This is a genomic window from Legionella cherrii (assembly GCF_900635815.1).
Classification (GTDB): domain Bacteria; phylum Pseudomonadota; class Gammaproteobacteria; order Legionellales; family Legionellaceae; genus Legionella; species Legionella cherrii.
Map to the genome: position 1 here is coordinate 3,580,001 of NZ_LR134173.1, position 115,343 is coordinate 3,695,343.

The following is a 115,343-nucleotide window of genomic DNA, read 5'->3' on the forward strand; positions in this document are numbered from 1 at the left end:
TAAGCTATACCAATCAAGGCAAAACTGCACAAGCGGTTCGCCATATTAGTAGAAATGGTAACCGTGATTACTATACCCCTAAAGGCGAAAGTTTTAAGAAAGCCTTTTCACGGTATCCGATTAAGTTCAGTCATATAAGCTCAACTTTTACTTCTTCAAGATATCATCCCATATTGCATTATAAAAGAGCACATAAAGGTATTGATCTCGCAGCACCTATCGGAACACCAATTCAATCTGTTGGTGATGGAGTCATTACTAATATTGGTAGACACAATGGCTACGGGAATATGATTGAAGTCAAACATGATAAAACCTTCAGTACGTTATATGGACACATGCTTCGATTTGCCAAAGGCTTGTCCAAAGGCAGCCGAATTAAACGCGGTCAGGTAATTGGCTATGTAGGTCAAACAGGTCTGGCTACAGGTCCTCATTGCCATTATGAGCTTCATGTTCATAACCAACCAAGAAATCCAACAACGACCTACCTGCCCACAGCATCTCCTGTTCCTGCGCGCGAAATGGCCCAATTTAAAGCGAAGGTACGTAATGTATTTGCACGTTTTAAATCACTTGAAAAAACAAATTACGCCAGTAAAGGTAAAAGCAAAGGCAAGAAAAAAACAAGAATTGGATAATCTTTAATGCAATTTTCTATTGAGGTAAATCAGTATAATCACCCAAATAGATAACGGCAAACGAGTACAGAGGCAATGATTCCAGCAAGATCTGCTAATAAGCCAGCAGGAATAGCATGTCGTGTTCGGCGAATTCCTATAGAACCAAAATAAACAGCAATCACATAAAATGTTGTTTCTGTACTCCCCATCATCGTGGCTGCAACTTTGGCGATAAACGAGTCTCCACCATGCTGATGAATCAATTCGGCCATCATTCCTGTTGAAGCACTTCCTGAGAAAGGTCGAATTAAAGCCAAGGGCAATACTTCAGGAGGCATACCAATCATGGCGAGAAGAGGAGCCAGCAGATTGGCCATTAAACCAAAAAATCCTGAAGCACGTAGCATCCCAATAGCTACTATCATCGCGATTAAATAAGGAACAATGCTCAAAATCGTATCAAATCCTTGTTTTGCGCCTACGATAAATGCATCAAAAACGTTAATTTTTTTTATTGCAGCGTATAAAGGAATACCCACAATAAAAATTAAAAGCATCCAATTAGACAACTGATTAGCGAATCCACTCATAGGCTGTCTTTCCTTCCAACACGAAACATGGGTAATTTCGCTAATTGCTTTACGGCAATAATGGCAACTAAAGTAGAAACGATAGTGGCGATTAAAGAACTGACGATGACACTACTTGGATTAGTGCTACCATTTGCCGCCAAATATGCAATTGCGGTAGCAGGAATTAATTGCACGCTTGAAGTATTAATTGCTAGAAAAGTACACATGGAGTTGGTTGCAATTTTTGTATGCTGGTTCAGTGTTTGCAGCTCTTTCATCGCTTGCAATCCAAATGGAGTTGCTGCATTGGCAAGTCCCAACATATTTGCAGCAATATTCATGGTGATCGCCCCCATTGCGGGATGTTCTGTAGGAATATCCGGAAACAGTCGTCTTAAAATCGGTTTGAGAAGTTTACCCAATAAAGTCACTAGTCCTGATTCGGTCGCTATGGACATAATTCCAAGCCATAAAGACATGATTCCTGCCAAACCAAGAGCAATTTCAAAACCAAGTTTGGCTGAGTCAGTTACAGCACGAGCAACCTCATCAATACGTCCTTCAATCACGCCAACTACTACAGAAATCAGTATCATCCCTAACCAGATTATATTGAGCATTCTTGCCTCCATACTCCGGAACAGGTTAAGATGTAGTCATTATTTGGCTTTAGATAGAAAAAATTGATGAAGTGCACACTTACTCCCTTAAAACATTTGATTTTTATAACCTGCTTCCTCATTTCTTTTTTAAGTTATGCTTTTGACTCAAATACTACTGAAAAACAAGCTAACTCCTCAATAGAAGAACTATACCATAGACTCAGCAGCATGCCGAATACTTCCATGCCCGATAGAATAGATTGGTTTAGCAGCCAATTTTTGGGTATCCCTTATTTACTTGGTTCTTTAGGAGAAGGCCCCAAAGCGCGCTATGATCAGTTTCCTAAATACCGTGTCGACTCATTCGATTGCGATACCTATGTCAACACGGTTCTGTCTTTAGCTTTGGCCAATTCACTAACCTCGTTTCAACAATGCATAAAAAACATGCGCTATAAAAATGGCCTCGTTTCTTATCTTCAACGAAATCATTTTCAAGGCTTGGATTGGAATCAAAACAATCAGCAAAGCGGACTACTTAAAGACATTACATTAACGATTAAAGATAAAAATAATCAACCAGTAGCCCAGATCGCTGAAGCAGTGATTAATAAACCTAATTGGTATGCCTTTAAAACGGTTGAAACAATTAGACTAGAGCATGCCGATAAAGGAAAAGAAGAAGCGCGATTAGATGAATTGAAAAAGAAAGGCGCTCAATTAGAAGTGACTTCAGAAAAGGTCCCTTACCTTCCTTTTACTGCGTTATTTCCCGAACATAATAAACCAGATATGTATTTATTTGCGCAAATTCCTCATGGTGCAATCATTGAAATTGTAAGACCAAACTGGGATCTAAGCCAAAAAATTGGCACTGCATTAAATATTTCACATTTAGGTTTTGCAATTAGACATGATGGACAATTGTATTTTCGGCAAGCTTCGTCAGAATATGGCAAAGTAGTTGAAGTACCATTGATTGACTACCTTGAAAAAGCGCTAAATAGTCCAACAATTAAAGGCATAAATGTTCAAATTGTTGTACCTACAAAACCCTTAACAGATTGTAAAATGCCTGTTTAAAACCAAACTTAGTTTAGGTAAACTGCAAGTAAATTGTAACCTGGGTGAAGCATACCGGTATCCGGGACAGCGGGATCTCTCATCGGAAAACCAAACTATGGCGAAGAGACCCCACGCTTTGGACGATGGCGGTTTTCGCCATACTTAAGGCAACACGAGACATTAGGATAATAAAAAATGAAATATGAATTAACACAACAGCCCTCGTTATCAACCAGCGAATGTCTTGTACTTGGCGTATTTTCTGATACGGATTTATCTGATTTTGCCCAGGCTTTAGATAAAGAAAACCACGGCCTAATTAGCAAGCTGATTCAGAAAACATCTGAAGCTGGTGATATACAATGGCATCATAACCTGCATGGAACCTTATTAATCATTCAATGCGGCGAGCAAGCTAAATTCAACCCTTCGCAACTAAAAAAGAGAACCACTGAGATTACTGTAGCATTAATCAAGCATCGTGTTCGGAGTGCAACAATATGCCTCCCGCAAATAAACCAATATTCCGCAAACTGGCAATTGGAACAAATGATTATTCAAATGGATAATCAGCGGTATCAATTACTGGATTTTAAAAAGAAAAAGGCAAAAGCCCATCAATTAGATTCTTTAACCTTTTATTTACCCAATGCCAGTGATGAGGGATTAAAATTAGGCCAAGCCATTGCTGCGGGTGTGGAATTAACCCGTAATCTTGCGAACATGCCAGCTAATATCTGTACCCCCACTTATTTAGGCGAACAAGCAATGCAGTTATGCAAAGAATTTGCACAAAATATGAGTTGCAAAGTGATGGGGCCAGAAGAAATGCGTCAAATGGGTATGGAAACTTTATTGGCAGTCGCTCAAGGTTCAGCCCAGCCACCAAGACTTATAGACATACATTACAAAGGTGCAGAAAATACTCCCCCAATCATTCTGGTAGGCAAAGGAATTACTTTCGATTCAGGTGGGTTATCCATCAAGCCTGCCAATGCTATGGATGAAATGAAATATGATATGTCAGGGGCTGCTAGTGTGTTTGGTGCTTTAAAAGCATGCGCGTTACTGAAACTCCCAATTCATGTAATCGGCTTGATTGCCAGTGCTGAAAATATGGTGAGTGGTACTTCCGTTAAATCAGGCGATATTGTCACCAGCATGTCAGGGCAAACTGTTGAAATTATCAATACTGATGCCGAAGGTCGTCTCGTATTGGCTGATGCACTAACTTACGCAGAGCGGTATCAACCCGAATTCGTCATCGATGTTGCAACCCTTACCGGCGGAATTATTGTTGCATTGGGAACGGTAGCATCCGGTTTTATGACCCAAGATGAAGAATTAGCACAGCTCATCGAAAAAGCCGCTAAAGACAGCAATGATCGTGTCTGGCGTATGCCCTTGGATGATGAGTATCAAGATGCGCTTGATAGTCCTTTAGCCGATATGATCAATGCAAATTTTGATCGTACTGCAAGTAGTGTTACAGCTGCATGTTTCCTGTCTCGCTTTACAGAAAAGTATCGTTGGGCCCATATAGACATTGCCGGTACAGCCTGGGTTTTCGGCAAAAATCGTAATGCTACGGGAAGACCTGTTCCTTTATTAACTCAAATAATACGCCATGCCATCAATTCGCGTTGATTTTTACTTATTAACGAGCGACCAGAACCATGTACGTTGGCTGGTTGCTTGTCGTCTTTTGGAAAAAGCTTATGCTAAAGGGCATAAAGTTTATGTCTTATGTAATAACAAGCAGGATGCTGAATTATTGGATGAGCTGTTATGGACTTTCAAAGAGGACAGTTTTATCCCACATAACCTACAAGGTGAAGGACCTGAACCACCACCCCCAATACAAATTGGTTATGAACGTGAACCTAGAGGTTTTAATGATATCTTATTGAATCTTTCGAGTCATGTTCCTGATTTTTACCCGAAATTTAAGCGCATTATGGAAATCGTGATTAACGCAGAAGCGGATAAAGAACAGAGTCGCACCCATTATAGGGACTATAGAGCCAAAGGTTGCGAATTACATACCCATCAGATTGAAGTGAAATAGTGAAGTAGTTTAGATTAGCACAACCTGGTTGCTTGCAACCAGGCTATAATCATAAAGACCATTAATCCCAAAGCACATCTTTATCTTTTTTTATCGCAGCTTGCAGCAAACTGATTAAGGGCACAGCTCGCTTTGCCAAGCTGATTTTGGGTTCATTTTCTTCATCTTCCTCAGCAATTTTGTTTTCTTTGCTAAGCCCAGACTGTAACTTTTCCAAAGCCTCAGGAAGATTTTCTGCTTTAATCGCTCCTGGAACCGTACCACTATGCCCCATTAAAGAAAGCAGACTTTTAGCTACATCTGCAAAATAAGTAATATCTTCGTAAGCATCTGTATGAAACGTCACTAACATAAAATCTCCTTATTGGCATGATCGAGGTCTTGCTGCATGGAACAAGACAACTATCCATAAACACGTAACAAATATTCTGCAACCGTACGTAATCCCATCGCTTCACCACCTTCAGGTTTACCTGGTTTACTACCCAAGTTCCAAGCCATAATATCAAAATGCATCCAGGGTATCGATTTGGAAACGAAACGTTGAAGAAATAATCCAGCAACAATAGCGCCAGCATAGGGATGATCGCTAGAGTTAGCCAAGTCAGCCACATTTGAACGAAGCAGCTCTTCGTATGCAGCAAATAAAGGTAATCTCCAGACAGGATCAGCTGCTTGATATGATGCCGCAGTCACTTCGGCAGCCAATTGATCCTTATTGGTAAATAAGGCCGCAATTTCGGTACCGACGGAAACCCTTGCAGCTCCTGTTAACGTAGCAAAATCAATCAGTAATTCAGGCTGCTCTTCGCATGCTTTGACTAAAGCATCAGCTAAAACTAAACGGCCTTCTGCATCTGTGTTATGAATCTCTACAGTTAAGCCGTTACGCATAGTTAAGACATCACCTGGTCTAAATGCATCGGGTCCTATCGCGTTTTCTACCGCAGGTACAAGCATTTGCAAGCGCACGGGTAAATTACGAGTCATAATCCATTGCGCAAGGCCGATTACATGGGCTGCCCCTCCCATATCCTTTTTCATTAAACGCATGCCCGAAGCAGATTTAATGTCCAAGCCCCCGCTGTCGAAACAAACTCCTTTTCCAACTAGTGTAATACGAGGGTTTTTCTCATCCCCCCAAGTTAAGGACAACAAGCGAGGTGCTGATTTAGAAGCACGCCCAACGGCATGGATTGCTGGAAAATTATCGTCGAGTAATTCATCGCCAACCCATTGTTTAAATTGCCCTTTATGTGTTTTTGCTAATTGTTCCACTACTTCAGCTAACTCTTTTGGGCCTAAATCATTAGTCGGTTTATTTATCAAATCCCTCACTAAAAATTGCGCTTGGGTTAAGGCCAACAGAGCATTCCAATCATCTGGGTGAACTACTAAAATACGAGGTTTTATCTCTTGTTTTTTATAGGTATCAAAACGATATTGTGCCAAAGCCCAATTCATTGTTGCTTCCTGAGTACATCTTCCTTGTACTTGATAAGTATTCGGTGGGAGTATTAGTGCTGCATTGGCTAAAGCCTGAACCTGATTTCCATCTCCTGTACCAATATACGCTTTATCGATTAATCCATCTGCATTCTGAATAAAACAAGAGTCGCCTAATTTTCCTTGAAATTGATGCAAAGCAAGACAATTTTGTTCTGCAGGTGTAAACAAGCTCATCCCTTCTGCCCATTGATCTTGTGACATCAAATAAAGAGGAATGGCTCTATCACTCTGAGTCTCATAAAATAATTTTGCTTGCATTTTTTTATTCCTTCACTTGGCCACGAAAATGAGCGGGTCTGAGTCCGGCTAATCCCAAAACTAAAACATATATTACCACAGCGACACCTACATGAGCGGCTAATATGGCTAAACGCATTACTGGAGAAAACCCGAGCCAATAACTGACTGTTCCACTCATTAAAATTAAATAGAGACTAATGGCTGCATTGGCTAAGAATAATTGCATACAGTATTTTAACCATCCAGGCGAAGGTTTGAACACTCCACGTTTAATCAGTATGAACAACAAAGTGCCACAATTGACATAACCTGCTAATGCCGAAGCTAAAGTCAAACCCGCATGAGCAAAGTACCAAACAAATACAGAACATAATAAAGTATTAACCACCATCGAAATTGCACCCACTTTAACTGGGGTACTGATATCTTGTCGTGCATAAAACCCTGAAGCCAAAACCTTTACCATCATAAAAGCTGGGACACCGGCTCCAAGAGTAATTAAACTTTTTTGTGTCTGAATCACATCATAAGCAGTAAATTTACCATAAGCAAAGCAACTTGAGATCAGCGGTAAAGCAAACAAACACAACCCCAGACCTGCAGGCACTCCTATAAGTAAAATAGAACGCAATCCCCAATCCAACGCACTTGAGAACTGGCTGATACTTTGTTCCGCATGCCTCCGAGATAAATGTGGGAGAATCACTGTTGCAATCGCTACGCCAAAAACACCTAATGGGAAATCAGTCAGGCGATCGGTGTAATACAACCAAGACACACTGCCAACTTTTAAAAAGGAGGCAAAAATACTGTCGACCATTAAATTAAGTTGAGCAATAGAAACACCAAATAAAGCGGGGATCATGAGCTTTAGAACTTTATTGACCCCCGCATCATTTCTCACTAATCTTGGCTTTACCAATAAATTGCGTTGATGCAAAAAAGGGATTTGAAAAAGCAATTGCGCAATACCTGCAATCAGCACTCCCCAAGCCAATCCTACAACGGGTCTTGGCAAATGGGGACATAGATAAACCGCAGCAAGAATCATACAGATGTTTAATAATACTGGCGTAAATGCAGGGATGGCAAAATATCCGTAGGTATTTAATACCGCTCCAGCCATGGCTGTTAGCGAAACCAACATCAAGAAAGGAAAAGTAATACGCAACATTTCTGTTGCCAATACTGCACGGCTGCTGTCATGGCTAAAGCCAGGGGCAAATAAAAAGATAATCACGGGTGCGGCAAATATTCCGATCAAAGTAACAACACTCAGAATTGAACCCAGATATCCGGCAATGCGCGCAATAAAAACCCGCACGTCATTCGGAGAACGTGTTTTTTGATATTCAGCAAGTACAGGAACGAAAGCTTGCGCAAAAGCTCCTTCTGCAAAAAGACGGCGCATAAAATTAGGGATACGAAACGCCACAAAAAAGGCATCCATCCCTGCTTGGGCACCAAAAAAATTGGCAAGAACCATATCACGTATAAAACCGACAATACGTGAAATGAAGGTCATGACTGAAACCAAGGTCGTTGAACGTAGCAAGCTCTGGCGTTTAGGTACCATAATTTCTGTTTCTGTTGCTGACATAATTTTTATGCATGAAATAAAATACCTTATGATATACCTAAATGAATTAAATTTCATAACCTAAATATAAGGTATAAGATTTTAAAATATAATTGCTAAAGAGACATTGGTTCCATATTGATCAATTGATTATGCATAAAATTAAGACATATCGCAATAGAGAGAATCAATTTCTACTTTAGAAACAAAGAAGTCTATTGACAAATTCTGACTCATTGTGCATGATCACCATCTTTTGTACCGTCTGAATGAGTGGAGATTTTTAAGTGGCAAATATTAAATCAGCGATCAAACGTGCTCGCCAAAACGTAAAATTACGTCAACACAACGCCAGTGCACGTTCTATGTTCCGCACTTACATTAAAAATGTGATTAAAGCTGTTGAATCAGGTGATAAAGAAGCCGCTCATGCTGCCTACACCAAAGCACAACCAGTTATTGATAAAGCGGCTGGTAAAGGTTTAATTCATAAGAATAAAGCTGCTCGTATTAAAAGTCGCTTAGTCGCTCGTGTTAAATCAATGGCTGCTTAATCCTTTAATTGGTTCGCATCGAACTGGCCATGCCAGTTCGACTTTCTTTTCGCTATTCTTCATAATCATCCTAAAAGATAATGGTATTCCATTTAAACTCGAATTAAGCCTACATTGAAGATATACCGATGCGATTGTTCCTTAATGCAAGACCACTTCTTCACCTGGATTTAGTTGATAAACCAGGGAAAATTCGTTAAGAAAAATGTAACCTTTCATTAACACACTGGTTGAGCGCTCGCATAAGAGTCAGTATCTGCGAAAATTCTTGCTCTTGCATTTAATATGTCGTCCATTAATGTTTCATGTAAATCAAATGATTGCAATACTTTCAGCAGATGCCTATTGGCTTTCAGGATGTTAATAATTTGTCCTGCCACGAGTTCATCTTTAGGATAAGGTAATAATCGTTCCAGGGCACCATCTAGTAGTCGATTTTTATTTTCAATTTCATTTTCTATTTTATCAATTGCATCCAATGAAGTCGTTTGCTGAAGAAGCACTTTAAATACCTCTTCCTGGTTTACAAGTAATGCTGCAATCGGTTTAAGCTCTTTTAATTTCGTAATGAAAAGTAATAACACTGTTTTTTGTTCTTCAGTTAAACCAACTAATGATTGTTGCACGCTTAATGATTCATTTGTTTCAGCAATACTTTTTGCGGCAAGCTCTGTATAATTCAACAAGATGATGAAGTTTTTGAGATTAGGTTGCGAAGCCAATTGCACCATCACTTTTGATATAATCTCTTGATCTGCTCCTGTTATGAGTTCAGATAAAAATTGATGAACATTTTTTCCCTCATTAATTAATTTTTGAACAACAATATCAAACTCTTCTTTTGTTTTTACCGTATAAAGTTCATTTTGAAGTGCATTCAATTTATTAAAAAAATCTCCAGATTTTGCTTCAGCTGCAACAAAATTTCCAATAATTCGGTTAACATCCTTCTTTTTATCTTGAAAAAGTCTACCCATTTCTATTTCCTCAATTGATTAGGCTGAGCTTAAATTCTAAATACCGTCTGTACCTCTGTTAGAGAGGCTATCTTAGTCTTTTTGGCGCTTTCATTTTCTTTTTGCAAGATATCAAGAAACGAAGCGTCAATAGACTTTGCAAATGCTGCACCTAACTTTGGTTTGCTAGGTTCTGTCTCACGAGCTGCCTCCAGCATTTTTTCTGTTTTTGCTCCGTTATCACCTTTATTTGCCACTCCTACTTCATGGGCTTCAGTTAAACTCATACTGTCGGTAATAACCTTTTCCGGAACAGCTAATCTTTTTTTTGCATCATCAAGGATAAATGCTTTTGCTTTTTCAACAGCAGCTTGAACACTATACGCCCACTTTGGAACATCTGGTAGCTCTTTTTTAAGCTTATCATCTCGACCTGGACTCACTTGGTAGCGACTTCCTTTAATTATACTCGAATCAGTTATCTCAGGAGTAAGTCCTCTGCTTCCACCTATCTTTCTAAACGCCACAAGCTCATTATATTCCTGATCAACTTTCTCTAATAAAACACCTAGTTTTTCCGTAGTTAGACCCTCTCTAACAATCCGCTCAATTTCCATTCTTGCTTTTTCATAATCTACTTTTAATTCAGACAGATTAATTCGACAAGGTTCTTGTTGATGCGCAAATAACTCCAGCTCAATCAGATCTTCTAGATCTAATTTTTGTGCAGGATCATTAAAGTATTCCTCCTCAAGTGAAGGTCCACTGCCCTCCTTTGCTATCCATTTTTTATAAAACTGTGCAAATTGCTCACAAAGCGCTTCAATTTCACCTTCCTCAAAAAATTCTTGGTAAATTTCGGTTGAGGCAAGACCAAACATGTGTTGATTAAACTCCATTGGTGTATAGAACTTATTATCTTTTAATCGATAATGATTATGATTTTGCCAAAATTCAGCTTTAAGATGATGCATTAATTTGCCGTGGAGCTCATCGCTGCCTCTGAGATATAAGTCGCATCCCCCCTCAACCTCTTCTCTTTGAACTTTTGATGCAGCATTAAATAATTTATCTCTAAATTCCTGAGGGAACTGGTCCAGTCCATCGGTAGTCCAAAAGTACCACGTTAAAGTAAATCCTTTAACCTGTACTGCAACTTTGACTTCAATTTTTTCACCCTCATCCCTAATTTCATAGACTATGCCCTTGGTCAATCTGAATTTAAAGCCTTCTTCATTAAAGTCCTTTTCTCTCTTTCTGTATTGGGCTTTATTACCCGACGCGACAAGGAGCTGAAGTTCCTTAGTTTGTTCTGTATCTGTATATGAAGTAACTTTAGGGACGGTATGTTTTTTCTTTAAAAAAACAAAAAAAGGGTTTGGCATAATGAACCACCATCAATTAAAAATACAAAAAAACTCCACATTGAGCCCGCATTTTAACTTGTGGCCAAAATACAAGCAATCGTTAATTGTATTTATAATGAATAGACAAACACTTATTTTTCCACTTAATAAACAGCAAGTTAGCTAGAGAACTTAAGTTTGTGTATGAATATAAGTTAAGGATTGCTACAACTCATAGTATTTCTCCTCCCATCATCCTGTAGACATCGATCTTCTTTATCTTGAAGCTCTGTTTTTTCTTCATCCATAGAAACGTAGGGTGCTATAAAAAAATGTTGACCTCTACCCCAGCTATTTTTTTTCAAAAAAAAACAAGAATCTAGTCTAGCGGAGCTTGCTCTTAGTTGCTGACCATCAGTTTGAGCAAGCCAGGTTACCTGCTTATGATTAAGAGAATACACTTGCGCTAACTCTTCAATAAAAATTAATTTCGCATCGCCAGTTAAAGAAAGAAGCATTTCAACTGCTGATTTAGAATCGGCTAACTTATTGATGACATTGCGCAGGCTTGTTTTCAGAGTTACATTATTAACATTTTGAAGTGTATTTATTAAAAGTACTAAAGGTGAAACAGTATAATCGCCTATAGTACTTGCAGGCGCATGATGTGTAAAAGCATCACCTAACTCTTTAGGGTCACTCTGTATAAAATCAATTAAAAAATCAGTAAATAGGGCTACTTGATGTTGATGGTCGATTGCAGCACGCATGGCACGTACGATCATCATAACTCCATTTATATTAGCATGCTCCCCAGTTTCAATGGGGTGCAATAATGCTAAAGTTACTTTGCCATCTGTATTGCTCTTCCACACTTGATGCACTATATGCATTAAAACGCTTACCGCTTCTAGGTTTTTATTGAGGTAGGCAGCGGAAATAAGCGAAACAAGAATAATGTGCAGAGTATTTTTCCCTTTATAAGGACCTCGTTCATGAGTCTTGCATAAGGCATCGCTTAACTCTTTAGGGAGCACGTTATTCACATCGATCAATATATCGCCAACTATTTGTATTAGCTTGGGTTGATACTCTACTGCGTTCTTTATTGCGCCGACCAATACATAGACGCCGCTTTTTCCCTTAAACGAACCATGTATTATTTCTCGAGTTAGAGAAGTGCTTAGAATAAGTGGAGATTTTTTAACGAAACTTCTCAATAAATTGGCAATTAATTCAGCTGTATGCCGATTTTCAGATGCCTCAGCAACATTTGCCAAAGCACGAGCCAGTACAAGAATTGCGTTTTTTCCCTTCTCACTCCCTTCGTTGATGTTTTTTGTCACGACATCAGAAAATTCGTCACCCTTTTGCGCTAATAACTGGCTAAAAATATAATTAATGGCTATGATCACTGAGGTATTTCTAGGGTCAAATGTTGCGGAAAAGAGATTGTCCATCCACGCATAAGCAACAGTTTGCCCTGCAAATTTTCCACTAAGCGTTTGCTCAAAAATCAACATTAAACTACTTGAATCTTGCCCCAATTGATAAAAAAGGGAGCAGATTTGTTGTGCCGCTTCAGCATCATAGGTATTTACAGCACATTGAAGTGCGTAAGTTATCCAGTAGGAAAAATTACTTTGCAGTAAAAAGCTGGAATTAGGAGATTCCGCTACAAAATGATAAAGCTGAGCAATCAACCACCTTAGATCATCTTTCACAAGCACAGGCGAGTGGTCACCTTGATACTTATCTAATGGGATAGTTAAAAAATCTGATTGGAATAGATCTTGAGGATCACCCATGTAAATATGGCCTAAAAAAAGACAGCATTAATTTTTATTATGATACCATATGAATTTATATACAAGAAAGTTTATTGAACGACGAGATTTTATTGTTTAAATGAGGACTCAGTGTAACTGTTTTTAAATTCAGAACAGTCACACTTTAATAACATTATGCAGTTGAACCGACAGTCAAACGAGTATCTTCGTCATACTCTAAATAATTTCTTCCTATTATCTTACATATATTTTTCTTATCTTCTATCGATAAATAAGATACTAACGCCTCAGGCTCATTATAATCCACCTCATCCTCTCTCTTTTTAAGCTCGCTCCCCTTAACCTCCTCAAATGAAGACTCAAAATCGATTGTCCATTCATCAACTATTGCCATATAAAGCGCGTTGAACAACATTTTCGCTTGATGAATTTTATCTTGTAATTTTTTTTCCTCACTACTTTTGGGTAAGGAAAATAAGGAAAGAGCGAAGCCTTGCCAACCTGATATTTTCGTTTCTTTTTTAGGCTCGATAACGGCAAACGCTTTATAACAGGCAATAATTTGCTGAATTAAATCATCTTTATATTTCCGCAATACTTTTTCTTTTTCTGCATCTTGTATAACTAAAAATGCATTACGTATTAACCACTCCAAACGCTGTAACCGGCTCACGATAAGTTTGACTTGCTGACGATATTCTTCATCGACTTTAAATAGGTCTACAGTATCCTCTGATAACACATCACAGTGTTGGGGTGGCACACTCCAATATAATTTCACTTCTTTATCTTGTTTTCGATCTCGATAAAATACTTCTTTACCTGATGCCTTTTTGTGCGTGCGTAATGGACCTTCGCTATGCAATAGAATAGGCTCTAAGCCAGGAATAAATCGAGGCAGAGATGAGCTCTTAAATGGAGCAAGCTGTTCTTCAGTTAAGATACCATCTAAAAGGGAAACTGCCCTGGTTTTACAGGTATTGGAATTTTCAAGGGTGGGTACAGGGAACCAAAATGCATATCCATAAAATTGCATCTTCCAAAAACCCAATGATAAATGAAAATCAAATGGTTTCAATCGGGATGGGCGGCCTTCTATTTTTGCCTTTGTTTGTTCGATTTCAAAAATTTGTTTGGAATAGGCCTCTTCCCTGTAAATTCGTCCTGGCCTTTGAGGATCTACTTTGAAATTTTCGCCATCACCTACCACTTCACGAATAGCCGCCTCTTGCTCTGCAACTGCAGTGGTGCATTTCTTTTGTAACGCTTCGAACTGTTCTTGTGTCAGCTCAAAGGTTTTTCCATATAAGCCATGACCTAGATGCATATAGCGAACTTCTTCATTGATCAGCATCCCGTGATTGCCCTGGAAATCAACATCTAAATGATGATTCCTTTTAAATTGTTCAAAACGACTGCTTTTATCTCCCGTGCTGGTAACACCATAAAAACCCCAGGTTTCAACAACCTCCAGCAACTGATTGCTTTCATTCAATTTGGACAGAAAAAATGAACCATGCCAAAAAGGATTTCCACCTACTGTATGATCAAATACGCAAAAAGTTACTGTATATTTCATCTCAACATCCCCTGTTATTTGTTAGACATTCCGTTAAACAACTAGATGAATCAAAGGATATTTTGAGTAAAAATTTAAAAAGATGCAAGAATTTATCCCATAGAAAAAGGGAACAACTGAAATCCGTCGCTTTTATAGCCATTTGATTTTCAAATGATCGATTTAACAACATGATCGATAGCTTGAGCGAGAGTTTCAAAATGAGCGATCGCTTTTCATCAAATTATGTCTGATTTATGATTTATGCAAGAAGGACAATATGAAAAAAATTGATTTTTTATATGAAACAATGAAGAAACGTTAATGACAAAGATTAATAAATAGAAGCTAATCGTTTTAAAGAAAATTCAAGTAAATAAAATCAGGCTCACTTAGTGTTTCTATGGAATCAAAAAATTAAAAAAATGTGCTTTATTTAATGATATTCAGGAGTATTTGATGGAGGGAAATACGATGCGTACCGCATTTATAGGTCTGGACTACATTATTGATATTATGCATCCACAAGGCAAAATAGCGCGTTCAGCCGCGCACGCCCAAGAGCGTGATATAATTAAAAAGGTAAATAAAGTTCTTGAAATTGCAAAATTAAAAAATTGGTTAACCATTATGGTGAAAGTCGGTTTTAGTGCGCATTATACGGAACAACCAAAGCATTCGCCTATCTTTGGTAAAGTACATGAATTGGATGCTCTAAAACTGGGCTCTAAAGGAACAGAGTTTCATCCTGAATTACTGATTGGCAATAGTTTAATAATGGTCAAACCAAGAGTTAGCGCATTTTATGGGACTGCACTTGATGCGGCGCTGCGAGCAAATCAAATTGAACGAGTAATACTGGGAGGAGTCAGTACTTCCTGGGCAGTGCAAAGCACCGCTCGCGATGCTCATGATCGTGATTATAAAGTATGTATTGTTGAAGACATTTGTGCGGCGGCGAATCAGGAGGAACATCAATTTTCTATCCAATTAATGGAAAAAATAGCGCAAATTGTCACAGTAAACGAACTAAAAGGTATCTAATGCACGTTATTTCCAAGACGATACAAGCATTAAAAGATGAAATTCAGATAGGGTCTTTGCTGCGAGGTATCATTGTATTATTACCCTTTGCCCTTCTTTATTTGAGTACCAATAACTCGATTTGGCTTCAGTCCTCTGTTTTAACTATATCAACCCTTATTGTAGAGGAACGACTTGAGCTTACTGCATTAGGGGTATTGCTTCATGGTTGCATGATTGTTGTGATGTTTTACTTACTTTTTTTAACCCAGCTTATGCCAGTGCTGTATATTGTATCCTGCACCCTCGCTGCTACGGCAGTTATTTTGGTTACGATAAAGGGCGAGAAGCTGCGTCCTTTAGGGAGTTGGACTTTTATTCCTGCCATTATTCTTGCTACAGAATTTGCTGCGGAGACTAATCATATAGTGATGTTACATCAGGCTCCTCAATTTTTACCCTATCTGTTGATTGCATTAGTCCCTACGTTATTGCTTGCCCAATTCGATGAAATAAGCGCATATTATAAAAAACGTAAGATTCATTATCACCCATTGCGATTAGGCGGTTTGAATGATCTTGGAGAACAAAATCCTTATGTTGAAAGCATGATTGCTATGGCAATCGCCGTTTGTATTTCAGCATTTTTGGTTGAATATTTTCAGATGCAAAATGGACAGTGGATGATTTGGGGGACTGCCAGTGTCGTTACTGGTAATGTAATGACAACACCACAAAAATTGAGTCAACGTGTTATTGGTGTATCACTAGGTGTTCCCTTAGGTATTTTATTCGGATTTATTATTCCCAGCACGCCTTTTGCTTTGACCTTTGCCATTTGTGGCATTTTCTTAACTTTAGTTGCCTTCCGTCGTTATGTCATTGCATATTCTTTTCGTTGTTTCTTTGTTGCAACAACAGTGATGTTAGTCACGCATTCAGCTAGCGTTGCATCAGAACGCTTGACGCATGTTATATTGGGTGGGCTCATAGGGTTCGGCTCAGTTATATTATGTCATTTTGTTCACCTTGCCCGATCACGTTGGGCGAAAAAATAAAATTTAAAACGCAAACTGAGTTGACGATTTGCGCTCATTGCCTTTATTCCTGCGCTGTATTTTGGCAAGTTTCTTCTGTATTATTTTAAAAATAATCTGCAATACACCTTACAGGAGGTAAGCATACGTCGTCTTGTTTCTTTAAATTCTCTTAATGCTATTTTATTGACTTTATTTATTATTTCTAGGCGCTCATCGGCAGAACAAAAATCTCATCTTTAAGTAAGTAAAGTGAAAAAATAAGATTTCATAAATAGACGAATACGCTGCTACTTCCGATGGACTTTGTTGAATAGATAACTTGGGAACATAAGATAATTATCAAGGTGTCTGTCAGCGCGGATGAGAGAATTGCGACAATGAACCCCTCTCCCCTAGTCCCCCTCTCCCACTGCTGGAAGAGGAGATTTTTAATGGCGGTGAAGGATTACTTCACTTGGGGAATCGACTAACTAACCATAAATACTGACTCTTCGGGCTTGATTCAATTGATCGAAAGTACGTTTTGCTGGTGCAAAATTAGGATATTGAGTCACTAAACGTTGTAAAATCATACGCGATAAGATTTCATCCCCTTGATTCCATTGATTTAATGCTTCCAGATACATAAAATCAGCAGCTTGCTCTGCTGTAGCAGGGGCTTTATTCATCAGTACAGGCTCAATAAAACTGACACGAGCCTGAGTTTGTGCTTCCATTCTTTGCAAGAGTTTGCGCGCCTGGATGCTGCCATTATCACTGGCTTGCTGTAATAATTGCTTGCCTTTAGTAATAGAACGCTCACCTGCAGTACCTTCGAGATAATAAGTACCTAATTGGTATTGTGCGTACGCATTTTGACGTGCAGCCAATTTTTCATAAAGACTTGCTGCGATTTTAGGGTTTTTCTCAACTCCTAGCCCGTAATGATACATTCTTGCTAAAGCCAACATCGCTTTTTCGTTACCCTTATCTGCAGCCTGTTGGTAATATTTGAGCGCGTTATTGAAATCAAGTTTGGTAGAAACTCCCGTTTCAGACAATAATCCCAACTGGTAAAGTGCATTCGCATTACCTAAATCGGCTGCTTTTTTATACCAAGCTAGAGCTTGTTGGGTATCACGAGCCTGTCCCAAACCATTAAAATAAATTGCGCCTAATTGATTCATTGCCTCATGAACTTGGTGAGTTGCTGCTTCAACAAATAAATCTCTAGCTTTCTGATAATTAACTGGAGTTCCTTTACCATATAAATACATGAGCGCCAAATTGTATACCCCTAAAACATCGCCTTTGGCAGCAGCTTGTTCATAATTTTTTAATGCCTGAACATAATTATCATTGACTGTTTCATCAATAAAACCTAAGGCAACAGAAGCCGCGGGCAGAGCTGTGGCTGCTTTCTCATACCATTGTTTCGCCAAGTTATAATCAGGCTCTCCATTCTCACCCAATTGATAAAACTGACCTAATAAATATTGTGCAAGAGGATTTCCTTGTTCCGCAGAAGCAGTATACCAACGTTGCGCATCAGCCAGATTAGGTTCAGAACCTAAACCTTTTTCCAGCATAAAAGCCAATTTCAATTGGGCATACTGATCACCTTTTTCAGCCAAACCGGTGTAAATTTGTTTGGCTTCTTGCATTTTTTCCGGATCAGAGTTTTCTGCTAAATAATAATCAGCTAAAACGATTCCAGCATGACTGTTTCCTAATTTATAAGAATTGATCAAATCAGGCAAAAAGTCTTGTCCGATTTGTTTCCGTAATACGGACATATTAAAATCTGCGTAGGAGAATTTATCATCAACAGATTGCTTTAATTTCGCTATCCCTTTTTCCTTGTCTTGAGCAAGTCCTTTTCCCTCAGCAGCATAAGTTCCCAGGATAAAATCACTTACTGCATTTTGACCCGATTGTTGATACCAATTAATTGCTTGGCCTGGATCGGCTTGTACACCAATACCCCGATCATAAAGCAAGCCCAGTAATAAGGCAGCATTTTCATCACCTGTAGCCGCTTGATCCTTAGCAACTCGAAAAGCTTGTGCTTGTCTTTGTTTATCCTGATCCATAGCGTTATAAAAGGCGAGCGGCAATAACGCTTGAGAAACTCCGCGATCTGCTGCACCTTGGTACAATTGACGAATCATTGCTATTTTGTGTTTTCTGACATTCACACTTAAGCCACTATCATTTTGACGTGCCAAATTATCTGCCAACTCATATTCTGCAGGACCATAATTATTGGCGGCAGCCAGATACAACATAGACATTGCTTGTTCTTGATTCGGTTGAATGTATACAGTACCGTCTGGGCCAGTGATGCCTTGTGAAAGAATTCGAGCCAATACATATTGAGATTTTTTATTGCCTTTAAACGCGGCATCTGTTAAATCATTTAATGCCAGCTGATAACCTTGTTTATCCTTGGCATGCTGTAAATATAAAAGTCCTAAATTGTATTCGGCCCCTAAATGTTGCTGCTGGGCTGCATTTTGATAAAAAATAATTGCTGACGAATCACTTTGCGCCACACCAATACCATATTGAAACATTTGCCCTATTTGAAATTGCGATTGGGCATCACCTAAGATCGCCCTAAAATATAAATGATTGAATACAGACATATAATTAAGTTGCGCTTGCCAGCCCTGAGTCCATAAATCCATGATATTGGCTTGTGAATAATCATCATAATCATAATAATTGGCATCAATATAAGGTGCAGGAAGATTCAATTGCGCAAATATTGGAGTATTTGTTCTTTCTAAAGCAGATAACTGTTGATCTAAAGGATAAAGTGGGTATGTCCATTGATTCGCCTGGAAGCCAGGAGTTTTATTCAAGATCGCATCATAGTAACTGGTTATAGGAACATCATTAGGTTGGACTAATTCAAATTGGGGTTTAAAAACAGACTGACGCATTATCTTTTTTAATCGGGGTGCTTGGTTATAAGCGAAATCACCTAATACCGTAGGATTATGCCAAGCACTTAGTATGCCCTTCATTTGAAAATCAGTTTGTTCCAATTTATCTGTTGTACCATTACTTAACCACAGTGCTGCTTGCGCCAAAGCAGCCTCTTGATTTTTTGCACTGTCATCTTGATTCGCCTGATTTAGCCATTGCTTGGCCAAATTCGGATCGGCATCCACGCCTATTCCCTTTTGGTACATTTCAGCTAACTCACGTTTGCCCTGTGGCAAACCATCTTGAGCCGCTTTTAGGGTCCACATGAAAGCAGTTTTTGGATCATAAATGGGGCTTTTGGGTTCTAAATAATTATGAGCTAAATCTAAATACGCCTCATCATTCTGTTGTTTCGTTGCCTGACCAAACCATTTCAAGGCTTGTTCTTTTTGGTTTTGGTGCAAAGCCAATTCACCCAAAGCAACCATTGCGGGTGCAAAACCTTGAGTTGCTGCTTGGGTTAATAATTCTTCACCTTTCTTTTCGTCCTTATCAACCAATTTCCCTTCAAGATATAACTCCCCTAATCGAGTTATCGCTTGAGGGTTACCATTGGCCACTGCCTTATTTAACCAGATAAGACCTAATTTTTTATTTGATGCATTACGACTGTCAATAAAATTCTTGGCTAAAGTAAATTGGGCAAGGGAATTACCATTTTTTGCCGCACTGATGTAATAGCGAGTTGCCGCATCCTCATTGCGTTTCACTCCAACTCCATATCTGTATGCCGCCGCCGTAAACATTTGGGCATCTACATCACCATCATCCGCCGCTTTTTTAAACCATGTAAAGGCTTGTTGTGGATCTTTTTCATGCAATAAAGTGTATCTGGCCATAAGTTGGATTGCAGGAAGATAGCCTTTTTGTGCCGATTGGGTAAAATAGCGGATCGCCAACTGACTATTTTTAAGTTGACCATATCCATAAAGATAAATCCGCCCCAAGTAGTAATCAGCAACTGCATTTTTCCCTGATTGATTCATTAAAGGCTCTATCGCTTTATTATAATTCCCTAATCGATAGGCACTAAAATCATCAGCAAAAGCATGTTGACTGGCTGATGCAACGAATAAACATACCCAAGGTACTAGCGATTTCATGAAGATTCTCCCTCTTTGCACAGCAATTTCACCTGAATTTTTATCATTATGTGTTCAGATTTATACCCCAGGTATTATGCCATAATGCACTACCTCATTAACGGCACCATTTCTTGTAGTGCCATCGACTATCCAAAAATTGCCTTTATTATTTAAACCAAATTTTACATTGACGTACTCACATACCTTTATCGTATCAGCACAATCAATAATTTTTCCATAGGAAGTTTTACCATCACCCAAAGTACAAATAAATTTGACTAAGGGCTCCCCTGTGGCTAATGCCGCCCATTGACGGCCACCTATTGTATGATTGTATCGAGTAGTATATTGGCTGTCTTCATCTCGCATTTGATACAAACTCACCGTTTGTGGCAATTGATTAAAGAAGAAATACAAGGATTGTAACGCCCCCTCTTTTCCAGGGTAAAGAGACAATACTTTTAAACTCTCCTTATACCCCACGGGCCTGCATCCTATAGGAAATCGAGCCTCTTCTTTTTCTGCTTTAGCTTGCGCCTCTTTGGGATCAAGTTTTTTAGATTTGGCTGCGTCAAGGTGTGTAGACATTAACCCAAAGAAAAACATTAATGAAATCGAAGTGATTTTTTTAATTGTATTCATCATTTTTCTCACTCACTGTCATTTATAGGACGAACAATAACTGTTGTACCCCTAAAATTATTTCGTTCACTGGATAACTCAACAAAGTTTTCATTTAACCATTTTGCATCCTGAGTAAACATTCGCACACAACCATGACTTGCTCTTACTCCAGGGATGTCTGGAGAACCATGTAATGCAAAGCCTTTATGGAAAAACATACAGAAAGGCATCTTCGCGCCACCTTTACCTATGGGAAACACATCAGAGACACATTTTTCATTTTCCTTACTAAATACGCGATAGATCCCAGTTAGAGTGCGGCAAGAACGATTAGCATCCGGACACCTGTCTCTTCCTGATGAAATTGGCCCCCATATCACCAAATTCCCTTCTGCATCATAAGCGGCGTAAGCCAATTTGTCCTGGTCAACAATAATTTGCTTTTGATGTTCGTTTGGAATTTTTAGCGGAAAAGGAGACACGTCAAAAACAGTGAGGTAAGCCAGATTTTTTGGAACCGCAATAATTTTGCCAGTCCATAAAGGATTATAAGTACGATTGATTCTTTGGACGATATCGCGTTGTTTTTCATCTGGAAATAAGGTTTCCCAACTTTGTCCAGCCTCAACCTTAACGCAATCATACTGTGGGTAACCGCATAATCCAGTGCCATAAAAGTTAGCCGCATTCGCAACAGCAACCATAAACATCAACAATGCAGTTGAAAGTAATTTATACATATGCCCCCCTCTCACCTTACTTTTATTTTTTTACATGCAAGATTTGTGCTTAAATATCAATTTATTCTAATTATTATTCGAGCATATCTAATTTTAGTTTAGTACGAATATTAGGATTTTTGCTAGGGTTATGAATAATATTCTGATCTATTGGTGATAGCCTAGGTGTCAGGCACCCAGAATGACGGGGCTCCTGATTACACTTTTTCTCCATGAAAAAAAAGAAAAATACGTTTTGCCAAGTGTTCACTAATCCCTGATACTTTGGCAATTTCGTCTATGGGTGCCTTCGCAAGCTCTCGTATCCCACCAAAACGATGAAGCAATGCTTGTCTGCGTTTTGCCCCAACTCCCTCAATATCTTCAAGCGTTGAATCCAGTCTCTTTTTTTGTCTTTTTTTACGATGAGCCGTAATAGCAAATCGATGCGCTTCATCACGGATATGTTGAAGCAGATGTAAGGCCTTGGAATCATCGGGTAACGTCAATTCGCGTGCCTCATGGACTAGAATCAACTTTTCCCATCCAGCCTTTCGTGAAGGTCCTTTAGCAACACCCAGTAAAATCACTGTCGAGATACCTAAAGAAAGTAATACTTTCTCAGCGACAGCGACTTGCCCCCTTCCGCCATCAATAATTAATACATCCGGCAATGATTGAATTTCTACTAACCGTTTAAAGCGACGAGTAATGGCCTGTTCCATTGCAGCATAGTCATCTCCAGGAGTAATTCCTTCAATATTAAATCGCCGATATTCGCTGGGACTGGGACCTTCATGATCAAACACAACGCACGATGCCACAGTTGCTTCACCCTGGGTGTGGCTGATATCAAAACATTCCATGCGTTCGATAGGCTTTCTCAATCCTAAAAATTGTTCTAATTCATGAAAACGTGATTTCATCGTAGAATGTTTTGTCACGTATTCAGCTACCGAAACACGTAAATTATTGAGTGCAAAATCCATCCAACGGGATTTTATACCCCGAGGATTTATTTGAATTTTACACTGCTTACCTCGTCGTTGTGATAGGGCTTCTTCTAATGATAGGTGATCCACTAAATCATGATTGGTGATAATTAACGCAGGGATTTTCTCCGGGCTATCTAAATAATAGAATCCTACAAATGCATCAAAAGTTTGTTGCCATAAATCATCCATACAGAGTTCATCCTCCAAGCCTTTTTGGGGCACCGAAGGGAAGTAACACTGACTCGCCAATACTTGGCCTTCACGAATCGTCGCACACTGAACACAAGCAAAACCGGGACTTACCTCAATGGCAATAGCATCTGCATCGCCTCGTAACTGTAACACGCCCTGTTGTTCTTGTACTAAACGTAAACTTTTAATCTGATCCCTCAAAATTGCTGCTTCTTCAAAATTCAATTCAGTTACTGCTTTGTCCATTCGTTTAGCAAGTTCATCAAGAATTAATTGGGACTTACCTTGTAAAAATCGCATGGCATCTTGTACTGATCGCTGGTAATTTTCTGGCGTTATATAATTGACACATGGAGCGGTGCATCGTTTGATTTGATACTGCAAACACGGCCTTGAGCGTGCATTAAAATAACTGTCCCGACAATTGCGGATTTTAAACACTTTTTGAATTGTTACTATAGTCTCCTTCACCGCAGCACTACTGGGATAAGGACCAAAGAAATCTCCTGAAAGAGGCTTTTTCTTAGAACGATAACTTTCAATGCGTGGAAAATCAGGATGATTGGAAAGATGGATGTATGGGTAGGATTTATCATCGCGTAACAAAACATTGTATTTAGGTTTCAATGTCTTAATCAGATTGCTTTCCAATAATAAAGCTTCTGTTTCACTGCGCGTGACCGAAATTTCTATAGCAGCGATTTGACTCACTAAAGAACGTGTTTTAATGCCTGTATTTTGTTTATTAAAATAGCTTGTGACTCTTTTTTTCAAATTGGATGCTTTACCCACGTAAAGAAGATTCCCTGCTGCATCCAACATACGATAAACGCCGGGTTCATTAGGTAACTTGGTGAGGAACAAGGCTAATTCAGTAGAAATATTCATGTAATAATCATAGCAGTAATTAATCGTGCTCTGGAACGCAGCTTTGTAGCCCGGATTAGCGCAGCATAATCCGATATGAGTAATCCATATTGAAACAGAAATCCCCGACTATGCTGCGCTAATCCGGGCTACAAAACCCTTTAATCTTCTGATGCCAGATCGATGGGGTTTTCTATAATTCCATGCTTTAGAGCCAAATAAGTAAGCTCTACATCGTTTTTAATACCTAATTTTTCAAATGTACGGTAACGATAGCCATTAATCGTTTTAGTACTAAGGAATAGTCGGTCACTTATTTCCTGAACATTCATACCAGTAGTAATCATTAACATGACTTGCATTTCGCGCTCAGATAATACATCGAAAGGTGAGCCTTGTACTTCTTCCAAACTATTGATCGCCATTTTCTGAGCAATCTCTGCACTTAAATATCTCTCGCCTTTAGCAACTTTACGTATCGCAGCCGCCATTTCTTCAGCGCCTGACTCTTTCGTCAGATAGCCCATGGCGCCTAATTGTAAAACTCGAGTAGGCAACACATCAGAACACATTGCAGTTACAGCAATAACCTTAACGTGCGGATTTGATTTTTTTAGACGACGTGTTACTTCCCAGCCATCAATTCCAGGCATTTTCATATCTAAAAGGACCACGTCGGGGGAATGTTTTTTTACTAATGCCAAAGCTTGCTCACCACTTTCTGCATCAGCAACTACCTCTACATCCGACATATCTTCGAGTAATCGTCGAATCCCCATTCGAACCAATGCATGGTCATCAACAATTAATACTTTAATCAAATAATGCTCCTTGACTTAAGACAGCCAATGAACAAACAGGTTGCTCGATGTTAACAAGACTGGCTGCTCATTACAATATATATACCTTTAACACGCTCGAATATGAATATTAGGATTATTTGGATCCACCTTAAAAAGCGGCGGAAATTCCCCTAATTCCCGGGCTCGAGCCATAAGTTTACCTAAATCCGATAAAACAAAATCGTATAAAACCTGGTAGTCATTAATTACAAAATAAACGGGTTGTAACATGTCAATACGATAGGGCATGCGAAATCCAGCTATTGGATCAAACATGACTCGCAGCGGAATATCGCTTTCCACGCTGTATACTGTTTCACTAATCGAGGACAGTATTCCACCTCCATATGCTCTCAGACCTTTCATGCTGTTAATTAAGCCAAACTCAACAGTAAACCAAAACATACGTTGCAGTAACGGCCAATCGGACTCAGGAAAAGTTAATACTTTCTGAGCATAATCGTAAACAAACTCTGCATAAACCTTGTCCGTCAGCATAGGACAATGACCAAAAATTTCATGAAAAATATCAGGCTCTTTTACATAATCCAATTCTTCTTCATTACGAATAAATGTAGCTACGGGGAAATGTTTTGTTGCCAATAATTCAAAAAATTCGCGAGCAGAAATTAACGCGGCGACTGCAGACACTTGCCAACCCGTTTCGGCTTTAAGTTTTTGATTTAGATCTGGAATTTGAGGAATTGCCTCAGATTGAATGCCTAACGTTTTTAATCCAGCTAGAAATTCATCACAAGCTCTTCCTGGCAATAATTTTATTTGTCTTTCAAATAAAATATTCCAAATAGAATGTTCTTCTTTAGAATAATTAACAAACCCTTGAGCGTCAGGTACATGCGCTACATAACGGCTTGAAAATTCCATAATTTCTCCTCACATACAAAAACCGTAAAAATTAGGTAGTTCGATGGATAATTATCTTAAAAAAAACCACCTTTTTTAGTTATTAGGCAATTTGCGGATAAATGTCAACAACTATTACAGTTTTTTCAAATTATGCTATAAAATCAGATTCATAGTTAATACTCGGAAACAGGTAATGACGTTAGGCATTTTAGCAACCGGTGATGAAATAGTTCATGGTGATACTTTAAATACGAATGGGCGTGATATAGCCCACGCGCTAAGCTCTGAAGGCTTGTCTCTAGGTTTCCATGTTTCATGCAGTGACAAAGTGGATGATATCATCAACTGTTTGCACTTCTTGACCCAGAAGCATGACATTATAATTATCACTGGCGGGCTTGGGCCAACCACAGATGATCTCACCCGCTTTGCCCTATCTCAATTTACAGGCCAGGAGTTAATTCAGCACTCTATCGCTCTCGAACATATAAAAAGCCGGCTGCGTGATGCAAATCTCAATCTTAATCCAGGGAATATTCAACAAAGTCTCTTTCCTAAAGATGCCCAGCTTTTACCCAATCCTCTGGGTAGTGCCTTAGGGTGTTACTACCCTTGGAATAATAAAAAGTTTTTTTTATTACCTGGCCCGCCACGAGAGTGTTTGCCTATGTTTAATCAATATGTATTACCCATATTACAGCAAACAAGTCACAGTCAAAAACAAATACTTAAGTGGCGAATTTTTGGCTTGGCAGAAAGTGAGATTGCTCAAAAATTGGAAGATGCGCTGCAGGATATTGATTGTCAAACAGGTTATCGCTGGGAATCACCTTATATCGAATTTAAGGTTCGTTGTATGCCTAATCGTGTCGAGCAAATACAAGCTATTGTTGACCCTATCCTAGAACCACACATTATTAGTGGCATAGATAAAAAAGCTTCTGAAAATTTACGTGAACTAATCCTGCACATTAATGAACCAATAACCATTATTGATGAAGCCACAGGTGGTTTATTGCAATTATTGCTGACCAAGCCTCATATCCATCATTTATTGGATTTTAGTGGTCTACATAAAAATAAATTATTTTTTCATCTGACCGGCTTAGCCGAATACTGGCAACAACAACCCACACGAGGAACCACACAATTAATTATTGACTACAGCAATCACGAGCAGAAAGGTCAGGAAACCCATAATATACCTTATCGTACTGCTGCAGTAGTAGAACATGCTGCAGAGTGGTTATGCTTCAGACTCTTTCATCTCATCAATCAGCTGCATCAGTGAATAACACAACTGTTGTGTTCCTTCACCGCTGATTGCTGAAATAGCAAATACTTTATCCTTCCAATTCAAACCCTTAACTATGGTTTGTATTCGCTCTTCCCTACTTGCTGCATCAGGCAACATATCTATTTTGTTCAATACCAACCATCGCGGTTTTTCTAAAAGCTGTGGATTGTATTCTGCTAATTCATTAATAATTGTTTTAGCTGATGCAACCGGATCACTGTCATCGACAGGAGCAACATCAATTACGTGAAGCAATACACAGGTCCGCGAAAGATGCTTTAAAAACCGATGACCAAGTCCGGCCCCTGTAGATGCTCCTTCAATGAGCCCCGGAATATCAGCCATGACAAAACTCTTGTGAGAAGAAACACTGACAACACCTAAACTGGGATGTAATGTGGTAAAAGGATAATCAGCGACTTTAGCCTTTGAACTTGAGACGGCGCGAATTAAAGTTGATTTCCCTGCGTTAGGTAAGCCTAATAAACCTACATCCGCCAAAACCCGTAATTCGAGTCGTAAATGTCGTGCTTCCCCTGGACTTCCAGGAGAGGTCTGTCTTGGAGAGCGATTCACACTACTCTTATAGCGTGTATTTCCTAACCCATGAAATCCACCTTGAGCAATCAACACCGGCACGCCTGGCTCTTTAATATCACCCAGCAATTCCCCAGTATCTACATCATAAACCATAGTACCAACAGGTACTTTTATTATTAAATCATCGCCTTTTTTCCCAGTGCAATTTCCGCCCATACCGGGCTGGCCATTACCCGCTTTGTAATGACGCATGTAACGAAAATCCACAAGGGTATTTAAATCCGTACTTGCTTCGAAATAAACGCTACCACCATCGCCCCCATCACCACCATCAGGGCCACCCTTTGGTATGAATTTTTCGCGTCTGAAGCTAAGACAACCATTTCCACCATGGCCTGCTTCTATTTTTATTACTGCTTCATCAACGAATTTCATGACCAACCTCGAAATAAAAAAAAACCCCGTTACCGGGGTTAATAACATTGCATTTAGGTATAACGTGTAATTCGGATTATAAAGTAAAATCCATGATCCGAAACACATCATAAAAAGCCAAGTCTACTCTGCGCAGAATCCTGGCTGTAGTAATGTAACTTAATTAGTTTGCAGCTTCTTCTTTTTGTTCTGCAACTATAGTTACATACTTACGATTTTTTTCACCTTTGACAACAAATTGCACCAAACCTTCAACCAAGGCAAACAAGGTGTGATCACGACCACAACCAACACCAGGTCCTGGATGAAAACGTGTGCCACGTTGTCTTACAATTATTTCACCCGCATTAACAAATTGACCACCATAACGCTTCACACCAAGGTACTTGGGATTCGAGTCGCGGCCGTTACGAGTACTACCACCTGCTTTCTTATGAGCCATTGCTATCCTCTCTTACTTGCTTATCGCAGTAATTTTAACTTGCGAATAATATTGTCTGTGCCCCATTTGTTTCATGTGGTGCTTACGACGACGAAACTTGATAATTTTGACTTTCTTGTGACGGCCATGATCAAGCACTTCAGCTTTCACAGTTGCCTTGGCAACTAATGGAGTACCACAGACGATTTTATCGCCGTCAGCCAACATCAGTACTTCTTTAAATTGTATTTCATTGCCAACATCTTCAGGCAGTAATTCAATTTTCAACACATCACCTTCCTTCACGGTGTATTGCTTACCGCCAGTTTTGATTACCGCATACATAATTTTTCTCCAACTCGCCTGATTGGCTATCACAAATTCAATAAAGTCGCATATTCTATGAAATTATGCCTATGACTTCAAGTTCATTTTAAAATATTGTATACTTCGCCACCCTTTCCGGATTTTTTAAATGATAATCCGGTGTTTAATCTGGTCGCGGATTAGATAGGGTACACTTATAAACTTTGGAGTATACAATGTCAAACATCCTTTTAGAAGCACAAACAAGAACGGATATGGGGAAAGGTGCGAGCCGCCGCCTACGTCGTCTTGAAAATAAAGTACCTGCTGTTATTTATGGCGGGGATAAAAAACCAATGTCAATTCACTTTCAACATAACAAAGTAGTTAAAGCGTTGGAAACTGAAAGTATCTATTCCAGTGTTTTTGATATTACAGTTGATGGCAAAGTCGAACATGTTATTTTGAAGGCATTGCAACGTCATCCTTATAAACCAGTTGTAATGCATATGGATTTACAACGCGTTTCTAAAACCGACGTTCTGGTTAAATTAGTACCCATTCATTTCATCAATGAAGACAAAGCTCCTGGCATTAAAGCGGGCGGTATTATTAACCATACCATGACTCAAGTTGAAGTTCGTTGTCAGGCAAAAGATTTACCTGAGTTTATCGCAGTAGATATGTCCAATGTTCAAATGGATGAGGTGGTTCATCTATCTCACTTAAAATTGCCTAAAGGGGTACAACTCACTGTTGATGTTGCCGATGGTAGTCATGACGCTCCTGTTGTGAGCATTCACATGCCTAGGGCAAGCACAACAGAAGAAGAAGCACCAGAAGCTACAGAGGTTTCAGCATCTGAGGTACCTACTGTTAATGCTGCAAAAGACGAAGAGTAATCATTCAAGCTTGCTTGAATCAATGTAACATGTAGTAAAATGTAGCCTGGTTAAGCGAAGCATAACCCAGGCTACATAAGCACCAACCCCTATCAAGAGCTATATCATGGCCATTAAACTTATCATTGGTTTGCGTAACCCAGGTTCAGCTTATGAATATACTCGACATAATGCTGGTGGATGGTTCGTCTCCGCCTTAGCTCACCGCCATAGTGCCTTTTTTAAACTGGAAAAAAAAATGCAGGCCGAACTGACTGATTTGGAATTAAATCAGCACTCAGGTAAGCTGGTTTTGCCTCTGTCTTTTATGAACCATAGTGGTCAACCTACCCGGCTTGTTAGTCAATTTTACCGAATTTCACCTGAAGAAATATTGGTCGTTCATGATGAACTGGATTTACCTCCAGGACGCATTAAACTTAAAACAGGTGGAGGCCATGGTGGTCATAATGGTTTAAGAGATATAATAGCCCAATTAGGCAGCACAGAATTTCACCGTTTACGAATAGGAATAGGTCATCCTGGCCATAGAGATTTAGTTCATCAATTTGTGCTCAGTAAACCCTCTGCACAAGACAGGCAGTTAATTTATGATGCAATTGATAGAGGCGTGGCGGTGATGCCTTTAATATTCTCAGGTGATTTAGCCAGAGCAATGAATCAATTGAATGTTTAAAAACTGCTTATCGGTGATGCAAAAAAAATTCTGGCTAAAATTTGAATGCAGCTTTATGTAAGGTAGCAGTTAGTATAGATTTAAGGTGAGTTCAATCTGAGAAGATACCTTGTTTTCTTAGATTGAACCGAATTATGTAGAATGGCTCCGTACAAAATGCCCCACATTTTTACGGGAATGACGTTCTATGTTGAACTCTCATTCGTTTTAATAATAGAGGTACTACACATGGGATTTAAATGTGGCATCGTGGGCTTGCCTAATGTTGGTAAATCAACACTGTTCAACGCACTCACCAAAGCAGGTATTGAAGCGGCAAACTATCCTTTTTGTACAATAGAACCCAATGTTGGGATAGTTACTGTTCCTGATCCTCGTCTTGATGCTTTGAGTGACATAGTCAAACCACAACAAGTACTCCCAGCAACCATGCAATTCGTTGATATTGCTGGTATTGTCAAAGGAGCATCTAAAGGCGAGGGCTTAGGTAATCAGTTTTTGGCTAACATTCGTGAAACGGACGCGATTGCCCATGTAGTACGCTGTTTTGAAAATACCGACGTAGTCCATGTCGAAGGTCAGGTACATCCACTAAGTGATATTGAAGTCATTAATACAGAACTGGCTTTAGCCGATATGGAAACTCTTGAAAAAGCCATATTGAAAGCAGGAAAAAACAGTCGTAGTGGTAATAAAGAAGCAATTTTTGAGATGAAAACCCTGGAAAAAATCAAGACACATCTTGATGCAGGTTATCCCGTCCGCACCCTGGAATTGAGTGCTGAAGAAGAACCTATTGCGCGCCGTCTTTTTCTGCTTACCGCAAAACCCGTACTTTATATTGCCAATGTCGATGACAACGGTTATGAAAACAATCCTTTACTGGATCAAGTTCGTAATTTAGCGTTGCAAGAAAAAGCCAGCATTGTTGCTCTATGTGCTGCAACTGAAGCAGAATTAGTTGAATTAGATGAAGCAGATCGCCAAGAATTCATGGAAGACTTAGGTTTAAGTGAACCCGGATTACATCGCGTGATTCGTGCAGGTTATGAATTATTAGGATTACAAACTTATTTTACTGCGGGCGTCAAAGAAGTAAGAGCATGGACTATTCCTAAGGGAGCTACTGCGCCACAAGCAGCAGGCGTTATCCATTCGGACTTTGAAAAAGGCTTTATCCGCGCAGAAGTCATTGCCTATGATGCATTTATCACATGTAAAGGTGAACAAGGTGCAAAAGAAGCAGGAAAATTACGTCTGGAAGGTAAAGATTATGTGGTTTGTGATGGCGATGTCATGCATTTTCGATTTAATGTATAAGCTCGAGTGCAGCGAATAACTCAAGAAAAAGATCGTAAGCCTAGGTCGAACGTGGGGATGAGTACTTACAAGTCAAACCTACTTTTACTTGACAATTCGTATGCACAAACCTTAGCATTTGCTGATTGAATCGTAGAGGACAAACAATGTCGATTGACAGTATACGCACGCTGGTTAGTGACGATTTTAATGCAGTTAATGCCCTTATTATTAATAAAATCGAATCACAAATCGGTTTAATTGATGATATGTCCCACCATATAATAGAAAGTGGCGGCAAAAGACTGCGTCCATTGTTAGTTCTTTTAGCAAGTAATGCATGTGGTTATCAAGGTAAAGAGCATATTACTCTGGCTGCTATGGTGGAATTTTTCCATACAGCCACGCTGCTACACGATGATGTCATCGACGAATCCACCTTAAGAAGAGGACGGCAGACAGCCAATGATATTTGGGGTAGCAAAGCAAGTATTTTGGTTGGTGATTATCTTTTTACTCAATCCATCGAATTAATTGTTGATTCTGGCAATCCAGAAGTCCTGAAGCTTTTTGCCAAGACAGCTCTTGAGATCAGCTGTGGTGAAGTAAAACAGCTATCGAACCGCCATAATCCGACGCTAACCTTTGATGAATATTTTGAGGTAATTCGTGCAAAAACAGCGCTTTTATTTGCAGCTGCTGCCTGTATAGGCCCCATAATCAGCAATGCCTCCAAGGAAATGCAAGACAGCCTCTATGCCTATGGACTGCATCTGGGTAATGCATTTCAACTTATCGACGATGCTCTGGATTATTGCTCTGATGCCAAAACAATTGGCAAAAATATAGGGGATGACTTGGCTGATGGGAAAGCAACCTTGCCTTTAATTCATGCATTACAGCACGGTACCGAACTGCAAAAACAACAAATTATACAAAGCCTGAAAAAAGGCAGCTTGGATTTTCTACCAGATATTCTCGTGGCTCTCGAAGAAACAAAAGCGATAGAATATACCAAGAACATCGCCGCCCAAGAAGTTGACAAAGCGTTATCCTCTTTGATGATGCTGCCTAATTCAAAATATAAAGAAGCACTAATTAATTTGGCTCAATTCGCTTTGCAAAGAAGTTATTGATTTAAGAAGCCTGGGCGCAGCGCGGTGAAACCCAGGAATTCAATGCAAACCATATTTCTAACACGGAGTGTAGCTCAGCCTGGTAGAGCACTGCCTTCGGGAGGCAGGGGTCGCAGGTTCAATTCCTGTCACTCCGACCATATAAATCAATATGTTATGAAATTTATAGAAGGGCGAATTTTAACTCCAAGTGCGACAATCTCATTCCCATTATCTTGTTCAGTGCAATATAAAAATTTAACCCAATTAATCACTCGGATTACCTTTTGATTTTCTGTAGAATTGCCCCCTATCAAACTGAAAATCGAACTTTTCGCAAGATTTTTAATGAATTATTACTATTGGTTCTTGTTTCTAGTACTCAAAATGCTGGAGAATATCCAGATCTTACTGTCATATGAAGAGATAACCATGTCAGTGCCCCATCAACGATATCTAGAGGAAGCGATAAAAGAAGCTCGGCAAAGTCTTGCCCAGGGAGGAATACCCATTGGTGCTGTACTTGTTTATCAAAACAGGATCATCGGACGCGGACATAATCAACGAGTCCAAAAAGGAAGCGCTATATTTCATGCTGAAATGGATGCGTTAGAGAATGCGGGTAGACAGCAAGCTCAAGTTTATGAGCAATCTATTTTATACACTACACTCTCTCCTTGCGCCATGTGCAGTGGAGCTATTCTTCTTTATAAGATTCCTTATGTGGTGATTGGAGAAAATCAAACTTTTATGGGAGAAGAATCGCTATTAACCTCCCATGGAGTCAAACTTGAGGTCTTACAGAATAAAGAATGCATCAGCATGATGCGACATTTCATTACTCAAAATAGTAAGTTATGGAGCGAGGATATTGGCGAATAATTCAGTTAAGAAAACATTTTCAGGGTACTATTTACTCGTTTAAAGGCAAATCCTCAAACGCTGTGGCTGTACGCCTAGCCTACATGACTACTTAGGACCCACCCTAGGTGACGCATCCTCCTTAGGCTCACCAGATTTTGATTGAGGTGGAGAGCGAAAATAGGAGGAGATAACACCAATTACCTCTTTCGGTAACCTTTTTTCAAGTTCGCCATCTTTCTGCGATTCTGCGTCAATGGCTATTAACGCAATTTGTCTTTCTTGTTCTTCTTTTTTTCTCGTCTCGAGATTAATAGGTAGTTGCTCGTAAATTTTGGTGAGTAAACCTTGGTTTAAAGCTTTTTCCGCTGGATCAATATTTTGCGTTAGCTCAATTTGTTTTAAACGAGTATTGTGATGTTGAAGCGTAAGAGAAAGGCTCTCTAATACTTTATTGGTAATCTTATTTGCTCTTATATTCAGATACTCTAGGGAATCGTTTGATTTCAAGGCGTCGATGATTGCCAGTAAACCGTCTTCACTGATTTGACTGGCATGGATATCTAAAACACGAAGAGAAGTATTATTTTTTAGGAAATTGGCGATTAATATGGCACCAGCATCATCTATAACACTATTATTCGCGAGTATTGAAGTAATTTGATGCTCTGCTTGCAGACAAGGCAATAATTTTTCTACATCCCTTCCGCCAATATCTTCCGAATTAACAAGACCATAATATCCTAATCGCAAAGTATTTCCGGTATTCAGAGCCTCTAGACGAGGACCATGGGCATTACGGGTGTATATTAAATCCGTACCTGGGATCAAGTTGAACTCTAGAGATGGAAGTTCTTTTTTAATAGTACTCTCTAACTTGGACAGCATATCAACTCCTTTTTCTATGCTTATATAAATTATAGCCAAAAATGAACAAAAATTAACCTTGATCGCCATGCCTTTAGCTTAATCAGTTTGGGTTTTATTTAAATAATTTCATTAACTCTTTTTATTTATTATTATTCCATTCGTTTTTATTTAGAGACCGAGTTATGAGCAACAGAGATATCGCAAGAAATGCATTAAAATATGCCAGAGAAATTATTTTGGAAGGAACAACTCAGCCTGCCAATAACTTGTATCCGGACATCCGCAAAAAAGCAATCAGCGACGTCATGTTTGAATCTCATATTTTGGCAATGAGGGACCCTAAATTTTCTTTGGAGTTTGATAGTACTACCCAACAATTTTATCAACGTATTCAACTTTGTAAGAAATTCTCGGTAGGCAATTGTTATGAATATGCTTTACTTGCTTTAGATTATGTTATTAATTATGAACCTCATGTTTCTGCAGAAGCTTTTTATATAAAAGGTGGCGATCATTGTTTTTTAGTTATCGGAAGAAAAGCTGACAGTAATCCCTCAGACCCCACAACATGGGGTGAAGAAGTTTATATCTGTGACCCTTCTGAAAATGAGGTATACCTTGCTGTAAACTATTTATCGCGACTTAAAAATTATTATAAGGTAGATGATAATAATGGAGAAACATTCACCAATTTTTCAGAGAATTTTAACAGCGAGAAACACCGACTCTCTCCTATTCCTAATCTAAATACCGATTACTTTAGACACTACAATTCAGAAGAGCACTTAAACAAATTGTTGATGCGTTTTAGAGAAAAATATGCAGTTATTCTCTCTGCTGCAGAAAAAATGAAACAAGATTTTGAGCGAATTACTGGGCGATTAGTCCTTGAATATGGAGCAACCGATGCAAAATTCTTGCATCTTTCATCACAATTAGCTCATTTAACCTCTTTAATTGAAGAAATGAAAAATACGCTTATTGCCCCTGATATAAGAGAAAGTTATGGTGAAATGAAAGCAAAACTTGATGGAAAACTCATACGGGCTATTAATGTTTTGGATGAGATCACGAATAAAATAAATCAAGAAAATTTAACACTGGCGAAGTATAACAATGAATCCTCATGGAAAACTTCCTGCATGAAATTTTTCAACATTTTACCGCAAACATTTCGTAAGACTCAAACAACTCTGGAAACATCTCAAGATCAATGCCAACGAATCAAAGCTGGACTAAAAATATTTTAATGGCATTGAGCTATGACAGTTCGAGTCAATCGATAGGCGCATTTATTCACGAGTCATCCACCGAATCGGTTGCCGCCTAAAACATTTGCATGAGAGAGCTTCGGGATAGAACGGTTTGTTGGGTCAAAACGACCCAACATTGCTTTGCTAATCGAATTTTTTTAATTTTTAGCCGAATGTACATTTTTTTGTTTCATCAGCGATCAAATTTGCTTTTTCCCCCTTATTCTCATTTTGAAAAAAATGATGCGAATTTCTTTTTTCACATTGGCTTTTCAAAAAGGACTCTATGCTTGCGAAGAATAATCCCGGAACATCAGACTCAAGGGAATGATCGGCGCCTTCAAACACGAGATATTCATTGTTAGGGATTCTGTTCGCCATGAATTCAGAATGTTTTTTATCAGTAATCCAGTCTTCTTCGCCTACCAAAATGAGCGTGTTACAGGTTATTTCATGCAGGCGATCTTCATAATTAAATGTACGTAAAAATCCGCCAAAACCTTGGTTTAAAGGCTCATGTGCAAAAATATAATCCGGAGCTGGTCGATTTACAGGAAGATTATGTCTTTTCCTCCAAGAATACATAGAATCCATGACATCAAAAAAATGATCCAGCTCTTCATCGCTTTTAAAAGTCCCCTCCCATAATTGCTCACAGACTTTTTGTTGAGCCAGAGATCCTCTTTTTTCCACATTAAGACGCGCTGTTTCAAGGTTTCTAAAGCTTGGAGAACCAGCTGCCAGGATAAGACTCGAAACATATTTTGGATAGGCCAGAGTGTATCCTAGAGCGCACATTGCGCCATAGGATTTACCCAATAGAACTATTTTTTCCAGGTTGAGGTATTTACGAATTTCATCCACATCCCGAATATAATTGTCCATAGTATAGGATGAAGGGTCGTTTTTCTCACTTAATCCACATCCTCTGGGATCAATGAATACCATATTGCCCGTAGTTGCCAAGCATTCGTAATCCTTGTAGTGAGAATGATTGGCACCCGGACCACCAGGAAGCATAAAAACGTAGGGCATTTTGTCGAGATTCGCCTCGTTTTCACAGACTATACGGATATGCAATCTGGTTTCCGGTGCATTATCTCGTTTAGGGATATCAATAAATAAGTCCTTAATCCACATTTAGTTCTCCTGATTCAAATATATTTTTTTGCATCGCCTTAGCCTTTTCTTGAGTGCAAAGGCACAAACAATTCGATATGCTTATTTTATTCTATGTAGACTCTTAAAAGTCCTTCATAAGTGCATAGACTATACTACGAATTGATTTAATAGTTACTTTTTAGATAGGAACAACTGGAATTTTAAAAAAATCGAGCGTTCTGGTCCTGCGGCAAATTTCAAATACAAAGGAGGTTCATATGAAAACAGCACTCATTACCGGAGCAAATAGAGGTCTTGGTTTGGAGTTTGCCCGTCAACTTAAAGAGAAAGGATATTATGTTATAGGATGTTGCCGCAACCCATCAAAAGCAAATGAACTGAACGAGTTGGCTGATGAACTGATTCAATTAGATGTGACAAGCGACCAAGATATAGCTTCTTTAAAACACGCTTTAAATAACAGACCGATTGATTTATTAGTAAATAATGCAGGTATTAGCGGTGAGCAAGGCGTAACCATAGGTGCTATTAATAGAGAAAACTTCCTTGAAGTTTTAAATGTAAATTGTATCAGTGTGGTGAAATTGAGTGATGCTTTGCTAACCAATCTCCTAGCGAGCCAGGAAAAAAAAATCTTAGTGATTAGCTCTCGCATGGGGAGCATTTCTGATAATGACAACGGTAAATCATATGCTTATCGTACTAGTAAAGCGGCTCTTAATTGTGCCATGCGCAGCTTCGCTATCGATGTGCAAGATAAAGGAGTTCATGTCATGCTCATTCATCCAGGGTGGGTAAAAACAGCAATGGGCGGAGCAGATGCGTTAATTGATGTACAAACCAGTGTCGCAGGAATTCTAAAACAAGCAGAGAACGAATTCGCTCAAAGTCATGCAGAAAAGCTGCACCGTTATGATGGTGGTGTCATAGCCTGGTAGACCAACAGAGTTACAATCGGATATGACCCAGTATGGATTAATTAAAATTTAAGGTGTAGTTCAAAAAACACGGACTACACCCTACCCTGGATTTTTCTAGTCCCGGCTGTGGGATGCAGTTCTATATCATTTTTCTTAATGCAACACTCCCAAGCCTACAATGCCAGCAATAATCAGGTAAATAGCGACAATATAATTTAATAGTCGGGGTAAAAGCAGGATTAAAACTCCAGCAATTATTGAAATAATAGGGGTAAGCTGAATAGAAAGCATCTTTTCTCTCCTCCTTGAAATCCATACAATGAGTATAGTCCAGCAATTTCACTGTAGCCGAATATCGCTATTGCCAGTCTTCTTGATAATCAGCTGTTTCCTATAGTTCTTGGTTTCAAATGGGCATCAAGTTTTTAATTTGACTTAGCAATCTCATTGTAAAATAATCCAGTACCATCGATTGACACAACAAGGCCCCTTGTTGAGTTAATAAGCTAAGGAGAGTTATGATTGTTATCTTTGTCCACGGTTGGAGTGTCACACATACCAATACTTATGGGGAGCTTCCTCAATGGCTTGAACGTCAAAGCAAAGATGGAGCGCTGGATATTCAAGTGGGTAATATCTATCTTGGACGTTATATCAGCTTTAACGATACCGTAACAGTCGACGATATAGCCCGTGCATTCGATCATGCAATACACGATGAAATTGCCGATAAGCTGAGAAACGGGGAGCGTTTTGCTTGCATCACTCATTCTACCGGTGGTCCCGTTGTCCGTAAATGGATGGATTTATACTTTAAGAATAATCTTGCAAAATGCCCTTTGAGTCATCTGATCATGTTGGCTCCCGCCAACCACGGTTCTGCGCTTGCCCAACTCGGTAAATCCCGCCTAGGAAGAATAAAAAGTTTTTTTGAAGGTATTGAACCGGGGCAGCATGTACTCGATTGGCTTGAGCTAGGAAGCAATATGAGCTGGCAACTTAATGAAAGTTGGCTTGATTACGATTGCACTGCTCATGGTATCTATTCTTTTGTACTTACAGGCCAGAAAATTGATCGCCAACTTTATGATGCGCTCAATTCCTATACGGGCGAGGCTGGATCGGATGGAGTGGTACGCGTAGCTGCTGCAAATATGAATTACAGTCTATTAAAATTACATCAGGAAGGGAATAACGGTGAAAGTCTTGTTGTCTCAAAAATGACACGGGCACGGCCAATGGCATTTGGGGTTCTGCCTGGATGCTCGCATTCCGGTAAAAATATGGGAATTATTCGCAGTATTAATATGGCCAATGCTGCCACTCATCCCACGGCGATATGGGTCTTAAAATGCCTGCAAGTAAAGACCCGTGACGCATACAATATATTGGCAAAAGAACTCAATAAGATGACTGAAGAAACGCAAAAAAATGAGCATATAGAACTTGTGAAGACACTTATTTATAAGCGCGAGTATCGCACCAATCGCTACTCTATGATTATATTCCGACTCATTGATGACCGGGGCAATCATCTTGACGATTATGATCTTTATCTCACTGCAGGCCCCCAATATAGTGAGGATGCGCTTCCTGTAGGTTTCTTCGCAGACCGCCAGCGAAACCAGCGTGATCTTGGAAAACTGACCTATTATCTTGACTACGATATCATGGAAGCTGGGATTAATACGCCAAAAATGCAAGGTAATCTGGGGTTTCGAATTAAGGCACACCCTGAAGCAAGCAGCCAAGCCCTTGCCTATTATAGGTTACTTGATTTTCATTCTTCGCTCGCTGACATTAACAAAATTCTTCATCCGAATGAAACAGTAATGGTCGAAATCATGCTTCAGCGTCGAGTAGATAGAGCTGTCTCCCGAATCACTAACAACCTCACTGCGGCAAAAATCAGTTCGAAACCGACCGGCAAAAGAGTCAATTGACATTTGACATTTCAGTGACAAAATCCCTTATCTTTTGGAATGCAAGTGCGAAAAAATTAATTATGGAGCGAATCCTTGAGTTATTAAATAATACCTATTTTACCTGTTAAGGTCTTTATTTCAATTTTCTATGATTTCGTTTGGCTTCTAAGTTTCGGTGAGCATGGCTATTGATTTGCTAATTTGTATTATTCAAGATTTAAATAGGCAAAAAGCAAACCTACCCCAATGACAATCTCACGATAACATACCTCCAACAACTGCGATGGCTCCGAGAGTGACAATACTCACATTCAAAAAATTATCGCATGCAGTTTGAGAATGCCTGTTTTTGGGTCTAAAAAAAGTAATATCCTTGCTTAGGCGCTCAGGCAATGATTCAACTACTCTTATATCTCTTTTTAAAATATCTTCTGTCCACTTATTTATGTGCTCCATGGTCACTGTAGGTGGGCTTGCTTTCAATACAATAAGTTTAATCAGTTCAATAGGAAGAAGGGGCATAGAATGATTGCTTGCCAATGCAAACAGAGTAATCTTGAGTTGATTTATGAAGTTTTTCCTTTGCTGCACAATGTCACTTTCAATGTAAATAGACTCCTTTTTTTTGCGTTGTATCGTAATCTCCAATCCCGTTTTAAATTCCTCTTTTGTGAAATATTGCATTAATGGTTTTCCCTTATAATTTTGGTCGTGAGAGGCAACAGGAAAGGTAACCCTATAATCAATATGGATTGAACTTTTGGGGTTTAAGGTAAGCCATCCAGAGGATTGTCCAACAGAATTTGAAAACCGACCGACCACAAACTCTCCAAACAGATAACGACCGATTAAAAGATTTAAACTATGCTCACTCGCATTATCGTCAAGAGTACCAATAACAATTCCATTAAATTTAATTGTAAACATAACCAATCCCTATTAATCACTGTTCGGATTTAAAATTCAGCTCGAAATTTCAACCCATTCACGCCTATTTGTCAACAGAATGTTCAATTTAAATCCTTTGCTTGGACTTAATACTTATTTATTGGCAAACTCCACTGTTCTGTGGCTAATAAAGAGACGTGCGCAGGAGCAAGCATTGTCTTTTGCTTTTTTATTCTGATAGAAAAAATATAAAACCAAGACTTGAGCAATTGCTATGAGAACGTTTGGATTAAAATAAAAAAACCCTGTAAAAAATATAGCAGGGATAATGACAATCGAAACCTTGAAACGTATTGCGGTTCTTTATATGAATAAAAATTTTAGTCCCTGGTGTATTAATTTCTTTTATCAGATTGTCCCTCGCCTTGTTGGATGCCTTTCTCTAAATTTTCCTTCTCAATTTGATTCGCATTATCAAGTTTTTGTTTTGTTTGCTCAAGGATGTTATTGCTTTGAGCTTTATTAGGTACGTTAGGGGCTTCATCACTGAAGGCGGAATTGGACGTTGAAATTAAAGTCAATAAAAATGCTAGTAACAAACGACTCATTGCCTTGCTCCAAATAAAAACTTTATTAAAAAGTATAGAAATTAAACCTGGTTTTACAACATGAAACCTAAGTGTGTACGTTAACAGGGTAAGCACAGTCAATGCTGGTCCAGTTAACAAGTTCTAAATTAAAGCTAGACTACGCTTCCTCTATAAACCAAGAATATCTCATGCAAAGAGGTTGCTATTTATTATTGTTTAGAGCACACTTCGCTTCCATTTAGGCGGTAAGTACCATGAAAGATAAACAATGCATCAATTATTCTTATCTTTTTTCAGGCCCCCTCAATAAACCTGTAATATTTATCACCAACGATCCTGACTGTGAACGGGGGTCGAGTTTATATTTAGTTCATGAAAATGGAACTATTCGATGTTCTGGGTCCAATTCAGGTGAAAGAAAAGCTACTACATTTATCAGGCCTTATCTAATTGGGTATGTAACAACCAAGAAAAAAAATATGCTCTTCGATGAAGCCTCTGTAGGACTTTTTCCATTTGAGGCCTGTGCCACAAGCTATTATGAACTATTGCAAATTAAAAAATGTGGATATGGCCATGAGGGAAATACCATAACGGAAATCATATCGTTTAATCATTTAATGACCCCCTATTTCACTCCACTGTCTTGGCAAGGCTCAGATAAAGGGGGTACCGATTGGGACATTGCACGACAAGAAATACTCGATGCGTGGAAATATGTCAGCTTAAAGAATTATGATTTTAAAAGCGAAGATCATCGTATAGATTGCTCTGAATTTAGGCTGCATGGTATTTAATAGGATCAAATTCAAGCTTATTGAGCTTATCCTGCAAAACTCTTGCTTCCTCTGTATTTGTGGGGTTGCAAATACATTCAGAAGCATTATTGAGTTAAAGTGATTTTTTAGCCAATCGAGATAAAATATTTTTTGGAAGCAAGAGCCAATAATGGCCTTCATTTTTCATATGCTCGCCTAGAAATGTTGCAAGCTTCCCAGAACCCCAATAAATATCACCGCGCATAAACCCACGAATTGCACCGCCTGTATCTTGGGCAATCATAAGACGCTGGAATTGTTTCTCATTCGCTTGATCTTTTTTATCAGGACGTTTTGTATCCAACCACAGCGGAGCACCAAGCGGAATCCATTTTTTATCCACAGCTAAAGAATAGCCTGGTGTAAGAGCCATCCCTTGAGCGCCAAGTGCCATAGGCTCTTTTAAATCCTCAAAAAAGACAAACGACTTATTTTTCTGGATAATGGTTTTTGCTTTTTCAGGATGTTTCTCCAAATAGCGAATAATTGCGGCTTTAGAAGCATTATGGCGGTTCATAATCCCTTTATTAATCATTATCTTGGCAATTGAGGTGTATGGAGCACCATTTTCACCTGCATATCCTAAATATATATTTTCACCATTAGGTAGTTGAATTACACCTGAACCCTCTATTTCTAAAAACAGTCGTTCGGCAGGACTATGGATCCATGCAATCACGGGTGCTTTTTTCTTGAGAGCGCCATTATCAATTTGCTCCCGAGTATAGGAGGTTGAATATTTACCTTTTGGCAGCCCATAAATTGGCGTATTGTATTTAGTGCTTTTTGTTAAAGTTCCTTTTATTTTAGGCATATAATAGCCCGTAAATAAGCCATGAACGGGTTTCTTTTGCGCAAACTCAATAGGATGAAACCACTTTTCAAAAAACTCTTTTGCTGAATCTTCTGAAACCGACTCAAGAGCCAAGGCCGCCTTACATGCTGGATGCCAATCACGAGCTTTTAATTTAATGTGTTGTGTATTTATCGGATGAGATGGTGATTGCTTCAAGAACGTCTCACACGACTTCTGAAATGCTAATAAAGATTTTTTTACATCAGCAGTATCCCAACCTGGCAACTCATCGAAAGATACTTTAGTCAAAGCAATATTTCTGCTTTTCATAATGACCTTTCTTGGGGTGTGCTTAGGCCGTGCGCTTTTCTTAGCAACCACTATTTTTTTAGTAGCATGCGCTATTGTTTTAGCACTCTGCGCTATTTTTTCAGCGCTTTGATGTGCTATTTTATCAGCGTTTTTTTGTGAGGTATTATTTGTTGCCGTACCTTTTTTTACCTTTTCGGTTTTAATAACTACCTTTTTCGGAGTTAGTGGTTGCTCATGGACCTTGGCTTTCTTATAAAGCGTCAATCCAAGAAAACCGAATGTAAGACAACTAATACCGATTATTATGTAAATTAATTTCCTACTCATAGTCGAGCAAGGTTTACATAAGATGAAATTTAAATCAACACTTTTTAGTGTTTTTTCTACAAAATTAGATCTAATCGAATTAAATTTGATCTAATTTTATTAAAAAAATGCGGAAAAACCTGGGGATTCAGAAAAATATTTTTGCTCAAAAAGAGCCAAAAAGAAGCATTTTGGCGCTTTATAACCTGTTTTTCATTATCCTTATTTCGAGATGCTCCTATAAGCTCAAGGGCACGCACCGTTGCCCTAATAGACTCATGTCACCGTGGCAAACCAAAGATTAATGCTCTCAACAAGGGTAGGATGGGCAAACATTACATCACGTAATTGCTGATAAGGCATACCCACTTCCATCGCCAATTGGATTACCCCTAGTATTTCACCCGCCTCAGCACAGAAGATGGATACACCTAGAATATGATCTGTTTTTGCATCAATAACCGCTTTTAAAAGACCCGTTGTTTCCCCTTGTGTTTTCGCCCTAGGAATAACCGCTGCGGGAATTTTTGCTATTTTTAAACTATGGCCTTGAGCAAGCGCTTGAGTTTCTGTGAGTCCAATGCGAGCCAGTTCCGGATCAAGAAATACTGTATAAGGAATAAGTCGTCCTTGAACTGAATGCTTATTTTGAGGGTTTTGCAGATTATGCTTTGCTAACCGATAATCATCTAAAGATAAATGCGTAAATTGAGCCCCACCCTTTACGTCCCCTAAAGCCCAAATGCCTTCAGCTGTAGTTTCCAGATACTCATTTACTTTAATAAAACCACGTTCATCAAGCTGAACCCCTGTTTTCTCTACATTTAATCCTGCCGTATTTGCTGAACGTCCCACCGCAATGAGTACGTCACTCCCACGAATCAGTGCTGGTTCTCCATTCTGATTTACATCGACAAGTACTTCGCCATGTTCTTCTCGAATGCTATTAATTTTAGTATTAAGAGCAAAATGAATCCCTTCTTTAGCTAACGTATTAAGAACTTGTTCGGCAATATCTCTATCTTCACGACCAAGAAACCTGCTATCAGCCTCGATTACTGTAACCTCTGCCCCCAATCGTCGAAATAATTGAGCAAACTCCAAACCAATATAACCCCCACCAACAATAAGCAAATGCTTCGGCACTTTATTGACATTCATTAAGCTGTCATTGGTATGATATTTTATTTTGTCAAGGCCTGGAATTGGAGGTATAAAAGGTAAGGCACCGGTATTAATAAAAATTTTGTCCGCGGTAATTTCCACTACCCTTTTACCATCACGTGGTGATGACAAAAGTACCTCGATTGTCTTTGATCCTATGAAGTGTCCACGCCCTAACATCAAATCCATTCCTGAATCCAAAAATTGTTTTAAATTGGCTTCTCGCATTGCATGAACTACAGCATCTTTACGAGCTCGAATTGCTTTAAAATCTACGGGTGCAAGAGTAGCCTCTAGACCATAATCTGATGCTGAACGGCAATAGTGTGCAATCTTCGCAGATTGTACGAGTGTTTTTGTAGGGATACACGCCACATTAATGCATGTACCACCAATTTGGTTGTCTTCAACCATGGCAACCCGTTGCCCAGTTTTGGCCAGATCAACAGCCAGAGTTTTACCTCCTTTGCCACCACCTAAAACAATCACATCAAATTTTAATGCCATGATTATTCCCTAAATTATAATGAATTAATCCAAATTTCCGGCTCAATTAAATGATGAGCTCAGAAATTATTGCTTTTTGAACCCTCTCCAATTTTTATGCTGGATTGAATGGGTAAGTTATTTAAGGTCTTATACAATCGATTAAAGGGTACATCCGATACCTTGACCCAACCCGAATATGGAAAACTTAGAACAGTAATAGCAGTCATGTAAATGGCGAGAAAAATGCATAAAATATACAGAAAAGGATGCCCCTGCAAACTCGACTCTAAAGAATAGATGCCAATTATAAAGAAGGCACCTAAAAAAATTATAATATACCAGGCAATAGGAATTGCTGGATTGAGCATATTCAAACGAAAATCACGATACTGAGTAGCCTGATTCCATGCAGAAACCGCACTTTGGTAAAAATTAGCAACAGAAGCTTTAGGTTGATAGTGCAACAAGATACGATATAACTTGTCACCTAGTTCTTGCGTTGTTTTTCCTTCCTCCCCCAATGACATAGCTACTAGATCATCATTTACAATAGATGAAATATATAAGCCCAAGTTTGTTATGACTTTTTGTTGAATCTCTGGAGGAAAAGCTCTAGCGCTTTGGGCAGTAATAAATAATTGGGAAGCTTCCGTATTAACAAGTTCATACGTTTTTTGATAATTAGTCCATAAAATATAAATAACAAAACCTAAAAAAATACTATAAAAAGCACCGATACTCCCTACAATATCCATCGCAGTGTCTTCCGCATTCTTGGTGAGCTTACGTTTAAAACGGAAAACTACTTTGCTAAGAAAAAGAAAAATAATCAGATAAAAAAGAAATATGTATGTGGGAAAACAATGATTCATCAGACTGTGCATCACTTAACAACTCCTGTAAATAAATTATGCCTGACATCAAAATGATTGATTAACTAATCTTTATCCTGCCTATTAGTCATTAAGCCAATGTGATAAAGCTCTCGTCTTTCTGAGACGTTTTACCACGACTCCTGATTTGGATATCACATTTCATCATGAATGCACCTTCCGCATGTTGGAGAGCCCTCAATACATTGGGGAGGTATCACCGTGAAGACATCACTTAAATATTAAAAATTAATCCTCTGTTTTTAATTCTAGCTATAAAACAGAGGAATCGCTTTTTTTCTATTAATTTTATGATTTAGCAGTCAATATCACTTGATGGTTTATATGACAGAACAGTCTGCATCAGAAAAACAATCAGTCAGCTTTCTGAAGCGCAAAATTTGCTGTGATATTAATGGTACCTATACCATAATTGTTGCTATTCGAGTTAGTCGTCGTGACCAGAGAATTTGTATTATTCTTATTAAAATTGACTGTAGAAAGATATCGGAAATCAAGGCCAAGGGTAGTAAAATCGTCAAGATAATAATTGAATCCAACGATTCCTTGTATTGCGAAACCGTTGTTTGAGGTATCCACAGTTTGCGAGACAATCGGTGAACAAGTACCTAAAGAAATACATTGGTTATTACTGTGGAATAAAGCATGGTTTTTAATAATAGCGCCTCCCAAACCTAATCCCAGATAAGGGACAAAGTTCACGTTAGGATCGCTGGACAAAAAATCATAAAACGTATTGAAAAGCCCGTAAATACCGGCGGTGTAACCATTAAAACCTAGACCGGTTTGTTCAATAAAAGCAGAACAGTTACCATTAGGGCCCAAAACGTCGGGACTGATAAGAGTACAAGAGCCTGTATTGAATGAACCGTAATTGTTTAGATTAAAAAGAAACTCACCCTCTAATCGAAAATTTTTTATTTTATAGCCTAAAGAAGCACCGCCTCCACCACCGATGACACTTAACTTAACTGAACCATTGTAAGTATTTCCATCAGGGAGTGTGACACCAAGATTAGTATTGGGCGCATAACTGAGTTGCCCCAGTAAACCCAAATAAATTCCTTGAACAGGATCAGCACAAAAAGCATTGCTCGTTGCCGCCAAACCCAATATAAATCCAAATTTAATCATCTGTCTCATTCTATATCCTATATTTATCCGAAGGACAAAGTGCAATAATTTTTGCATAGTCAAAGGCTATATGAAAACATAATGCCTATGCAAATTTTTAATTTAAGAAATTAGTCTGAACCTCGAAAATTCGTCTTTGGGCGGAAAATTTATTTTTAAATAGATTAAGCCCTTCTTCACGCATTTTTAGTGCAAATTCAGCAAAATATACATTCAGAAAATCTCTATTTTCTAATTGATATTGGACTGTTAATTGTTCCTGCTTCACAGTTTCCTCGTTTTCGGGTTTCAAAACACGTGCTTGAATAAATCCAGGAATCTGCAGCATCTCTTTGACATGCTTTTTTAGCCATAATTGAAATTGAGGATAAATATCACCATCAATGGCCAAATTTACTTCATAAATAACCATATTCTTTCCTAAACCAGGTTAAAGCTAAAGCAGCATAACTACTTAAAAACAACTAATTAATCAAGTATGAAGGTTACAATTAAATGAGATGTTAATCCAGCAGATAAACTAGTAAGGCAATAAATTTTTTTTTACTTATGAAACAGCTAAGGATTCAATGTCTATGAATGTTTATTCCACTCGCAAACCGCATCCGGGGAGGTAGGATTATTGAGACATTTCTGTAAATCAAATGTCTTCAATTACCTCACACGTTAAAGTAAGTTTTAATCGCTCTGGCGTTGAGCTTATTTTATTTTCAGGGAATATAATGCGAAATCCAGGCTCCAAAATCTGCCCTCGAGGATTTAATGAGATTTCAGAGGCACGAATCTCAGCTCGTCTTTGTGCCAATAAGCGATACAGCATTAATACGTTTTTGCTATTTTGCAATTTTAACTGGCATTGTTGTAGATATTTCTTTGCCTTTTGCGCATAAAAAGCCGGGTCTTGCTGTTGAGATATGAGGTTTTTAAGTAATTTTTTAGCAGCCCAGTCCGTCGATTGATTGAGGTTTTCCTTAAATACCTCAAGCCAGTTCGATGTCGCTGTATTAGGAAGTAAACGCAAAAGCCTGCAACGAGCTGAGGAAAATATTGGATTGGTCATATCTACGTCTAAAACATCCATCATAAACTTCGAATCAATGATCCCATTTTTTAGGAGATTAGCTATTGCTAACTGATCTGATTTAGCCTTAACTGGAGTAAGCCAGGCGTGATCTGCATCGATCAAATCGGTTTCTGGAAAATGACTGCCTATCTCGTTTAATGCGGTTTGATATAAAGTTCTTGAAATCCTAATTGTTTGCTTTCTCTTAGCTTGCAAAAATCTTGAGTCAAGAAAAAACTCTATAGGAATATTTATTGTGGCATGTTGGCTGTCGTTGGGATAACTATCTGACATTAAATTTAATTCAACAGGACAAAATAAAGGACGGAGTTGTTCTTGTAATGAAAGCGATTTTTTACTTTGATTCAATTTTTGCAGCCCTATTAACACATTTTTAGCTAATTGCTCAGGAGGAACCAATGTTTCTAAAATCTCTTGTAATGAGGCATCAGGATGGTGTCCACCAAAATCCAGTTGTCTCATAGGCTGCCACCAATCATTATGAGGTTGATCCAGTTCTTTCATAATGGGTCCGCCAGCACCATGACAACCTGAACAACGAAGTCGATTACCAAATTGTGGGTGCTTTGGATCGGCTTGGCGATGGAGCAATTCATTATCGGCAAAAATATCAGACGAATCTCCCCGATAGAACCATTGCCCTTGGGAGCCATCACCTCGTAATTCATAGAAATTAAAAACTTCTTTCTTTGAATCCCAAGCAAACGCTTCAACCATCAGTGAATCTTTTTCTGGATTCTGATCCGCGATTAAATCACCCACTGGTCCTATCGCTGTAAAATGCCCGAAGAAAAAATCGCCTTCTTGAATGGGCCAATGAGCATCATCGATTTTTAACTCCCCCAAAGCCATTTCAAATAAACTAAAACTTCCCAGAGTTGGATTATGAAATCCACGATTAGCAACTAATGTAGTTTTCAAGGTTAACCCTGAGTTTTTGAGCAATTGGCGCAATGCAAAAACATTTTGGGGACATGGTGCATCCGATAAAAGTAGACGTCCTAAAACATCCTCCGTTCGTCCAATAGTTTGTCCTGATGAATCAGTGAGGGAACAAGCGGCACCAATATTCTGAGAAAAAATTATGGTTAACATGTTGAGAATCGCCAAACAATAAAATTTTCCTTTTTTCACCATGACTTCCTCTTTTTTCTATTTCCCCAAATACTCGATTACACTACAAACGGTTTTCACTCAAAAAAAGGCATTTTTTTCATCCATTTGGGGGAACAGGTGTCAGTTACAAAAATCAATGAGCCTTTAGGGGGCAAGTGGTAAAGATCCATAGTTCGAATAGGTAGTCTTTGATTCATTACCCTTGTCACTTGGGCAAATAGTTTTATTTTTAGGAAAAGAAAACCATAGCGATAAATAATCTTCTAGGGTATTCACCAAGTCCAAAGCCTCGAGCAACATAATATTCCCTTTGAATAGAGGCTTTGTTGAAAAAATCGTATCTACCCGACTATTTTTTCAATAAACCACTTAACAGAAATCAAAACATCATAAAAGCAAATATTCCTGGAAGTCAAAAGAATAACTTAACTCACCGAAAGACAATCAATAAATCACTGCGACCAAAATAAATGCACTTTTTTCAAAAACTACTATACTTTTAAAACTTGGACGAACAGGAATTGAGTGATATGGATGCCATTCAATTAGCACTGGATGTGCCTTTACAAAGAACGATTCAAAACTCGCATAGATTTTTTAAACGGCTTGAATTATCAGAAGCGGCTTATCCCTTATTAGTATCCCATCTAGAATGGCTAAGAAAAATAAATGCAGCACCTAACCCATTTGATGTAATGCATCAAAATGAGCAAAGAAAACAAGAATTCAAATTTTTATTTAAACATAACTTATTGTTTTTTCTAACAGTTACTCGACAATTTAATGTCATTAATAAATTATTTAAAACGCCGTCATTCACTTCCAGATTACGTCATCTGTTTGCTTTAATTAGAAAAGCCCATTTTAAAGCCAGACAAAGAAAGAAAAAGCGTTGGCTATTTTTAAAATTCAAGGAAAAAACATTAGGTTATAACTTGGCAAGAACCATGCACGCATATCATACTCCCCAAAATCGCTTTGACAAAAAAAATCCTTATTCTTTATTTGGTGCACAAAACTCTAGGAAGATGAAAAAAAAACGGCCCTACCTACCCCGTTAATATTGATTATGTAAGAAACATTTTAAAAAAGATCCACAGAAGCGCCAATATGAAGTCACTGATTAACAAAACCTTACTCCGTGAAATCACAGCGATTCATCAGCATGCATCAAAAAATAAAGCAACGCTTCATACCAGCTTTAATCCTAATGAAGGTCTAGATCCAAGATCCTCTGGATTTCTATCTGAATTGTTGGAGCAGGCTGATGCAGATGGTTTAGACCTTTCTGTTTTTAATTCATACAACCATTCATTTTTCGAATTAGCAGAAATCGACACAGAAGAGAGTACTGCTGCCAAAGAATTTCAGAACGGACTAGAAGAACTAAATCCTGAGCATCATGGATTACAAAACGAATGGTACTCAGCAAAAACTGATGATGCATTAACCGAGGATATAGAGACTGATTTAGATTTCTTGAAGTGTTCAGAACACTCTATAGACGGAAAAAAAAGCTTCTTTGATAACCCACGACTCACTTTCTTTTCAACCTTAGCTCAAAATAACAAGGAAATGGCTAGCGACATTATATCGCATCAAACCATGCAACTTAGGGTGGGCAGTTAAAGGGCTGGTACTCTTGATTTTTTGCTGCAGCCAGCAGAAGCTGCAGCTCATGGCAACTATTTTATTACCTATTCACACATCGCGTCGAATACACTCAATACCACCTAAATATGGTCTTAAAGCCATTGGAATATGGATATTTCCATCTTTATCTTGATAATTTTCCATCAATGCAACCAATGTTCTGCCTACTGCAAGACCCGATCCATTCAAGGTATGGACTAATTCGATTTCGCGTGTTTGCTCCTGTCTGTAGCGTGCTTTCATTCGTCTTGCCTGGAAAGATTCCATATTCGAGCAGGATGAAATTTCCCGGTATGTGTTTTGACTGGGCAACCAAACTTCTAAATCATAAGTCTTTGCTGAACTAGGTCCCATATCCCCAGTACAAAGAGTGATCACTCGATACGGCAACTCCAATCGCTGTAAAATGGCTTCCGCATGGTTTACTAATTGTTCTAAAGCAGCATAAGAGTCTTCAGGTTTAGTAATCCAAACTAATTCAACCTTTTCAAATTGATGTTGTCGGATCATCCCTTTGGTATCTTTACCGTAAGAACCCGCTTCACTACGAAAACAAGGCGAATGACAGGCATAACGAATAGGCAAAACCTGTTCCTCTAAAAGCACATCACGAACTGTATTGGTTACTGGAATTTCTGCAGTAGGGATCAGATAATACCCATGCTCTCCGGTTAACTTAAACAAGTCCTCTTCAAATTTTGGTAATTGACCTGTGCCCATTAGACTGTCTGCATTAACAATATAAGGCACATAGATTTCTTGATAACCATGCTGTTGCGTATGCATGTCCAACATAAATTGAATTAAAGCACGATGTAATCGAGCCAATTGATTTTTCATAACCACAAAGCGGCTGCCAGTCAGTTTAGCAGCCAACGCAAAATCCATTTGGTTTAAATGCTCACCTAATTCATCATGAGACTTAACTGGAAAATCAAAAGTAGGTACTTTACCCCAGCGTCTAATTTCAAGATTGTTCTGTTCATCTTCACCAACAGGAACCGATTCATGAGGAATATTGGGTAATCTTAGAGCAATTGCCTCAATTTGCTGGAGCAAACCATCCAGTTCGTCCTTCTTCTGTTCTAATTCCTTAGCAAGACGGCCCATTTCCTCGCGCATTGGCTCAATGTCCTCACCACGAGACTTTGCTTCACCAATCGCTTTAGAACGTAAATTACGCTCATTTTGCAATGCTTGTGTGGCAACCTGCAGCGCTTTACGTTTTTCTTCTAAAGCAGTAAACGATGAAACATCAAACTTAAATCCCCGCTTTAGCAATTGGGAAGCAACAAATTGCGGATCATCCCGCAATAATTGAATGTCTAGCATAGGATATCACTCTAATCAATTTATCGAACAATTCCACGTGTGGATTGATTTAATGCATCAATCATTAAAACAACTTCAGGGCATTCACTTTGCATTAATTCTAATTCAGCAACTGCCTGTTGAACCGTTAATCCTTTGCGGAAAATTATTTTATAGGCACGTCGTAAACCATCAATTGCTTCAGATGAAAATCCTCGTCTACGTAATCCAACGGTATTAATACCACATGCAGAAGTTGTATCACCTGAAATCATGAGATAGGGAAGTACGTCTTTAGCTACATAAGAAGCTCTAGCAATAAACGCATAGGCACCTACATGGCAAAACTGATGGACTGCGGCATATCCGCCTATATTTGCATAATCACCGACGGTGACATGCCCAGATAATGCAGCGTAGCTAACTAATATAATTTGATTACCAATCATGCAATCATGCCCGACATGCGAATAAGCCATAAAGAAGTTCTTATTGCCGATACGGGTGACTCCTCCCCCTTTAACGGTTCCACGACTAATCATACAGTATTCGCGAATGATATTATCGTCACCGATTTCTAGGCGAGTGGATTCACCTTGATAGGTAATATCTTGGGGATCATCGCCCACTGAAGCAAACTGAAAAATTTTATTATTTTTTCCAATGGTGGTTGGGCCTTCAATGATTGCATAAGGACCAATCCAGGTATTTTCACCTATTTCCACATCAGCCCCGATTACAGCACCAGGACCTACTGAAACCCCATTTGCCAGTTTTGCAGAGGGGTGAATTATTGCTCTTTCATCTATCACTTTTGAATTTCCTTTGCAGCACTTAATAAATCCGCGGAACAGGCCAGTTTATCACCTACATAAGCTTCGCCATGCATGCGCCAAAATTCTCTTTTCTTGCTATTAACTTCACTTCCAAGCGTAATTGATCTCCGGGAGTAACTACATGTTTGAATTTCGCATTATCTATACCTGCAAAGAAATGCAAAATACCTTCATTTTCTTCAGGTGTTTGAGATAATCCTGCTAAAAGCCCACAAGCCTGTGCCAACGCTTCCAGCATCAATACGCCCGGCATAATTGGATTTTCCGGGAAATGACCGGTAAAAAAATTCTCGTTAATGGTGACGTTTTTAATAGCCGTCAATTGTTCAAATGGGTTTGAAATCAAGTACCCTGTCTACTAAGATCATGGGGTACCGATGCGGCAATATACTAAAAATCTGTTTTATATCTACAGGTTCACTCATACGCAGTTTCTCGCTTTAATAAGTACGCTTAGTATGGCCCAAAACGGAGTCCAAAGGAAAAACATTATCCTGATTTAGCAGGTTCAAATCAATTGTTAATGCTAAAAACTTATTCTTCTCATTCAATACTACTCAATTTTTTCTCTAAGGCGCCAAGCTTTACCATATAATCATCCAATCGTTTAAATCGTGCCGCGTTACGACGCCAGCGATGATGTTCATGCACTAGAGTACCAGACGAATAAATCCCAGGTTTGGCTAGCGATTTGCTGACTGTAGACATTCCGGTAATCACTACGTCATCCGCCAAGTGTACATGAGCAGCAATACAACTCGCGCCACCGATGATACAATCTGCTCCTATTTGCGCATATGCACCTATAGCCGCGCATCCTGCAATAATTGTATTCTTACCAACCAACACGTCATGCGCAACCTGAACCAAATTATCAATACAAACCCCTTCTCCTAAATAAGTATCGCTTAATGAACCACGATCAATGACAGTATTCGAGCCTATGTGTACTTGATTTTCGATAACAACAGCACCTGCATTAAAGCCTTGTTGCCAATGTCCCTGTTGTTTTAAATAATTAAATGGAGAAGCACCAATGACGCAGCCAGAATTTATGATTATTTGAGCACCCAGCTGACATCCTGAATGAATCACTACCTCATGCCCAATTTGACTGTTTTTACCAATTCGTACGGAGGATTCAATGACACTATTCGCTCCAATGGTCACTCCATCAGCCAATTGTGCATTAGCACCAATAACACTATAGGCACCTATTGATACACCGTGTCCTAACTGAGCAGATTCATGAACCATAGCCGTTGGATCAATACCCGAAACTGCAGGCACAGGAGCTGATAAAAGCTGGGCAGCATGCATCATTGCTTGTGACGGATGTGCTACAACAATACAGTTTCCTGGACATAAATGGCGATGTTCTGATTTGAGCAGCACCGCACCAGCTAATGTGGTACCCAGAATTGGGAGTAACGCCGAATTATCATAATAAGCAACATCCTGTGATGTAGCTCGAGCGAGAGAGGCATAACAAAAAATGGCGTGATTGGCATTTCCATGCCACACGCCACCTAAATGATTAGCTAATTCTGCTAACGTCAGCAATTTTACATCGCCGGTTAATTAATTGCTTTAACAACTTTATCAGTTACATCAAGAGTAGTTGCACTGAAAGGAGCAGCATCTTTTTGTACAATAAGATCGTACTTGTCATCTTTAGCAACTTTTGCAATTGCTGCACGGACTTTAGCATACAATGCTTCCATTGCTTCATTATTTGCAGTGCTTAATTCTTGTTGGTATTGCTGACCATCACGCTCAAATTGTTGTTGTGCACTCACAATTTTCTTTTCCATCTCTTTCTTTTGAGCGGCGCTCAGAATCGCGCTATCACGCTTAAATTTTTCCATGTCCGCTTTAATGCCAGCTTCAACAGCAACAAGCTTATCGCGACGTGGCTTAAACTCTTTCTCTAATTTTTTTTGGATTTCTTTGATTTGACTGGAAGTCTGCATTATTTTTTGCAGATCAACTACACCAATTTTTGCTGCATCAGCAAATGCACTTGTGCCAAATATGCTGAAAACAAAGGCCACTAAGACCAGACCTAACCGCTTCATAACTAATCTCCCAAAATTAAAGAGCATGATGCTAGCACAATTCGCAATAGGTTGCGATATGTACAGCATGATTTTCGATAATTTTGTAACAAATAATATTCTCCATCTTTTCTCCCAGAATGGGGAGAAAAGAAAGAAAATTATCAGTTAAAATCCTGAAGATAGAGCAAATTGGAAGAATTGCTTTTGATCGAAAGGTTGAGGATTCAATGCCTTAGCCAAGCTAAATGCCAGCGGACCGAATGGAGAACGCCATTCAAGTGAAAGACCTGCCGAATATCTTATAGGACCTTCATATTTACCAGTCAAAGTAGGTAAGGTATTCACCGCAAATACGTTACCCGCATCCACAAAGGCAGTTGTTCTCACATTATCTCGACTTAAAGGATAAGGCAATATAATTCCCGCCGTACCGCTGAGTAATAAGTTACCCCCCACAGAATTACGGTAATTATCCAATGGTCCTAAAGAGTAGCTGTCATATCCACGAACCTGGCCTGGTTGTGCTATACCCCCCGCATAGTAGTTTTCAAAGAATGGCAATCCTTTATTGTTAAAAGAATTTCCATAACCTGCAAAACCTTGTAAGGAGAAGATCCATCCTCTTGTTATCGGTTGGTACAAACGCGCTTGATAAGAGCCTTTAAAGTAAGACAACGAATCTGAAGTCGCAGGTAAGGCGATCACACCCGAAATTTGCTGGTTAATCCCTCTTGTAGGATAAGGAAATTGATCATAGCTGTTCCTGCTCCAACCTGTAGATAAACGAATTTCCTGGAAATGGGTTCCATACATCTGCACAAAATTCTGAATGGGTACTACATAACCAACACTCTTGATTTCTACATCTTGATATCCATAGCCCAATTGCCATCTACTGGTTTCCCCAAGGGGGATACTATAATTCACATCAGCACCAAAACGGTTGGAGTTGTAAGTACTGACGTTAAGGTTTCTCGGATCAACGCGAGCATAATAAAGATTTAAGCCGCGTCCTATACCTGTATCGGTATAAAAGGGATTATAATAATTTACTGTATAGTCCTGTCCCCATTTGCTCGCAGTAAATGCAGCCCCCATAGAACGTCCAGTACCCATAAAATTATGTTGATTCACTGAAGCATTTAATTGATAGCCATTAGTACCATACCCAATAGAAGCACTTGCTTCTGCTGAAGGCGCTTCTTCTACGTTAACATCCAAATCCACTTGGTTATTTGCTTCTGGCACAGGATTAGTCTTTACGTCAACATTTTTTAAATAACCTAATAAGCGCAATTGCCGTTCAGATTCTTTAATATTATGCAGCGATAAAAGTCCTCCCTCATCCTGACGAATGACACTTCGCAATACATAATCACTGGTTTTGGTATTGCCATGAAACTTGATGCGACGAACATAAACATGGCGGCCAGGTTGTACAATAAATGCAATAAATACGGTTTTATTATTCTCGTCTATCTGTGGTTCAGCATTAATGGCAGGGAATCCATAACCGATATCACCTAAAGCCAAACCAATAGCAGAAATTGAATCAGTTACTTTTTTACGTGAAAAAACAGCACCTTTTTTGACTTGAATTAAGGAATTAATTTTCTCCGGAGGCAATATCGGCTTCCCTACTACTTTATAGCCTGAAAAATGATATTGAGGCCCCTCTTCGATATGAACATTGATATAAACGTCTTTTCTATCTGGCGACAGTAATACTTGAGAGGAGATAATTTTAAACTTCAAATAACCTCTATCCAGGTAAAAAGAACGCAATGCTTCTAAAGACGCATCCATACCTGATTTAGAATACTGATCTTTTTTAGTAAAGTAAGTAAAGATACCCGATTTGGAGAGAGTAAACTCGGGTAATAATTCATTGGTAGTAAAGTCGTGATTACCTATTATTTTGATTTGTTTGATACGGGAGACACGCCCCTCAGAAATAGTAATGGTAATACCAACTCTATTATCGGTTAAAGGGCTAACTCGAGTTTCGATACGCGCGTTATATTTTCCTCTCGCGTTATAGGCTTGTTTCAATTCCTTTTCTAAACGCTCCAAAGTAGATGTCTGGAAAACACGGCCTTTGACTAAACCCATTTCTTTAAGGAAGTCTTTCATCTTGTCACTAGGAATTTCTTTATTCCCGACAACACTAATAGAACCTATAGTTGCTCTTTCAACCACATTGACAATTAAAGTGTTACCTTGACGTTCTAATGAAACAGACTGAAAAAAACCGGTATCATAAAGGGTGCGAATAATCTCAGCAGTTGATTCAGGGCCAATCTCTTCTCCAACCTGGACAGGGATATAATTGAGTACTGTTCCAGTTGAAACACGTTGCAAGCCTGTCACTTTAATACCGCGAACGACGAAAGTATCTGCTGCTATTGTTTGTGAAGACCAGGCTATGAGCGAGGAACAACAAACACCTAATATAAACTTACTACTGATTTTTTTCATTATTATTTTACGCCCAGTACTACGTGTACTATTAACTCTCAAATTTGGTACACTGAAAATTGAAACACTTTTTATAGGAAGTAGAAACTACTGTCAAGTTTTTGTTCCCTGACTTTGCCAATACTTTGCGATTAATGACTTGATTCATCTATCCAAGAAACCTAAAAGGCTATTTAACCTATGTCTTTTTTCGTCTCAGGACAAAAGATCAAGCCGACCTAAAATCTAGCTTTACGAAGTTTTTCGAATATTATCCTGCAAGTCTAGATAAATCATTAGACAACGCGATAAACATTAGGGCTGCTAAGAGCAATAAACCTAAATAGGCTCCTGCTGATTTTAAACCATCAGATAAAGGTTTACGTCGAATTGCTTCCAAAAGATAATACATCAAGTGACCGCCATCCAGCATCGGAATAGGTAATAAATTTAATGCACCTAAACTAATACTGACCAAAGCCAGAAAAAATAGATAAGTGCTTAACCCACTACGCCCTGAATCACCCGCCCCCTGAGCGATACCCACTGGCCCACTAATACTATTTAATCCCAATTTACCCGTAACTAACCGCCCCATTAAAATAAATGTAGTGCCAGTTAGTTGCACCGTTTGTCTTAATGCAGTACCTACGGCAGTTAAAGGATCTTCTCTCTCCATTCGTAACCAATGTGCTGGCCATTTTACTTTTTGTGAGCGAACTCCCAAAAACCCTTCAATTTTATCCTTATTTTTCTGACTGCCAGTTTGTACTACAACATTTTGTATACTGCCGTTTCTGTTAATCGATAAAGTTAATTGTTGATTAGGGCGAGTTTGTACGTAATCCACTAAAAACAACCAATCATCAAAAGGTTTTCCATCAACACTTAATATTTTATCGCCATTCTCAAGCCCTGCTTTCGCCGCCGGAGAATTAGGAACTACCTCACCCACTATAGGGGGGATTGAAGGAATAAACGGTTGAATTCCAAGGCTTTCAAGTGGATCAGGCTTTTTGCTGTCTAATTGCCAATTGGCCAAAGGCAATAATACCTGCCGTTCCTTTCCGTTTACCAAAGATTTTATTGTTAACTGAATTGTTTCTTGAGAACCAACAAGAGGCATGAGCGCATACTGGAAATCCCGCCAACTGTTTATCTTGGTATTATTCAATGCAATAATTTCTTCTTTTGCATTGAGTCCAGCATGTGCCGCGATACTATTGGGTTTCACTGATTCGATCATCGGTGCTAATGATTGCATCCCAATAATCAAGACGAACCATAACGCAACAAAAGCAAAAATGAAATTGAAAAAAGGCCCTGCAAGTACGATTGCGGCTCTTTTCCACAAAGATTGATTATTAAAGGCCAAATGGCGCTCTTTTTCGTCTACATCTCCCTCTGATTCATCAAGCATTTTGACATAGCCGCCCAGAGGAAATAACGACCAGGCATACTCAGTTCCTTTTTTGTCACGCCAACGCGCTAAGATAGGGCCAAAACCAAAAGAAAAGCGTAGGACTTTAACGCCACACCAACGCGCCACTTGAAAATGACCATACTCATGTACCGTAACTAACAAGACCAACGCCAAAAGAAAATACAGCAATGTTGAAAGCATAGTTCTATCCTAAATGAAGTAATCCTCAAGAATTACGATTCAAATTCTCCGAGACCTAAGTAAAAAGTGCTTTCTTGCCATGCACATTTGCGACAAGCATCCTGATTATCGATTTTTTACAGCTCAGACTATAGGGCCGCCTGCGAGCATTACCAGGTTAGTCCAAAATAAAACAAAGGCAACGCTGCAATTAAGCTATCCAAACGGTCTAAAATACCACCATGTCCCGGAATAAGAGCGCCTGTATCTTTTAAATGGCAACGACGCTTTAATATACTAATGAATAAATCACCAAAGATTGCAATAATTATAGTACATAAGGCTAAAACGAACCAATGAACCGCAGCAACCGGTTTAAAATAACTATACCCAATCCAAGCGATGAGCATAGACAGGATAATGCCGCCAATAACGCCCTCCCAAGATTTTCCAGGGCTAACTTGAGGAATTAATTTATGTTTTCCCATCAGTTTTCCGCTAAGATAAGCCCCTGTATCTGAAACCCAAATTAAAAACAGCAAATAAACGAGCTGTGCTTTGCCATTAGGCAAGTGATACAAATGAATTAGACTCTGTACGAATAGCGGTAGGAGTAAAAAACAAACCATCGCAACGACAGCAGGATAACCCCAATATTTCTGTGAACCGGGAAAACTGAGGATAGCAAGTACATTCAAACACCAAATAATTAAGCCAATATCCAACCAGTAATCAAAGAAAGCACCACAAGCCCACAAACCCGCAAGCATAATGACAATAAATCCGGCTTGGAGACTCCAATGGTTCAATGGAATTAATTGCCAACACTCTCTGCATGCAGCAAGAAAAACAAGCAAAACAATTCCTGCCAAAAGCCACTGATTACCATAAAAAATAAGCCATAAAACCAAGGGCACTAAAATCAGTGTTGTAATTAAGCGTTGGAAAAACATAATGTCGCCCTTATTATTTAGAGTATACAATTCTACAATCTCAGCCAAACCAGTGACTTTCTGCACTCGGATGCCCACACTACCCGTCATTCGGATCCTGGCGAGGAATGACGAGATTCTGTGTTCCCAAATCTGCCATGTGGCTTAAGTTAATGAAATGTATATGATCCCTATTGTTGATTAAGAAATTTGCCCGAATCTTCTCTTCCTTTTATTAAAAGAAGCCAAAGCCAATTCAAGCTCATATTCACCAAAATCTGGCCAATGTACCTCACTAAAGTAAAGCTCTGTATATGCAAGCTGCCAAAGGAAAAAATTACTAATTCGTAACTCACCACTCGTACGAATAAATAAATCAGGGTCAGGTAATCCATCTGTATCCAGATAATGGGCAAAATTGACTTCATTTATATCTTCTATTGCCAATTCACCATTTAAAACTGCCTTGGCTACCTTTTTTGCAGCGTTTACCAGATCCCACTTACCCCCATAATTAACAACTACATTCAAAATTAATTGCTCATTATTCGCAGTTAAAAGCTCTGCTTCCCGCATTTGTTGTTGCAACACCGGTGAGAGCAAACTACGGTCTCCAGTAAATCGCATGCGGATTCCATGCTGATTTAACTCAGCAAGTTCCTTTCTTAAGGACTCCAGGAATAATTCCATTAAAAAATTAACTTCATCAGCTGGTCGAAACCAATTCTCCGAGCTAAATGCAAATAAACTAAGACAAGGAATTCCCTTGGTCATACAACAGCGAATCATTTTCTTCACAGACTCAACACCTGCTTTATGACCTTCAATACGCGGAAGTCCCCTACTTTCAGCCCAACGACCGTTTCCATCCATAATAATGGCAACATGCTGAGGAATTTTTTGTTCCAAAACTACTCTTCCCAATCAAATAAATGGTGCATAGTCTAACCTCTTTAATACAAAAATGTCACTACTGAAGCAAGGAGACTCAATAGACATTCAGAAGAATTGTATAAAGGCAGAGGTCAAAAAATTTATTTATGCCATTCACCCTATCATTTTCTGCGGTGAAGACAAGCGCTTATGAACGAAGAATATTCAAAAGAGATGGTTAATTAAAACGTTAGCTATCTCTCTTCATGATGTATTATTGAGGTTTTAGAAACACTCGCTCTTCTTTACCTGAGCTGGTTCTTTCCTGTTCCTCAACTCCTTGTTTGCCTGTTTTTGTTTCTTGTTGCTTATCAACTTTTTGTTTACTTGTTTTCGGCTTTTCTTGCTCATCGACTTCTTGTTCAGCCGTTGTTCCTTTAACTAACATTCGATAAGCCTCTGGATCTTGTGAGAATAGAGTAAGCTGTCTCAGCATACTTAGTGTGGGATAGTTACCTATAATTTTTTCATAAGCCTTATCAGGCATGACTTCTGAATCGCTGGTACACTCCTGTAACAGCAAGGATGCCCACTCTTGGTTTATAACACCCCATTGCTTCAATATTTCATCAGCATTTTTTAATCGATATCCGATTTTAAAAAGAGAATTATTTTGTGGCGCTACGCTGAGATATAAATTACCTATAAAAAAAAGTGCAAGCAATCGTGTTTCTTTAAAATTATGCGCTTCGGCACCCAGCACTGAGGGCACCATGAGCTTAAATATTAGAAAACTATAATCGATATTGCTAATAACAAATCGTGCATTCCAGCTTACATATAAATCTTGCCAGAATTTATCAATTTTAAACTCTGAGACCACCTTGGGGTCGCTATTAATAGCTAAACCTGGAATCAATGGATAGTCATCTGTATGTTGCATCCGTACCTCAACCCCTTCAGGAAGAATATGCTTTTTGTGTTTTGCTGCAGTACGATAATTTAATTGCTCCATCAAGCCAATTAAGCCTAATCCTGACTTTGAGTTCTCTTTGCCACCACGTTCTTCATATCTTGGGCTAACCACATCGGTACGACATGCTTCAATTATATTAATGGCCATAGGTGCAATTGAGATGGGTCGTTCATCAGTGTTAGGGACAATAATCGATGATGCGTTCCAACTGGATAAATGATATTTTTCGATAAATTGTTTTACATCCTCTTCAGTTATTTTTAATTTATCGCTCATTTGGCGTTGAAAAAGGATTTGCAAAAAGCCAGGCTCAATAGAAATAAGTTTCAAACGTTCAAATAAAGGTGTATCCCATGGGGTACCGAATAAAAAGTTTGTCCAGGTATTACCTTTATTAAATGGATTGTTACGCTGATTGAGAATATGTTTGAAGGTATCTTCAGCAAATTGGCTGCTATTGCTTAATGTGGCAACAAAGGATTCAAGCAGACACAATAGATGGAGCTGAACGAAAAGAGCATCCTCTGCTTGTTTAATTTCTTCTTGGGAAATTAATTGATTGTCTTCAATGTAAGCTAAAAGAGTGCAGATTCCATTATTATTCAATACATATTCTTTAAATGCATTAATCAGTTGCGTCAAATCAATTCGTTCTGAGGTAAGTTTTTTTATGAAAAGATTAAAGGCTTCATCTTTGGTTTCCAGGTCATCCAGTTTTAAGAGATGTAACAAGTGTTTCATTAAAATAGGACTGGTTTTTAGATCTAATTTTGAATCATGAATTACTTTATCTATAAATTGAGCAGCCAATTGCCGAGTATTGCTCCCTTCATTTGGGATATTTTGAGATGAAGATGAGGCCGTGTTTTCTTGAGTTGTACTCGGTTTAAAAAATTTAGGACCTGAATTTATAGGCATGTTGCACCGTTCCTCATGGTTTGTATCGTTTATCCCGATTAAATTTAGCTCGCCTCAATCTGGGCAACCCAAAATCAACATGGCCGCATTCTATACCATTATTATTAAGAAATTATTAATTTATTACTCCGAGCGAAGATAAGGATATGATGAATGGCTCAGACTTTAAAACCTTACTGCATGAATAAATTTCGAAATACCAATTAAGTAAGGTATAATTTTCCGACCCAATTGGGATTGTGTTCCACGGAGAATTGCATGCAAAAAAAAACACCCTTGTTGCTCATGATCTTAGACGGCTGGGGATATAACAAAAATAATAAATATAATGCGATCGCCCAAGCCAATACACCACAATGGGATGAATGGTGGAACAATTGCCCCCATATTCTTTTGCACGCTTCGGGGTATGCTGTTGGTTTACCTGATGAGCAAATGGGTAATTCCGAAGTAGGGCATATGCATATAGGTGCAGGGCGAGTCATCCAACAAGACTTTACTCGCATCAACGAAAGCATAAAAAATGGAGAGTTCGCCAACAACACCATTTTTCGTGAGGTAATAACCACCCTAAAGAAAAACAATAAGTCATTGCATATTATGGGTTTGTTTTCTCCAGGAGGAGTACACAGCCACGAACAACACTTATTTGCCTTACTTGATTTATGTGCACAACAACAATTCACTTCGGTATATTTACACTTATTTTTAGATGGCCGGGATACACCGCCACAAAGTGCCTTAGATAGTTTAGAACGACTCAATAGCAAATTAAAAATACATCCAGTGGCTCGAATTTGTTCTATTAGTGGGCGCTATTATGCAATGGACAGAGACAATCGTTGGGAGAGAATAGAACCAGTCTATACTTTATTAACCCAAGGCCACAGCCAGCATCATTTCCAAGATGCCGAAGCAGCAATCAAGTCTTATTATCAACAAAATCTGTCTGATGAATTCATACCGCCTACCCTTATAGGTGAAAAAAAAGCAATAGAAGATGGCGATGCTGTTTTGTTCTATAATTTTCGTGCAGACAGAGCGCGACAATTAACCACGGCTTTTATTGATCCAACATTTAAAAAATTCAACCGCACGGTGCAACCGCAATTATCCTATTTTGTCAGCATGACCCAATATGATAAAAATCTACCAACTTCCCAGGCCTTTCCACCGATTCCTTTAAATAATACCTTAGGTGAAGTTATTGCAGAGTACGGGTTAAGTCAATTACGTATTGCAGAAACAGAAAAATATGCCCATGTAACCTTTTTCTTCAATGGTGGGAACGAAAACGTTTTTTCGAATGAAGAGAGAATTCTCATTCCCTCTCCTAAAGTCGCCACCTATGATTTACAACCAGAAATGAGCGCCCCCCAATTAACAGAGAGTTTGGTCGAAGCAATTAACAGTCAAGCCTATGACGTCATTATTTGCAATTATGCCAATGCCGACATGGTAGGACATAGTGGCAATTTTCAGGCTACAATTCGTGCCATAGAATGCCTTGATCAATGCATGAGCAAAGTGTGGCATGCACTAGCTCAACAAGACGGTAAACTGCTCATTACAGCGGATCATGGTAATGCTGAAGAAATGTTTGACGAAACAACACATCAAGCACATACTGCTCATACCAGTGAACCTGTACCACTAGTATATGTAGGGGGGCATTGGCATTTTACACGTAGTGAAGGAAGCTTAATTGATATCGCACCAACCATGTTGGCCTTGCTTGGTATTACTCCTCCAGCGGAAATGACAGGACATCAATTGTTAGAAAAAGATACTCATGAATAAACGGAATTATTTAATTTCTCATGACTTATGTCAGTCAAATGCTAAAAATTCCCCTTTTTATCATTTGATAGCTGCGAAGCAAAAACGAAAACCCACTCGATGGACTAATCAACACTCGAGTGCTCTCTCTTTCAGTGGATTACTCTTTGGTATGTTGTTTTGCTTTGGAGTTTATGCAGAATCTTCTACCGTACTCCAAACACAAAATAAGTTAAAACAATTAGAGGCTCAAATTAACAGCCTCCAAAAAACGTTAAACTCTGCACACGACAAACGCGGTATTTTAAATAAAGAATTATCAGAGACTGAAAAGCAAATCGGTGAAGGGATTCGCAAACTCCGCTCCATTCAAGAAGATATCAAGAACAAAGAAAATAAAATTGCTGACTTGCAAAAGCAAGTAAATGAGTTAAATCAACAACTTATTACCCAACAACAATTATTAGCGAATCACGTACGTGCACGCTATCAAATGGGTGAGTATCAATCACTTAAATTACTGCTCAATCAAGATGATCCCAATAAGGTCAGCCGGATTTTAACCTATTACCAATATATCGTTAAGTCACGACAACTATTGATTGAAAAAATAGATAAAACTCGTGCACGTTTAAGTGAGAGCAAAGAAAAACTTCGTGAAGAACTTAATGCGAACAGGCAACTTAAAACGGAGCTTACTAAGCATCAAGAACAACTGCAACAAAATAAAAGTTATCATACTACGTTAATTCAATCTTTGAATCATGAAATTCAAGATAAACAAAACAGGTTAAGAGAGGTACGAAAAAATAAAGAGAATTTGGCCCGTTTGCTGAAGTCATTAGCACAACAAAGCATTACTCAAAAGGACAAACCGTTTCATCAAACAAGCAGTCCATTTAGCCAAATGCGCAAAAAATTGCCGCTCCCAGTCCAGAGCCAGAGCCGATCCTTACGTAAAATGAATCAAGGAGTGACATTTTTTGCCGAGGAAGGAGCCGTAGTTACTGCCGTTTATCCAGGAAAAGTAGTATTTAGCGACTGGCTGAAGGGATATGGATTATTGATTATTATTGATCACGGACAGGGTTTTATGACCTTGTATGCTCACAATCAATCCCTATTCAAAAGCAAAGGTCAGTATGTACGTCAAAATGAACAAATTGCAAGTGTTGGTCATAGCGGCGGAATTAAACAAAACGGTCTATACTTTGAAATAAGACTAAGGGGAAAGGCAATTCCACCACTTAATTGGTTATCATAAGTGAACCCTGGCACCTTAATTGCATTTCAATAATTATAATAAAAGAAGATGGCTTATGTTGTAGCCTTGCATCTGAGGAGATCGCTATGTTGATAAGAAAACTGTATCCATGCACGCTTGCGATAGTATACGCTTTTACTCTTATGTTACCTCTGACTGGCTTTGCAGATGATGAAACTAATACTTCTACAAACTCCAATGCCACTTCTAAAGCAGTTCCTTTAGAAGATGTTCAACGATTTTCCAATGCAATCGGTGAGATTAAAAAATATTACGTTAAACCTGTCGATGATAAAGAACTCTTTGATAACGCCATTCGTGGCATGCTCAATGGTCTTGATCCTCACTCCAGCTATCTGGATGAAGAGGAATTTAAAGAGCTGCAAACATCAACTAGCGGTGAATTTGGTGGGTTAGGATTAGAAGTGACTATGGAAGACGGCGTTGTCAAAGTAGTTACTCCTCTGGTGGATACCCCAGCATTTAAAGCGGGCATTAAATCCGGAGACTATATTATTAAATTAGGTAAAGAGTCCGTTCAAGGTCTCTCACTTAAAGATGCAGTCAACTTAATGCGCGGTAAAGCTGGAAGCACCATTCAGTTGACCGTATTACGCAAAGGAGTTAACAAAGCACTTACTTTTGACTTAGTACGCGAAGTGATTCAAATTAAGAGCGTACAGAGTAAATTGCTCGCCCCAGGCTATGGTTATATCCGTTTAACTCAATTCCAGGCATTAACTGGAAAAGATATGCTGCAAGCCATTGATCGGCTAAAACAACAATCTGGCGGAAACTTAAAAGGTCTCGTACTGGATTTACGTAACAACCCAGGAGGCTTGCTTGATTCAGCCATTCAGGTTTCTGATGCATTCCTTGGTAAAGACAAATCAGGCAAACCCGAAACAATCGTTTCAACAAAAGGGCGTTTACCTGGTTCAGACTTTACCGCCTTATCCAAAGGTATCGATGTTTTGCATAATGCACCGATGGTTGTATTAATCAATAATGGTTCTGCATCTGCAGCTGAAATTGTAGCTGGTGCGCTTAAAGACAATAAACGAGCCGTTATTTTAGGTACAACGAGTTTTGGTAAAGGTTCAGTACAAACCGTATTACCCCTGGATGACAAAACCGGGATTAAATTAACTACTGCTCTTTATTACACTCCTTCTGGAACCTCAATTCAAGCTAAGGGTATTGTGCCTGATATCGTAGTCAATGAGATGGAGATTCCCAAGACTGCTGCCAAGTCTTCTGATCTTACTGGATTTAGTGAAGCCAATCTTAATGGCCACTTGATTAATAAGAACAATGAGGAAAATAAAGCGAAAACGGCTAAAGCTCAAATAGACGATTTAATGCATAACGACTATCAACTTTATGCTGCATTAACTGTCTTGGAAGGTATGTCTTTAGCCAACAGATAATTATCAGTTTGCAATAGAAAAAGAGGAGCCATGGGGTTGGATTGTAATCTGACCTTCCAGGCTCCTCTTTTTTACTTAAATGAGTAGCCTGTTTGCTCGCAATCGAGAATGAAGCTACCTCAAGCGGAATCAATGATCGTATTATATAAATCCTGGTTACATCATTTTGGCGGCAAATAGGAAACAACCGTCTTAGATAGGTCATTCGTCAATGGTGTGTTAGCCTTAACACCATCAGCAGTAGCACGATTATTGACGCAAAATAATCCAAAAGTCATCAATCTGGAGTGTTGTTTTTCGACATGTTCGCTTGGTACAACAGCCGTAGCTGCTCTCTCTTCCTCAGGATCACTATCTCTCCAGTTAATGTGCAGGATGGGTTGTTTCGTAGTCCAATAAAAAATGCTTTGAAAATGTTCAATGATTCTTGCATTCCACAGATCACCGTAATGACCACTCCATTCTGTACTGACAAACGTTTGATTTAAATATGCAATTCTGCCACCGACCATTGTAGCTCGCCTTGAGGCGCTCCCTGAAGCACCAGGAATATACAGGGAATCTGCGATGCCATCGTGTCCATGTGGATTGAGTTTTTTACTAAATGTTATTCCAATAAAACCCGTCTTATGATCAAATACAAAATCAATAAATCCCAGCTCTCTTCCTTCAGTTATGCCTAAACTCAAGACTTTGAAATCTACAGGTTGCTTAGAAGATCTGCTCCTTATCATACCTAAAGGATATCCAAAACGCTCACCTAAGATAATTGAGATTACACCTTTTTTATTACCCAGATGGGTGTTTGCAACCACTTGCTTCAGAAGATCATCTTTACTTTGCATACAACCTCCTCTTCTCCTTGAAAAGAATGTCTACACTATGACTTAATTTTATGCCATCGATATTAAGGCAAGATTAAGGAAATGAAGTCAGCGAGGTTGTAAGCGAATAGCCCGGTTGCTCGCAACCGGGAATGAGGGGAACTTTAATCAGGCAGTAAGAATCTGCTTTTTATAAGAAACGCCATTTTTATCTAAGTTAAATGTACCCATTACCCCTGTCCCTGATTCAAGAGCTAAAAGATGTGTTGCAACCGCTTGGGATGAAAAATCAGAATGCGTCTTCATCGCCAGCTGAGCACTACTATGAATCAGATGGAATATATCAAAAGCATATCCTGCTTCACTAACAGGGTGACTGAAATATTCCTGTTTAAATTGAGCAATAAATTCTGGTTTCACCGATTGAGTCAAAACAGCAGCTTGTTTGTGATTGGGACTTTGGGCTAAGAAATTATTTTTTCCATCAGCAATGATTGAATCATCAGTCAGACAAAAATGAATGAGCTTATTTTTTTTTGCTAAAGGTGCGACTAAAGCGCCACTTTCTGTACCTTCAGTTACCAAGACATTAATGTGGTGTGCATCAATAAATTTTTGCACGGTTTTTGCTGCATTCGCAGAATTCGGCATTTTATCTAAAGTATAAAATTCGTAATTAATCTCAGAAGATTTTAATTGATCACGTGCGATTTCCATTGCCCCCAACATATTCCTGCCAATAAACGCAGATTCGTTAGAAAAAGGAGCATAAATACCAACATTGATTGTCATTTTGGTTTTATTAGTAGCGCTACTGATGTCAGATGCAGCCTCACAAAATCCTACTGCCATTAGCGATAAGAAAAAAGCACCTAAAATAGCATACAATTTTGATAAAAAAAGTTTCATATTCATCATCCTTATTGATTAGACTCAATTGCTATTACCTTCATAGGAGTACTGAGTCCCTTTCCTACTTGCCCCATTACCATTAGTTTCCCTTCTCCCCACAGGGGAGAGGGTGCCCTTTAGGGCAGATGAGGGTATTGATTTCCCTCACCACTACCCCTCTCCCACAAGTGGGAGAGGGGATTCTTTGTAACTTAATGGCAGCGCCTACTTGCCCCTCTCACTGTCTCACTCCGGATAAGCAGAATGCAGCTTGGAGTGAGAATTTATTTGATAGCTCCTAGGAACAATAAATTCATTTTGCTATGAATAGAATCTAAATACAATGGTTGGGATTTAATAATAATTATGCGATAATCTTCACAAACTGATATTTTTTAGATTACAATGAATTATATTAAATCAACCGCCTTCCTGGTCAGCCTGCTTTTTTTCTCTGCTACTCAAGCTAATGTTCAATCTTATTTTGATCAAATAAAAAATGATCCGAATTCTTTATATACATTCTTTAAAAACATGCCTAAAGGTGGAGAGTTACATTATCATTTATCTGGAGGTGCCTACCCAGAAGTGATGTTGGAACTGACCTCTAAAGATAATTATTGCTTGAATACAAGCAATTGGACGGCCAGTAAAAATCCATCTGTTTGTAAAGGGGTAGAGACAAAAGATTTGTTTAATCATCCAGAACTTTATGCCAGCACTGTCAGAAGCTGGTCTATGAAAGATTTTGTGCCAGGGAAGGAATCAGGCCACGATCATTTTTTCAACTCATTCTATAAGTTCAATGCCATAGTTGCAGATCATCAGCCCGAACTCCTTGCATCAGTCATGCAAACCGCAGCACTACAAAATGAACGCTATATGGAAGTGATGATCTTACCTGATAATGCCCATTCAGTCAGTTTTGGTGATAAGCTCAAGAACACTACTTCATTTAGCCAAAAAAGAAAGGTACTCTTGGAAAACCAAGACTTTCAAAATAATGTCAATTACACTGTAGTGGAATCAAATCGTATTTTGCAACAAGCACGACAAGAGCTAGGTTGCGATACCAATCCAGAAAAAAAAGCCTGCCAAATAAAAATTAAATTTTTATACTATTCGCTGCGAGAACAATCTCTAGATAACTTGTTTGCACAAACACTTAACGCGTTTGAAGCTGTAGATCAATCCATACGAAGTAAGGGCGCTCTTGTTGGTGTTAATTTAGTACAGCCCGAAGACGGGATGATCTCTTTACGAGACTATCACAAACAAATGCAAATATACCAATACCTACACAAGCGATACCCTCAAGTTAATATTGCCTTACATGCTGGAGAATTAACTCAAGAAATTGTTACCCCGGAAGATTTAAATTACCACATTCGAGATGCACTCCTTACTGGCCAAGCACAAAGAATTGGACATGGAGTAGATATTGCTCATGAAAATAATGCAAAGAGTACCTTAGACTACATGGCAAAACATCATAAGCCAGTAGAAATTAATCTCATCAGCAATCTAAAAATATTAAAAGTCTCGGGTTCAAACCATCCGCTGAATTTTTATCTTAAACATGAGGTCCCAGTTGTCTTGTCTACTGATGATGAAGGCATCTTGCGAACCAATCTCACACAACAATATGTAGAAGCTGCATTGAATCATGGGCTGGATTATCCCACATTAAAACAAATCAATAGGAATGCACTCACCTATTCATTTTTACCGGGTAAAAGCATATGGTCTGCCCCTGACAAGGCCCTATTAATTGACGATTGCCAAGATCTAGAAAGCAAAAGTTGCCAACTATTTATCAAAACTAGTGAGAAAGCCCAATTACAATGGGAGTTAGAACAAAAACTGCATGCATTTGAAAATAAATTTTAGTGTTTCACAGGAGCTAAGGTCGGGCCTTGGCCCGACAACTCCTTGAGCATTTCTGTTAAATTAGTTTATTAGTAAGTTTTGTAGAAATAAAAGATCAGTTCAGCTGGATACTTACATCAGGCCAACTCGAAGCAATTATATTGTCGGGCCAAGGCCCGACTTACTTTTGCAAAAGGCTATTACCAGGTATTTGTAAAACTAATTCAAATCAAGATTTAAAAGGATTACGTAAAATAATTGTCGAATCGCGCTCAGGTCCAGTTGATAATAAATGAATTGGAACATTGAGCAGATTCTCTATTCGTTTTAAATAAGCCAGGGCATTAGCAGGCAAGTCGCTCATATTCGTGACATCAGCAGTAGACTCTTGCCAACCAGGCATTTCTTCATAAACCGGCTCTAAACCTTGGAAGTCAGCAGCTGCTTGAGGAGGACGAGAGATTAAATTACCCTTTTCATCTTTATAGGCAACTGCAATACGTAACACGTCTAATTTATCCAAAACATCAAGCTTTGTGATGCATAATCCCGTGATACTGTTTAACTCAATTGAACGCTTTAACAAAACTGCATCAAACCAGCCACAGCGTCTGGGTCTTCCAGTAACCGCACCAAACTCCTGGCCACGCTCGGCAATTTGTTTACCAACCTCATCAAAGAGTTCTGTTGGGAAAGGCCCTCCCCCAACTCGAGTGGTATAAGCTTTGGTGATTCCTAAAACATAGTCAATGTATTTTGGACCAAATCCTGCACCATTAACTACCGAACCAACACAGGTGTTTGATGAAGTCACAAAAGGATATGTTCCATGGTCAATGTCTAGATAAACCCCTTGGGCTCCCTCAAATAAAATATTATCGCCCCGCTCTCTATGCTCATGCAAACAAGCAGAAACGTCACAAACCATGGGCCTTAATTCTTCAGCCCATTGCAGCGCTGAATCTAATAAAGGTTGAAAAGCTACAGCAGGTTGCTTGAAATATTGCGTCAATAGAAAATTATAATAATCTAAAAGATCCGCTAATTTTGTTGCAAAGCGGTCAGGATGAAATAAGTCACTGACTTTTAATGCACGGCGGGCAATCTTATCCTCATAAGCTGGGCCTATGCCACGTCCGGTAGTACCAATGGCTGAATTTCCCATATGTGTTTCACGCGCTTTATCCATGGCAACATGACAAGGAAGAATCAGTGGACAAGCCATACTAATACGTAAGCGGGAACGCACATCAATTCCACTTTGTTCCAGTTCTTTAATTTCTCCCAATAGGGCATCGGGTGAGAGAACTACTCCATTAGCAATGTAACAAGTCACATGGGGTCTCAGCATCCCTGAGGGAATAAGACGTAGAACAGTTTTCACTCCATTAATTTTTAAGGTGTGGCCTGCATTATGGCCGCCTTGATAGCGGACAACAACCTGCGCATCTTGGGTTAATAAATCGACAATTTTACCTTTGCCTTCATCGCCCCACTGTGTTCCTAAAACAACAACGTTTTTACCCATGATCAACTCTTAAATTTACAAAATGCTATTCGCCACTCTAAATTGAGAACCTGAGAACTCAATTTCAACAAAATTTGTAACTGCACTCTTCTGCCTCAATTCCCTAAAGGTACATCTCAAATGAAAACATTCTAAAAAATGCTCACATAGTCAGTATGTCTGCCATTCCAGAGTACTCTTTGCTCAACCTGCCACAAATTATGTAGTGTTCTCCAAGATTTTGGTATAGAGGTGAATAGTTACCAAAACCCAACATTATAGTTACTTTTTAGCAGGTACACCATCATTTTTTGGTGTAGCTTGCTTAAAATAATCAAAAAATGCACTGCTTTGATCCAATACCAAAATATCTTTTCTGCTTTTAAAACTCCCTTCATAGGCAAGCAAGCTACGATATAAAGCAAAAAAATCCTTATTTTTACTGTAGGCATCTGTATAGATCGACGCCGCTTGTGCTTTCCCAATGGCTCGTACTTTTTGTGCATTACTGCGGGTTTTTGCTAACAAGACCATCACATCAGCGTCGGCCTTAGCTTTTATCTCTTCAGCAGCGGCTTGACCATCAGCACGGTGTTTATTGGCAATTTTTTGCATATCCGCCCGCATCCGTTGATAAATGGCGTTGCTGGTATTGGCTGGTAGTTCAATTCCTTTAATGCGTACATCAACCACGTTAATACCTAACCCGCCTGCTTGTTTTTGAGCTGCTTTACGCAACAATTCCATGACATCATCACGACCACCCGATACGACTTCAGGAATGGTACGTTTACCAAACTGAGCACGTAATAATGTATTTAATTGTTGCTCCAGTAATGTTTCCGCCTTAAATTCATTGCCACCTGTGGATTTAAAATATTGAGCCAAATCGGTAATGTGCCATTTGACATAATAATCTACCATAACGTCCTTTTTTTCTTTGGTGACAATACGGGTCGACTTAATATCCATAGTTTGAATACGCGTATCAAAAATACGTACGTTTTCGATAAATGGTACTTTAAAATGCAATCCAGGATTCAATACTTTAACCTTATCAGTCAAGTCATCATTAACCAAACGGCCTAAGCGTAAAAGAATTCCTTGTTGACCTTGTGTTATCGTAAATACACTGGTCACTAAAAATAGAAGTAGTAAAAAGATCAAAATGCCAAGGGCTCTACCCGTAGTTTTCATTGTTAATTTCTCCCTTGTCGATAAACAGGTCTGGTGAGCTCACGACCATCGACCAAGTTCTCTGTCTCATTGGATTCATCACTCTCCGCTTTGTCATTTTTTGCGGTCTCAGTTGGAAAACCGGAGGACTTTCCAAATAACTTATCTAAAGGAAGATACAGCAAATTACCTGATTTACTATCGACTATGATCGTACTGCTCTTGCTTATAACTTTTTGCATTGTTTCCAAATACATGCGTTCTGCCATAACTTTTGGGGCAGCAGTGTATTGAGGAAGTAACGCTAAAAACTCAGAAACCTCCCCTTGGGCATTCAATACAAGCTGTTTGGAAAAAGCTTCAGCCTCTTGTTGGATCCGGCTCGCCTTCCCTTCTGCTATTGGAACAACTTTCGCGGCATAAGCAAGGGCTTGTTCTTTAAAGCGCTTTTCATCTTCTTGTGCTTTAATTGCATCGTCAAACGCATCTTGTACACTTTCAGGAGCACGTGCAGGCTGTGGTGCTACATTGACGATTACAATACCTGTTTTATATAAATCCAGAGTTTTTATCAAAGTCTCTTGAACTTGATTGCCCCAAACTTCACGTCCCTCCGTAATCATTTGATCCAGAGTAGTTGTCCCTACAACTTGTCTCAGCGCACTGGAGGTCGCTTGCTGCAAACTTTCCTCAGGATTAGCGACGTTAAATAAATATTCCTGCAAATCACCAATGCGATACTGCACTGCTAAGGATACAGAAACTAGATTTTCGTCACTCGTTAACATTTGTGCAGAATAAGAATAATCCAACACACGGTCCACATTCATAATAATTTTTGAAGAAATAATCCTTGGTATCCAATGTGGTCCGGAACCCACTGTTTCCACATATTTACCAAAACGAAGAATTACCGCTTGTTCTGCGGGATCAACAATAAAGACACCCGACAACACCCAGAGAATAAAAGCAACCAAAATTACAGTAAGCGCGATTAGACCACCATTCGATTTTTTGGAAGGCTCATTACCAATTTTGGTAGAACCTCCAAATAAAAACTTCTTCAATTTGTCATGAGCGCGTTTCAGCGCCTCATCCAAATCTGGAGGTTGATTTTTACCCTTCCAGGGATCTTTGCCTTTATCTGGCTCATTCCACCCCATGTACTACTCTCCCGGAGAATTTTAAGAAAATTAGAATTCTATGGGGTATATGAAGTTTAAGCAAGTTCTCCTGCTGTAATTAGCACAATCTGAAGGGTTAGTTTTTTCCATAAACTAAGTATGTCTAGCCAGTTGAGAGTACCTCATGGATTTAAATTTTTACTGGCATTTTCCTCTGAGATCAATATCCCAAATATCAACTACAATATCGTTTTCAGTAATAAAAAATTGATCAAATAAATTAATGGTTGGATCGCAATGAGGAACAATGAGCTCTAAAACCTCACCGTGATCAGGTAATTGAGCACCATTCACCGCAGTCACTTTACCATGCTCATCTCCAAAGCCGCCCCAATCATATTCCAGCCCCTGATGACTGATGATTTGGGGTTTATGTTGATCTACATAAATGGCTTTTGTGCCTGCATCAACAGTCACATGTTCTGTTCTGTTGTTACTGATAACTGTGGTTAAAAGGGTCATTGCCGGTTTAAAGGTATTAAATTGCCTCTCATTACTTTTCGAGCCAATCGTTGCATATTGAACATCCATAACTGTATAGGAACCCGGTTGAATCTCGGTTACTTCTGTCGCTTCAATATCAATATCATAAGTTCCTGTTCCACTTCCTGTAACTATGGGACAATTAAGACCCATTTCCCGAAAACTTTTTGCCAGATCACTCGCCATACACATGGTCTGTAATGATTTGCTCTTTCGTTCCCTAAAAGAGGGTATATGCTGTAAATTACCCGCATAACATTGAATTCCCATCAAATTTAACCAAGGGAATTGCCTCATTTCTAAAGCAAAATTTAAAGCGAATTCGGGTTTAACTCCGGTACGCCCTATCCCAGGGTCCACATCGACTAAGACATTGATCATTTTTTTATTGAGCTGACCTGCTTCATTTAAAGCAATCATATTTTCTTTATTGTCGACAACCACCAAAGTAAAAGGAGCTTTTTCCAGACACGAAATAAGCCTGGCAATTTTATTCTTTGTAACAATTGGTGAGGTAATCAGAATATTGGGTATTCCGTTTTGAATAAGAACTTCAGCCTCTGAAATTTTTGCTACGCTTACGCCTATTGCACCGTATTCTATCTGTAAGCGAGCTAATTGAGAGCATTTATGGGTTTTACAATGAGGTCTTATATGGATACTGTTTTCGATAGAATGTTTTCTCATAGTCTCCAAGTTAGATTTGAGAAGATTTTTATCAATGATTAAACAAGGGGTATCTAGCTCTGTTTTTTTTAGTCCTATAGCAGCTTTTGACATTTTATTCCTCTGAAAAACTAATCCGCGCTCAGCATCACCCGAACTCCCACATAAACCAATAAACCACCAAATACGCGGGTCAAAGTAGTTTGAAAATTAGTAAATATTTTTCGGATATTATTTGATTGCAGGAATAGAACGAGTAATGGCCAATAAAAGAACGATTCACTGACAAAAACCCCGGCAACTAAAGCTTTATCGCCAATCGATGCGTTAATGGAGACAAATTGAGTAAACAAACTCAGCAGAAAAACTGCAAGTTTTGGATTTAAAGCATTGCATAAAACCCCTTCAAAATAAGCCTTGGAAACAGTTATAGTGTGCAACGAAGAGCGGTCTTGATGCATACTTAGGGATTGTTTGGTTTTTAAACCTTTCAATCCCAGATAAATTAAATAGCATGCACCCGCATATTTAATGGTTGTATAAAGAACAATACTCTGAGTAATAACAAACGCCAACCCTAAAATACAATAAGTAGCATGAAAGAAACATCCAGTAACAACACCAAAAGCAGTGGCTAAAGCCTGACGTTTAGGATATAAAAAAGCGTTTTTTGTAACCAGTATAAAATCTGGACCAGGGCTAATCATGCCAATAAAACAAATCACTGTTAAAAGTAATACGCTAATATTCATAATCACTATTTAAAAAACTCGCAGATTGAGACTGATTTTAATTTAATGCGCATACCACGTCCATTCATAAGCTTCTCTTGTAGAGGGTCGTTTTCCATCGCCTCCACCAAAGCCTTGTTGAAAAGGTGTATGTCATTACCGCGAAAGCGGGAATCCAACCATTGGGCACTATGCCTCATTTGACAGTAGATTTCTGCTTTCACAGGAATGACAAATGTTCAGTTTGGGATTTATTCTATTATCCAAACTATTTATTCAATAAAGCGACTACCAATGAAACGGATTGCTATGAATTAATTACTGGATTTACAGCCGATTCTTCACTGCTGGGATGGAGTCCTCCAGTTGAATTTTCAATTGGCTCATGCATCTCCATTTTAGGCAAAGTCTTAAACATATCATCATAGATAATCTGAGTCCTAGTTCCGGGATGATGACGAGCGTATTGTTTTACTGTTTCCCAATTACATTTTCCCTCGGCAATCAACCAACGCATAGTACTCCAAGGATTGGTCATTCTTTGGTTCTCATATGCTTCATTATATCGTCGGACAAATTCTGCATAGAGTTTAAAAGGAGGTTCATCACCTTTTAAGGGTACTGCCGCAGCCGTTGGTAATACTGGGCTATCCATGTTCCCTTCTTGCCGACGGCTGTATTTGCGGGTGACTAACCGCTCTATTACAAAAGCTGCATCACTAGGTTTACCAAAAAGCTGTCGTAAAGTGCTCCCCCAAGAATGATCGACATAAATTATGTCATGTAATGCACTGTCTTCCACATGACATCTGCTTACAAAAGGATCAACTAATTCAGGTCTATTATCCATGTAACTATCGATTTCTTTGAGCAAATCACTACGTTTGCTCGCTAATAATTGGCACAGCTCCTTGTTTCGTGGTGGCTCGGCTCCACGACAAAGCAACATAGCCACCCCTCTAAGTAAATCCTTATTGTCCTGCTCACGGAACAATCGTTTACAAAGCACATCCATTGCATTATCGCCTCGTTCCTCATCTGGACAAGGCATGTTTTCCGCCTCCAACTTCAACCTTTCTGTGGGTGCCTCATCCAATAAACCTTCAAGTGCCTTTATTTTACCTTTTCGTGCCGCTAAGATCAGTGGGGTATCTTTCCGCACTCCTACAGGATTAGCCAAATCAGCCCCTGCTCTGATTAAATTAACCACCCCAGAAACAAAATCCAATGCTATAGCTTGATGTAAAGGCTGAAAAGGTATACGGGCTTCTTTAATGCGAGTCGTTGCATTCACTTCAGGATTCAACGCTAAAATTTTTGTTAATAATTCACGATTTTTAGTTTGTAATGTTAAAGACAATAAAGTACGCCCATCTTCATCGCGCTTATTGACATCAAATTCATAAGCATCCAAAAGATGCAGAGCCAGCTGAACTTTGCCAGCAGCAATTGCTTGATGCAAGGGCAGACCAATATTTTTATCGCGGACTTTACTGAGAATCAAATCAATAAACTCTGTTAAATCCGACGGGATTCCCTTATCAACAGAATCTTCATTTTTTCTCTGGTGTTGTTCAATCAAATAGTTCAGAACAGTCATTTGAACACCACCTGCAATCCAGAATGGATGCTCAAGATAACTCTTATCGTCGAGCAGCTTCTTTTCAATGAATTTTTTAAATTCTTCTAGTCCTAATTTTAGAGCTGCATTTATTTCAATGATAAATTCCATGTTACGTCCCCTGTAGTGTTACTTCCAGATTTATATTACACATTGGACAATAGAAGATCAAAAGAATAGTTAAAATTTCTACAATGTCATTAGGCCGGAGAATAAAATTTTTATTTAAAATTACGGTGATTCAGGCAATTTATTAAACATCAAATCCCACACTCCATGCCCTAAACGTTCCCCTCTCTGTTCAAATTTTGTAAGTGGCCTTGATAAAGGTCGGGGCGAATATCCTCCATCGTGCTGAGAATTTTTCAAAGCAGGCTCTGTAGATAAGACATCCAGCATATGCTCTGCGTATTCTTGCCAATCGGTCGCACAATGAATAAACCCACCTGGCTTCAATTTTTTTGTTACTAATTGAATAAATTCTTTCTGAATTAAGCGTCTTTTATGATGACGTTTTTTATGCCAGGGATCAGGGAAAAATATTTGTACTCCGCCAAGTGAGTTATCGAGCAATTGGGTGCGAAACACTTCAACAGCATCATGGGCCACAATACGTACATTAGATAATTGATGTTCATGTAAATCAGCAGCCAAACTACCCACACCCGCAAGATGAACCTCTATACCTATATAATTAATTTCAGGATTACTTTTAGCCATGGCCAACAAAGAGGCTCCCATACCAAAACCTATTTCAACCACTGTATCCGCATTACGGTTAAATGCTGCAGCTAAATTCCATGGATTTCCATCTACAGCAAGTTCATAATCTTTAAGCCAAAGTTCCAGCCCCTGGTTCTGACGATTACTTACCCGACCTGCTCTTAAAACATAACTTTTTATCCGGCGTTGCATAAATCACACTCATCATTTGGTCAAAGCCGGAATTATATGTTCTTACAAAAATCTTGCAACTAATGCATTTTTTTGATATAAAACCGCTCTTGTATTTCACATCCGGCTATTTGCCCAGAATTTTACAAAGACAAGCAAACTAAAACCTATTTTGGAGTAACACAATGTCTAGAGTATGTCAGGTAACTGGCAAGCGACCCATGACTGGTCATAAAGTGTCGCACGCTAACAACAAAACCAAAAGACGCTTTCTGCCGAATATTCAGAACCACAGTTTCTGGGTTGAAGAAGAAAATCGATTTGTCACATTAAAGCTCAGTACCAAAGGTATGCGTATTGTAGACAAGTTAGGTATAAAAGCAGTTCTGGATAAACTCAGAGCTAAAGGCGAAAAAGTATAACTTAAGGGGATAAACCATGGCAGCTGTCACGATTAAAGTGAAAATGGAATCCACAGCAGGAACTGGATACTATAAGACTACAACTAAAAACCCAAGAAACCATCCTGAAAAAATGGAGCTTATGATGTACGATCCTAAAGTACGTAAGCACGTTCTTTTCAAAGAGAAAAAAGTAAAATAATGTTTTAAGCCCCATAACTTATGGGGCCCTTCATGTTGTTTTTAGATCACTCGCGTTCTTAACCGATCTCTTAAATCGTCTCTTTCTATTATTTACAAAAAATAAATTTGAGAATTTATTCCTTATTGATATAGGAATGAAACATTTAACTGCATCGCCCCCCTAAAATACCCTTGGTAAAAATCTATTTTTTTAAAGTCATACCTAAATTAACGCTGTAGATACTGGATTATCCTTACGAATCGTTTAAACTGATAGTAAATAGCAATGAATACAAAGAGGATTTGAATGAAACCATCATTGCAACTAAGCATTGGACAGCACTTAACGCTAACGCCACAGTTACAGCAAGCAATCAGACTATTGCAATTATCAACGATTGATTTACAGCAAGAAATCCAACTCATTGTTGAATCAAATCCAATGCTTGAAGCAACTCCAAACGAAGATAAAGGAGAATTCGAAACCAATGCAGTAGAACCGCAAAATAATGATGAATCCTACGATTTTCAATGGTCAGAACTGTATCAAAGCTCAGGCAAACGTATTGCCTTTGAAGATAATGACTATAATTTTGACAACCTGCATTGCACTACTACTAATTTACAAGATCATCTAAGATGGCAACTTGAACTTTCTCCCATGAGTGATGTAGACAGAGCCATAGCAACTGCGATTATCGATGCGGTGAATAGCGATGGGTTCCTGACTATGAGCATTACTGAATTACATGCAAGTCTTACAAGCGACACCCATCCATTGGATTTAGATGAAATAGAAGCCGTACGCCATCGTTTGCAATTATTTGATCCCGTAGGCTGTGCTTCAGTGAATCTCGCTGAAACACTACTGGTGCAGCTGGAGCAGCTTTCTTTAGACCCAGAAAGCCTAGCATTGACTAAAAAGATCATTTCAGAAGACATTGAATTGCTAGCCCAGCATAATTATAAACAGTTAATGAAAAATCATCAGATTACCGAAAAAACAATTGATAAGGTATTGAAAACGATTCAAGGATTAAACCCCAAACCCGGTAATTTAATTCATGAAGACATTACCGAATACATTATTCCGGATTTAACTGTTAAAAAAGTTAACAATAAATGGAAAGTTCAACTCAATCAAAGCGTGCTCCCCCATTTAAGCATTAATAACCAATACGCATCGCTCATTCAACGAGCTGATAATAGTGCAGACAATCAATTTTTAAAAAATAACCTACAAGAAGCACGTTGGTTTTTAAAGAGTATTCAGAGTCGTCAAGAAACACTGCTTAAAGTCGCCACCTGTATTATAGAATACCAACAAGGATTCTTAGAATATGGTGAAGAAGCAATGAAGCCCTTGATTCTTAATGATGTTGCTTCGGCTCTGGATATGCATGAGTCAACCATTTCGCGTGTCACCACCCAAAAATTTATACATACTCCTCGAGGGGTATTTGAATTAAAATATTTCTTCTCAAGTCATGTCAATACAAATGCCGGCGATGAGTGTTCCTCTACAGCCATTCGTGCCGTGATAAAAAAATTAATTTCTGCAGAGAATAGAAAAAAACCATTAAGTGACAGTAAGATCACCCAATTATTAGAAGAACAGGGTATCAAAGTAGCAAGGCGAACCGTAGCAAAATATCGTGAAGCAATGGGCATTGCTCCATCTAATGAACGAAAAATAATTTGTAATTAATTAGGGTTTGTTTACAATTCCCTAGATTGAGCCAAAATGGTCAAGAGAATAGAATTGTAAATAGCACCTAAGGATCATGATTTTCACCATGGTTCTATTGTAACGAGGAGATTTTTATGCAAATTAACATCACTGGACATCATATTGATGTTACTCCTGCACTCAGAGCATATACCGAAGAAAAATTCGATAAGCTGGAGCGTCACTTTGATCACATCACATCCATCAACGTGGTATTGAATGTAGAAAAATTACGTCAAATTGCTGAAGCTACTGTTCATGTGACTAAAGGTGAACTGCATGCAAGCTCAGAATCTGATGATTTATATGCCGCAATCGATAATTTGATTGATAAATTAGAGCGTCAATTGAGTAAGCATAAAGAAAAAATTCTAAATCATGATTAAGAGATAAACCCTTACAGTAGCTTTATAGGCAGCAAAGCAAATCCTAAATTTGTTCGATTTAACTTTGCTGCACTTAGCTACACTTATAACCTAATTCGTGGTACATTTGTCGCGCTATGATTAAAACTAAAATCAAAATAATTAATAAGTTGGGTTTACATGCACGCGCTTCAGCGAAATTTGTTTCTACCGCAGCAAGATTCCAAAGCCAAATCGATGTGACCAGCAATTCACAAACCGTTAATGGGAAAAGCATTATGGGTGTCATGATGCTTGCAGCCAATAAAGGGAGCGAGCTCATCTTGGAAATTGATGGTCCTGATGAAGTCCAAATGAATGAAGCCTTAACTCAATTAATCAATAATTATTTTGGCGAAGGTGAATAATTAAACAGCTACATATTTCCAACAGTAATCCCCTCAACCATCTCTCGTATGATGGAGCGCATAATCCTAATCACCTATCGTATTCTAGTAAATGTTAACGTTTAGAACAGCGCGAGATGTGTTAATAGGATCATACGCTATTTAAAGTGATGCTCCCCTTTTTACCTGTAGAGCCCACCTCAAGGGGGCATGGGCTGGCATTAACTCAAAGTATACCGCATAGTTACTGCTTCATTTCTTTGGATTTTTTCCTTCTCATTTTTTGCAGCGCAAGTAACGTCATAAATAAACCAGATAAAGCATAAATCGTAAAACCAACAAATAAAACCAATGAAGGATTAGCGGCAATAGCAACAAATAAAATAATCATCACTAAAACGTAAAGGAATGGAACTTTGCCCTTAAAATCTACTTCTTTAAAACTGTAATAGCGAAAGTTAGAAACCATTAAACCTGAAGCAATTAATGATAAAATCGCAGCTAATAGGGAAACAAACATATTTTGCCAGTTATGTTGATAGCATAACCAAGAAAAAGAAGCCATTACGGCTGCAGCAGGAGGACAAGGTAACCCTTGAAAATATCGTTTATCAGCGGTTTCAAGCTGGGTATTAAAACGAGCTAAACGTAAGGCAACTGCGGCTGTATAAACAAATGCCACTAGCCAGCCTATTTTCCCTAATTGGCTCAAAATTAAATTATATACTAATAATGAGGGCGCAACCCCAAATGTAACCATATCAGATAAACTATCATATTCAGCACCAAATTCTGTCTGTGTATGAGTTAAGCGTGCAATTCTTCCATCCAGTCCATCGGCAATCATGCCAATAAATATCGCAATAATGGACGCTTCAAATTGTCCTTTCATCGAGGCAACAAGGGAATAAAATGCTGCAAATAAGCTGGCTGTTGTAAATAAATTAGGCAACAAATAAATACCAGAATGACTTTCTTTTTCCATTCCTAATAACCTTCAAAAAATGACAAATAGAATATGTTGACATAATAGGGATAAAAATTAATTTTGAAAACCAAATTTAACACAAATTTATTTTTACAAAATGAATAAATTTCCGTACAGCCTCCGTCATATGATGTTATACTTAGCACTCTGTATTTATATTGTATAAAGATATGGCTACACCTGAAAGTAAAACAATTATCATAGAAGGAATAACCTCCCAAGGAAAAACCTTTCGCCCCAGCGACTGGGCAGAACGGATGAGTGGCTCATTGGCAAGCTTTAAAAACAGCCGCATTCATTATTCTCCCCTATTAAGGCCAAGTGTGAATAGCGAAGGATATCAATGCGTATTACTTGATCCTAAACTTAAAGAAACAAGCCCATTGCTTTATCAATCCATCATTGATTTTGCCAAGGCAAATAATCTTAGGATATGTGGAGAAGAAGATTAGGGTATCTAAAATCCCGCGCTTGTTTTAACTGCCATAGTCCAACTCGTCATCGTGCTCATTATATAATTTAACATCGCGATGGTGTTATCAAAATTCATTGCCAATATGCCAGCAACTATAAAAGCCAAACCTTTAGGTCCGTGCTGAGTTCCCGGTTGGCTGGAATGCGCTACCAACACACTCCCCCGTACAAACCATAATACTCCCGCAGTTTGGACGACTAAGCCCATAGAGCTGAATATATTTGAAGAATTGTATGAGGTATAAGTTAAAACATTCCCTACACCAAAAGTAGTATTAGCCATAGTATCTAAAACAGAAGGCAAATACAGGAGAGCAGCCCCCATTAATAAGTACATCATTGGAGTATACATCTTTTCTTGGGAAGAAGATTGGGCTCTGTGATCAGCAATTTTTCTGAGTTTGGCAATAGCAGTCATAAAAAATAAAATACCCAGAATATATGCCCCCCCAGTAATTAAATGCTGTACAGGGTATAAAGAACGGCTTAAATTGCCTATAATTGCAATAAGATCTGGCGTATTCATAATTTAATTATACGCTGCTAAAACTTGTAATGCATAATTTTTTGCTTATTATTAATCCTAATTAAGAGTTATAATCTCAGATTTCTACAGTAAGTTGATATTCGTCATGCAAATAAATACATTTCCCATCACTTTAAAAGAGTCTTTTATGATCTCTCCTAAAGTAAAACACTTCATTTTTAGTTGTGAAGTATCCCCGCATTTTAATTATTTAGCCGGACAATTTATTACGATTCATTTTGAGCATCAAGGCAAAGCATTAAAACGTAGTTATAGTATAGCCAATTCGCCCAAACAAGATAATCTCATTGAAATCGCAGCAGGTTATTTTGAAAATGGCCCCGGCACAGAGTTTCTTTATAATTTAAAACCAGGTGATACGATTCAGATTAGTGGTCCATATGGTAGATTAGTAATTAAAGATGAACTACCTGGCCGATTTATCCTGGTTGCTACAAGTACTGGAATTACGCCTTATCGAGCGATGATTCAAGAGCTTGGTATGCTCATGGAACAACATCCTGAATTGGAAGTAGTCATTCTACAAGGAGTTCAACGACGAGAAGAAATTCTCTATGCCGATGAGTTTCATGCTTTTTCTCAGAAATACTCTAAGGTCATGTTCAAACCCTATTTAAGTAGACAACCAGTGCATGAGCTCAATGAAAACGAGTACAGTGGTTATGTACAGCATGCTTTTCCTACACTTAATCTTAACCCGCAACGTGACGTTGTTTACTTATGTGGAAATCCAAGCATGATTGACGAGGCGTTTAGTTCTTTAAAAGAACAAGGTTTTGCCATGCAACATATTATTCGTGAAAAATATATATCTAGATAGGGCCTGTTTACATTTCGCTAGTTTGAGCCCAAAATGGCCTGATTTTTGTGTACCGAAGCGGAGCATACAAAGAGTATGTGAGCATAGAAGCGCGAAGAAAATATGGACAATTTGACCAAAATGATAGAAATGTAAACAAGCCCTAATAACAATCAGGAGCAAATACACTATGAGTTATGAAGAATTATCAAGTACTATGGAATTAATACTGCAACAGGGTAAAGGAATTTTAGCTGCGGATGAAAGCAATTCGACTATAGGTAAGCGTTTTACCTCTATTGGTATCGAAAATACAGAAGAAAATCGCAGAGATTATAGATTGCTGTTAGCCACTACACCCAACTTAGAGCAATATATTAATGGGGTCATTTTATTTGAAGAAACCTTTAACCAAACGGATGAACATGGAACTCCTATTACTAAGTTATTTGCAGATAAAGGTATCGTTCCAGGAATTAAAGTAGATAAAGGATTAGTTCCTTTAGCAAATACGGAAAACGAACAAGTAACTCAAGGTTTGGATGGGTTAGCAGAGCGCTTACAACATTTTAAAAAATTAGGCGCAAAATTCGCTAAATGGCGTAATGTTTATTCAATTTCTGAATTTGCTCCCAGTTTAACCGCTGTGAAAACAGGCGCAGAGAATCTAGCCCGTTATGCTGCAGCTTGCCAGGAAGCTGGTATTGTTCCTATCGTTGAGCCTGAAGTACTGATGGATGGGGATCACAGCATTGAACATTGCGCAGAAGTTTGTGAAATTGTTCTTCATGAATTATTTCATGCTTTATTTATCCACCAAGTTGAGTTAGAGCATATTATTTTAAAACCGAGCATGGTAACCTGCGGCAAAGCACATAGCCCGTTCAGTGAGCCTGACGAAGTTGCTGACTATACTATTGGTGTATTCCGTAATAATGTACCTGCTGCAGTGCCAACTATTAATTTCCTATCTGGTGGCCAATCACCACAACAGGCAACAGCAAATCTAAACGCCATTAATAGCATCGACCATCAACCCTGGCTACTCAGCTTTTCTTTCGGAAGAGCATTACAGGAAGACTGTTTAAATGCTTGGGGTGGAAATAAAGCAAATGTCTCTAAAGCACAAGAAGCTTTATTAAATCGTGCCCGCTTAAATAGCTTGGCCTGTGTTGGTGAATATAATCCCAAGATGGAGTGATCGTCTGTTGGGAAAAGAAGAGTACCTACAGCGAAATTAAATCAATTCCGATGATAGGTGTAGCCTGGGTGAAGCACAGCGGAACCCAGGTTTTTTCAGTATAAAAAAACTGCCGTCATCCCAAGGATCGTGAAGGATTATCATATCGTAGTGCCGTGTTATTGGGTAGGAGAGACCTCGCTGGGTACAGACTGAGGGCTGACTCCACTGTGAGAACGAAAAAGCAATTTTAGGGCATAAAAATGAATAAGGATTTTCTACGTTATAAATCCCGTTTTATAACAATTGCTTTATTATTAGGATATGCCTTTTTGCATTATACGCTCACGCGCCCTTTCATAGAGACTACTTTTGATCAACTCCTTAACTTCTCAATACCCTTTCCCTACGCACAACGCGTTTTAGTCCCGTTATTGGTGTACCCATTTTCATTGTTACCGATACAACCAGGTACCTGCTTTTTTTTAGCGGAATGGTTATTCACCAGTCTTATGTATCTTGGGATATATCAGTTATTACGATTTGAATTTAATGCGCGCCAAGCCCAATTGCTCAGTTGGTTATTTATTTTGCTTTTACCATTAGTCCTGGTGATAAATTATCGATTTACGGTTGGACGAGCTGCTACCTTTTTTTATCCTGCAGATACACCAGCTATATTTTTTACAGCGTTGGGTTTTTTATGGTGTCTCAGAGCTCAATGGTTGTATTTTGTTCCTTTGGTGTTTTTAGCAACTTTTAATCGTGAAAGCAGTATCTTAATGGTATTGCTCATCCCTGCACTGCATTGGCAAAAACTGAGAGAAGTATTCAGACCTTTAGTATTTTCTTTTTTTGCTTATATAACTGCACGCATCATTATTCTAATGAGTCTAAGAGGGATACCAGGAAAACTTATAGAGTGGAATGCTTATAATTCTCCTAATTCTCATTTTGAGATGAATTTAGAGTGGTTATTTGCTGATCTTAATTTATTTATGTTTTGTTTTTGTTTTGCCGGATTACCTTTATTTTGGTTTGGTTTCTATGATTACATTCCGAAAACCTATCGTCCGCTACGTTATGTGGCGGCTTTTTATTTTATAGGGTTGCTTCTGGTTGGAAATTTTATAGAACCACGTATTTTTGGCGAAATTATCGCCTTGCTCTATTTACCTGTTTGCATCGCCCTTCGCAATTGGATTGCAGATTTTGCCCCTTTAATAGATGATAAAAAAACAAAAAATTACCTTTATTTTTTAAATCGCTATGCCATCCTTACTCTATTTACCCTTATCGTTATTTTTCATGTTCCTATAAATCAAACACTGTTGTGGTGTTTACAGCATTTTAATGCATGATAAAGAATCGCCAGATGCCGCTTGATACACCATTGACGTGAACCTATGCATATCCAGAAAAGCTCGTGCCATTTTGGGTAGTCATAAACACGATTTGTAATAACAACTCTCGTGAATTATGCATTTTAACATTTCATTAGGGATGAAAATTAATGAAGCGATTCTATGGGAAGAAATCGCCTGAGCCAAAGCATTTTTCGGGCAGGCTAACGAGCACACGTTGATGAGCGTGTGGCGGTTCAAATAATCAAATCAAAACGTGCATAAAGCGGCAAATGATCAGACAGCATACGCCAGGGCTTACCATGCAAACAGGCCACTTCATGCACGTTCATCCCACGAAAATAAACACGATCGACGCAAAGTGCCGGTCTAATTGCGGGGAATGAACGCGCATGTTGCCCCTCCACTGACACAAAAGCTTCTTCTATATTTAAGTGTTCCGCAAGAGGTTTGGAAATAACAGTGCGCCAATCATTGAAGTCTCCCGCCATCAACAAAGGTTCATTTTGCGGTACTACATCCTTAATACGCTGCATTAAGGTGTTACATTGCACGATACGCTCAGCCTTAAAAAGACCCAGGTGTACGCATAATAAATGAACGGTTATTTGCTCCAGCTTCAGTTGCGCGTGCAATATTCCTCTTGAGGCTCGACGAATGTTTGTAAGATTAATATTCTCAAAGCGCTCAAAAGCATATTTGCTTAAAATTGCATTTCCATGATGCCCTGATTCATAAACCGCATTTTTTGCATAAACATAGTGAGGCCATATATTTTCAGCAATATACTCAAATTGTGGAGAATCTGGCCAAGCATTGATTCGTTTTTGTCGTTTCCTATGTTCCCCTTGAACTTCCTGTAAGAAAACAAAATCAGGATTTAATTGAGTAATTGCGTCGCGCATTTTAGGAAGCAAAAAGCGCACGGCCCCTACTCCGAATCCCTTATGAATATTATAAGTTATTAATGAAACGCTACGTGCCTCTTTTTGCATAGTTGACTCTTTTCAAGTTTCTGTATTAAGCATATCACCAATGTATAAAAAAATTGTAGTGTGTAAGGATTAAGCATCTTAAAATTTATCCAAAGACTCAGGACACAACTATTTTAATTGTTGAAGCAGCTGAGGTAAGAATTTTATTCAATAATGAATTATAGCCTTCCTGTTTATAGTAGAGATATAATAATTATTAAGAAAAATTTTAAAAAATAGTAAATAAAAATGAAGATGCTAACACTCGCTATTCCAGGTTTTTCTATAGCCTGCAAAATCTGGGGAAACCCTGATAAACCGACTATCTTAGCGCTTCATGGTTGGTTGGATAATGCAAATAGTTTTGCGCCTCTTGCTCCATACTTAGAAAATGATTTTCATTTTGTAGCCGTTGATTTACCAGGGCATGGTCACTCGTCACATCTTCCTAAAGGATGCCACTATCATTTTTTTGATGGCATTTTTATTGTTATTGAATTAATCAACGCACTTAAATTGGATAAAGTACATTTGTTAGGACATTCCATGGGAGCTTGTCTTGCAAGTTTAGTTGGAGGAGTAGTTCCAGAACGATTTCTCTCTCTATGTTTAATCGAAGGTTTAGGACCATTTTCCCACCCAGCAGAAACCGCATGTCAGCAATTAAGAGAATATGCGCATTTTCTTGTTCAAAAAAACAAAAAACCAAAGGGTTATGATCATATAAATAGCGCAGCTCTAGCCCGTGCATTTAAAGGATATGTCTCTTTAGACATTGCAAAAATTCTTTGTGAGCGTAGCTTAATTGAAAAAAAGGGGAAATTTTATTGGCGACATGATCAACGTTTACTGGAACGTTCTCCTTTACGCATGACCGAAACTCAGATACTTTCTTGTTTGCAGGAAATTACGGCGAAGACTTATTTACTTTTATCCAGTAGAGGATTTGCTTTTGATACTGAAATAATTAATACCCGTATTAAGACAGTAAAAAATCTCACGCTTAAAAAAATGGATGGGGGACATCACATTCATATGGAACAGCCAGAAGTTATAAGTAAACTTCTGGCTGACTTTATAATCCAGTAAATGATTACTAAGACCTCTACACCTACGTAAGCTATTTTACATTGCTCTATAGATTGATTAATTTTAGTTTCCGATATAAAAGACATTGAAATGCCTTTTATATCGAACTCAAATTAATTACAGCCATCCATATTAGTAGCAATCTTAACTTCATTTAATGACTTTTTAACATCGCATAAAGCAGTCGCAGGAAACGTCTCATGGTTTGGATCAGCAGCGACCAAGTCATTGATTGCACTGACCAGACCCTCACCACCTTCATCAAAGTTAGAATAAGGTGTCCAGTAATCCATATTGGCTTTCACCATAACATCGAATGCTAATCGGGTATTCCAATTAGGTTGATTTGCTAATATGTAAAACAAATGGTTGTATACCCCACTGGAATAGTGAACATCCAAACCACCATAATATTCATCAGCAGTATCAATCGACTCACCATCACGACTTGGTTTGTCCATGTAACGTAATGCATCATAGCCGCTGTCTTCTTTCATGATTTCGCCACCTATTTGCCAGGTGCTTTTCTTCACTGAATAATATTCAGCTGCTTGAGCTGCCATATCAGAGAATGCTTCGTTCATACCGCCTGATTGGCCATAATATTCAAGGTTAGAATGCTGTTCTGTAAAACCATGGCTAATTTCATGAGCAGCAACGCCAAGAGAGACTAAAGGATACATCATGGTATCACCATCACCAAAAGTCATCTGCTGACCATCCCAATATGCATTTTCATAACCTTCACCGTAATGAACGCGCATCACTAATTGCATTGCCGAACCATCCGCATTACTCAAGGCGTTGGTATCATACCAGTCATGATACATATGGTGGATCACATGACCAGAGTACAATGCGTCATTCGTTGGAGAGGCCGCACCATTTTCTCTATCGTAACCATCTCCTTTATAACCGGTGAGATAAATATTTGCATCGTTATTTTGGCAATTAAACTTCATTGCTCTACTTCTTGAACTGTATTTATGACCCATGTCAATTACTTTAACATCTGCGTTTTCCATAAAGCAGATTCCATTTTCAGCATCACGAGTTAAATCAAGATAGGGCAAATCGCTACCGTATTGAATGAAACCTGTTTTATTATTTCCACCAAAACCGGATCCGCTTACAGAATCTCGACTTTGAGTTTTGATGTCGTTCCATTGTACAAAAGGTTGTTTGGTTTTTGCGTCAATAATTGCCGTAGGACGCTCTGGTATTTTATCTTTATGGACAACAAGTACACTTACTTTATATGCCCAATGCGCTTTATGCTGAGCATCGATATAAACCATAGGAATGACTTTTTCGTCACTCACATCTTTACCTACATACTTTGCTTTAAATTGTTGTAATGCTGCATCAGCATTGCTCACAAAAGAAGCATCGGGTTGGCCTAATTCAGTCTGTAAACCTTGATAAACAACACCATTCATCGCTACATTAGACTGAGCATTAGCTAATGATTTTACTGTATGCATGCTGTGCATAATTGCATAACCGCCATACACTGGAAATCCTACGTATTGTTGTTGCATACGCACATGCGTCACTTTATTCATGTCAGTATGCTCACTAACGAATCGTAAACTGTCTTTTGCAACGGCAACACCTTGTGTCAGAGAAAACTTCTGTTTTACTTGCTCAAGAGATGCCTTTTGCAAAGGCATTGGTTCTGCAGCTCTCGCGGGAGATGCTATTCCTAAAGCCAGCGCGACTGCTAGGGGAGATAAATAGTAATTATGATGCATTGAAACCCACTCCTTATTTGCAACTTAATCTAATTTGAAAGCAACTCAGCTCTATCTGAACCAATTAATCCATAAAATCAAGTTCATAGAAAAAACTTGACTGGTTCTAACGGGTGAGTTACGCCTGCGAACACAACTAATAAATTTTAAAACTTATCCAAGCTAGCATAGTTTTGTCATTTTTTAAATTATTATTTGATGCTTGGTGTGAAACTCATAGGAAAATAATGACCAGATAAGTGAAAAATTTTTTATCACCCATGCAATAATATTTCAACGCATTTCTACCGAGTGATTGAATTTTGATAATACCATGCAGCCAAAGCCCCTAATCCTAATACAAGTAATATTAAAGCCAAGGACAGCTGACCCTGTATCTTGGTTACTGCAATAATGCCACTTGTTAATGCGGCAGTTAAATCTTGCAAACTCACATATAAGGCGGCCACTGTTCCTGCAATGTGTGGAAATGGGTGAAAAACTCCTGCAAAAGCGTTAATAAAAGTAAACCCTGCCCCCATACTAAACAAAGCGATAGGGATCATAATTGTCAGAACATTCATGATTCCAGCAAGCGCAAAACTGAGCATAATCCCGCCGCCACTCATCATCAAAAAGACACCGATAAATAACATGTATGGAACACCTTTAACCATCACCAATTGACTGTTAATTATTCCACTCAGACAGATAGCACCAGCAATAAAAATTGACAATTGACCATATTCTAAAGGGGTTAGTCCCAATACATTTTGAAATAAAAAAGGGGCAATAGTCAGGTAAGCAATTAAGCCAGCGCATGCAAAACAGGCACATAGGGTATAACCTAAAAAAATTTTTGATTTTAATAAAGCGCCATAATTTTGCAGTATTACTCTTATCTTAGTCGCATTAGGATTCAGATTTTTATTGGTCTCAGGCAAGACCACCAGTATAAAAACCCAAAATGTAAGGCCAAAAATAAAAATAAATAAAAAATTAGCCCTCCAGCCAAAATGTTCTTGAATAAACCCACCCCAAATAGGCGAAGCGACTAAAAGAAGCGTACTTGCAACACCCACATAAGATGCAATTTTGGATAAATACCGGTCAGTAAAAAGATCACGGATTAAAGAGCGTCCCACGGAACTACAAGAACCAATACCAAAGCCTTGTAAAAACCGACCCAAAATCAATACGTTAACAGAAGGGGCAAGCAAACAGCAGAGAGCCCCTATAACACTTATTCCTATACCATAAATCAAGGGCATTTTACGTCCAATTTTATCGGATAAAGGTCCAAAAAAAATATGGGAAATTCCCAGTCCAAACATAAAAACAAATAAAGTAAATTGAATTGATGATTCAGTACTATTAAACGATTTGGTAATAGCAGGTAATGAAGGAACATATTGATCGATAGAGATTTGCACCAGTATCATCATCATAAAGATAATAAGATATATTACAGGTTGTACTTTTTGTACCTCCTGCTCCTCAAGCATTTCCTGCATTATCAATTCCTTTTCCAGGAGGATTTAAAAAGAAAACTGTCGACTCTTTAAAATAATTTCATTATCTCGTGTAAAAGTCTAGGTTACTGGTATAAAGTGCGCAAATAGTACAGTGAAGACCATAAAGAAAAAAATATAAAAAAAGCAGAGAACTTGTGGATATCCTCGGAGATATATAGACAATTTTAGGAAGATCAGGCAAAATCTGCCGAAATTGCTTGATACTAACTAATACATGAAAAAAATTCTGGTTTTGCACGGACCAAATTTGAATCTCCTGGGAACTCGAGAGCCTTCAGTTTATGGAGTCACGACATTAGCTGATATCAACTCGCGTTTAATCAAAGAAGCAACACAAGCTGGTTTCGCATTAAACTGTTGTCAAAGCAATTCGGAAGCAGAATTAATTGAAGCAATTCACCAAGCCAGTATCGACAAAGTAAGTTATATAATTTTTAATCCCGCAGGATTCACACACACCAGCGTGGCCTTAAGGGATGCCTTATGTGCTGTGGCAATCCCATTTATTGAAGTACATATCAGTAATATTTATTCCCGAGAACCTTTTCGTCACCATTCTTATTTTTCTGATATTGCAAAAGGTACTATCAGTGGTTTAGGTGCGCAAGGATACTCATTAGCATTAACATCAATTATTGAAAGAGAATCAAACAATGGACATTCGTAAGATCAGAAAATTAATCGAATTGCTAGAAGAAACTGGCATTTCTGAAATTGAAATTAAAGAAGGTGAGGAGTCGCTTAGACTAAGCCGTCACAGCAGTGCCCCTGCAATAGAAGCGCCTCAAGTTCATTACGTTTCTACCCCTGCGCCACGTCAGGAGTCTCTACCTCCGACAAATAATGCGCCTGTTCATGCAGCCACTGCTCATCAAGAAAGTAAGACTGCAATGCCCACCACTCCAGGCCATAAAATTCGTTCTCCTATGGTGGGTACCATGTACACTTCTCCATCTCCAGAAAGTCCTCCTTTCGTAACGATTGGCCAGACTGTTAAAGCAGGTGATGTGTTATGTATTGTTGAAGCCATGAAAATGTTTAATGAAATTGAAGCGGATCGCGCCGGTAAAATTGTAGATATACTCGTCGCTAATGGAGAGCCTGTGGAATACGATCAGGTCCTGTTTGTTATAGAATAGAGGGGGCATTCATGCTCAGTAAAATTGTTATCGCCAACAGAGGTGAAATCGCTCTTCGTATTTTACGCGCGTGTAAAGAGCTTGGCATTCAGACGGTAGCCGTACATTCAGACGTTGATAAAGATTTATTGCATGTTCGTCTTGCTGATGAAACCGTTTGCATTGGTCCTGCTCCAGCACAAAAAAGTTACCTGAATATTCCTGCAATTATTTCCGCTGCTGAGATTACTGATGCCGTAGCAATCCATCCTGGCTATGGTTTTCTATCTGAAAATGCTGATTTTGCGGAAATAGTCGAACAAAGTGGATTTCGCTTTATCGGACCTCGAGGTGATACCATTCGCCTTATGGGTGACAAAGTATCTGCCATTAACGCGATGAAAGCGGCAGGAGTTCCTTGTGTTCCTGGATCAGATGGCCCTTTGTCTGATGATGACCAATTGAATCTAGAAGTTGCTAGCAAGATTGGTTATCCCGTTATTATCAAGGCAGCTGGCGGTGGTGGTGGACGAGGTATGCGTGTGGTACATAGTGAGTCGAACCTGCTTAACTCCATTGCACTTACCCGCAGCGAAGCAAAAGCCGCATTTAATAACCCTATTGTTTATATGGAAAAATTCCTTGAAAATCCTCGCCATGTTGAATTTCAAGTACTCGGGGATGGTCAAGGTAAAGCCATTCATTTAGGTGAACGTGATTGTTCTATGCAAAGACGCCACCAAAAAGTAGTTGAAGAAGCACCTGCTCCCGGAATTAGCCCCGAACTGAGAAAAAAAATTGGTGACTCAGTAGTCAAAGCGTGCCAAGAGCTGAAATATCGCGGAGCTGGAACTTTTGAATTTCTGTACCAGGATGGGTGTTTTTACTTCATTGAGATGAATACACGGATTCAGGTTGAGCATCCAGTCACCGAAATGATTACTGGGGTAGATTTGATTAAAGAACAAATCAAAATTGCCAGTGACATCCCGATGACTCTTACGCAAGATGACATCAAATTGCATGGTCATGCAATTGAATGTCGGATCAATGCAGAAGATGCCAAAACCTTCATGCCTTCACCAGGAACAATTAAATTATTACACCAACCCGGTGGCCCAGGCATTCGTTTTGATTCCCATATTTACAGCAGTTATACAGTCCCACCCAATTACGATTCGATGATAGGCAAGCTCATTAGTTATGGGGAAACTCGTGCTGAAGCCATTGCAAGAATGCGAAATGCGCTCGATGAAATCATTATTGATGGTATAAAAACCAATATCGAGTTACATCAACGTATTTTCCATGATCAATCGTTTATTGCTGGTGGTACCAATATTCATTATTTGGAAAAAATGTTGAAGGAATAATGCTGTGTGGTTTCAATTAAAAATAGAACATTGTCCCAGTCAAGAAATCGAATTGCTGAGCAATGAATTGGAAGAATTCGGTGCGCTGTCCATCATGCTGACCGATAAAAACGATAATCCAGTTCTGGAACCTGAACCAGGAACAACTCCGCTATGGCCTGAAGTCGTTATTCAGGCCTTATTTTCAGAAGTCTTCCAAGCACAGTTTACTCGCGATCACATACTGCAAAATCACCCTGAGCTGGCATGCACCCTAGAGATTTTGGAAGACAAAGATTGGGAAAGGGCTTGGATGGATGATTTTAAACCACAACGTTTTGGACAACGTTTATGGGTCTGTCCCACCTGGTCTACTCCACCAGAACCCAATGCCGTCAATCTCATGTTAGATCCAGGCCTGGCTTTTGGTACTGGAACTCATCCTACCACTGCTTTATGTTTAACCTGGTTAGAACAGGCTGATTTAAAAAATAAGGAAGTTATTGATTACGGTTGTGGTTCAGGAATACTTACTTTGGCTGCTTTAAAATTAGGAGCCGCAGAAGTACATGCAGTTGATATTGATCAGCAAGCCTTACAAGCTACTCAAAATAACGCTTCAGCGAACGAACTGGACGAGCGTAAATTGTCAATTGGTATGCCTGATACTCTATCTAAACCTGTAGATTTAATTATCGCTAACATTTTATTGGCACCATTAATTTCCCTGAAAGAACGTTTTCAACAACTATTAAATCCTGAAGGGATGCTCATTGTATCCGGAATACTGGAAGAACAGGCACCTGAACTGATTAAAACCTATGCCTCAATGTTTGTCGTAGTTCGTCAGGAAAATCTTAGTGGGTGGTCATTATTGGCGTTTAAGCCTACAAAAAAGTAGTTGATCTTATAAGGCTTTGTTGAAGTAAATATTTTGGAACGATAAGTACCAAATAGTTATTTGTCATTGCCGCGAATGCGGCAACATCCATAAATGAGGCATAATGCCGCAGTTTTCGGTGACGATTACCACATATTCTGAGATTATCCAGGTTACGATTATTAAGGAAATTATAATGGCCCAAGAACATACATTTTCCGCTTTTCACCCTAAAAGAGCCCTTCTTAGTGTTTCCGATAAACGAGGCATTGTTGAATTGGGGAAAGCACTTCACCTACAAGGTGTAGAACTTATTGCAACAGGAAATACCGCTGCAATACTCAGAGAGAATGAATTGCCAGTTACCGATGTCAGTGAGTGCACAGGCTTTCCCGAAATGCTTGATGGTCGAGTTAAAACACTGCACCCAGCTATTCATGGCGGTTTACTTGCACGAGGGAAAAAAGATGCAAAGACACTCAGAGAACATTCAATCAGGCCCATTGATTTACTTGTAATCAATCTATACCCTTTTGAACAAACCATCAGCCGCCCTGACTGTAATTTCAATGAGGCTATAGAAAATATTGATATTGGTGGACCCGCTATGATTCGCTCGGCGGCAAAAAATCATGCACACACCTTTGTGGTAGTAAAGCCTGAGGATTATGCAGAACTGATTCACTACTTAAAAACCCAAAAAACTCCTTCTGACTGGGGATTCACCTTAGCTAAAAAAGCCTTCGCTCATACAGCAGCCTATGATGCAGCAATTACTAATTATCTGACCACTTTAGATAAAAATTGCACCCCCTGTGGATTTCCTGAAGTCCTTACCTGTCAATTTAACAAAATAACCGACTTACGCTACGGAGAAAATCCCCATCAACAAGCTGCTTTTTATGTTGATAAAAATAGTGCATCGGGCTCGCTGGGTGCTGCACAATTAATTCAAGGGAAGCAATTGTCCTATAACAATATTTTGGATGCCGATGCTGCATTAGATTGTGTTAAATCTTTTGCTTGCGAAAAACCAACCTGTGTTATTGTCAAGCACGCCAATCCATGTGGCATTGCCATCGGGGATTCACTTCTTCATGCTTATCTCAAAGCCTTTCAATGTGATCCTACATCAGCATATGGCGGCATTATTGCTTTTAACCAAACATTGGATGCCAATACCGCAAAAACCATTCTGGAAAAACAATTTGTAGAAGTCATTGTAGCACCTGATGTCAGTAATGAAGCCAAAAAAGTTCTTGCCAGCAAAGAAAATATTCGTGTCTTGTTGACTGGAACCTGGAAACAAGATGAGACATTTCGCTTGAACATGAAAAAAGTAGATGGCGGGTTACTTGTTCAAGAACATGATTCACTCTCGCTCGGAAGTTATGAATTAAAAACCGTGACCCCAAATAAACCCTCTGAACAGCAAATGAATGATTTAATGTTTGCCTGGCGTGCTGTAAAACATGTTAAGTCCAACGCCATTGTTTATGCTAAAGATGCGGCCACCATAGGACTGGGAGGCGGCCAAACCAGCCGCGTTATGAGCGCCCGCATCGGTCTTTGGCAAGCAGAACAAATGGGATTTGACACTCATGGTGCAGTCATGGCTTCTGATGCCTTTATCCCTTTTCCCGATACCGTAGAGATTGCTGCAGAAGCAGGTATTTCTGCTATTATTCAACCAGGTGGCTCAATCAGAGATTCACAAATAATTGCTTGTGCTGAAGAGCATGGGCTCATTATGGTCTTCACTGGCGTCCGACATTTTAAACATTAATAAAGAAGCATAGCGACCGGTCATCCCGAGTATAACCAGGGATGACGACAAAAAGTCCTGGTTTCCGCTACGCTTCACCCAGGCTACAATATGGAGAAATACTGTGAGTACTCTTGTAATTACAGGGATTAGTCGAGGGATAGGACTGGAAACAGCTAAAATCTTCCTAGCACAGGGTTGGCACGTTATTGGCACATCAACGAATGGCCATACTCCCCTAACACACAAGAATCTAAAAATCTATCCGCTGAATTTATTGGATTCCGAACAAATTAACCACTTTGCAAAACAATTACCAAAAATTGATGTCTTAATTAACAACGCTGCCGTTTTACTGGAAGATTGGCGCGAAAAAAAAATTAACATGCGCGAGTTAAAAGAAACCTTTGCGATTAATGTATTCGGCACCCTTGAATTAACGGAACAATGCATTCCACTTTTAAATTCTAATGCTCAAATCATTAATATTTCTTCAGGATGGGGTGCTTTTAGTTCCAATGATTCCGCTTCGGTACCCCATTATAAAATGTCCAAATCATGCCTCAATATGTATACCTTACTTTTAGCAGAAAGGTTACCTGAAATTACGGTTTCAAGTTTTGACCCGGGTTGGGTCAAAACGGATATGGGCACCAACAACGCTCCCAAACACCCATCCCAAACAGCACAAGAACTCTATGAGCTGGTCAATAAAAAAAAGAAAAGCGGTTATTTCTGGCATCAAGGAAAAATTAGAGAATGGTAGGTTGCAATATGTTATTTTTTCAAAGCATGTATGCCTTCGTCAGAACCGCGTGGCCTTTCAATAAAAAGACTTAATGATCTAACAACAATCTTATTGTATAATAATTGTCACCTTATTTACGAAAAGATATTTATTATGCTAGCAGTGCAAATTGAGCTTCGTAGTGCTTTTTTAAAGTATTTGCTTGAACCCAATAAAAATGAAACTGCACTCAAAAAAGCCAGTTTTGCATTATGTGGACATGCCATCTCAACCGGGAAAAGAAAAGCCAAAAAAGACTCAAAAGAATTTGGAGTAGATGAAATTAACACCGTTCTAGAGCCTTTAGTTATAGAAGCAGTTAAAGGCATATGCATCACTCAGGAACAATTAGTCGCTATCCAAAATTTTAAAGAAAGCTTATTTACAAAAAATAGAGTAGAGGCGGCTACTTTTGATTCAGTATTTGATCCGCTAATTGAAACATTGGCATCAGACAAGCGAATAGTAGACAATAAATACCATCATACGTTTGCTGCCATCTATCCCATTGAGCTTGATGGATATCGAATAAAAGAAAAAGATAAAGAGGCTGGTCAGGCCGCTTTAACACTCAGTAAGTCGCTTATGGATATTACTTTGGGTATTTGTAAAAAAGATAGTGCCGAGCAACACGATAAAGACAAATATGAGCAGGCCTATATCAATGCAGAAGGCCATGGAATAGACAAACATAGGGGTTTCAAAGAAAAATTCTATAACTTTTGTAGAATTTTAAGTTGTGTATTTATCAAGCCCTATTTCCATTATAAAGCTCAACCCTCATTTTGGACCACAGTGAAAACAAAAACCCAAGAAGATATTGATAAATCTCATGAGACAATCAATGCTTTTTTCAAAAACAATAAAACTTGCTAAATACCAATAAAAAAACCAAAATATACTCCTGTTAATTTGTCTAAGAGGAGTTAGGATGACCCATGACAAAGAACTTGGTGAGTTATTACAAGCTATCGCTGAAAAAAGCCTGCAAATTATTTCCGATATAAAGGAAACGCCATTACAACTTTCATTAATTATCAATCAATATATTGAGCTCACGGAACATTTTCAAAATGTGATGACTATTCTGTTGCAGAATCCAGAAAAAATCTGGGAAATGCAACTCGCATACTGGCAAGATGCTATTAATTTAGCGCAATCTCAAATGCAACATTGGTTAAATGGAACTCCCATGCCTATTCCTGATCCTCGTTTTCGCGAGGAAGAATGGCTCAATAATCCATTTTTCAATATGTTAACTCAGCACTATCTTTTAGCCAGTCAGCATATGAATTCTTTATTTGAACAATTGGAATACCCTGACAAAAACACCGCAAAACGTCTGCAATTTTTTACCAAGCAGTATTTAGATGCATTGTCTCCGGCTAATTTTGTTCATACCAATCCTCAGCTTATGGATGAGACATTGAAAAGCCATGGTAAAAATTTATTACATGGCTTGCATAATTTACTCTCTGATTTGGAAGTTGAGTCCCCGCGCCTCATGATAAAAATGACGGATACAGATGCGTTTAAACTGGGTGAAAATATCGCTGTGACTCCTGGGAAAGTAGTCTTTCGCAACAGCATGATGGAGCTTATCCAGTATGCGCCGCAAACAGCCAAAGTAAAATCGATTCCTCTTCTTATTATCCCGCCTTGGATAAACAAATATTATATTATGGATTTAAGCCCGCATAACTCACTCATTTGCTGGTTAGTGAAACAGGGAATTACTGTATTTATTATTTCCTGGGTTAATCCAGACTCCAATTTTTCTCATAAAAGTTTGTATGATTATTTAAATGAAGGGCCATCAACTGCGATTAATATCATTCGAAAACAACTGAATGCAGCGCAGGTTAATACCATGGGATTTTGTATCGGTGGAACACTTCTGTGCATGTTACTTGCGTACAATAAGGCACATCAAGATGACTCGATTCGTAGTGCCACCTTTTTAGCGTCAATGATTGATTTCAGTGATCCAGGTGATATTGCCGTTTTTATTGATGAACAACAAATTGCCAAACTTGAAGATGAAATGAAGTCAAAAGGATATCTTGCAGGAAAATTTATGGCTTCAAGTTTTAACTCCCTACGAGCAAATGACCTGATTTGGTCGTTTTTTATTAAAAATTATCTGCGTGGTAAAAACCCTGTGCCTTTTGATATATTGTACTGGAACTCTGATTGCACCAATATGCCAGCAACAATGCATTCTCAATATTTAAGATGGATGTATCTGCACAATGATTTGGTTAAGCCAGGCAAGATCCATCTTAACCATACCCCAATTGATATCAGCACAATTGACATTCCCACCTTTTTCCTCTCCACTGAAAAAGATCATATCGCACCATGGAAAACCACCTACTTAGGCTTTAAAATGATGAATGGCCCTAAACGCTTTGTTCTCGGAGGCTCAGGTCATATTGCAGGAATTATCAATGCACCTGAGGCGAAAAAATACGGCTATAAAGTGAACCCTCATGCTCCTGCTCATGCAGAGCAATGGCTGGAACAAGCAACAGAACATCCTGGCTCGTGGTGGCCGGAATGGTTGAAGTGGTTAAAACCCCATTCTGGAAAACTCATACCTGCACCTGATTTTAATAAACTCCCATTAAAACCTATAATGGATGCGCCAGGTAGTTATGTTTTGAAGAAATAAAATCTACCCGCGGTTCTCCCATTTAAGAAATTCCCTTCTCCCCTCTGGGGAGAAGGCGCCCATTAGGGCAGATGAGGGTATTGATTGTGATTAATGCCCCCCTACCTCTCTCCCACAAGCGGGAGAGAGGATTTATTCTACTTAATGACCGTTTTGTTTCTACACTCAGTTACAGCTAAACTAATTCTTCTTTCAGTTCATTTTCAATGGTTAAATAGTCAATTTTTCCTGAAGGCAGAACTGGAATCTTGCTTCCTGGAACAATCTGTTGCGGGATAAGTAATTCAGAATAAGCCAGTTCTTGTATTCTTTTCACAAAACTTGCTTTATCCGCATTGGTTGCCTCGCTATACAAGATAATTGCTTCTCCTTTTCTTGGACTTTTCTTACTCACTGCAGCATGTAATAATTCAGGCCAAATCGACGAAGCAATGCCCTCTACTGCAGTAAGAGAGACCATTTCACCTGCGATCTTGGCAAACCGTTTTGCACGACCCGCAATGGTAATAAACCCTTCGTCGTTCATCGTGACTATGTCTCCAGTATCATGCCATCCATCCGTTGGAGAAATCAGCGCTCCTGGTTTTTCGGAAGAGAGATAGCCCTTCATTACATTAGGACCGCGTACTATTAAGCGTCCTCCTTCAGCAATGCCATCTACAGGTTGAATTCGACTTTCCATAAATGGTAATAACATCCCGACACTCCCTGGGATAGAAGCTAGAGGACAATTCATGGAAATTACAGGTGCGGCTTCAGTAGCACCGTAGCCTTCATAAATTTTTACACCAAAAGTATCTATCCAATGGCGAATGGTTTCAGGCTTCACTTTTTCGGCGCCAGCAAAAATGTAACGCACGCTGCTAAAATCATGTCGTTCTGCAGCTCGAGCATAACCTGTTAAAAAAGTATCAGTTCCAAACATGATAGTAGCCCCGGTTTGATAAACCAAACCCGGAATTATTTTATAATGCAAAGGAGAAGGATAATAAAAGCAACTAATTCCATGTATTAGAGGAAGAATTGAACCGGCAGTTAATCCAAAACAGTGGAAGATAGGTAAGGAATTAAAAAATTTATCCCGAAAAGAAAAGTCAACTCGCGAAGTCAACTGGGCGCAATTCGCCTGTAAATTTGAATGGGTTAAGACGACTCCTTTGGGAATTCCCTCTGAACCGGACGTAAATAATATCACGCCCGTATCTTCCGGAGATACCGGGTCACCAATGAGTTGATATGCTCGGGAAGAAAATCGTCCCTTTAGTAATCCGGAAAGTTTATGGCCTAAATTAATTGAAGACTTAAAATCTTCGAGAAAGAAAACGTTTATTCCTGCGTTCTGTAATCCGACGACCAAATCTTCCAGTTTCGCTGTGGTGATGAATTGCCTTGCCGTATAGATTGTTTTTACTTCTGCAACCTTACAGGTAACCAACAAACTATGGAGACCGAGACTAAAATTTAACATAGCAGGGATACGTCGATATGCATGCAACGCAAAAAAGGTTACCATCCCCGCAATAGTTGTAGGTAACATGACGCCTACATGTTCTCCAACCTGGGTCTGTTTTTTAATTTGTCGACCCAAAATAAAACAACGCGCAAGAAATTGCTTATGGGTTAAGGGAGCACGATTTGCATCTTCAATTAATGCCTTGTTCTTTGTTCCTAACGCAGCTCCTTGAATAAGAGCCTCGAACATTGACATAGGTTGGAAGCTGTTTGCAAAAGTTAACTCACTGATCAAACGAAACAAACGTGTGCTCACTGAATTTCTGTCAAGTTGCTTATTTTTGTCCTGCATATAGGACTGTGTCGGCAATACATGCAAAATAATTTTGGGAAATAAACGAATAAGGTGTTTGTCTTTGCTTATAGAGAAAATACTGTGCTGAGCACCATCAATACGTATTGGGATAACCGATGATCCTGCTTTTTGTAACACCATTCCCGGAGCATCAAAAACTTTCAAGCTCTCTTCCTGCACACCTATTCCTTGAGGAAAAATAACACAACGCTTTCCCTCTCGTATCGCTTTTATCAACGCCCTTGCTGCAAAAGCATTGGTCGAATCAATGGTAATCACATCAGCAAATAGCCCCACCATCTTCATCCGAAGTTTACTTGATGAGTGTGGCGGAAAAGCTACAGTCAATTGCTCAGGTAAAAAAGCTGCCAGCAAAAGCAAATCAATGGTGGAAGTTCTATTTGCAACAATTACTGAGTTAGGTTCGGGTTGATAATTACCACGCAACTCTACTTTAAACCAGCGTACTAATAGCGCTTTAATCCACTTACGGGCACGCTGCTTTTGTTTTTCCTTCCAAGTAACTTGTTCCATGTTAGTGTATCTCTTATAAAAAATTCGCATTCGGTTATACCCAATCAATCATTTTTTTTCAAGATTGCAACGTATAACCAGGTGTAATAGACTTCTTGATAAATTTGATTATTAAGGGCCGCCGTGCGTTCACTGACACAAACTTATCCGACGCCAAAACAAATCCTATGAATTTCCGTATTATTCATCCTGCTAAAACTATCTTTATTGTTTTAGCCTTGGTATTCCTAATTACCACTGCCTTTTTTTTTCAAAAATATTCAAGTGAGATTATTAACTGGGTTGACCATCTAGGCTGGCTTGCACCGCTTTTATTTTTAATTATATATTGTTTTGCAACGATTATGTTCTTACCCACGATGGTGATCACTTTAGCAGGAGGAGCTCTGTTTGGACCCTTTTTTGGAACCCTCCTCAATTTATTAGGCGCCACAAGTGGTGCTGCTTTTTCCTTTTTGATCACCAGGCATCTCGTTTATGACTGGTTTTCTCAAAGAAAAGGAAAAAGACTAAAAAAACTAATCTCCGCCGTAGAGCAACGAGGGTGGATCATTGTTGCCATTCTGCGATTATTCCCGATTGTTCCTTTTAATCTAGTCAATTATGGCTTAGGAATCACTACGATAAAATTCCGACCTTATCTTATTACTACTTTTTTGTTTCTTATACCCGCTGAAATCATTTACACCTATTTTGGATATGCGGGAATGGAGGCTTTATTAAAACAAGGGGCATTTTATAAAAGTAAAGGAATCCTAATAGCAAGTTTAATCATCGTGCTGTTGTGTATTATCAAGGTCATGCATTTTAATTACTTTCGTCGCAAATACTCAGAGAAGAAGATAATTGACTAAGTAATGGGTGCTCTACCGAAAATGTAATATCGTCCAGGGAACATATCGGACGAATCCCCTGCAAGGAATTAGTTGCAAAAAGAACATCGGCTTCTTTTAACATTGTTTTTGTCAAAGAAACTTCCCTGCAAATTAAGCCCTGTTGTTTCGACAATTGCAAAATCCTTGAACGGGTAACTCCAGGAAGTACGCCATCGGTTACAGGAGGAGTCAGCAGGCACTTATCCTGTATCAAAAATAAATTCGCACAGGTAGTTTCGGTTGCATGATGCTGCAAGTTAAAAAACAACGCCTCATCAGCACCTAAAGCATTTGCTTGACGTCGGGCCAAAATAGCCTCTAAATAGTTGACCGATTTAACTTGATATATAGGATTATTTCCATCTCTTAACCACGGCGCGCTAACCAATCGGAGTGGATGAGTTTCCACGGTATAGTTAAAAGTCTGGAATATAAGCTGGCTTATCTGTCCCTGAGCTGCTAGGCCCCTAGGTGCGGAGCCTCCACTTAAAATTGCTTTAATACCACCATGATATAAATTATCGCATTTAATTTTATGAAGCAGATGCTCTCGCCATTGCTTAAAAGAAAGATCAAAGGGGATGCCTAGCTTTTGCGCAGAATCATTTAAACGTTGCCAATGCAAAAAAGCACAACATGGTCTAGCACTCTCCACTTTAAGCGTTTCAAACAAACCCTCGCCCAAAAAAATGCGATCATCAATTGGAAACGCAAAATTGCTGTCCCCTTCAGTCAGTACTCGTGTTCGTGTCATTACTTACTTAAACCTATTATTCTAGAAAAAGCAGTTGCATCTAATACGAGTGTTTATTGACGAGGGAGGTTAATAATCGCCAAAATCGTCCAGCTCATCACGCAAACGTTTTTCATCCAACATATTTTCCAATCGTCTACGGGCGTCTAAACCATTAGGAACCACTTCGGTAACCTCGGCTTCAACATCCAACTCACTATCAACATCAACGAAGTCTTCTCCGACTTCTACAACAGCATCTTCATCATCTTCAAATAAATCACTCATACCATTCTCTCAATGAGTTATACTGTACATGGAATCTAGGGGCTGTTGACCGTAGAATTGTCAACAGATCCTAATATCAAAGGATCACAAAAAACCAGGACGGCTTATATACCTTATTTTTTCTTCCTTGCCTAGTTTTTTATAAAAAAATTTGCAATTTCCTAAGATTTCAGAGTGACAAATTTTTTAGAGGATTTCAATACCTTGAATTTTTACAATAAAGAATCGATAATTTAAAGAGAATAATACACCGATAATTGTATGACCGATCAAGTCAAAAAGGCTTTAAGAGATACGATGAAACAAATACGCTCTAAGATATCTGTTTCGTATCGTGCCGCAGCTTCTAGTCAAGTATGCAATCGCATTCGCTTGTTAGAGCAATATCGAAATGCCAAACAAATCGCACTTTATTTTGCAATTAACGGTGAAATTGATGTGGATGAACTTTGGAGGAATGCGCTCTCACAAGGAAAAATCTGTTATTTTCCTGTTCTTAATGAAGAAAATTTAACTCTTTCTTTTTTACCAGCAACATCGGATACCCCCTTCCAAAAAAATCGTTACGGGATTGCTGAACCCGATGTTGATCCTGATTTATCCATTCCTGTTGAAGAATTAGACTTAGCCTTAGTGCCATTAGTTGCTTTTGATGTACGTTGTAATCGCCTTGGTATGGGAGCTGGTTATTACGATCGGACCTTTAAAGGTAGAGAAAATTGTCCTTTATTTGGTGTCGCTTACCAATTTCAACGTGTCGATTCCATTGAACCCGAACCCTGGGATATCCAGCTTAATGCAGTCATTACCCAACGTGCCATTTATTGGTATGGAGGGGGTTAGGTTAAAGCATCTGCATTAATTTCTCCGGTACGCACGCGGACCACTTGCTGCAACTCATAAACGAAAATTTTGCCATCACCAATTTTTCCGGTATACGCAGATTTACAAATCGCTTCAATTGCCGATTCAACCATATCATCAGGCAAGGCCAATTCAATTTTAATCTTAGGAAGGAAATCAACTACATATTCAGCACCTCGGTACAGCTCCGTATGACCTTTTTGTCGTCCAAAGCCTCGAGTTTCAGAAATAGTTATCCCTGGCACTCCTATTTCCATTAACGCTTCATGTACATCATCCAGTTTAAAAGGCTTAATAATTGCCATAATCATTTTCATAATATATTCCGCTGTGATAATACTTTTGTTAGACTCTTTACAAAAACAAACATGGAGTGATTATGTTCGACCCCAAACAATTTGACGATTTAGCAAAAAAACTTTTTGCTGCTCTTCCCCCAAGTCTACAAAACATTGAAAAAGACATCCAACAAAAATTTAAAGAAGTGTTACAAGCAGCTTTTGCGCATATGGATCTGATTACTCGCGAAGAGTTTGATGTACAAACCAAAGTTCTGGCACGAACCCGAGAAAAAGTAGAACACCTTCAAAAGCAAGTCGATGTTTTAATGACCCAGCTTAATAAAGAACAAAAGCAATAGCAGCATAAGCTCAAGCGACAATAATATAAGCCTATAAACTTTGTTTTAGATTCTAAGACATCCCTGATTCGAGGAACAGAGTTTACTTAAGTCAATAGATAGAGATAACGAAGCAATAAAGGAAAAAATGCAGGTTATGCTCTAATAGGAAATTTTGTCGAACAATTAGTCCAACATCACAGGAAGAAGCAATGAATCTTGCATTTACTAAAACACGTAGTACTGTGGGGATATTGGCACAACCGGTGTCAGTAGAAGTTCATTTATCGAATGGTTTGCCTGGTTTTACAATCGTAGGCCTTGCCGAAACCGCCGTGAAAGAAAGCAAGGATCGAGTCCGCTCTGCGATTATTAATAGCCAGTTTGAATTTCCCTGCCGAAAAATTACTGTCAATTTGGGGCCTGCTGATTTACCTAAAACAGGAAGTGGTTTTGATTTACCAATCGCTCTTGGTATTCTTGCTGCTTCCAAGCAAATTCCTCAAAACCAATTAACCGACCATGAGTTTATAGCCGAACTTGCTTTGAGTGGCGAGCTTCGAGGCATTTCCGCTATTATTCCAGCTGTCTTAGCGGCAAACAAAGAAAAAAGCTCACTGATTATCGCCAGTGCTAATGCACATGAAGCCTCCTTGACCGGATATCAAAACATCTATAGTGCAAATAACTTGCGTGAAGTATGCAGCTACCTGTGTCAAGGAACTTCATTACAATTCCTCCCCCCTAAACCTGAATCATGCTCCATGCGCTATACAGACGATTGGTCTGATATTAAAGGTCAGTTTCATGCGAAAAAAGCAATGGAAATTGCCGCATATGGCGGACACAGTATTTTACTCAATGGTGCTCCTGGAAGCGGAAAAACCATGTTAGCCAGGCGATTCAGGACTCTATTGCCCCCCTTATCTGAAGCAGAAGCCTTAGAATGTATCGCCATTAACTCCATACGCGGTAAATTACCTGATTTTAGTGAATGGTGCTCCCCACCTTTTCGTACCCCCCATCATACTGCCTCCCCCGTATCTTTAGTTGGTGGGGGAAATCCCCCAAAACCAGGGGAAATATCTCTGGCACATCATGGGGTCTTATTTTTGGATGAGTTACCTGAATTTGATCGACAAGTCCTAGAAACCTTAAGACAACCTCTGGAATCAGGAACAATATGCATTTCAAGAGCGGCAGCACAAATAGAATTTCCAGCGAAATTTCAGCTCATCGCAGCCATGAATCCCTGCCCATGTGGACAATGGGGCAATCCTCAGGCGAACTGTTTGTGTAGCCCTGATCGCATCAAGCGATATCATGCCAAAATTTCAGCACCTTTACTGGATCGTATTGACATGCATATCTCCGTCCAGGCACTCACTCAAGAGGAATTAGTTACCCCGAATAGTAATCCTCATAAACAAAGTGATCTGATCCGAGAGCAGGTTATTAAAGTACGAGCCATACAGTTGGCGCGACAAGATTGTCTTAATGCTTATTTAGGAGCAAATACATGTGAAAAAATTTGTGCATTAGGTTCTGAGGAACACGATTTTTTACGACAGTCTATGCTGCAACTCAAACTGTCTGCCCGGGGATATCATCGTTTATTGAAAGTTGCTCGAACTATTGCTGACATACACGCAAGCAGCCGGGTATGCTTAGAGCATTTACAACAAGCATTATCCTTCAGGCATGCATTACGCACTCCGGGATAAAGGGGATTGTCGTTAAACTCCCCTCTCCCGCTGGGGAAAGGTGTCCGTAAGGGCGGATAAGGGTATTGATTTTAACTAACGAACCCTCACCCCTAACTCTCGAGAGGGGATTCCTAATGGCAGTTAGGTTAATTCCAAATTAAAAGTTAAATTGAGCAAACGTATGAGGTAATAGATTACCGGAACGAACACTCCTAAGACGAAAATTATGATCATTGTCGATATTGAATAATGGATTGGTTCACCAGATTGGAGCTCATTATTTCCATAGATGTTTTTTCTTTTGCTTAATAGATAGCATAGAAGTGATAAACCATAAAAATGGCTGGAGAAAAAACTGATTCGGACCCAAACATTAGACATTTCTTGGCTGTTTACATAATCAATAGGAAAATTGAGGAGAAATAGGCATAAGAACCACATCAACATGGTTTTTGTCGAAAAGTCTTGTTCTTCTGATGCCACAAACCAAATAAGTATCATGGGAAGAATTAACACTGGAAAATAATACATCCATCCAAAAGGGCTCAGAAATAACATCATTGCTAAAGTCAGACAAAAGGGTTGATGATTTACCGGATCCTTTTGATTTGGACCTAGTTTTCGCCAATACCATCGAAGCAAAAATAAAAATAAAATCCCATAACACAGATTGACTAATTTCAAATAAAACATGTTAGGGAGTTTCTCTCCTCCAAAAAATAGACGAAAAATAAACCCATAAATTGAGGCATTCCAATCATCCCCATACCAAAACACCCCTCGCATCATTCTAAAATATTGCTCATAAACCACCGGGCCATGAGCCAGGAGGGGAAGACTTGCAGCCACTAATAAAGTAACCAACATGATTGCAAAAACTCGTTTACGGCCTTGTTTTAAAACATAGAAAAATAACAAAGCGGGAAATAATTTGATCGCAATGATAATGCCCCAGAATATACCTGCACGATAGTCACGATCATTTAAATAAAAATAATACCCCCCCATAATTAAAAACAATAAAATACATCCAAATTGCTGAGTCACCAGATTCATTAGTGTGGGAAAAAATGCAAAATATAGAAGATACACATTGATATAATGTTTCTGCAAAAAACGATGCGAAAACGCATAATAAAAACTAATAGTTACTCCAATTATGCCTAAAATGAAAGAAATGCAAACCCAAACAAGTAATGCGTTGGAATAGCTTAATCGCGTTAAAAAACTAAATCCCCACAAAACAAACGGTGGATTTAAATTAGCAGGCAATATTTTTATAGCGGGCAAAAACGTAGTAAAGAAATTTCTATAAGGATTTTCGCCTTGCATTAATGCCTGAGACGATAAATAAAAAGAAGAGAAATCAACTCGTTGATAATGCTTAAAAATAAAATAGAAAAGCAAACAATAAAAACTCAGCAATACTAAAATGCATACATGCTGATAGCGATCGCTCATGGGTATATCCTTCTGAATCTGATGCACATCCTATTGAAAAGCCCTATTTGCACTCAAATCTGACTTTTCCCCAAGATTCTTATTTTGTGACCAAGAGAAAGCTATATCCTTGGATGGTCCATTTAAATTATACTGTCCTCTGCGGTGCTTGATATTACACTTGATGACTTAATGCATCAAAAATTGCCATGCGTACAAAAACGCCATTTGCAACTTGACTCAGTATAAAAGAATGTGCCCCGTCTGCAACATCACTGTCTATTTCAATACCTCGATTTATAGGTCCCGGATGCATCACCATCACGTCAGGTTTAGCATACGTCAGATTTTCTTTGGTTAGAGCAAAATCACGTCGATAAGTATCGAGATCCAAATGATCGGACGCTGCTAAACGTTCATGTTGCACACGCAAACAAATCACTACATCCGCATCGATTAATCCATCGCGTAAATCATGGGTTACTCGTCCATAATGCACTGTCTGAGGTTGCCAAATCTCCGGAGCAACCATGACAAGCTCACCCACTCCCAATTGAGCGCAAATACATTGAAAAGAATTCGCCACCCTTGAGTGCCTAATATTTCCCAGAATTGCTATTTTTAATTGATCCAATCGCGGTTTTCGCTCAAGGATTGTCATCATATCAAGCAAAGCTTGGCTTGGATGTGCATGGGTACCATCACCTGCATTAATTATATGGGCTAAATCCCCAATTTGTTGGGCCAAATTTTGCTGTAACCCATTTTGACGATGGCGAATTACAAAATATTGAATTCCCATAGCTGCAAGGGTGCGAACTGTATCCTCAATGGTCTCTCCCTTAGTTTCTGAAGAGCTGTGTAGGTCTAGATTGATTACTGGCATGGATAAACGCTTTGCAGCCAATTCAAAACTTACCCGAGTTCGCGTACTGTTTTCATAAAATAAATTTGCCACCGTATATTGTGCGTATGATGGATAATGATTCTGATTTTTGAAATACACGGCACGTTGTAGTATGGATTCAATTTGTTGACGTGATAATTGACTAATTTCTAAGAAATGATTCATAAAAACCTTATTTTTTAACTAAACCGCTAGGACTCTGTGGTCTCTTCCCGCTTCGCTAGATTGAGCCATGAATTCATGTCATCCCGACCATAGCGAGGGATGACTTGGGTTGTATGTGGCTATGCCAGTAGAATGCGGAAAGACCCTATTCAGGATGTTGTAGCCATTGCTCCAGTATAACACAAGCCGCTATACTATCTACCTCAGATTGCTTGATTTTACGATATCCACCTTGTGCAAACAATTGCTCCCTAGCCGCAACCGTTGAAAGCCGTTCATCAACTAAATGAACCGGTAAAGTAAATCGCTTACGCAATTCCTTGGCAAATCGGCGCGCAGCGGAAGTTGTGTATAACTCACTGCCATCAATACAGGTAGGAATACCTACAATTAATGCTTGAGGGGACCACTCAGCAATGACTTTGGCAACCAAACCCCAATCAGGCACACCGGATCGGGCACTCAAAGTCGCTAAAGGGGAGGCGCTGCACGTTAATTGTTGACCTACTGCAACACCAATGCGTTTATAACCGAAATCAAAACCTAAAAAAACAGGACTAGGCATGGCCGACATTTGAACTGAGTTGGCTCATTCTAATCCCTAAAGTGGACCCTGCATATTCCCAACGATCCTCGAAGGGAACCTCATACAAAATCTCCGAGCGATAAGGACAAACCAACCAAGTATTTTCAAGAATTTCTTTTTCCAATTGATTTTCCACCCATCCAGCATAACCTAAAGTAATTAAAACATCTTTAGGTCCTTTATCTTCTGCGATGGCACGAATAATATCATTTGATGTAGTTACCGTCACCTCATCTTGTAAAAACAAGCTGGATCGCCACCCACCAAATTGTTTATGAATCACAAATCCCCTTTCAGGTTGTACTGGCCCACCAAACATTAAAGGCATTTTGCTTTGCTCCATACGAACTGGCTCAATATGTAATTGCTCAAAAACGATGGCAAGGGGAAATTGCATGGGGCGATTGACAATTAAACCTACAGATCCTTGTTCGTGATGTTCACAAATGTAAATCACTGTTCTTTCAAAATTAGGATCATTTAGAGAAGGCATTGCAATCAGCAAATGATTAGCCAGCGAGCTTATAATTGCCATGAGCCCTCCCGAAGGGTTAGTTTATTTATTAGGTTTATATTAATTATATACCAATTGTATATTTTTTATACGAACATGATTAAAAATCATGCTCCACTGTAACCTTTACATAAAGTGTTGCTTGCTGAGAAAAAGGCCTTCCAGCGGTATAAGACACAGAGGAAGAGTCAGTATCCTCTGTTCCCTCAGGAGTTCCCAAAGAAACCCACTTATTTAATGGGACCATTAAAGTTGTATCTATATTTTGATTATCAAATTGCTGTCCACCTGCGGGATTTTGTTGTTCACGTACTCGACGCACTTTTAACTCGACCTTTGAACCACGCATCACCGGTTGAACCAGCAATCCATTTTTTATCTGATGTTGTTCGTAAGCTATTCCTGTAAAAAATCCCGCACCTACCGAGGTGATGATTGGCACTTCTTCTCCAGTAGAGACAAAGGCAGATTCGCCACTCATTACTTTAACTGATTGTGAACGCTTCACCTCAGCTGGAGACTGCGAACTATAGGTCACAGAATTTTCATTTTGTGTACTAAGCCAATTAGGGTCCCCTTGATAAATTGAAATTTTAAATGTTACAGGGGGTACATCAATTTGATGCAATACGGTTCTAATTTGGGTTAATGTCTGAGGAGAAACTTGCACGATTAAAGTTTGCCCAGAACCACTTATTTTTTCTCCGGATTGCAACAGGGGTTGCACTAATTGAATCACTTTTTGAACAGGGACATAATGCAGTTCAATCACCTTGGTGATTAGCGTTTGCGAAAACACATTATTTGCCAACAATAATAAACCGATTAACCAAAATCGCTTCATCCCGAACTCCTTGTCCCTGATAATCATCCATGAATTTCATGTAAGGGAAAATATATTATGGTAAACCCTAATATCGATTGTAGACCAATATAAAAAAACAATGGAATAAAATAAAAATATTTTTAGCTTTAGGGGCTCTTCCTAATTCTCTCTTGAAAAATCCATGGATCAAGTAAAAAAATACTTGATCCCTAATTCAATTGTTTTGTTCCTGAAAAAGTTTGGGGTATACTTCTCCAAAATTTGCTTAAGAGATGCGAACATCATGGGTAGCATATTTAATATGTTTGGTCCTTCACCGATAAGACCAATAGAACAACACATGCGGAAAGTACACCAATGCGCCAAGCAGCTCTACCCATTTTTTGAAGCAGTCCTAAAAAAAGATTGGACAACAGCTGATAAAATAAAAGAAAAAATAATTTCTCTCGAAAAAGAAGCTGACTTAATTAAAAGAGATTTACGTCTCCACTTACCGACTGGGCTTTTTCTCCCTGTTTCGCGTACTGATCTTCTTGAACTACTTAGTGCCCAGGATTTCATTGCGAATAAAGCGGAAGATATTGCCACACTGATTATTAGTAGGCAAATGCTCATTCCAGAGACGCTCATTCCTATTTTTATGCCTTTTTTAAGCCGTTGCCTAGATGCATCAAAACAGGCGTGTAAAGCAATCAATGAATTAGATGAATTGTTGGAAACAGGTTTCAGGGGCTCTGAAGTTAAGATTGTAGAAGAAATGATCTTAACCCTTTATGAGATTGAACATGACAGCGATGAACGTCTAACAGATATTAGGCATCGTATTTTTGAAATCGAAAAAGAATTATCTGCAATTGATGCAATTTTCCTCTATAAACTGGTCCAATGGATTGATGATTTAGCCGATGGTGCCCAACATGTGGGTAGTCGCCTTCAAATTCTAATAGCTCGGTAGTCAAATTCTATGGATTATTCAATTATATATCTTGTTATAGCGGTCATCTTGTGTTTTATGATGACTTGGGGTGTTGGTGCTAATGATTTGGCCAACGTCATGAGCACAACCATGGGCTCAAAAGCAGTTACAGTGAAACAAGCGATGCTGATCGCCATAATTTTTGAATTTGCCGGCGCATTTTTAGGAGGGACAGGCGTTACCGAAACAATGCGTGATGGAATTATTAATTCCAGTCAACTCTCAGGACAACCCTTGATCCTTATTGAGGGTATGTTGGGGGTTTTATTGGCATGCACTATATGGATGAATCTTGCGAGTTATCTTGGAGTTCCTGTGTCGATTACCAATGCATTGGTAGGTTCCATGGTCGGTTTTGGCACCATAGTATTAGGACCTCAAGCAATTCATTGGAATCAAGTAAGTCGCATCGCCATAAGCTGGGTCACTTCTCCCATGATTTCAGGAATCACCGCTTTTATATTATTTACCAGCATTCAACAAACTATTTTTGTCAAAAGTAACCCTTTAACTAAAGCGAAATTATATATTCCTATTTACCTTTTTCTTATCGGCTCTATTTTATCTTTTATCACGGTATTTAAGGGACTCAATCATTTCCATATTCACCTGAATTTTAAACAAAATCTAGCGGTAACCTTAGCAACCAGCATCATTATTACGATTATAGGGATGATCTTTATTAAACGTATTCCCGAACATCATAGAATAAGACGTAGAGAACGTTTCATCCAAGTTGAAAAGTATTTTGCTGTACTTATGGCAATGACTGCATGTGCAATGGCTTTCGCCCATGGTTCCAACGATGTAGCGTTAGCCGTGGGCCCCCTCTCAATCATCCATAGTTTGGTTATGGATTCACATCAAACTTTTAATGCCAATAATTATCCAGCGTGGATTATATTGTTAGGTGTCGTTGGTGTGGTAACTGGACTGCTGATGTATGGAAGAAAAGTAATTGAAACCGTAGGTAGTGCCATCACGGCGCTTACACCCAGCCGTGCCTTTGCAGCAACTCTTT

Annotated in this window: 108 protein-coding genes, 1 tRNA gene and 1 pseudogene (2 of these 110 running past the window's edge); 48 read left to right on the forward strand and 62 right to left on the reverse strand. The window is 38.9% G+C overall.

Going from position 1 to position 115,343, the window contains the following annotated elements:
* Nucleotides 1-641 carry the end of a M23 family metallopeptidase gene (locus tag EL022_RS15330; RefSeq protein ID WP_028381071.1) on the forward strand. It extends 850 nt beyond the left edge of the window, so the window shows 641 of its 1,491 coding nt (coding positions 851-1,491); its start codon lies off the left edge, out of view; the stop codon is at nucleotides 639-641.
* Nucleotides 642-679: 38 nt separating this feature from the next.
* Here EL022_RS15330 and EL022_RS15335 read toward each other — a convergent pair whose 3' ends face one another.
* Together EL022_RS15335 and EL022_RS15340 are read right to left on the reverse strand one after the other, a co-directional pair.
* Nucleotides 680-1,213, reverse strand: a complete 534-nt coding sequence (locus tag EL022_RS15335) for a spore maturation protein (protein ID WP_028381070.1) — start codon at nucleotides 1,211-1,213, stop codon at nucleotides 680-682.
* Nucleotides 1,210-1,815 carry a nucleoside recognition domain-containing protein gene (locus EL022_RS15340; RefSeq protein WP_028381069.1) on the reverse strand — a complete coding sequence of 202 codons (606 nt, stop codon included), beginning with the start codon at nucleotides 1,813-1,815 and terminating at the stop codon, nucleotides 1,210-1,212. The genes EL022_RS15335 and EL022_RS15340 overlap by 4 nt, the downstream gene beginning before the upstream one ends.
* Nucleotides 1,816-1,881: 66 nt before the next feature.
* Here EL022_RS15340 and EL022_RS15345 point away from each other — a divergent pair, with 66 nt between their 5' ends.
* From EL022_RS15345 to EL022_RS15355, 3 genes are all read left to right on the forward strand, one after another.
* Entirely contained in the window at nucleotides 1,882-2,880 is a 999-nt protein-coding gene (locus EL022_RS15345) for an N-acetylmuramoyl-L-alanine amidase-like domain-containing protein (RefSeq protein WP_028381068.1), read from the forward strand.
* Between the two features lie 177 nt (nucleotides 2,881-3,057).
* Nucleotides 3,058-4,509, forward strand: coding sequence for a leucyl aminopeptidase (locus EL022_RS15350; protein WP_028381067.1), 1,452 nt, complete (start codon nucleotides 3,058-3,060; stop codon nucleotides 4,507-4,509).
* Nucleotides 4,490-4,930 (forward strand): DNA polymerase III subunit chi, encoded by a 441-nt coding sequence (locus EL022_RS15355; protein ID WP_028381066.1) that lies wholly within the window; start codon nucleotides 4,490-4,492, stop codon nucleotides 4,928-4,930. The genes EL022_RS15350 and EL022_RS15355 overlap by 20 nt, the downstream gene beginning before the upstream one ends.
* 61 nt (nucleotides 4,931-4,991) lie before the next feature.
* Here EL022_RS15355 and EL022_RS15360 read toward each other — a convergent pair whose 3' ends face one another.
* From EL022_RS15360 to murJ, 3 genes are read right to left on the reverse strand one after another with little or no spacing between them, the layout of a single operon-like run.
* Nucleotides 4,992-5,282 (reverse strand): DUF1840 domain-containing protein, encoded by a 291-nt coding sequence (locus EL022_RS15360; RefSeq protein WP_028381065.1) that lies wholly within the window; start codon nucleotides 5,280-5,282, stop codon nucleotides 4,992-4,994.
* Between the two features lie 50 nt (nucleotides 5,283-5,332).
* Nucleotides 5,333-6,697, reverse strand: a complete 1,365-nt coding sequence (locus tag EL022_RS15365) for a leucyl aminopeptidase family protein (protein WP_028381064.1) — start codon at nucleotides 6,695-6,697, stop codon at nucleotides 5,333-5,335.
* Nucleotides 6,698-6,701: 4 nt separating this feature from the next.
* Nucleotides 6,702-8,279, reverse strand: a complete 1,578-nt coding sequence (murJ, locus tag EL022_RS15370; RefSeq protein WP_028381063.1) for a murein biosynthesis integral membrane protein MurJ — start codon at nucleotides 8,277-8,279, stop codon at nucleotides 6,702-6,704.
* 266 nt (nucleotides 8,280-8,545) lie between these two features.
* Here murJ and rpsT point away from each other — a divergent pair, with 266 nt between their 5' ends.
* A complete protein-coding gene (gene rpsT, locus EL022_RS15375; RefSeq protein ID WP_028381062.1) occupies nucleotides 8,546-8,812 on the forward strand; it encodes a 30S ribosomal protein S20 in 267 nt (88 codons plus the stop codon).
* Between the two features lie 218 nt (nucleotides 8,813-9,030).
* Here the strand turns inward: rpsT and EL022_RS15380 are convergent, their stop codons facing one another.
* The 4 genes from EL022_RS15380 to EL022_RS15395 all read right to left on the reverse strand — a co-directional run bounded on the left by EL022_RS15380 (nucleotide 9,031) and on the right by EL022_RS15395 (nucleotide 14,483).
* Nucleotides 9,031-9,789, reverse strand: coding sequence for a hypothetical protein (locus EL022_RS15380; protein WP_028381061.1), 759 nt, complete (start codon nucleotides 9,787-9,789; stop codon nucleotides 9,031-9,033).
* Nucleotides 9,790-9,818: 29 nt separating this feature from the next.
* Entirely contained in the window at nucleotides 9,819-11,153 is a 1,335-nt protein-coding gene (locus EL022_RS15385; RefSeq protein ID WP_051544447.1) for a hypothetical protein, read from the reverse strand.
* A 176-nt stretch (nucleotides 11,154-11,329) separates the two neighbouring features.
* Complete coding sequence (locus tag EL022_RS15390) at nucleotides 11,330-12,922, reverse strand: hypothetical protein (RefSeq protein ID WP_028381060.1); 1,593 nt, start codon at nucleotides 12,920-12,922, stop codon at nucleotides 11,330-11,332.
* Between the two features lie 154 nt (nucleotides 12,923-13,076).
* On the reverse strand, nucleotides 13,077-14,483 hold the full coding sequence (locus EL022_RS15395) for a hypothetical protein (protein ID WP_028381059.1): 1,407 nt from the start codon (nucleotides 14,481-14,483) through the stop codon (nucleotides 13,077-13,079).
* Nucleotides 14,484-14,921: 438 nt separating this feature from the next.
* On the opposite strand from EL022_RS15395, the gene EL022_RS15400 reads away from it, so the two are divergent.
* Both EL022_RS15400 and EL022_RS15405 read left to right on the forward strand, forming a co-directional pair.
* Nucleotides 14,922-15,506, forward strand: coding sequence for a cysteine hydrolase family protein (locus EL022_RS15400; protein WP_241972207.1), 585 nt, complete (start codon nucleotides 14,922-14,924; stop codon nucleotides 15,504-15,506).
* Nucleotides 15,506-16,543, forward strand: a complete 1,038-nt coding sequence (locus tag EL022_RS15405; RefSeq protein WP_028381057.1) for an FUSC family protein — start codon at nucleotides 15,506-15,508, stop codon at nucleotides 16,541-16,543. Before EL022_RS15400 ends, EL022_RS15405 begins: the two co-directional genes overlap by 1 nt.
* A gap of 452 nt (nucleotides 16,544-16,995) precedes the next feature.
* Here the strand turns inward: EL022_RS15405 and EL022_RS15410 are convergent, their stop codons facing one another.
* The 6 genes from EL022_RS15410 to phhA form a co-directional block, all read right to left on the reverse strand.
* A complete protein-coding gene (locus EL022_RS15410; RefSeq protein WP_028381056.1) occupies nucleotides 16,996-20,601 on the reverse strand; it encodes an SEL1-like repeat protein in 3,606 nt (1,201 codons plus the stop codon).
* A gap of 60 nt (nucleotides 20,602-20,661) precedes the next feature.
* The gene (locus EL022_RS15415) at nucleotides 20,662-21,225 is read right to left on the reverse strand and encodes a hypothetical protein (protein WP_028381055.1); all 564 of its coding nucleotides are present in this window, start codon (nucleotides 21,223-21,225) and stop codon (nucleotides 20,662-20,664) included.
* Between the two features lie 8 nt (nucleotides 21,226-21,233).
* Nucleotides 21,234-21,947 (reverse strand): L,D-transpeptidase, encoded by a 714-nt coding sequence (locus tag EL022_RS15420; RefSeq protein ID WP_028381054.1) that lies wholly within the window; start codon nucleotides 21,945-21,947, stop codon nucleotides 21,234-21,236.
* A 197-nt stretch (nucleotides 21,948-22,144) separates the two neighbouring features.
* Complete coding sequence (gene uvrC / locus EL022_RS15425; RefSeq protein WP_028381053.1) at nucleotides 22,145-24,001, reverse strand: excinuclease ABC subunit UvrC; 1,857 nt, start codon at nucleotides 23,999-24,001, stop codon at nucleotides 22,145-22,147.
* A gap of 140 nt (nucleotides 24,002-24,141) precedes the next feature.
* A complete protein-coding gene (gene letA, locus EL022_RS15430) occupies nucleotides 24,142-24,801 on the reverse strand; it encodes a two-component system response regulator LetA (RefSeq protein WP_028381052.1) in 660 nt (219 codons plus the stop codon).
* A gap of 87 nt (nucleotides 24,802-24,888) precedes the next feature.
* Nucleotides 24,889-25,707 carry a phenylalanine 4-monooxygenase gene (phhA, locus tag EL022_RS15435; protein WP_028381051.1) on the reverse strand — a complete coding sequence of 273 codons (819 nt, stop codon included), beginning with the start codon at nucleotides 25,705-25,707 and terminating at the stop codon, nucleotides 24,889-24,891.
* 175 nt (nucleotides 25,708-25,882) lie between these two features.
* On the opposite strand from phhA, the gene EL022_RS15440 reads away from it, so the two are divergent.
* On the forward strand, nucleotides 25,883-26,980 hold the full coding sequence (locus EL022_RS15440) for a competence/damage-inducible protein A (RefSeq protein ID WP_028381050.1): 1,098 nt from the start codon (nucleotides 25,883-25,885) through the stop codon (nucleotides 26,978-26,980).
* Here the strand turns inward: EL022_RS15440 and cgtA are convergent.
* The 3 genes from cgtA to rplU form a co-directional block, all read right to left on the reverse strand.
* On the reverse strand, nucleotides 26,936-27,961 hold the full coding sequence (gene cgtA, locus EL022_RS15445; RefSeq protein ID WP_028381049.1) for an Obg family GTPase CgtA: 1,026 nt from the start codon (nucleotides 27,959-27,961) through the stop codon (nucleotides 26,936-26,938). The genes EL022_RS15440 and cgtA overlap by 45 nt on opposite strands.
* 163 nt (nucleotides 27,962-28,124) lie before the next feature.
* Nucleotides 28,125-28,403 carry a 50S ribosomal protein L27 gene (gene rpmA / locus EL022_RS15450; RefSeq protein ID WP_028381048.1) on the reverse strand — a complete coding sequence of 93 codons (279 nt, stop codon included), beginning with the start codon at nucleotides 28,401-28,403 and terminating at the stop codon, nucleotides 28,125-28,127.
* Between the two features lie 12 nt (nucleotides 28,404-28,415).
* Entirely contained in the window at nucleotides 28,416-28,727 is a 312-nt protein-coding gene (rplU, locus tag EL022_RS15455; protein WP_028381047.1) for a 50S ribosomal protein L21, read from the reverse strand.
* Between the two features lie 197 nt (nucleotides 28,728-28,924).
* Between rplU and EL022_RS15460 the strand changes: the two genes are divergently transcribed.
* The 6 genes from EL022_RS15460 to EL022_RS15485 all read left to right on the forward strand — a co-directional run bounded on the left by EL022_RS15460 (nucleotide 28,925) and on the right by EL022_RS15485 (nucleotide 33,562).
* Nucleotides 28,925-29,590: a 50S ribosomal protein L25/general stress protein Ctc gene (locus tag EL022_RS15460; RefSeq protein ID WP_028381046.1), complete on the forward strand. Its 666-nt coding sequence runs from the start codon at nucleotides 28,925-28,927 to the stop codon at nucleotides 29,588-29,590.
* Between the two features lie 106 nt (nucleotides 29,591-29,696).
* Nucleotides 29,697-30,266: an aminoacyl-tRNA hydrolase gene (pth, locus tag EL022_RS15465; RefSeq protein WP_028381045.1), complete on the forward strand. Its 570-nt coding sequence runs from the start codon at nucleotides 29,697-29,699 to the stop codon at nucleotides 30,264-30,266.
* Between the two features lie 228 nt (nucleotides 30,267-30,494).
* Nucleotides 30,495-31,586: a redox-regulated ATPase YchF gene (gene ychF / locus EL022_RS15470; protein ID WP_028381044.1), complete on the forward strand. Its 1,092-nt coding sequence runs from the start codon at nucleotides 30,495-30,497 to the stop codon at nucleotides 31,584-31,586.
* A 146-nt stretch (nucleotides 31,587-31,732) separates the two neighbouring features.
* The gene (locus EL022_RS15475; protein ID WP_028381043.1) at nucleotides 31,733-32,701 is read left to right on the forward strand and encodes a polyprenyl synthetase family protein; all 969 of its coding nucleotides are present in this window, start codon (nucleotides 31,733-31,735) and stop codon (nucleotides 32,699-32,701) included.
* 63 nt (nucleotides 32,702-32,764) lie between these two features.
* Nucleotides 32,765-32,841 (forward strand) — tRNA-Pro (locus EL022_RS15480).
* Nucleotides 32,842-33,112: 271 nt separating this feature from the next.
* The gene (locus EL022_RS15485; protein WP_028381042.1) at nucleotides 33,113-33,562 is read left to right on the forward strand and encodes a nucleoside deaminase; all 450 of its coding nucleotides are present in this window, start codon (nucleotides 33,113-33,115) and stop codon (nucleotides 33,560-33,562) included.
* Between the two features lie 87 nt (nucleotides 33,563-33,649).
* On the opposite strand, the gene EL022_RS15490 is transcribed toward EL022_RS15485, so the two are convergent.
* Entirely contained in the window at nucleotides 33,650-34,429 is a 780-nt protein-coding gene (locus EL022_RS15490; RefSeq protein WP_028381041.1) for a leucine-rich repeat domain-containing protein, read from the reverse strand.
* Nucleotides 34,430-34,593: 164 nt separating this feature from the next.
* Between EL022_RS15490 and EL022_RS15495 the strand changes: the two genes are divergently transcribed.
* Entirely contained in the window at nucleotides 34,594-35,661 is a 1,068-nt protein-coding gene (locus tag EL022_RS15495; protein ID WP_028381040.1) for a hypothetical protein, read from the forward strand.
* A gap of 168 nt (nucleotides 35,662-35,829) precedes the next feature.
* Here the strand turns inward: EL022_RS15495 and EL022_RS15500 are convergent, their stop codons facing one another.
* Nucleotides 35,830-36,804, reverse strand: coding sequence for an alpha/beta fold hydrolase (locus tag EL022_RS15500; RefSeq protein WP_051544446.1), 975 nt, complete (start codon nucleotides 36,802-36,804; stop codon nucleotides 35,830-35,832).
* A 239-nt stretch (nucleotides 36,805-37,043) separates the two neighbouring features.
* On the opposite strand from EL022_RS15500, the gene EL022_RS15505 reads away from it, so the two are divergent.
* Nucleotides 37,044-37,724, forward strand: a complete 681-nt coding sequence (locus tag EL022_RS15505) for an SDR family oxidoreductase (RefSeq protein WP_028381039.1) — start codon at nucleotides 37,044-37,046, stop codon at nucleotides 37,722-37,724.
* A gap of 135 nt (nucleotides 37,725-37,859) precedes the next feature.
* Here EL022_RS15505 and EL022_RS15510 read toward each other — a convergent pair whose 3' ends face one another.
* Entirely contained in the window at nucleotides 37,860-37,997 is a 138-nt protein-coding gene (locus tag EL022_RS15510; protein ID WP_081776877.1) for a DUF3096 domain-containing protein, read from the reverse strand.
* A gap of 227 nt (nucleotides 37,998-38,224) precedes the next feature.
* Here EL022_RS15510 and plaB point away from each other — a divergent pair, with 227 nt between their 5' ends.
* A complete protein-coding gene (gene plaB / locus EL022_RS15515; RefSeq protein WP_028381038.1) occupies nucleotides 38,225-39,649 on the forward strand; it encodes a phospholipase PlaB in 1,425 nt (474 codons plus the stop codon).
* A gap of 237 nt (nucleotides 39,650-39,886) precedes the next feature.
* Here the strand turns inward: plaB and EL022_RS15520 are convergent, their stop codons facing one another.
* Both EL022_RS15520 and EL022_RS15525 read right to left on the reverse strand, forming a co-directional pair.
* Nucleotides 39,887-40,558: a hypothetical protein gene (locus EL022_RS15520; RefSeq protein ID WP_028381037.1), complete on the reverse strand. Its 672-nt coding sequence runs from the start codon at nucleotides 40,556-40,558 to the stop codon at nucleotides 39,887-39,889.
* A 356-nt stretch (nucleotides 40,559-40,914) separates the two neighbouring features.
* Nucleotides 40,915-41,127 carry a hypothetical protein gene (locus tag EL022_RS15525; RefSeq protein ID WP_028381036.1) on the reverse strand — a complete coding sequence of 71 codons (213 nt, stop codon included), beginning with the start codon at nucleotides 41,125-41,127 and terminating at the stop codon, nucleotides 40,915-40,917.
* 236 nt (nucleotides 41,128-41,363) lie between these two features.
* Between EL022_RS15525 and EL022_RS15530 the strand changes: the two genes are divergently transcribed.
* Entirely contained in the window at nucleotides 41,364-41,906 is a 543-nt protein-coding gene (locus EL022_RS15530; protein WP_028381035.1) for a hypothetical protein, read from the forward strand.
* 94 nt (nucleotides 41,907-42,000) lie between these two features.
* Here the strand turns inward: EL022_RS15530 and mltA are convergent, their stop codons facing one another.
* From mltA to EL022_RS15560, 6 genes are all read right to left on the reverse strand, one after another.
* Nucleotides 42,001-43,362: a murein transglycosylase A gene (gene mltA / locus EL022_RS15535; RefSeq protein WP_193392408.1), complete on the reverse strand. Its 1,362-nt coding sequence runs from the start codon at nucleotides 43,360-43,362 to the stop codon at nucleotides 42,001-42,003.
* Nucleotides 43,363-43,617: 255 nt separating this feature from the next.
* Nucleotides 43,618-45,012 carry a mercuric reductase gene (locus EL022_RS15540; RefSeq protein ID WP_028381032.1) on the reverse strand — a complete coding sequence of 465 codons (1,395 nt, stop codon included), beginning with the start codon at nucleotides 45,010-45,012 and terminating at the stop codon, nucleotides 43,618-43,620.
* A 59-nt stretch (nucleotides 45,013-45,071) separates the two neighbouring features.
* Nucleotides 45,072-45,878, reverse strand: a complete 807-nt coding sequence (locus EL022_RS15545; protein ID WP_028381031.1) for a bestrophin-like domain — start codon at nucleotides 45,876-45,878, stop codon at nucleotides 45,072-45,074.
* A gap of 363 nt (nucleotides 45,879-46,241) precedes the next feature.
* On the reverse strand, nucleotides 46,242-47,030 hold the full coding sequence (locus tag EL022_RS15550) for an outer membrane beta-barrel protein (RefSeq protein WP_028381030.1): 789 nt from the start codon (nucleotides 47,028-47,030) through the stop codon (nucleotides 46,242-46,244).
* An 88-nt stretch (nucleotides 47,031-47,118) separates the two neighbouring features.
* The gene (locus EL022_RS15555; protein WP_028381029.1) at nucleotides 47,119-47,433 is read right to left on the reverse strand and encodes a DUF4286 family protein; all 315 of its coding nucleotides are present in this window, start codon (nucleotides 47,431-47,433) and stop codon (nucleotides 47,119-47,121) included.
* 228 nt (nucleotides 47,434-47,661) lie between these two features.
* On the reverse strand, nucleotides 47,662-49,242 hold the full coding sequence (locus EL022_RS15560) for a hypothetical protein (RefSeq protein WP_058387411.1): 1,581 nt from the start codon (nucleotides 49,240-49,242) through the stop codon (nucleotides 47,662-47,664).
* Nucleotides 49,243-49,751: 509 nt separating this feature from the next.
* Between EL022_RS15560 and EL022_RS15565 the strand changes: the two genes are divergently transcribed.
* Both EL022_RS15565 and EL022_RS15570 read left to right on the forward strand, forming a co-directional pair.
* Nucleotides 49,752-50,282, forward strand: coding sequence for a hypothetical protein (locus tag EL022_RS15565; RefSeq protein ID WP_126325241.1), 531 nt, complete (start codon nucleotides 49,752-49,754; stop codon nucleotides 50,280-50,282).
* Between the two features lie 49 nt (nucleotides 50,283-50,331).
* Nucleotides 50,332-50,850 carry a hypothetical protein gene (locus EL022_RS15570; protein ID WP_126325243.1) on the forward strand — a complete coding sequence of 173 codons (519 nt, stop codon included), beginning with the start codon at nucleotides 50,332-50,334 and terminating at the stop codon, nucleotides 50,848-50,850.
* Between the two features lie 72 nt (nucleotides 50,851-50,922).
* On the opposite strand, the gene serS is transcribed toward EL022_RS15570, so the two are convergent.
* From serS to EL022_RS15620, 10 genes and pseudogenes are all read right to left on the reverse strand, one after another.
* Nucleotides 50,923-52,206, reverse strand: coding sequence for a serine--tRNA ligase (gene serS / locus EL022_RS15575; RefSeq protein WP_028381027.1), 1,284 nt, complete (start codon nucleotides 52,204-52,206; stop codon nucleotides 50,923-50,925).
* Between the two features lie 20 nt (nucleotides 52,207-52,226).
* A complete protein-coding gene (gene lpxA / locus EL022_RS15580; protein ID WP_028381026.1) occupies nucleotides 52,227-52,997 on the reverse strand; it encodes an acyl-ACP--UDP-N-acetylglucosamine O-acyltransferase in 771 nt (256 codons plus the stop codon).
* A pseudogene (gene fabZ / locus EL022_RS15585) lies at nucleotides 52,994-53,446 on the reverse strand (3-hydroxyacyl-ACP dehydratase FabZ). The gene lpxA and the pseudogene fabZ overlap by 4 nt, the downstream one beginning before the upstream one ends.
* Before the next feature lie 118 nt (nucleotides 53,447-53,564).
* Nucleotides 53,565-54,584, reverse strand: coding sequence for a UDP-3-O-(3-hydroxymyristoyl)glucosamine N-acyltransferase (gene lpxD, locus EL022_RS15590; protein ID WP_028381024.1), 1,020 nt, complete (start codon nucleotides 54,582-54,584; stop codon nucleotides 53,565-53,567).
* Between the two features lie 14 nt (nucleotides 54,585-54,598).
* Nucleotides 54,599-55,099 carry an OmpH/Skp family outer membrane protein gene (locus EL022_RS15595; RefSeq protein WP_028381023.1) on the reverse strand — a complete coding sequence of 167 codons (501 nt, stop codon included), beginning with the start codon at nucleotides 55,097-55,099 and terminating at the stop codon, nucleotides 54,599-54,601.
* Nucleotides 55,100-55,246: 147 nt separating this feature from the next.
* Nucleotides 55,247-57,559, reverse strand: a complete 2,313-nt coding sequence (gene bamA, locus EL022_RS15600) for an outer membrane protein assembly factor BamA (RefSeq protein WP_028381022.1) — start codon at nucleotides 57,557-57,559, stop codon at nucleotides 55,247-55,249.
* Between the two features lie 250 nt (nucleotides 57,560-57,809).
* The gene (rseP, locus tag EL022_RS15605) at nucleotides 57,810-59,162 is read right to left on the reverse strand and encodes an RIP metalloprotease RseP (protein WP_028381021.1); all 1,353 of its coding nucleotides are present in this window, start codon (nucleotides 59,160-59,162) and stop codon (nucleotides 57,810-57,812) included.
* Between the two features lie 149 nt (nucleotides 59,163-59,311).
* Nucleotides 59,312-60,094 carry a phosphatidate cytidylyltransferase gene (locus EL022_RS15610; RefSeq protein ID WP_028381020.1) on the reverse strand — a complete coding sequence of 261 codons (783 nt, stop codon included), beginning with the start codon at nucleotides 60,092-60,094 and terminating at the stop codon, nucleotides 59,312-59,314.
* A 180-nt stretch (nucleotides 60,095-60,274) separates the two neighbouring features.
* A complete protein-coding gene (locus EL022_RS15615; RefSeq protein WP_028381019.1) occupies nucleotides 60,275-60,982 on the reverse strand; it encodes an isoprenyl transferase in 708 nt (235 codons plus the stop codon).
* 238 nt (nucleotides 60,983-61,220) lie between these two features.
* Entirely contained in the window at nucleotides 61,221-62,840 is a 1,620-nt protein-coding gene (locus tag EL022_RS15620; RefSeq protein ID WP_051544444.1) for a hypothetical protein, read from the reverse strand.
* 258 nt (nucleotides 62,841-63,098) lie between these two features.
* On the opposite strand from EL022_RS15620, the gene gpmI reads away from it, so the two are divergent.
* From gpmI to EL022_RS15635, 3 genes are all read left to right on the forward strand, one after another.
* Nucleotides 63,099-64,640 (forward strand): 2,3-bisphosphoglycerate-independent phosphoglycerate mutase, encoded by a 1,542-nt coding sequence (gene gpmI, locus EL022_RS15625; protein ID WP_028381018.1) that lies wholly within the window; start codon nucleotides 63,099-63,101, stop codon nucleotides 64,638-64,640.
* Nucleotides 64,641-64,791: 151 nt separating this feature from the next.
* Nucleotides 64,792-65,883, forward strand: a complete 1,092-nt coding sequence (locus EL022_RS15630; protein ID WP_237761222.1) for a murein hydrolase activator EnvC family protein — start codon at nucleotides 64,792-64,794, stop codon at nucleotides 65,881-65,883.
* 86 nt (nucleotides 65,884-65,969) lie between these two features.
* The gene (locus EL022_RS15635) at nucleotides 65,970-67,313 is read left to right on the forward strand and encodes a S41 family peptidase (protein WP_028381016.1); all 1,344 of its coding nucleotides are present in this window, start codon (nucleotides 65,970-65,972) and stop codon (nucleotides 67,311-67,313) included.
* Between the two features lie 161 nt (nucleotides 67,314-67,474).
* On the opposite strand, the gene EL022_RS15640 is transcribed toward EL022_RS15635, so the two are convergent.
* A complete protein-coding gene (locus EL022_RS15640) occupies nucleotides 67,475-68,158 on the reverse strand; it encodes a polymorphic toxin type 43 domain-containing protein (protein WP_028381015.1) in 684 nt (227 codons plus the stop codon).
* Nucleotides 68,159-68,305: 147 nt separating this feature from the next.
* Nucleotides 68,306-69,046 (reverse strand): type 1 periplasmic-binding domain-containing protein, encoded by a 741-nt coding sequence (locus EL022_RS15645; protein WP_028381014.1) that lies wholly within the window; start codon nucleotides 69,044-69,046, stop codon nucleotides 68,306-68,308.
* A gap of 387 nt (nucleotides 69,047-69,433) precedes the next feature.
* Between EL022_RS15645 and EL022_RS15650 the strand changes: the two genes are divergently transcribed.
* Entirely contained in the window at nucleotides 69,434-70,918 is a 1,485-nt protein-coding gene (locus EL022_RS15650; protein WP_028381013.1) for an adenosine deaminase family protein, read from the forward strand.
* A gap of 208 nt (nucleotides 70,919-71,126) precedes the next feature.
* On the opposite strand, the gene EL022_RS15655 is transcribed toward EL022_RS15650, so the two are convergent.
* From EL022_RS15655 to trmB, 7 genes are all read right to left on the reverse strand, one after another.
* Nucleotides 71,127-72,425: an adenylosuccinate synthase gene (locus tag EL022_RS15655; protein ID WP_028381012.1), complete on the reverse strand. Its 1,299-nt coding sequence runs from the start codon at nucleotides 72,423-72,425 to the stop codon at nucleotides 71,127-71,129.
* 261 nt (nucleotides 72,426-72,686) lie between these two features.
* Nucleotides 72,687-73,601 carry a protease modulator HflC gene (hflC, locus tag EL022_RS15660; RefSeq protein WP_028381011.1) on the reverse strand — a complete coding sequence of 305 codons (915 nt, stop codon included), beginning with the start codon at nucleotides 73,599-73,601 and terminating at the stop codon, nucleotides 72,687-72,689.
* Between the two features lie 2 nt (nucleotides 73,602-73,603).
* Nucleotides 73,604-74,743, reverse strand: a complete 1,140-nt coding sequence (hflK, locus tag EL022_RS15665; protein ID WP_028381010.1) for an FtsH protease activity modulator HflK — start codon at nucleotides 74,741-74,743, stop codon at nucleotides 73,604-73,606.
* Between the two features lie 159 nt (nucleotides 74,744-74,902).
* Nucleotides 74,903-76,027, reverse strand: a complete 1,125-nt coding sequence (locus EL022_RS15670) for a DSD1 family PLP-dependent enzyme (RefSeq protein ID WP_028381009.1) — start codon at nucleotides 76,025-76,027, stop codon at nucleotides 74,903-74,905.
* A gap of 17 nt (nucleotides 76,028-76,044) precedes the next feature.
* Nucleotides 76,045-76,665 (reverse strand): LysE family translocator, encoded by a 621-nt coding sequence (locus tag EL022_RS15675; RefSeq protein ID WP_028381008.1) that lies wholly within the window; start codon nucleotides 76,663-76,665, stop codon nucleotides 76,045-76,047.
* A gap of 286 nt (nucleotides 76,666-76,951) precedes the next feature.
* Nucleotides 76,952-78,376 carry a Dot/Icm T4SS effector AnkC/LegA12 gene (gene ankC / locus EL022_RS15680; protein WP_028381007.1) on the reverse strand — a complete coding sequence of 475 codons (1,425 nt, stop codon included), beginning with the start codon at nucleotides 78,374-78,376 and terminating at the stop codon, nucleotides 76,952-76,954.
* Between the two features lie 120 nt (nucleotides 78,377-78,496).
* Entirely contained in the window at nucleotides 78,497-79,180 is a 684-nt protein-coding gene (gene trmB / locus EL022_RS15685; RefSeq protein ID WP_028381006.1) for a tRNA (guanosine(46)-N7)-methyltransferase TrmB, read from the reverse strand.
* 164 nt (nucleotides 79,181-79,344) lie between these two features.
* Between trmB and rpmB the strand changes: the two genes are divergently transcribed.
* From rpmB to EL022_RS15710, 5 genes are all read left to right on the forward strand, one after another.
* A complete protein-coding gene (gene rpmB, locus EL022_RS15690) occupies nucleotides 79,345-79,581 on the forward strand; it encodes a 50S ribosomal protein L28 (protein WP_028381005.1) in 237 nt (78 codons plus the stop codon).
* Nucleotides 79,582-79,597: 16 nt separating this feature from the next.
* A complete protein-coding gene (gene rpmG / locus EL022_RS15695) occupies nucleotides 79,598-79,762 on the forward strand; it encodes a 50S ribosomal protein L33 (protein WP_003635328.1) in 165 nt (54 codons plus the stop codon).
* A 288-nt stretch (nucleotides 79,763-80,050) separates the two neighbouring features.
* The gene (locus EL022_RS15700) at nucleotides 80,051-81,451 is read left to right on the forward strand and encodes an RNA polymerase factor sigma-54 (RefSeq protein ID WP_028381004.1); all 1,401 of its coding nucleotides are present in this window, start codon (nucleotides 80,051-80,053) and stop codon (nucleotides 81,449-81,451) included.
* 116 nt (nucleotides 81,452-81,567) lie between these two features.
* Entirely contained in the window at nucleotides 81,568-81,858 is a 291-nt protein-coding gene (gene hpf / locus EL022_RS15705; protein WP_028381003.1) for a ribosome hibernation promoting factor, read from the forward strand.
* Nucleotides 81,859-81,974: 116 nt separating this feature from the next.
* A complete protein-coding gene (locus EL022_RS15710; RefSeq protein ID WP_028381002.1) occupies nucleotides 81,975-82,244 on the forward strand; it encodes an HPr family phosphocarrier protein in 270 nt (89 codons plus the stop codon).
* Nucleotides 82,245-82,467: 223 nt separating this feature from the next.
* On the opposite strand, the gene pssA is transcribed toward EL022_RS15710, so the two are convergent.
* Nucleotides 82,468-83,208 (reverse strand): CDP-diacylglycerol--serine O-phosphatidyltransferase, encoded by a 741-nt coding sequence (pssA, locus tag EL022_RS15715; protein WP_028381001.1) that lies wholly within the window; start codon nucleotides 83,206-83,208, stop codon nucleotides 82,468-82,470.
* Nucleotides 83,209-83,381: 173 nt separating this feature from the next.
* Between pssA and EL022_RS15720 the strand changes: the two genes are divergently transcribed.
* The gene (locus tag EL022_RS15720; RefSeq protein WP_028381000.1) at nucleotides 83,382-83,663 is read left to right on the forward strand and encodes a DUF3579 domain-containing protein; all 282 of its coding nucleotides are present in this window, start codon (nucleotides 83,382-83,384) and stop codon (nucleotides 83,661-83,663) included.
* Nucleotides 83,664-83,668: 5 nt separating this feature from the next.
* Here EL022_RS15720 and EL022_RS15725 read toward each other — a convergent pair whose 3' ends face one another.
* Nucleotides 83,669-84,211, reverse strand: coding sequence for a hypothetical protein (locus EL022_RS15725; RefSeq protein WP_028380999.1), 543 nt, complete (start codon nucleotides 84,209-84,211; stop codon nucleotides 83,669-83,671).
* A 106-nt stretch (nucleotides 84,212-84,317) separates the two neighbouring features.
* Between EL022_RS15725 and EL022_RS15730 the strand changes: the two genes are divergently transcribed.
* The 3 genes from EL022_RS15730 (at nucleotide 84,318) to EL022_RS15740 (ending at nucleotide 87,572) form a co-directional block, all read left to right on the forward strand.
* Nucleotides 84,318-85,052 carry a ferredoxin--NADP reductase gene (locus tag EL022_RS15730; protein ID WP_028380998.1) on the forward strand — a complete coding sequence of 245 codons (735 nt, stop codon included), beginning with the start codon at nucleotides 84,318-84,320 and terminating at the stop codon, nucleotides 85,050-85,052.
* A gap of 169 nt (nucleotides 85,053-85,221) precedes the next feature.
* Entirely contained in the window at nucleotides 85,222-86,232 is a 1,011-nt protein-coding gene (locus EL022_RS15735) for a class I fructose-bisphosphate aldolase (RefSeq protein WP_028380997.1), read from the forward strand.
* Between the two features lie 242 nt (nucleotides 86,233-86,474).
* Nucleotides 86,475-87,572, forward strand: a complete 1,098-nt coding sequence (locus EL022_RS15740; protein ID WP_028380996.1) for a hypothetical protein — start codon at nucleotides 86,475-86,477, stop codon at nucleotides 87,570-87,572.
* Between the two features lie 239 nt (nucleotides 87,573-87,811).
* Here EL022_RS15740 and EL022_RS15745 read toward each other — a convergent pair whose 3' ends face one another.
* Nucleotides 87,812-88,570: an endonuclease/exonuclease/phosphatase family protein gene (locus EL022_RS15745; protein ID WP_028380995.1), complete on the reverse strand. Its 759-nt coding sequence runs from the start codon at nucleotides 88,568-88,570 to the stop codon at nucleotides 87,812-87,814.
* Nucleotides 88,571-88,798: 228 nt separating this feature from the next.
* On the opposite strand from EL022_RS15745, the gene EL022_RS15750 reads away from it, so the two are divergent.
* Nucleotides 88,799-89,638 carry an alpha/beta fold hydrolase gene (locus tag EL022_RS15750; protein WP_028380994.1) on the forward strand — a complete coding sequence of 280 codons (840 nt, stop codon included), beginning with the start codon at nucleotides 88,799-88,801 and terminating at the stop codon, nucleotides 89,636-89,638.
* A 113-nt stretch (nucleotides 89,639-89,751) separates the two neighbouring features.
* On the opposite strand, the gene proA is transcribed toward EL022_RS15750, so the two are convergent.
* Together proA and EL022_RS15760 are read right to left on the reverse strand one after the other, a co-directional pair.
* Nucleotides 89,752-91,392: a zinc metalloprotease ProA gene (gene proA / locus EL022_RS15755; RefSeq protein ID WP_028380993.1), complete on the reverse strand. Its 1,641-nt coding sequence runs from the start codon at nucleotides 91,390-91,392 to the stop codon at nucleotides 89,752-89,754.
* A 284-nt stretch (nucleotides 91,393-91,676) separates the two neighbouring features.
* Nucleotides 91,677-92,876, reverse strand: coding sequence for a multidrug effflux MFS transporter (locus EL022_RS15760; RefSeq protein WP_422386207.1), 1,200 nt, complete (start codon nucleotides 92,874-92,876; stop codon nucleotides 91,677-91,679).
* 244 nt (nucleotides 92,877-93,120) lie between these two features.
* On the opposite strand from EL022_RS15760, the gene aroQ reads away from it, so the two are divergent.
* The 8 genes from aroQ (at nucleotide 93,121) to EL022_RS15800 (ending at nucleotide 101,482) form a co-directional block, all read left to right on the forward strand.
* The gene (aroQ, locus tag EL022_RS15765) at nucleotides 93,121-93,573 is read left to right on the forward strand and encodes a type II 3-dehydroquinate dehydratase (RefSeq protein ID WP_028380991.1); all 453 of its coding nucleotides are present in this window, start codon (nucleotides 93,121-93,123) and stop codon (nucleotides 93,571-93,573) included.
* On the forward strand, nucleotides 93,560-94,045 hold the full coding sequence (gene accB / locus EL022_RS15770) for an acetyl-CoA carboxylase biotin carboxyl carrier protein (protein WP_028380990.1): 486 nt from the start codon (nucleotides 93,560-93,562) through the stop codon (nucleotides 94,043-94,045). Before aroQ ends, accB begins: the two co-directional genes overlap by 14 nt.
* Before the next feature lie 11 nt (nucleotides 94,046-94,056).
* A complete protein-coding gene (gene accC, locus EL022_RS15775; protein ID WP_028380989.1) occupies nucleotides 94,057-95,397 on the forward strand; it encodes an acetyl-CoA carboxylase biotin carboxylase subunit in 1,341 nt (446 codons plus the stop codon).
* 4 nt (nucleotides 95,398-95,401) lie between these two features.
* Nucleotides 95,402-96,277, forward strand: a complete 876-nt coding sequence (prmA, locus tag EL022_RS15780) for a 50S ribosomal protein L11 methyltransferase (protein ID WP_028380988.1) — start codon at nucleotides 95,402-95,404, stop codon at nucleotides 96,275-96,277.
* A gap of 175 nt (nucleotides 96,278-96,452) precedes the next feature.
* The gene (purH, locus tag EL022_RS15785) at nucleotides 96,453-98,042 is read left to right on the forward strand and encodes a bifunctional phosphoribosylaminoimidazolecarboxamide formyltransferase/IMP cyclohydrolase (protein WP_028380987.1); all 1,590 of its coding nucleotides are present in this window, start codon (nucleotides 96,453-96,455) and stop codon (nucleotides 98,040-98,042) included.
* A 103-nt stretch (nucleotides 98,043-98,145) separates the two neighbouring features.
* Nucleotides 98,146-98,787 carry an SDR family NAD(P)-dependent oxidoreductase gene (locus tag EL022_RS15790; protein ID WP_028380986.1) on the forward strand — a complete coding sequence of 214 codons (642 nt, stop codon included), beginning with the start codon at nucleotides 98,146-98,148 and terminating at the stop codon, nucleotides 98,785-98,787.
* Nucleotides 98,788-98,922: 135 nt separating this feature from the next.
* On the forward strand, nucleotides 98,923-99,684 hold the full coding sequence (locus EL022_RS15795; RefSeq protein ID WP_028380985.1) for a hypothetical protein: 762 nt from the start codon (nucleotides 98,923-98,925) through the stop codon (nucleotides 99,682-99,684).
* 55 nt (nucleotides 99,685-99,739) lie between these two features.
* Nucleotides 99,740-101,482 (forward strand): PHA/PHB synthase family protein, encoded by a 1,743-nt coding sequence (locus tag EL022_RS15800; RefSeq protein ID WP_028380984.1) that lies wholly within the window; start codon nucleotides 99,740-99,742, stop codon nucleotides 101,480-101,482.
* A gap of 175 nt (nucleotides 101,483-101,657) precedes the next feature.
* Here EL022_RS15800 and EL022_RS15805 read toward each other — a convergent pair whose 3' ends face one another.
* Nucleotides 101,658-103,823 (reverse strand): AMP-binding protein, encoded by a 2,166-nt coding sequence (locus tag EL022_RS15805; RefSeq protein WP_028380983.1) that lies wholly within the window; start codon nucleotides 103,821-103,823, stop codon nucleotides 101,658-101,660.
* Between the two features lie 167 nt (nucleotides 103,824-103,990).
* Between EL022_RS15805 and EL022_RS15810 the strand changes: the two genes are divergently transcribed.
* Nucleotides 103,991-104,677: a TVP38/TMEM64 family protein gene (locus EL022_RS15810; protein ID WP_028380982.1), complete on the forward strand. Its 687-nt coding sequence runs from the start codon at nucleotides 103,991-103,993 to the stop codon at nucleotides 104,675-104,677.
* On the opposite strand, the gene EL022_RS15815 is transcribed toward EL022_RS15810, so the two are convergent.
* On the reverse strand, nucleotides 104,631-105,452 hold the full coding sequence (locus tag EL022_RS15815) for an aminotransferase class IV (RefSeq protein ID WP_028380981.1): 822 nt from the start codon (nucleotides 105,450-105,452) through the stop codon (nucleotides 104,631-104,633). The genes EL022_RS15810 and EL022_RS15815 overlap by 47 nt on opposite strands.
* A gap of 69 nt (nucleotides 105,453-105,521) precedes the next feature.
* A complete protein-coding gene (locus tag EL022_RS15820) occupies nucleotides 105,522-105,719 on the reverse strand; it encodes a PA3496 family putative envelope integrity protein (protein ID WP_028380980.1) in 198 nt (65 codons plus the stop codon).
* Between the two features lie 261 nt (nucleotides 105,720-105,980).
* On the opposite strand from EL022_RS15820, the gene EL022_RS15825 reads away from it, so the two are divergent.
* Nucleotides 105,981-106,562 carry a 5-formyltetrahydrofolate cyclo-ligase gene (locus EL022_RS15825; protein WP_028380979.1) on the forward strand — a complete coding sequence of 194 codons (582 nt, stop codon included), beginning with the start codon at nucleotides 105,981-105,983 and terminating at the stop codon, nucleotides 106,560-106,562.
* Here EL022_RS15825 and EL022_RS15830 read toward each other — a convergent pair.
* Nucleotides 106,559-106,900, reverse strand: coding sequence for a P-II family nitrogen regulator (locus EL022_RS15830; protein WP_028380978.1), 342 nt, complete (start codon nucleotides 106,898-106,900; stop codon nucleotides 106,559-106,561). The genes EL022_RS15825 and EL022_RS15830 overlap by 4 nt on opposite strands.
* 62 nt (nucleotides 106,901-106,962) lie before the next feature.
* Between EL022_RS15830 and ubiK the strand changes: the two genes are divergently transcribed.
* A complete protein-coding gene (ubiK, locus tag EL022_RS15835) occupies nucleotides 106,963-107,223 on the forward strand; it encodes a ubiquinone biosynthesis accessory factor UbiK (RefSeq protein WP_028380977.1) in 261 nt (86 codons plus the stop codon).
* Nucleotides 107,224-107,414: 191 nt separating this feature from the next.
* Nucleotides 107,415-108,926, forward strand: a complete 1,512-nt coding sequence (locus EL022_RS15840; protein ID WP_028380976.1) for a YifB family Mg chelatase-like AAA ATPase — start codon at nucleotides 107,415-107,417, stop codon at nucleotides 108,924-108,926.
* A 123-nt stretch (nucleotides 108,927-109,049) separates the two neighbouring features.
* Here the strand turns inward: EL022_RS15840 and EL022_RS15845 are convergent, their stop codons facing one another.
* The 5 genes from EL022_RS15845 to EL022_RS15865 form a co-directional block, all read right to left on the reverse strand.
* Nucleotides 109,050-110,369, reverse strand: a complete 1,320-nt coding sequence (locus EL022_RS15845; protein WP_028380975.1) for a glycosyltransferase family 87 protein — start codon at nucleotides 110,367-110,369, stop codon at nucleotides 109,050-109,052.
* A gap of 154 nt (nucleotides 110,370-110,523) precedes the next feature.
* Entirely contained in the window at nucleotides 110,524-111,420 is an 897-nt protein-coding gene (locus EL022_RS15850) for an aspartate carbamoyltransferase catalytic subunit (protein ID WP_028380974.1), read from the reverse strand.
* Nucleotides 111,421-111,565: 145 nt separating this feature from the next.
* Nucleotides 111,566-111,985, reverse strand: coding sequence for a Holliday junction resolvase RuvX (gene ruvX / locus EL022_RS15855; protein ID WP_028380973.1), 420 nt, complete (start codon nucleotides 111,983-111,985; stop codon nucleotides 111,566-111,568).
* The gene (locus EL022_RS15860) at nucleotides 111,978-112,541 is read right to left on the reverse strand and encodes a YqgE/AlgH family protein (protein WP_028380972.1); all 564 of its coding nucleotides are present in this window, start codon (nucleotides 112,539-112,541) and stop codon (nucleotides 111,978-111,980) included. Before EL022_RS15860 ends, ruvX begins: the two co-directional genes overlap by 8 nt.
* Nucleotides 112,542-112,620: 79 nt before the next feature.
* Nucleotides 112,621-113,364, reverse strand: coding sequence for a type II/III secretion system protein (locus tag EL022_RS15865; protein WP_028380971.1), 744 nt, complete (start codon nucleotides 113,362-113,364; stop codon nucleotides 112,621-112,623).
* A 265-nt stretch (nucleotides 113,365-113,629) separates the two neighbouring features.
* Between EL022_RS15865 and EL022_RS15870 the strand changes: the two genes are divergently transcribed.
* Together EL022_RS15870 and EL022_RS15875 are read left to right on the forward strand one after the other, a co-directional pair.
* Nucleotides 113,630-114,301 (forward strand): TIGR00153 family protein, encoded by a 672-nt coding sequence (locus EL022_RS15870; protein WP_035900793.1) that lies wholly within the window; start codon nucleotides 113,630-113,632, stop codon nucleotides 114,299-114,301.
* 9 nt (nucleotides 114,302-114,310) lie between these two features.
* A protein-coding gene (locus tag EL022_RS15875; protein WP_028380969.1) for an inorganic phosphate transporter crosses the window boundary here: on the forward strand, nucleotides 114,311-115,343 show its 5' portion. 221 nt of this gene lie beyond the right edge of the window; 1,033 of the gene's 1,254 nt are visible here — the first part of the coding sequence; it begins with the start codon at nucleotides 114,311-114,313; the stop codon falls past the right edge of the window.

What these genes read in the sequence shown, in the direction of transcription:
- EL022_RS15630 (WP_237761222.1), top strand. Translation starts at nt 64,792, where the DNA reads ATGTTGTTTTGCTTTGGAGTTTATGCAGAATCTTCTACCGTACTCCAA.
- EL022_RS15745 (WP_028380995.1), bottom strand. Translation starts at nt 88,570, where the DNA reads ATGCAAAAAGAGGCACGTAGCGTTTCATTAATAACTTATAATATTCAT.
- EL022_RS15560 (WP_058387411.1), bottom strand. Translation starts at nt 49,242, where the DNA reads ATGGTGAAAAAAGGAAAATTTTATTGTTTGGCGATTCTCAACATGTTA.
- EL022_RS15675 (WP_028381008.1), bottom strand. Translation starts at nt 76,665, where the DNA reads ATGAATATTAGCGTATTACTTTTAACAGTGATTTGTTTTATTGGCATG.
- mltA (WP_193392408.1), bottom strand. Translation starts at nt 43,362, where the DNA reads ATGAGTAGGAAATTAATTTACATAATAATCGGTATTAGTTGTCTTACA.
- EL022_RS15700 (WP_028381004.1), top strand. Translation starts at nt 80,051, where the DNA reads ATGAAACCATCATTGCAACTAAGCATTGGACAGCACTTAACGCTAACG.
- ubiK (WP_028380977.1), top strand. Translation starts at nt 106,963, where the DNA reads ATGTTCGACCCCAAACAATTTGACGATTTAGCAAAAAAACTTTTTGCT.
- EL022_RS15360 (WP_028381065.1), bottom strand. Translation starts at nt 5,282, where the DNA reads ATGTTAGTGACGTTTCATACAGATGCTTACGAAGATATTACTTATTTT.
- rpmA (WP_028381048.1), bottom strand. Translation starts at nt 28,403, where the DNA reads ATGGCTCATAAGAAAGCAGGTGGTAGTACTCGTAACGGCCGCGACTCG.
- accB (WP_028380990.1), top strand. Translation starts at nt 93,560, where the DNA reads ATGGACATTCGTAAGATCAGAAAATTAATCGAATTGCTAGAAGAAACT.
- EL022_RS15520 (WP_028381037.1), bottom strand. Translation starts at nt 40,558, where the DNA reads ATGTTTACAATTAAATTTAATGGAATTGTTATTGGTACTCTTGACGAT.
- EL022_RS15490 (WP_028381041.1), bottom strand. Translation starts at nt 34,429, where the DNA reads ATGCTGTCCAAGTTAGAGAGTACTATTAAAAAAGAACTTCCATCTCTA.
- EL022_RS15640 (WP_028381015.1), bottom strand. Translation starts at nt 68,158, where the DNA reads ATGCAAAGTAAAGATGATCTTCTGAAGCAAGTGGTTGCAAACACCCAT.
- EL022_RS15495 (WP_028381040.1), top strand. Translation starts at nt 34,594, where the DNA reads ATGAGCAACAGAGATATCGCAAGAAATGCATTAAAATATGCCAGAGAA.
- EL022_RS15420 (WP_028381054.1), bottom strand. Translation starts at nt 21,947, where the DNA reads ATGTATAAATTACTTTCAACTGCATTGTTGATGTTTATGGTTGCTGTT.
- EL022_RS15830 (WP_028380978.1), bottom strand. Translation starts at nt 106,900, where the DNA reads ATGAAAATGATTATGGCAATTATTAAGCCTTTTAAACTGGATGATGTA.
- EL022_RS15570 (WP_126325243.1), top strand. Translation starts at nt 50,332, where the DNA reads ATGAAGTCACTGATTAACAAAACCTTACTCCGTGAAATCACAGCGATT.
- ychF (WP_028381044.1), top strand. Translation starts at nt 30,495, where the DNA reads ATGGGATTTAAATGTGGCATCGTGGGCTTGCCTAATGTTGGTAAATCA.
- EL022_RS15415 (WP_028381055.1), bottom strand. Translation starts at nt 21,225, where the DNA reads ATGAATACAATTAAAAAAATCACTTCGATTTCATTAATGTTTTTCTTT.
- EL022_RS15380 (WP_028381061.1), bottom strand. Translation starts at nt 9,789, where the DNA reads ATGGGTAGACTTTTTCAAGATAAAAAGAAGGATGTTAACCGAATTATT.
- EL022_RS15710 (WP_028381002.1), top strand. Translation starts at nt 81,975, where the DNA reads ATGATTAAAACTAAAATCAAAATAATTAATAAGTTGGGTTTACATGCA.
- EL022_RS15500 (WP_051544446.1), bottom strand. Translation starts at nt 36,804, where the DNA reads ATGTGGATTAAGGACTTATTTATTGATATCCCTAAACGAGATAATGCA.
- EL022_RS15555 (WP_028381029.1), bottom strand. Translation starts at nt 47,433, where the DNA reads ATGGTTATTTATGAAGTAAATTTGGCCATTGATGGTGATATTTATCCT.
- EL022_RS15565 (WP_126325241.1), top strand. Translation starts at nt 49,752, where the DNA reads ATGGATGCCATTCAATTAGCACTGGATGTGCCTTTACAAAGAACGATT.
- plaB (WP_028381038.1), top strand. Translation starts at nt 38,225, where the DNA reads ATGATTGTTATCTTTGTCCACGGTTGGAGTGTCACACATACCAATACT.
- EL022_RS15635 (WP_028381016.1), top strand. Translation starts at nt 65,970, where the DNA reads ATGTTGATAAGAAAACTGTATCCATGCACGCTTGCGATAGTATACGCT.
- rplU (WP_028381047.1), bottom strand. Translation starts at nt 28,727, where the DNA reads ATGTATGCGGTAATCAAAACTGGCGGTAAGCAATACACCGTGAAGGAA.
- accC (WP_028380989.1), top strand. Translation starts at nt 94,057, where the DNA reads ATGCTCAGTAAAATTGTTATCGCCAACAGAGGTGAAATCGCTCTTCGT.
- EL022_RS15805 (WP_028380983.1), bottom strand. Translation starts at nt 103,823, where the DNA reads ATGGAACAAGTTACTTGGAAGGAAAAACAAAAGCAGCGTGCCCGTAAG.
- EL022_RS15410 (WP_028381056.1), bottom strand. Translation starts at nt 20,601, where the DNA reads ATGAAATCGCTAGTACCTTGGGTATGTTTATTCGTTGCATCAGCCAGT.
- EL022_RS15620 (WP_051544444.1), bottom strand. Translation starts at nt 62,840, where the DNA reads ATGCCTATAAATTCAGGTCCTAAATTTTTTAAACCGAGTACAACTCAA.
- EL022_RS15740 (WP_028380996.1), top strand. Translation starts at nt 86,475, where the DNA reads ATGAATAAGGATTTTCTACGTTATAAATCCCGTTTTATAACAATTGCT.
- phhA (WP_028381051.1), bottom strand. Translation starts at nt 25,707, where the DNA reads ATGGAATTTTCAAGCCGTTATGTAGCGCATGTACCTGACGCTCAAGGG.
- EL022_RS15800 (WP_028380984.1), top strand. Translation starts at nt 99,740, where the DNA reads ATGACCCATGACAAAGAACTTGGTGAGTTATTACAAGCTATCGCTGAA.
- serS (WP_028381027.1), bottom strand. Translation starts at nt 52,206, where the DNA reads ATGCTAGACATTCAATTATTGCGGGATGATCCGCAATTTGTTGCTTCC.
- EL022_RS15760 (WP_422386207.1), bottom strand. Translation starts at nt 92,876, where the DNA reads ATGCTTGAGGAGCAGGAGGTACAAAAAGTACAACCTGTAATATATCTT.
- EL022_RS15610 (WP_028381020.1), bottom strand. Translation starts at nt 60,094, where the DNA reads ATGTTTTTCCAACGCTTAATTACAACACTGATTTTAGTGCCCTTGGTT.
- uvrC (WP_028381053.1), bottom strand. Translation starts at nt 24,001, where the DNA reads ATGAATATTTCTACTGAATTAGCCTTGTTCCTCACCAAGTTACCTAAT.
- hflC (WP_028381011.1), bottom strand. Translation starts at nt 73,601, where the DNA reads ATGAAAACTACGGGTAGAGCCCTTGGCATTTTGATCTTTTTACTACTT.
- EL022_RS15405 (WP_028381057.1), top strand. Translation starts at nt 15,506, where the DNA reads ATGCACGTTATTTCCAAGACGATACAAGCATTAAAAGATGAAATTCAG.
- EL022_RS15810 (WP_028380982.1), top strand. Translation starts at nt 103,991, where the DNA reads ATGAATTTCCGTATTATTCATCCTGCTAAAACTATCTTTATTGTTTTA.
- EL022_RS15365 (WP_028381064.1), bottom strand. Translation starts at nt 6,697, where the DNA reads ATGCAAGCAAAATTATTTTATGAGACTCAGAGTGATAGAGCCATTCCT.
- EL022_RS15485 (WP_028381042.1), top strand. Translation starts at nt 33,113, where the DNA reads ATGTCAGTGCCCCATCAACGATATCTAGAGGAAGCGATAAAAGAAGCT.
- EL022_RS15510 (WP_081776877.1), bottom strand. Translation starts at nt 37,997, where the DNA reads ATGCTTTCTATTCAGCTTACCCCTATTATTTCAATAATTGCTGGAGTT.
- ankC (WP_028381007.1), bottom strand. Translation starts at nt 78,376, where the DNA reads ATGGAATTTATCATTGAAATAAATGCAGCTCTAAAATTAGGACTAGAA.
- purH (WP_028380987.1), top strand. Translation starts at nt 96,453, where the DNA reads ATGGCCCAAGAACATACATTTTCCGCTTTTCACCCTAAAAGAGCCCTT.
- EL022_RS15395 (WP_028381059.1), bottom strand. Translation starts at nt 14,483, where the DNA reads ATGAAATATACAGTAACTTTTTGCGTATTTGATCATACAGTAGGTGGA.
- proA (WP_028380993.1), bottom strand. Translation starts at nt 91,392, where the DNA reads ATGCATCATAATTACTATTTATCTCCCCTAGCAGTCGCGCTGGCTTTA.
- EL022_RS15525 (WP_028381036.1), bottom strand. Translation starts at nt 41,127, where the DNA reads ATGAGTCGTTTGTTACTAGCATTTTTATTGACTTTAATTTCAACGTCC.
- EL022_RS15815 (WP_028380981.1), bottom strand. Translation starts at nt 105,452, where the DNA reads ATGACACGAACACGAGTACTGACTGAAGGGGACAGCAATTTTGCGTTT.
- EL022_RS15475 (WP_028381043.1), top strand. Translation starts at nt 31,733, where the DNA reads ATGTCGATTGACAGTATACGCACGCTGGTTAGTGACGATTTTAATGCA.
- EL022_RS15350 (WP_028381067.1), top strand. Translation starts at nt 3,058, where the DNA reads ATGAAATATGAATTAACACAACAGCCCTCGTTATCAACCAGCGAATGT.
- EL022_RS15540 (WP_028381032.1), bottom strand. Translation starts at nt 45,012, where the DNA reads ATGGCATTAAAATTTGATGTGATTGTTTTAGGTGGTGGCAAAGGAGGT.
- EL022_RS15725 (WP_028380999.1), bottom strand. Translation starts at nt 84,211, where the DNA reads ATGAATACGCCAGATCTTATTGCAATTATAGGCAATTTAAGCCGTTCT.
- ruvX (WP_028380973.1), bottom strand. Translation starts at nt 111,985, where the DNA reads ATGCCTAGTCCTGTTTTTTTAGGTTTTGATTTCGGTTATAAACGCATT.
- trmB (WP_028381006.1), bottom strand. Translation starts at nt 79,180, where the DNA reads ATGCAACGCCGGATAAAAAGTTATGTTTTAAGAGCAGGTCGGGTAAGT.
- EL022_RS15750 (WP_028380994.1), top strand. Translation starts at nt 88,799, where the DNA reads ATGAAGATGCTAACACTCGCTATTCCAGGTTTTTCTATAGCCTGCAAA.
- EL022_RS15860 (WP_028380972.1), bottom strand. Translation starts at nt 112,541, where the DNA reads ATGGCAATTATAAGCTCGCTGGCTAATCATTTGCTGATTGCAATGCCT.
- EL022_RS15545 (WP_028381031.1), bottom strand. Translation starts at nt 45,878, where the DNA reads ATGCACAGTCTGATGAATCATTGTTTTCCCACATACATATTTCTTTTT.
- EL022_RS15870 (WP_035900793.1), top strand. Translation starts at nt 113,630, where the DNA reads ATGGGTAGCATATTTAATATGTTTGGTCCTTCACCGATAAGACCAATA.
- EL022_RS15650 (WP_028381013.1), top strand. Translation starts at nt 69,434, where the DNA reads ATGAATTATATTAAATCAACCGCCTTCCTGGTCAGCCTGCTTTTTTTC.
- EL022_RS15655 (WP_028381012.1), bottom strand. Translation starts at nt 72,425, where the DNA reads ATGGGTAAAAACGTTGTTGTTTTAGGAACACAGTGGGGCGATGAAGGC.
- EL022_RS15670 (WP_028381009.1), bottom strand. Translation starts at nt 76,027, where the DNA reads ATGTCAAAAGCTGCTATAGGACTAAAAAAAACAGAGCTAGATACCCCT.
- EL022_RS15505 (WP_028381039.1), top strand. Translation starts at nt 37,044, where the DNA reads ATGAAAACAGCACTCATTACCGGAGCAAATAGAGGTCTTGGTTTGGAG.
- EL022_RS15840 (WP_028380976.1), top strand. Translation starts at nt 107,415, where the DNA reads ATGAATCTTGCATTTACTAAAACACGTAGTACTGTGGGGATATTGGCA.
- EL022_RS15385 (WP_051544447.1), bottom strand. Translation starts at nt 11,153, where the DNA reads ATGCCAAACCCTTTTTTTGTTTTTTTAAAGAAAAAACATACCGTCCCT.
- hflK (WP_028381010.1), bottom strand. Translation starts at nt 74,743, where the DNA reads ATGGGGTGGAATGAGCCAGATAAAGGCAAAGATCCCTGGAAGGGTAAA.
- EL022_RS15335 (WP_028381070.1), bottom strand. Translation starts at nt 1,213, where the DNA reads ATGAGTGGATTCGCTAATCAGTTGTCTAATTGGATGCTTTTAATTTTT.
- EL022_RS15345 (WP_028381068.1), top strand. Translation starts at nt 1,882, where the DNA reads ATGAAGTGCACACTTACTCCCTTAAAACATTTGATTTTTATAACCTGC.
- rpmB (WP_028381005.1), top strand. Translation starts at nt 79,345, where the DNA reads ATGTCTAGAGTATGTCAGGTAACTGGCAAGCGACCCATGACTGGTCAT.
- bamA (WP_028381022.1), bottom strand. Translation starts at nt 57,559, where the DNA reads ATGAAAAAAATCAGTAGTAAGTTTATATTAGGTGTTTGTTGTTCCTCG.
- aroQ (WP_028380991.1), top strand. Translation starts at nt 93,121, where the DNA reads ATGAAAAAAATTCTGGTTTTGCACGGACCAAATTTGAATCTCCTGGGA.
- EL022_RS15850 (WP_028380974.1), bottom strand. Translation starts at nt 111,420, where the DNA reads ATGAATCATTTCTTAGAAATTAGTCAATTATCACGTCAACAAATTGAA.
- pth (WP_028381045.1), top strand. Translation starts at nt 29,697, where the DNA reads ATGGCCATTAAACTTATCATTGGTTTGCGTAACCCAGGTTCAGCTTAT.
- EL022_RS15550 (WP_028381030.1), bottom strand. Translation starts at nt 47,030, where the DNA reads ATGAGACAGATGATTAAATTTGGATTTATATTGGGTTTGGCGGCAACG.
- hpf (WP_028381003.1), top strand. Translation starts at nt 81,568, where the DNA reads ATGCAAATTAACATCACTGGACATCATATTGATGTTACTCCTGCACTC.
- EL022_RS15595 (WP_028381023.1), bottom strand. Translation starts at nt 55,099, where the DNA reads ATGAAGCGGTTAGGTCTGGTCTTAGTGGCCTTTGTTTTCAGCATATTT.
- EL022_RS15460 (WP_028381046.1), top strand. Translation starts at nt 28,925, where the DNA reads ATGTCAAACATCCTTTTAGAAGCACAAACAAGAACGGATATGGGGAAA.
- EL022_RS15440 (WP_028381050.1), top strand. Translation starts at nt 25,883, where the DNA reads ATGACGTTAGGCATTTTAGCAACCGGTGATGAAATAGTTCATGGTGAT.
- pssA (WP_028381001.1), bottom strand. Translation starts at nt 83,208, where the DNA reads ATGGAAAAAGAAAGTCATTCTGGTATTTATTTGTTGCCTAATTTATTT.
- EL022_RS15340 (WP_028381069.1), bottom strand. Translation starts at nt 1,815, where the DNA reads ATGCTCAATATAATCTGGTTAGGGATGATACTGATTTCTGTAGTAGTT.
- EL022_RS15735 (WP_028380997.1), top strand. Translation starts at nt 85,222, where the DNA reads ATGAGTTATGAAGAATTATCAAGTACTATGGAATTAATACTGCAACAG.
- EL022_RS15730 (WP_028380998.1), top strand. Translation starts at nt 84,318, where the DNA reads ATGCAAATAAATACATTTCCCATCACTTTAAAAGAGTCTTTTATGATC.
- EL022_RS15825 (WP_028380979.1), top strand. Translation starts at nt 105,981, where the DNA reads ATGACCGATCAAGTCAAAAAGGCTTTAAGAGATACGATGAAACAAATA.
- rpmG (WP_003635328.1), top strand. Translation starts at nt 79,598, where the DNA reads ATGGCAGCTGTCACGATTAAAGTGAAAATGGAATCCACAGCAGGAACT.
- EL022_RS15390 (WP_028381060.1), bottom strand. Translation starts at nt 12,922, where the DNA reads ATGGGTGATCCTCAAGATCTATTCCAATCAGATTTTTTAACTATCCCA.
- rseP (WP_028381021.1), bottom strand. Translation starts at nt 59,162, where the DNA reads ATGCTTTCAACATTGCTGTATTTTCTTTTGGCGTTGGTCTTGTTAGTT.
- EL022_RS15720 (WP_028381000.1), top strand. Translation starts at nt 83,382, where the DNA reads ATGGCTACACCTGAAAGTAAAACAATTATCATAGAAGGAATAACCTCC.
- EL022_RS15845 (WP_028380975.1), bottom strand. Translation starts at nt 110,369, where the DNA reads ATGAGCGATCGCTATCAGCATGTATGCATTTTAGTATTGCTGAGTTTT.
- EL022_RS15645 (WP_028381014.1), bottom strand. Translation starts at nt 69,046, where the DNA reads ATGAAACTTTTTTTATCAAAATTGTATGCTATTTTAGGTGCTTTTTTC.
- gpmI (WP_028381018.1), top strand. Translation starts at nt 63,099, where the DNA reads ATGCAAAAAAAAACACCCTTGTTGCTCATGATCTTAGACGGCTGGGGA.
- EL022_RS15355 (WP_028381066.1), top strand. Translation starts at nt 4,490, where the DNA reads ATGCCATCAATTCGCGTTGATTTTTACTTATTAACGAGCGACCAGAAC.
- EL022_RS15400 (WP_241972207.1), top strand. Translation starts at nt 14,922, where the DNA reads ATGGAGGGAAATACGATGCGTACCGCATTTATAGGTCTGGACTACATT.
- EL022_RS15820 (WP_028380980.1), bottom strand. Translation starts at nt 105,719, where the DNA reads ATGAGTGATTTATTTGAAGATGATGAAGATGCTGTTGTAGAAGTCGGA.
- EL022_RS15795 (WP_028380985.1), top strand. Translation starts at nt 98,923, where the DNA reads ATGCTAGCAGTGCAAATTGAGCTTCGTAGTGCTTTTTTAAAGTATTTG.
- EL022_RS15865 (WP_028380971.1), bottom strand. Translation starts at nt 113,364, where the DNA reads ATGAAGCGATTTTGGTTAATCGGTTTATTATTGTTGGCAAATAATGTG.
- EL022_RS15530 (WP_028381035.1), top strand. Translation starts at nt 41,364, where the DNA reads ATGAAAGATAAACAATGCATCAATTATTCTTATCTTTTTTCAGGCCCC.
- cgtA (WP_028381049.1), bottom strand. Translation starts at nt 27,961, where the DNA reads ATGAAATTCGTTGATGAAGCAGTAATAAAAATAGAAGCAGGCCATGGT.
- murJ (WP_028381063.1), bottom strand. Translation starts at nt 8,279, where the DNA reads ATGTCAGCAACAGAAACAGAAATTATGGTACCTAAACGCCAGAGCTTG.